The organism is Rahnella sp. CG8, assembly GCF_023701875.1.
GTDB lineage: Bacteria > Pseudomonadota > Gammaproteobacteria > Enterobacterales > Enterobacteriaceae > Rahnella > Rahnella aceris.
The window spans coordinates 173,015-283,972 of record NZ_JABAED010000004.1 but is presented as its reverse complement, the minus strand read 5'-3'; the positions used below and the strand labels follow the sequence as shown (position 1 = coordinate 283,972).

General features: G+C 51.6%; 96 protein-coding genes, 1 tRNA gene, 1 pseudogene and 1 riboswitch (1 of these 99 running past the window's edge). Of the genes and pseudogenes, 53 read left to right on the top strand and 45 right to left on the bottom strand.

From position 1 onward, the window contains the following. The 5 genes and pseudogenes from HGO41_RS06180 to HGO41_RS06160 all read left to right on the top strand — a co-directional run. Nucleotides 1–171, top strand: a pseudogene (locus tag HGO41_RS06180) (IS4 family transposase); the annotation flags it as partial. A gap of 418 nt (nt 172–589) precedes the next feature. Beyond that, entirely contained in the window at nt 590–1,486 is an 897-nt protein-coding gene (locus tag HGO41_RS06175; RefSeq protein WP_013576485.1) for an amino acid ABC transporter substrate-binding protein, read from the top strand. A gap of 189 nt (nt 1,487–1,675) precedes the next feature. Further along, nucleotides 1,676–2,416: an amino acid ABC transporter permease gene (locus HGO41_RS06170; RefSeq protein ID WP_013576486.1), complete on the top strand. Its 741-nt coding sequence runs from the start codon at nt 1,676–1,678 to the stop codon at nt 2,414–2,416. 2 nt (nt 2,417–2,418) lie between these two features. Continuing rightward, entirely contained in the window at nt 2,419–3,096 is a 678-nt protein-coding gene (gene gltK / locus HGO41_RS06165) for a glutamate/aspartate ABC transporter permease GltK (protein ID WP_013576487.1), read from the top strand. Further along, complete coding sequence (locus HGO41_RS06160; protein ID WP_013576488.1) at nt 3,093–3,818, top strand: amino acid ABC transporter ATP-binding protein; 726 nt, start codon at nt 3,093–3,095, stop codon at nt 3,816–3,818. Before gltK ends, HGO41_RS06160 begins: the two co-directional genes overlap by 4 nt. 59 nt (nt 3,819–3,877) lie before the next feature. On the opposite strand, the gene HGO41_RS06155 is transcribed toward HGO41_RS06160, so the two are convergent. Beyond that, a complete protein-coding gene (locus tag HGO41_RS06155) occupies nt 3,878–4,378 on the bottom strand; it encodes a zinc ribbon-containing protein (protein ID WP_013576489.1) in 501 nt (166 codons plus the stop codon). Between the two features lie 267 nt (nt 4,379–4,645). Between HGO41_RS06155 and leuS the strand changes: the two genes are divergently transcribed. The 13 genes from leuS (at nt 4,646) to lipA (ending at nt 18,672) form a co-directional block, all read left to right on the top strand. Next, a complete protein-coding gene (gene leuS, locus HGO41_RS06150; protein ID WP_119261857.1) occupies nt 4,646–7,228 on the top strand; it encodes a leucine--tRNA ligase in 2,583 nt (860 codons plus the stop codon). A 14-nt stretch (nt 7,229–7,242) separates the two neighbouring features. Continuing rightward, complete coding sequence (gene lptE, locus HGO41_RS06145) at nt 7,243–7,875, top strand: LPS assembly lipoprotein LptE (RefSeq protein WP_037037035.1); 633 nt, start codon at nt 7,243–7,245, stop codon at nt 7,873–7,875. Further along, complete coding sequence (holA, locus tag HGO41_RS06140; RefSeq protein WP_013576492.1) at nt 7,872–8,912, top strand: DNA polymerase III subunit delta; 1,041 nt, start codon at nt 7,872–7,874, stop codon at nt 8,910–8,912. Before lptE ends, holA begins: the two co-directional genes overlap by 4 nt. A 14-nt stretch (nt 8,913–8,926) precedes the next feature. Further along, nucleotides 8,927–9,604, top strand: coding sequence for a nicotinate-nucleotide adenylyltransferase (gene nadD, locus HGO41_RS06135; RefSeq protein WP_013576493.1), 678 nt, complete (start codon nt 8,927–8,929; stop codon nt 9,602–9,604). Nucleotides 9,605–9,810: 206 nt separating this feature from the next. Beyond that, nucleotides 9,811–10,128, top strand: a complete 318-nt coding sequence (gene rsfS, locus HGO41_RS06130; RefSeq protein ID WP_015698163.1) for a ribosome silencing factor — start codon at nt 9,811–9,813, stop codon at nt 10,126–10,128. 3 nt (nt 10,129–10,131) lie between these two features. Beyond that, the gene (gene rlmH / locus HGO41_RS06125) at nt 10,132–10,602 is read left to right on the top strand and encodes a 23S rRNA (pseudouridine(1915)-N(3))-methyltransferase RlmH (protein WP_013576495.1); all 471 of its coding nucleotides are present in this window, start codon (nt 10,132–10,134) and stop codon (nt 10,600–10,602) included. 38 nt (nt 10,603–10,640) lie between these two features. After that, the gene (gene mrdA, locus HGO41_RS06120; protein WP_013576496.1) at nt 10,641–12,545 is read left to right on the top strand and encodes a peptidoglycan DD-transpeptidase MrdA; all 1,905 of its coding nucleotides are present in this window, start codon (nt 10,641–10,643) and stop codon (nt 12,543–12,545) included. Between the two features lie 6 nt (nt 12,546–12,551). Next, complete coding sequence (gene mrdB, locus HGO41_RS06115) at nt 12,552–13,664, top strand: peptidoglycan glycosyltransferase MrdB (RefSeq protein WP_013576497.1); 1,113 nt, start codon at nt 12,552–12,554, stop codon at nt 13,662–13,664. A gap of 9 nt (nt 13,665–13,673) precedes the next feature. Next, complete coding sequence (rlpA, locus tag HGO41_RS06110) at nt 13,674–14,825, top strand: endolytic peptidoglycan transglycosylase RlpA (protein ID WP_013576498.1); 1,152 nt, start codon at nt 13,674–13,676, stop codon at nt 14,823–14,825. Between the two features lie 156 nt (nt 14,826–14,981). After that, complete coding sequence (gene dacA, locus HGO41_RS06105) at nt 14,982–16,190, top strand: D-alanyl-D-alanine carboxypeptidase DacA (protein ID WP_013576499.1); 1,209 nt, start codon at nt 14,982–14,984, stop codon at nt 16,188–16,190. A gap of 125 nt (nt 16,191–16,315) precedes the next feature. Continuing rightward, complete coding sequence (gene ybeD, locus HGO41_RS06100; protein WP_013576500.1) at nt 16,316–16,579, top strand: DUF493 family protein YbeD; 264 nt, start codon at nt 16,316–16,318, stop codon at nt 16,577–16,579. Between the two features lie 57 nt (nt 16,580–16,636). Further along, nucleotides 16,637–17,335: a lipoyl(octanoyl) transferase LipB gene (gene lipB, locus HGO41_RS06095; RefSeq protein ID WP_037037026.1), complete on the top strand. Its 699-nt coding sequence runs from the start codon at nt 16,637–16,639 to the stop codon at nt 17,333–17,335. A gap of 371 nt (nt 17,336–17,706) precedes the next feature. After that, the gene (gene lipA, locus HGO41_RS06090) at nt 17,707–18,672 is read left to right on the top strand and encodes a lipoyl synthase (protein WP_250980859.1); all 966 of its coding nucleotides are present in this window, start codon (nt 17,707–17,709) and stop codon (nt 18,670–18,672) included. Nucleotides 18,673–18,769: 97 nt separating this feature from the next. Here lipA and tatE read toward each other — a convergent pair whose 3' ends face one another. From tatE to HGO41_RS06060, 6 genes are all read right to left on the bottom strand, one after another. Further along, the gene (tatE, locus tag HGO41_RS06085; protein ID WP_013576504.1) at nt 18,770–18,976 is read right to left on the bottom strand and encodes a twin-arginine translocase subunit TatE; all 207 of its coding nucleotides are present in this window, start codon (nt 18,974–18,976) and stop codon (nt 18,770–18,772) included. Between the two features lie 215 nt (nt 18,977–19,191). Continuing rightward, complete coding sequence (locus HGO41_RS06080) at nt 19,192–19,989, bottom strand: amino acid ABC transporter ATP-binding protein (protein WP_013576505.1); 798 nt, start codon at nt 19,987–19,989, stop codon at nt 19,192–19,194. After that, nucleotides 19,986–20,969, bottom strand: coding sequence for an amino acid ABC transporter permease (locus tag HGO41_RS06075; RefSeq protein ID WP_013576506.1), 984 nt, complete (start codon nt 20,967–20,969; stop codon nt 19,986–19,988). The genes HGO41_RS06080 and HGO41_RS06075 overlap by 4 nt, the downstream gene beginning before the upstream one ends. Then, the gene (locus HGO41_RS06070; protein ID WP_013576507.1) at nt 20,966–21,874 is read right to left on the bottom strand and encodes an ABC transporter substrate-binding protein; all 909 of its coding nucleotides are present in this window, start codon (nt 21,872–21,874) and stop codon (nt 20,966–20,968) included. The genes HGO41_RS06075 and HGO41_RS06070 overlap by 4 nt, the downstream gene beginning before the upstream one ends. A 199-nt stretch (nt 21,875–22,073) precedes the next feature. Next, entirely contained in the window at nt 22,074–22,868 is a 795-nt protein-coding gene (locus HGO41_RS06065) for a deaminated glutathione amidase (RefSeq protein ID WP_015690273.1), read from the bottom strand. Between the two features lie 46 nt (nt 22,869–22,914). Beyond that, nucleotides 22,915–23,871 carry a substrate-binding domain-containing protein gene (locus HGO41_RS06060; protein ID WP_250980858.1) on the bottom strand — a complete coding sequence of 319 codons (957 nt, stop codon included), beginning with the start codon at nt 23,869–23,871 and terminating at the stop codon, nt 22,915–22,917. A gap of 210 nt (nt 23,872–24,081) precedes the next feature. On the opposite strand from HGO41_RS06060, the gene HGO41_RS06055 reads away from it, so the two are divergent. Then, nucleotides 24,082–25,428 carry an aminotransferase class I/II-fold pyridoxal phosphate-dependent enzyme gene (locus HGO41_RS06055; protein WP_013576510.1) on the top strand — a complete coding sequence of 449 codons (1,347 nt, stop codon included), beginning with the start codon at nt 24,082–24,084 and terminating at the stop codon, nt 25,426–25,428. 4 nt (nt 25,429–25,432) lie between these two features. Here HGO41_RS06055 and HGO41_RS06050 read toward each other — a convergent pair whose 3' ends face one another. After that, complete coding sequence (locus tag HGO41_RS06050) at nt 25,433–25,855, bottom strand: GNAT family N-acetyltransferase (RefSeq protein WP_037037019.1); 423 nt, start codon at nt 25,853–25,855, stop codon at nt 25,433–25,435. Between the two features lie 83 nt (nt 25,856–25,938). Beyond that, nucleotides 25,939–26,001: riboswitch (Fluoride riboswitch) on the top strand. Between the two features lie 66 nt (nt 26,002–26,067). Between HGO41_RS06050 and crcB the strand changes: the two genes are divergently transcribed. The 3 genes from crcB (at nt 26,068) to HGO41_RS06035 (ending at nt 28,764) form a co-directional block, all read left to right on the top strand. Then, nucleotides 26,068–26,451 (top strand): fluoride efflux transporter CrcB, encoded by a 384-nt coding sequence (gene crcB / locus HGO41_RS06045; protein ID WP_037037017.1) that lies wholly within the window; start codon nt 26,068–26,070, stop codon nt 26,449–26,451. Between the two features lie 459 nt (nt 26,452–26,910). Then, nucleotides 26,911–27,567, top strand: coding sequence for a TetR family transcriptional regulator (locus tag HGO41_RS06040; RefSeq protein ID WP_013576513.1), 657 nt, complete (start codon nt 26,911–26,913; stop codon nt 27,565–27,567). A 9-nt stretch (nt 27,568–27,576) separates the two neighbouring features. Further along, nucleotides 27,577–28,764: a multidrug effflux MFS transporter gene (locus tag HGO41_RS06035; protein WP_250980857.1), complete on the top strand. Its 1,188-nt coding sequence runs from the start codon at nt 27,577–27,579 to the stop codon at nt 28,762–28,764. Nucleotides 28,765–28,829: 65 nt separating this feature from the next. Here the strand turns inward: HGO41_RS06035 and cspE are convergent, their stop codons facing one another. From cspE to HGO41_RS06010, 5 genes are all read right to left on the bottom strand, one after another. Next, nucleotides 28,830–29,039 carry a transcription antiterminator/RNA stability regulator CspE gene (cspE, locus tag HGO41_RS06030; protein ID WP_009636912.1) on the bottom strand — a complete coding sequence of 70 codons (210 nt, stop codon included), beginning with the start codon at nt 29,037–29,039 and terminating at the stop codon, nt 28,830–28,832. Nucleotides 29,040–29,216: 177 nt separating this feature from the next. After that, nucleotides 29,217–29,960 (bottom strand): DUF2076 domain-containing protein, encoded by a 744-nt coding sequence (locus tag HGO41_RS06025; protein WP_013576515.1) that lies wholly within the window; start codon nt 29,958–29,960, stop codon nt 29,217–29,219. 196 nt (nt 29,961–30,156) lie between these two features. Further along, entirely contained in the window at nt 30,157–31,287 is a 1,131-nt protein-coding gene (locus tag HGO41_RS06020) for an ABC transporter substrate-binding protein (protein ID WP_037037011.1), read from the bottom strand. A gap of 191 nt (nt 31,288–31,478) precedes the next feature. Beyond that, on the bottom strand, nt 31,479–33,578 hold the full coding sequence (locus HGO41_RS06015; RefSeq protein WP_153374607.1) for a prolyl oligopeptidase family serine peptidase: 2,100 nt from the start codon (nt 33,576–33,578) through the stop codon (nt 31,479–31,481). Nucleotides 33,579–33,694: 116 nt separating this feature from the next. Then, the gene (locus tag HGO41_RS06010) at nt 33,695–34,708 is read right to left on the bottom strand and encodes a Ppx/GppA phosphatase family protein (protein ID WP_013576518.1); all 1,014 of its coding nucleotides are present in this window, start codon (nt 34,706–34,708) and stop codon (nt 33,695–33,697) included. Between the two features lie 311 nt (nt 34,709–35,019). Here HGO41_RS06010 and HGO41_RS06005 point away from each other — a divergent pair, with 311 nt between their 5' ends. Further along, nucleotides 35,020–35,265, top strand: coding sequence for a hypothetical protein (locus tag HGO41_RS06005; RefSeq protein ID WP_013576519.1), 246 nt, complete (start codon nt 35,020–35,022; stop codon nt 35,263–35,265). A gap of 39 nt (nt 35,266–35,304) precedes the next feature. Here HGO41_RS06005 and HGO41_RS06000 read toward each other — a convergent pair whose 3' ends face one another. The 11 genes from HGO41_RS06000 to zorA1 all read right to left on the bottom strand — a co-directional run bounded on the left by HGO41_RS06000 (nt 35,305) and on the right by zorA1 (nt 49,503). Continuing rightward, nucleotides 35,305–35,826, bottom strand: a complete 522-nt coding sequence (locus tag HGO41_RS06000) for a cupin domain-containing protein (protein ID WP_013576520.1) — start codon at nt 35,824–35,826, stop codon at nt 35,305–35,307. A 33-nt stretch (nt 35,827–35,859) separates the two neighbouring features. Further along, a complete protein-coding gene (locus HGO41_RS05995) occupies nt 35,860–36,213 on the bottom strand; it encodes a hypothetical protein (protein WP_037037007.1) in 354 nt (117 codons plus the stop codon). A gap of 28 nt (nt 36,214–36,241) precedes the next feature. Then, nucleotides 36,242–37,246 carry a diguanylate cyclase gene (locus HGO41_RS05990; RefSeq protein ID WP_015690277.1) on the bottom strand — a complete coding sequence of 335 codons (1,005 nt, stop codon included), beginning with the start codon at nt 37,244–37,246 and terminating at the stop codon, nt 36,242–36,244. 346 nt (nt 37,247–37,592) lie between these two features. Then, nucleotides 37,593–37,988, bottom strand: a complete 396-nt coding sequence (locus HGO41_RS05985) for a (R)-mandelonitrile lyase (protein WP_015690278.1) — start codon at nt 37,986–37,988, stop codon at nt 37,593–37,595. A gap of 352 nt (nt 37,989–38,340) precedes the next feature. Then, nucleotides 38,341–38,895 carry a sugar O-acetyltransferase gene (locus HGO41_RS05980; RefSeq protein ID WP_013576524.1) on the bottom strand — a complete coding sequence of 185 codons (555 nt, stop codon included), beginning with the start codon at nt 38,893–38,895 and terminating at the stop codon, nt 38,341–38,343. A 48-nt stretch (nt 38,896–38,943) separates the two neighbouring features. Continuing rightward, nucleotides 38,944–40,386: a sugar porter family MFS transporter gene (locus tag HGO41_RS05975; RefSeq protein ID WP_255347879.1), complete on the bottom strand. Its 1,443-nt coding sequence runs from the start codon at nt 40,384–40,386 to the stop codon at nt 38,944–38,946. A 193-nt stretch (nt 40,387–40,579) separates the two neighbouring features. Then, entirely contained in the window at nt 40,580–41,578 is a 999-nt protein-coding gene (locus tag HGO41_RS05970) for a restriction endonuclease (protein WP_166860573.1), read from the bottom strand. Nucleotides 41,579–41,634: 56 nt separating this feature from the next. Then, nucleotides 41,635–44,883 carry a type I Zorya anti-phage system protein ZorD gene (gene zorD, locus HGO41_RS05965; protein ID WP_217244428.1) on the bottom strand — a complete coding sequence of 1,083 codons (3,249 nt, stop codon included), beginning with the start codon at nt 44,881–44,883 and terminating at the stop codon, nt 41,635–41,637. After that, nucleotides 44,883–46,559, bottom strand: a complete 1,677-nt coding sequence (gene zorC, locus HGO41_RS05960; RefSeq protein WP_217244427.1) for a type I Zorya anti-phage system protein ZorC — start codon at nt 46,557–46,559, stop codon at nt 44,883–44,885. The genes zorD and zorC overlap by 1 nt, the downstream gene beginning before the upstream one ends. Continuing rightward, entirely contained in the window at nt 46,556–47,299 is a 744-nt protein-coding gene (gene zorB1, locus HGO41_RS05955; protein WP_166860579.1) for a type I Zorya anti-phage system protein ZorB1, read from the bottom strand. Before zorB1 ends, zorC begins: the two co-directional genes overlap by 4 nt. 14 nt (nt 47,300–47,313) lie before the next feature. Continuing rightward, nucleotides 47,314–49,503: a type I Zorya anti-phage system protein ZorA1 gene (gene zorA1, locus HGO41_RS05950; RefSeq protein ID WP_217244426.1), complete on the bottom strand. Its 2,190-nt coding sequence runs from the start codon at nt 49,501–49,503 to the stop codon at nt 47,314–47,316. Between the two features lie 402 nt (nt 49,504–49,905). Here zorA1 and hsdR point away from each other — a divergent pair, with 402 nt between their 5' ends. The 5 genes from hsdR to HGO41_RS05925 all read left to right on the top strand — a co-directional run bounded on the left by hsdR (nt 49,906) and on the right by HGO41_RS05925 (nt 57,202). Beyond that, complete coding sequence (hsdR, locus tag HGO41_RS05945; RefSeq protein ID WP_250980863.1) at nt 49,906–52,341, top strand: EcoAI/FtnUII family type I restriction enzme subunit R; 2,436 nt, start codon at nt 49,906–49,908, stop codon at nt 52,339–52,341. A 72-nt stretch (nt 52,342–52,413) separates the two neighbouring features. Beyond that, complete coding sequence (locus tag HGO41_RS05940; protein ID WP_250980856.1) at nt 52,414–53,886, top strand: N-6 DNA methylase; 1,473 nt, start codon at nt 52,414–52,416, stop codon at nt 53,884–53,886. Continuing rightward, entirely contained in the window at nt 53,886–55,607 is a 1,722-nt protein-coding gene (locus HGO41_RS05935; protein WP_250980855.1) for a restriction endonuclease subunit S, read from the top strand. The genes HGO41_RS05940 and HGO41_RS05935 overlap by 1 nt, the downstream gene beginning before the upstream one ends. A 379-nt stretch (nt 55,608–55,986) precedes the next feature. Beyond that, nucleotides 55,987–56,316 (top strand): hypothetical protein, encoded by a 330-nt coding sequence (locus HGO41_RS05930; RefSeq protein WP_166860588.1) that lies wholly within the window; start codon nt 55,987–55,989, stop codon nt 56,314–56,316. A gap of 172 nt (nt 56,317–56,488) precedes the next feature. Then, nucleotides 56,489–57,202 (top strand): DUF2461 domain-containing protein, encoded by a 714-nt coding sequence (locus HGO41_RS05925; RefSeq protein ID WP_013576527.1) that lies wholly within the window; start codon nt 56,489–56,491, stop codon nt 57,200–57,202. A gap of 717 nt (nt 57,203–57,919) precedes the next feature. Here HGO41_RS05925 and HGO41_RS05920 read toward each other — a convergent pair. After that, entirely contained in the window at nt 57,920–58,699 is a 780-nt protein-coding gene (locus tag HGO41_RS05920; protein ID WP_121019791.1) for a HalD/BesD family halogenase, read from the bottom strand. Nucleotides 58,700–59,042: 343 nt separating this feature from the next. Between HGO41_RS05920 and HGO41_RS05915 the strand changes: the two genes are divergently transcribed. The 3 genes from HGO41_RS05915 (at nt 59,043) to HGO41_RS05905 (ending at nt 66,445) form a co-directional block, all read left to right on the top strand. Then, on the top strand, nt 59,043–63,599 hold the full coding sequence (locus HGO41_RS05915; protein ID WP_250980854.1) for a two-partner secretion domain-containing protein: 4,557 nt from the start codon (nt 59,043–59,045) through the stop codon (nt 63,597–63,599). A gap of 3 nt (nt 63,600–63,602) precedes the next feature. After that, entirely contained in the window at nt 63,603–65,261 is a 1,659-nt protein-coding gene (locus HGO41_RS05910; protein WP_250980853.1) for a ShlB/FhaC/HecB family hemolysin secretion/activation protein, read from the top strand. A 536-nt stretch (nt 65,262–65,797) separates the two neighbouring features. Then, the gene (locus HGO41_RS05905) at nt 65,798–66,445 is read left to right on the top strand and encodes a phosphatase PAP2 family protein (protein ID WP_250980852.1); all 648 of its coding nucleotides are present in this window, start codon (nt 65,798–65,800) and stop codon (nt 66,443–66,445) included. A 137-nt stretch (nt 66,446–66,582) separates the two neighbouring features. On the opposite strand, the gene HGO41_RS05900 is transcribed toward HGO41_RS05905, so the two are convergent. Next, nucleotides 66,583–66,659: transfer RNA gene (locus HGO41_RS05900), tRNA-Arg, on the bottom strand. Between the two features lie 146 nt (nt 66,660–66,805). Then, complete coding sequence (locus HGO41_RS05895) at nt 66,806–67,717, bottom strand: L-lactate dehydrogenase (protein ID WP_112151693.1); 912 nt, start codon at nt 67,715–67,717, stop codon at nt 66,806–66,808. A gap of 185 nt (nt 67,718–67,902) precedes the next feature. Here HGO41_RS05895 and folD point away from each other — a divergent pair, with 185 nt between their 5' ends. Next, entirely contained in the window at nt 67,903–68,775 is an 873-nt protein-coding gene (folD, locus tag HGO41_RS05890) for a bifunctional methylenetetrahydrofolate dehydrogenase/methenyltetrahydrofolate cyclohydrolase FolD (RefSeq protein ID WP_013576534.1), read from the top strand. 32 nt (nt 68,776–68,807) lie between these two features. Continuing rightward, entirely contained in the window at nt 68,808–69,026 is a 219-nt protein-coding gene (gene ybcJ / locus HGO41_RS05885) for a ribosome-associated protein YbcJ (RefSeq protein ID WP_013576535.1), read from the top strand. Between the two features lie 99 nt (nt 69,027–69,125). Here the strand turns inward: ybcJ and HGO41_RS05880 are convergent, their stop codons facing one another. Then, the gene (locus HGO41_RS05880; RefSeq protein ID WP_037036947.1) at nt 69,126–70,193 is read right to left on the bottom strand and encodes a DUF1176 domain-containing protein; all 1,068 of its coding nucleotides are present in this window, start codon (nt 70,191–70,193) and stop codon (nt 69,126–69,128) included. A gap of 255 nt (nt 70,194–70,448) precedes the next feature. Here HGO41_RS05880 and HGO41_RS05875 point away from each other — a divergent pair, with 255 nt between their 5' ends. Next, a complete protein-coding gene (locus HGO41_RS05875) occupies nt 70,449–71,624 on the top strand; it encodes a hypothetical protein (RefSeq protein ID WP_013576537.1) in 1,176 nt (391 codons plus the stop codon). 56 nt (nt 71,625–71,680) lie between these two features. On the opposite strand, the gene nudK is transcribed toward HGO41_RS05875, so the two are convergent. After that, nucleotides 71,681–72,271, bottom strand: coding sequence for a GDP-mannose pyrophosphatase NudK (gene nudK / locus HGO41_RS05870; protein WP_013576538.1), 591 nt, complete (start codon nt 72,269–72,271; stop codon nt 71,681–71,683). Nucleotides 72,272–72,341: 70 nt separating this feature from the next. Next, nucleotides 72,342–72,632 carry a winged helix-turn-helix domain-containing protein gene (locus HGO41_RS05865; RefSeq protein ID WP_112197529.1) on the bottom strand — a complete coding sequence of 97 codons (291 nt, stop codon included), beginning with the start codon at nt 72,630–72,632 and terminating at the stop codon, nt 72,342–72,344. A gap of 343 nt (nt 72,633–72,975) precedes the next feature. On the opposite strand from HGO41_RS05865, the gene acrD reads away from it, so the two are divergent. Beyond that, complete coding sequence (gene acrD / locus HGO41_RS05860; RefSeq protein WP_112197530.1) at nt 72,976–76,131, top strand: multidrug efflux RND transporter permease AcrD; 3,156 nt, start codon at nt 72,976–72,978, stop codon at nt 76,129–76,131. 188 nt (nt 76,132–76,319) lie between these two features. Here the strand turns inward: acrD and ypfM are convergent, their stop codons facing one another. Beyond that, on the bottom strand, nt 76,320–76,379 hold the full coding sequence (gene ypfM, locus HGO41_RS25905; RefSeq protein ID WP_487383164.1) for a protein YpfM: 60 nt from the start codon (nt 76,377–76,379) through the stop codon (nt 76,320–76,322). Nucleotides 76,380–76,579: 200 nt separating this feature from the next. Between ypfM and HGO41_RS05855 the strand changes: the two genes are divergently transcribed. The 6 genes from HGO41_RS05855 to HGO41_RS05830 all read left to right on the top strand — a co-directional run bounded on the left by HGO41_RS05855 (nt 76,580) and on the right by HGO41_RS05830 (nt 81,472). After that, complete coding sequence (locus HGO41_RS05855; protein WP_119261864.1) at nt 76,580–76,963, top strand: ArsC family reductase; 384 nt, start codon at nt 76,580–76,582, stop codon at nt 76,961–76,963. A 1-nt stretch (nt 76,964) separates the two neighbouring features. Beyond that, the gene (gene dapE / locus HGO41_RS05850) at nt 76,965–78,092 is read left to right on the top strand and encodes a succinyl-diaminopimelate desuccinylase (RefSeq protein ID WP_013576542.1); all 1,128 of its coding nucleotides are present in this window, start codon (nt 76,965–76,967) and stop codon (nt 78,090–78,092) included. Further along, nucleotides 78,089–78,763: a M15 family metallopeptidase gene (locus tag HGO41_RS05845; protein WP_015690284.1), complete on the top strand. Its 675-nt coding sequence runs from the start codon at nt 78,089–78,091 to the stop codon at nt 78,761–78,763. Before dapE ends, HGO41_RS05845 begins: the two co-directional genes overlap by 4 nt. Before the next feature lie 10 nt (nt 78,764–78,773). Then, nucleotides 78,774–78,959 carry a YpfN family protein gene (locus tag HGO41_RS05840; RefSeq protein ID WP_013576544.1) on the top strand — a complete coding sequence of 62 codons (186 nt, stop codon included), beginning with the start codon at nt 78,774–78,776 and terminating at the stop codon, nt 78,957–78,959. A gap of 129 nt (nt 78,960–79,088) precedes the next feature. Then, on the top strand, nt 79,089–80,369 hold the full coding sequence (locus HGO41_RS05835) for an ATP-grasp domain-containing protein (RefSeq protein ID WP_223509232.1): 1,281 nt from the start codon (nt 79,089–79,091) through the stop codon (nt 80,367–80,369). Between the two features lie 2 nt (nt 80,370–80,371). Then, complete coding sequence (locus HGO41_RS05830; RefSeq protein WP_013576546.1) at nt 80,372–81,472, top strand: phosphoserine transaminase; 1,101 nt, start codon at nt 80,372–80,374, stop codon at nt 81,470–81,472. A 79-nt stretch (nt 81,473–81,551) separates the two neighbouring features. Here the strand turns inward: HGO41_RS05830 and ypfH are convergent, their stop codons facing one another. The 7 genes from ypfH to dapA form a co-directional block, all read right to left on the bottom strand. After that, nucleotides 81,552–82,202 (bottom strand): esterase, encoded by a 651-nt coding sequence (gene ypfH / locus HGO41_RS05825; protein WP_015690286.1) that lies wholly within the window; start codon nt 82,200–82,202, stop codon nt 81,552–81,554. A gap of 108 nt (nt 82,203–82,310) precedes the next feature. Then, on the bottom strand, nt 82,311–84,287 hold the full coding sequence (locus HGO41_RS05820; protein WP_250980851.1) for a tRNA(Met) cytidine acetyltransferase TmcA: 1,977 nt from the start codon (nt 84,285–84,287) through the stop codon (nt 82,311–82,313). Nucleotide 84,288: 1 nt separating this feature from the next. Then, a complete protein-coding gene (locus HGO41_RS05815; protein WP_013576549.1) occupies nt 84,289–84,741 on the bottom strand; it encodes a DUF441 domain-containing protein in 453 nt (150 codons plus the stop codon). A gap of 114 nt (nt 84,742–84,855) precedes the next feature. Next, nucleotides 84,856–85,728 (bottom strand): KPN_02809 family neutral zinc metallopeptidase, encoded by an 873-nt coding sequence (gene ypfJ / locus HGO41_RS05810; protein ID WP_013576550.1) that lies wholly within the window; start codon nt 85,726–85,728, stop codon nt 84,856–84,858. Nucleotides 85,729–85,947: 219 nt separating this feature from the next. Then, a complete protein-coding gene (gene purC / locus HGO41_RS05805) occupies nt 85,948–86,661 on the bottom strand; it encodes a phosphoribosylaminoimidazolesuccinocarboxamide synthase (RefSeq protein ID WP_013576551.1) in 714 nt (237 codons plus the stop codon). A 56-nt stretch (nt 86,662–86,717) separates the two neighbouring features. Beyond that, nucleotides 86,718–87,797 (bottom strand): outer membrane protein assembly factor BamC, encoded by a 1,080-nt coding sequence (gene bamC, locus HGO41_RS05800; RefSeq protein WP_013576552.1) that lies wholly within the window; start codon nt 87,795–87,797, stop codon nt 86,718–86,720. A 16-nt stretch (nt 87,798–87,813) separates the two neighbouring features. After that, nucleotides 87,814–88,695: a 4-hydroxy-tetrahydrodipicolinate synthase gene (gene dapA / locus HGO41_RS05795; protein WP_013576553.1), complete on the bottom strand. Its 882-nt coding sequence runs from the start codon at nt 88,693–88,695 to the stop codon at nt 87,814–87,816. Between the two features lie 145 nt (nt 88,696–88,840). Between dapA and HGO41_RS05790 the strand changes: the two genes are divergently transcribed. Then, nucleotides 88,841–89,407: a glycine cleavage system transcriptional repressor gene (locus HGO41_RS05790; protein ID WP_013576554.1), complete on the top strand. Its 567-nt coding sequence runs from the start codon at nt 88,841–88,843 to the stop codon at nt 89,405–89,407. A gap of 25 nt (nt 89,408–89,432) precedes the next feature. After that, nucleotides 89,433–89,900: a thioredoxin-dependent thiol peroxidase gene (gene bcp / locus HGO41_RS05785; RefSeq protein ID WP_013576555.1), complete on the top strand. Its 468-nt coding sequence runs from the start codon at nt 89,433–89,435 to the stop codon at nt 89,898–89,900. A 74-nt stretch (nt 89,901–89,974) separates the two neighbouring features. Here the strand turns inward: bcp and HGO41_RS05780 are convergent, their stop codons facing one another. Beyond that, nucleotides 89,975–91,039 (bottom strand): AI-2E family transporter, encoded by a 1,065-nt coding sequence (locus HGO41_RS05780; RefSeq protein WP_013576556.1) that lies wholly within the window; start codon nt 91,037–91,039, stop codon nt 89,975–89,977. A 260-nt stretch (nt 91,040–91,299) separates the two neighbouring features. On the opposite strand from HGO41_RS05780, the gene bepA reads away from it, so the two are divergent. Together bepA and arsC are read left to right on the top strand one after the other, a co-directional pair. After that, the gene (bepA, locus tag HGO41_RS05775; RefSeq protein ID WP_015690291.1) at nt 91,300–92,832 is read left to right on the top strand and encodes a beta-barrel assembly-enhancing protease; all 1,533 of its coding nucleotides are present in this window, start codon (nt 91,300–91,302) and stop codon (nt 92,830–92,832) included. A gap of 27 nt (nt 92,833–92,859) precedes the next feature. Then, a complete protein-coding gene (arsC, locus tag HGO41_RS05770) occupies nt 92,860–93,216 on the top strand; it encodes an arsenate reductase (glutaredoxin) (protein WP_112151698.1) in 357 nt (118 codons plus the stop codon). Between the two features lie 53 nt (nt 93,217–93,269). On the opposite strand, the gene hda is transcribed toward arsC, so the two are convergent. The 3 genes from hda to upp all read right to left on the bottom strand — a co-directional run bounded on the left by hda (nt 93,270) and on the right by upp (nt 96,152). Next, nucleotides 93,270–93,977, bottom strand: coding sequence for a DnaA inactivator Hda (hda, locus tag HGO41_RS05765; RefSeq protein ID WP_013576559.1), 708 nt, complete (start codon nt 93,975–93,977; stop codon nt 93,270–93,272). 176 nt (nt 93,978–94,153) lie between these two features. After that, a complete protein-coding gene (gene uraA / locus HGO41_RS05760; RefSeq protein ID WP_013576560.1) occupies nt 94,154–95,446 on the bottom strand; it encodes a uracil permease in 1,293 nt (430 codons plus the stop codon). 79 nt (nt 95,447–95,525) lie between these two features. Continuing rightward, nucleotides 95,526–96,152, bottom strand: coding sequence for a uracil phosphoribosyltransferase (upp, locus tag HGO41_RS05755; RefSeq protein WP_013576561.1), 627 nt, complete (start codon nt 96,150–96,152; stop codon nt 95,526–95,528). A gap of 232 nt (nt 96,153–96,384) precedes the next feature. Here upp and purM point away from each other — a divergent pair, with 232 nt between their 5' ends. The 5 genes from purM (at nt 96,385) to ppx (ending at nt 102,839) form a co-directional block, all read left to right on the top strand. Continuing rightward, nucleotides 96,385–97,422, top strand: coding sequence for a phosphoribosylformylglycinamidine cyclo-ligase (gene purM, locus HGO41_RS05750; RefSeq protein WP_015690292.1), 1,038 nt, complete (start codon nt 96,385–96,387; stop codon nt 97,420–97,422). Between the two features lie 36 nt (nt 97,423–97,458). Next, entirely contained in the window at nt 97,459–98,097 is a 639-nt protein-coding gene (purN, locus tag HGO41_RS05745; protein WP_013576563.1) for a phosphoribosylglycinamide formyltransferase, read from the top strand. 220 nt (nt 98,098–98,317) lie between these two features. Beyond that, a complete protein-coding gene (speG, locus tag HGO41_RS05740; protein WP_013576564.1) occupies nt 98,318–98,893 on the top strand; it encodes a spermidine N1-acetyltransferase in 576 nt (191 codons plus the stop codon). A 309-nt stretch (nt 98,894–99,202) separates the two neighbouring features. Next, nucleotides 99,203–101,272: a polyphosphate kinase 1 gene (ppk1, locus tag HGO41_RS05735; RefSeq protein WP_013576566.1), complete on the top strand. Its 2,070-nt coding sequence runs from the start codon at nt 99,203–99,205 to the stop codon at nt 101,270–101,272. A gap of 22 nt (nt 101,273–101,294) precedes the next feature. Next, nucleotides 101,295–102,839 (top strand): exopolyphosphatase, encoded by a 1,545-nt coding sequence (ppx, locus tag HGO41_RS05730; protein ID WP_013576567.1) that lies wholly within the window; start codon nt 101,295–101,297, stop codon nt 102,837–102,839. A 75-nt stretch (nt 102,840–102,914) separates the two neighbouring features. Here ppx and HGO41_RS05725 read toward each other — a convergent pair whose 3' ends face one another. Further along, complete coding sequence (locus tag HGO41_RS05725; protein WP_225444898.1) at nt 102,915–105,146, bottom strand: sensor domain-containing phosphodiesterase; 2,232 nt, start codon at nt 105,144–105,146, stop codon at nt 102,915–102,917. Between the two features lie 513 nt (nt 105,147–105,659). Between HGO41_RS05725 and HGO41_RS05720 the strand changes: the two genes are divergently transcribed. From HGO41_RS05720 to HGO41_RS05710, 3 genes are all read left to right on the top strand, one after another. Then, nucleotides 105,660–105,878 carry a YfgG family protein gene (locus HGO41_RS05720; protein WP_013576570.1) on the top strand — a complete coding sequence of 73 codons (219 nt, stop codon included), beginning with the start codon at nt 105,660–105,662 and terminating at the stop codon, nt 105,876–105,878. A 9-nt stretch (nt 105,879–105,887) separates the two neighbouring features. After that, a complete protein-coding gene (mgtE, locus tag HGO41_RS05715; protein WP_037036915.1) occupies nt 105,888–107,327 on the top strand; it encodes a magnesium transporter in 1,440 nt (479 codons plus the stop codon). A gap of 204 nt (nt 107,328–107,531) precedes the next feature. Continuing rightward, nucleotides 107,532–109,814: a diguanylate cyclase domain-containing protein gene (locus HGO41_RS05710; RefSeq protein WP_131638162.1), complete on the top strand. Its 2,283-nt coding sequence runs from the start codon at nt 107,532–107,534 to the stop codon at nt 109,812–109,814. Between the two features lie 7 nt (nt 109,815–109,821). Here HGO41_RS05710 and alkA read toward each other — a convergent pair whose 3' ends face one another. After that, nucleotides 109,822–110,694: a DNA-3-methyladenine glycosylase 2 gene (alkA, locus tag HGO41_RS05705; protein ID WP_119261873.1), complete on the bottom strand. Its 873-nt coding sequence runs from the start codon at nt 110,692–110,694 to the stop codon at nt 109,822–109,824. A 68-nt stretch (nt 110,695–110,762) separates the two neighbouring features. After that, nucleotides 110,763–110,958, bottom strand: partial view of a cysteine--tRNA ligase gene (cysS, locus tag HGO41_RS05700; RefSeq protein WP_013576574.1) — the 3' end only. Its footprint extends 1,196 nt past the window's final position; only the last 196 of its 1,392 coding nucleotides appear in the window; the start codon falls outside the window, past its right edge; its stop codon occupies nt 110,763–110,765.

Below are 110,958 nucleotides of genomic sequence, written 5' to 3'. Positions count from 1 at the left end.
ATCGGGCTGCCGTGGGCATCAGCGGGAGCCATCCCGGGTCATCTGAAGCATTTTTACAGCAACGCAGCGATGCTCAAACTGCCCTCGAGACGTGAGCGTGAATATGCGAGGGAAGTGAGAGAAAAAAGGTCGAAATATCCCTTAAAAAACAATGCCGGTCACCTTAAGTGACCGGCATTAACCTCCGGGTGTCTGTTCTTTTTTGTAGCACCCCTTTTTAATCTCAATACCCCTCCCCTTTTACCTGCTGCCGATTGTTTCGACTGCGGCATTAAGCGCTGCCGATTTGCCCGCTTATGAAGTTAAATCAGGCCATTTGGCACGACTCTTGCTACATCTGATTGAAAGATATCTGATTAGTTACTTTTTATGACAGGATGCATCATTTTGGTACAAACAGGCTGCTCCTCATGCACTTTCCGGGTGCATAGCCGTTTGATTGCTTTGATTTGGTGCGTGTCTCGTCTCAAAAAAGAAACAATGTGGTTTCATAATATTCACATTCAGCTATTTTCTAGCTTCATATGACGAGGCATTAGTACTTTCTGATCCCTGAGTTTGGATCCCTAATGACAGCAAGGAGTTGGACATGCAATTGCGCAAATTGGCGTTATCAGTACTGTTGGCAAGCGTTACCGTGAGCAGCTTTGCTCACGCAGAAGAACTGACCGGCACCCTGAAAAAAATTAAAGACAATGGCGTTATCGTGGTGGGTCACCGTGAATCCTCAGTGCCATTCTCTTACTACAACAACGAACAAAAAGTTGTGGGTTATTCACAGGACTATTCTGACGCTATCGTTGACGCAGTGAAGAAAAAACTGAACCTGCCTGACCTGCAGGTCAAAATGATGCCAATCACTTCGCAGAACCGTATCCCGCTGCTGCAAAACGGCACCTACGATTTCGAATGTGGTTCAACCACCAACAACCTGGAACGTCAGCAACAAGCGGCCTTCTCTGACACCATCTTTGTGATCGGTACACGTCTGCTGGTGAAAAAAGGTTCAGAGATTAAAGATTTCACTGACCTTAAAGGCAAAACTGTTGTTGTAACCTCCGGTACGACTTCCGAAGTTCTGCTGAACAAGCTGAACGAAGAGAAAAAACTGGATCTGCGCATCATCAGTGCCAAAGACCACGGTGACTCCTTCCGTACGCTGGAAACCGGCCGCGCAGTGGCCTTCATGATGGATGACGCCTTGCTGGCCGGTGAACGTGCGAAAGCCAAGAAACCAGACAACTGGGAAATTGTCGGTACGCCGCAATCCAAAGAAGCTTATGGCTGCATGATGCGTAAAGACGATGCTGAGTTTAAAAAACTGGTTGATGACACCATCGTGCAGGCACAAACCTCCGGTGAAGCAGGCAAATGGTTTGAAACCTGGTTCAAAAAACCAATTCCTCCGAAAAACCTGAATATGAACTTTGAGCTGTCCGATGACATGAAAGCTCTGTTCAAAGCGCCAAACGATAAGGCGCTGTAAGTCATACCAAATGGACGGGTATAACCAAGAGAAGAGTGAAAAGTGACTAAAATACAAGGTTGGACCACCAACCTGTGATGATACAGATGCGGGGTGGTCGTTCCCCACCCCGCATTCTTTCCCATTCACTTTAGGCGAATTGCGTCATCACTCAGATGGGTAAGCCTTTACCCGCTTTACGGAGTTTTTATGTCAATAGATTGGAACTGGGGCATTTTTCTGCAACAAGCCCCCTTCGGTAACACCACTTATCTGGGCTGGATTTGGAATGGATTTCAGGTCACTGTCGCACTGTCAATTTGCGCATGGATAATCGCCTTCCTCATCGGTTCTCTGTTCGGTATTTTGCGTACCGTCCCCAACCGCATCCTTTCGGGTATTGGTACCTGTTACGTCGAATTATTCCGTAACGTGCCATTAATCGTGCAATTCTTCATTTGGTATCTGGTGGTCCCTGAACTGCTGCCTGAAAATATCGGCATGTGGTTTAAATCCGAACTGGCGCCTGACGTACAGTTCTTCACTTCCTCGGTAATTTGCCTCGGGTTGTTCACCGCCGCCCGTGTATGCGAACAGGTGCGTGCAGCCATCCAGTCCCTGCCAAGCGGACAACGCAATGCCGGACTGGCGATGGGCCTTACGCTGCCGCAAACTTACCGCTATGTGCTGTTGCCCAATGCTTACCGCGTGATCGTGCCGCCAATGACCTCTGAGATGGTTAACCTGGTGAAAAACTCCGCCATTGCCTCGACCATTGGTCTGGTTGATATGGCCGCACAAGCCGGTAAGCTGCTGGATTACTCCGCGCATGCCTATGAATCATTCACTGCAATCACCGTTGCTTATGTCCTTATCAATGCCGTCATCATGCTGCTGATGCATTTCGTAGAACGTAAAGTCCGCCTGCCGGGCAACATGGGAGGGAAATAAGCATGCATGAATTCGACTGGAGTTCTATTGGTCCCGGCCTGCCCTATCTGTGGCAAGGCATGGTCATTACGCTGAAGATAACGTCGCTGGCGATTGTGGTCGGTATTTTGTGGGGCACCCTGCTGGCGGTCATGCGCCTGTCAACGTTCAAGCCGATCAGCTGGTTTGCCTCGGCTTACGTCAACCTTTTCCGCGCGGTTCCGCTGGTCATGGTGCTGTTGTGGTTCTATCTGATTGTGCCGGGCTTTCTGCAAAAAGTGCTCGGACTGTCACCTAAAACCGACATCCGCCTGATTTCTGCGATGGTCGCGTTTGCGTTATTTGAAGCGGCGTATTACTCGGAGATTATCCGCGCAGGGATTATCAGCATCGCACGCGGTCAGTCTTCTGCAGCGCTGGCGCTGGGTATGACGCAATGGCAATCCATGAAGCTGGTTATCCTGCCCCAGGCTTTCCGCGCGATGGTGCCGTTACTGCTGACGCAGGCGATCGTTTTGTTCCAGGATACTTCGCTGGTGTACGTTCTGGGCCTCGCAGACTTCTTCCGCAGCGCATCTAATATTGGTGACCGTGACGGTACACTGGTTGAGATGGTGCTGTTTGCAGGACTTATTTACTTTGTTATCAGCCTTTGTGCTTCCTTGCTGGTGCGTTATTTGAAGAAAAGGACCGTTTCATGATTTCACTGAAGAATGTTTCTAAATGGTACGGGCACTTTCAGGTGCTTACCGATTGCAGCACCGAAGTTAAAAAAGGTGAAGTTGTGGTGGTTTGCGGGCCTTCAGGCTCAGGGAAATCGACGCTGATCAAAACCGTTAACGGACTCGAACCAGTTCAGAAAGGTGAGATCCTGGTCAACGGGACGCCGGTCAATGACAAGAAGACCAATCTGGCGCAACTGCGTGCAAAAGTGGGCATGGTTTTCCAGCATTTCGAACTGTTCCCGCACCTTTCCATCATCGATAACCTGACACTGGCGCAAGTCAAAGTTTTAAAACGTGATAAAGCGGCAGCGAAAGACAAGGGCCTGAAATTACTGGATCGTGTCGGTTTGTCCGCGCACGCCAATAAATTCCCCGGCCAGCTTTCCGGTGGTCAGCAACAGCGTGTGGCGATTGCCCGTGCATTGTGTATGGATCCGATCGCGATGTTGTTTGACGAACCGACGTCCGCTCTTGATCCGGAAATGATCAACGAAGTGCTCGACGTTATGGTTGAGCTGGCAAACGAAGGTATGACAATGATGGTGGTGACACACGAAATGGGCTTCGCCCGTAAAGTGGCCAACCGCGTGATTTTCATGGATGAAGGCAAGATTGTAGAAGATCGCAATAAAGACGATTTCTTCAATAATCCGGAATCCGATCGCGCCCGGGATTTCCTGGCGAAGATCCTGCACTGACCGGCACTGAAGAAAAGAAAGCACACCTGCCCCACTTCTCCGGGGCAGGTGTCTGACGCTTAAGGTTCAAACGGACGACGCGTAAACTCAGTGTTACCGCATTTCGGGCATTTACTCAGAATTTCCGGCGTATACACCGCTAAGTGAAAATGACAGTTTTCACACACCAGATTGCCCAGACCGACGACTTCTCCGCTGTGATAAATCCCGTGATGGCTGACATCTTTAAAAACCTCTTTCCATTCCAGCTGGGTTTTATCGGTCATATCGGCCAGCTCTTTCCACAAGCTTTCTTTAATGACCCGCATGAACACACTGTCCGTGCCGTCATCTTCTTCAGCCACGGCTTGTTGGTTTTCTTCATAGTTGCGGGCAAATTCGTGCAAATCACGGCGTACCGCCGACGTTAACTGTTCAATCTGGATTTCCGTCAGCTTGCCCTCTTCCTGCAGTCTGACGCGGGCATCCTGTACCAGCGCGCTGATATCACGTTCACCGTGTTTTAACCGCTCGGTCAGTGATGTCACCAACTGACGGTAAGATTGCGTAATATTGCTCATATTTCCTCTCCTTGAACTGTCATAACCATTTTCACGGCGGGAACGCACTGCCTTTATTTTAGTCGTAAATCCCTGATCCGTTGCGCAGATTATCTCGCGCTGACTCGCAGATTATGAATATTGCGCCAGAAGCGGACAGAAATTCCCTTTAGCCTTCGCTGGGTGTTGTTGCTCCAACCGCTTATCAGCTATGCTATGCGGATCTTTTGATTAAAACTTTTTGAGCTACAGGCGTAGCTGTTTTCACTCACAGGACCACCGGCCGCCATGCAAGAGCAATACCGTCCAGAAGACATCGAGTCACACGTTCAGCTTCACTGGCAAGAGAAGCAAACCTTCAAAGTTACCGAACAGCCTGGCAAGGAGAAATATTACTGCCTCTCCATGTTGCCTTATCCATCAGGCCGTCTCCACATGGGACACGTGCGCAACTACACCATCGGTGACGTGATTTCCCGTTACCAGCGCATGCTCGGTAAAAACGTTCTGCAGCCGATTGGCTGGGATGCGTTTGGCCTGCCAGCGGAAGGAGCAGCGGTTAAAAACAACACCGCACCTGCGCCGTGGACTTACGAAAACATCGAATACATGAAGAACCAGCTTAAATTGCTGGGCTTCGGCTATGACTGGGATCGTGAAATCGCGACCTGTAAGCCTGATTATTATCGCTGGGAACAATGGTTCTTCACCAAGCTGTACGAAAAAGGTCTGGTTTATAAGAAGACCTCCGCAGTGAACTGGTGTCCGCATGACCTGACCGTTCTGGCGAATGAACAGGTTATCGACGGCTGCTGCTGGCGTTGCGATACCAAAGTAGAACGTAAAGAAATTCCTCAGTGGTTTATCAAAATCACCGATTACGCCGATCAGCTGCTTAACGATCTGGACACGCTGGAAAGCTGGCCAGAGCAGGTGAAAACCATGCAGCGCAACTGGATTGGCCGTTCCGAAGGCGTGGAAATCACCTTTGATGTGGCTGACAGCGATGAAAAAGTCACGGTGTACACCACCCGTCCTGATACGTTTATGGGCGCGACCTACGTCGCTGTGGCTGCCGGTCATCCTCTGGCACAGTTGGGCGCACAGAATAATCCTGCGCTGAACGATTTCATCGACGAATGCCGTAACACCAAAGTTGCCGAAGCAGAAATGGCGACGATGGAAAAGAAAGGCATGGCAACCGGTCTGTTTGCCATTCACCCGCTGTCTGGTGAAAAGCTGCCAATCTGGGTCGCTAACTTCGTGCTGATGGAATACGGTACCGGCGCAGTGATGGCCGTGCCTGGTCACGATCAGCGCGACTGGGAATTCGCCACCAAATACGATCTGCAGATCAAGCCGGTTATCCTGAATCTGGACGGCAGCCATCCTGACGTCAGCGCAGAAGCCATGACTGAGAAAGGTACACTGTTCAATTCTGGCGAATTTGATGGTCTCAGTCACGAAGACGGCTTTAATGCTATTGCCGATAAACTGGTTGCTCAGGGTGTCGGTCAGCGCAAAGTAAACTACCGTCTGCGCGACTGGGGGGTTTCCCGTCAACGTTACTGGGGCGCACCAATTCCGATGATCACGCTGGAAGACGGCACCGTTATTCCTGCGCCTGAAGATCAACTGCCGGTTGTTTTGCCGGAAGATGTGGTCATGGACGGTATCACCAGCCCGATTAAAGCGGATCCTGAGTGGGCGAAAACTACCGTCAACGGTATGCCGGGTCTGCGTGAAACCGACACCTTTGACACCTTCATGGAATCTTCCTGGTATTACGCGCGTTATACCTGCCCGCAATACGACGAAGGTATGCTGGATCCTGCGGCCGCCAACTACTGGTTGCCAGTCGATCAGTATGTCGGTGGTATTGAACACGCCATCATGCACCTGATGTATTTCCGCTTCTTCCACAAACTGATGCGTGATGCAGGTTTGGTGGATTCTGACGAACCGGCCAAGCGCCTGTTGTGTCAGGGTATGGTTCTGGCTGACGCGTTCTACTACACCGGTAACAGCGGCGAACGTATCTGGGTTTCCCCGGCGGATGCCATTGTTGAACGTGATGAAAAAGGTCGCATCACCAAAGCCACTGACCCGCAAGGCCACGAACTGGTTTACGCGGGCATGAGCAAGATGTCCAAGTCTAAAAACAACGGCATCGACCCGCAGGTGATGGTCGATAAATACGGTGCAGATACCGTGCGTCTGTTTATGATGTTCGCTTCTCCGGCAGAAATGACGCTGGAATGGCAAGAGTCCGGCGTTGAAGGGGCAAACCGCTTCCTGAAACGTGTCTGGAAACTGGCCTTCGAGCACACAGAAAAAGGTCCTGTTGCCGCTCTGGATGTGGCTTCTCTCAATGAAGCACAGAAAGATCTGCGTCGTGACTTGCATAAAACCATCGCCAAAGTGACCGATGATATCGGTCGTCGTCAGACCTTCAACACCGCTATCGCGGCAATCATGGAACTGATGAACAAGCTGGGTCGTGCACCTCAGGATAGCGAACAGGACCGTGCGCTGCTGCAGGAATCCTTGCTGGCGGTTGTCCGTATGCTTTATCCATTCACTCCGCACGTCTGCTTCAGCCTCTGGCAGTCGCTGCAAGGAGAAGGCGACGTGGATACCGCGCCATGGCCACAAGCTGATGAGCAGGCAATGGTTGAAGATTCCAAGCTGGTCGTTGTACAGGTGAACGGTAAAGTGCGTGCTAAAATCACCGTAGCCGCTGATGCTACCGAGCAACAAGTGCGCGATCGTGCGGCAGAAGAACATTTGGTCGCAAAATATCTGGATGGGGTTACGGTTCGCAAAGTAATCTACGTCCCGGGCAAACTGCTTAACCTGGTTGTAGGTTGAGTCAAGGAGGATCTGTGCGACATCCCATAATGACATTGCTGCTCACCGCAGCAGTGCTGGTTACAGCAGGTTGTGGATTCCATTTACGTGGGAAAACCAATGTTCCTGACGAACTGAAAACAATCGTTTTGGACAGTGGGGATCCATATGGTCCGTTGACTCGTAATATCAGGACCCAGTTGCGTCTAAGTAATGTGACCATTGTTGATGATCCGACCAAAGAACAGCGTAAGGATATCCCGTCGCTGCGCATTGGGGCTGAGTCAGTGGGTCAGACTACCGCATCAATCTTCCAGGACGGTAAGACTGCGGAATATCAGATGGAAATGAACATTAATGCGACGGTTCTGATGCCTGGCAAGGATTTGTATCCTATCCATGTAAAAGTGTTCCGTTCCTTCTTTGACAACCCGTTAACGGCGCTGGCCAAAGATAACGAACAGGACATCATTATCGAGGAAATGCGCCAGCAGGCTGCGCAGCAACTGATCCGTAAGTTGCTGACCGTCCATGCTTCAGAATTGCAGAAAGCAGAGGATGTCGGCGGGCGTCAGGTAGAAGTCATTTCTACCGGTTCATCAGCCACGACGTCGTCTGATGCCTCTGCGGCATCTTCCACGGCACCGGCCACCCCTTCCGCACAATGATCCGAGTTTATCCGGAACAACTTGCCGCGCAGCTCCGTGAGGGGCTGCGCGCTTGTTATGTGTTATGTGGAAACGACCCTTTGCTTTTGCAGGAAAGCCAGGACAGCATACGTCACGCTGCCCAGCAGGCTGACTTCCAGGAGCACTACACCTACATTCTTGACGCCCATACCGAATGGGAGTCCATCTTCAGCATCTGTCAGGCCCTGAGCCTGTTTGCCAGCCGGCAGACCCTGATGCTTATTCTGCCCGAAAATGGCCCGACGGCGCCGATGGCAGAACAATTACTCAAACTGACCACCCTGCTCCACGACGATATTCTGCTGCTGTTGCGCGGTACAAAACTGACTAAAGCGCAGGAAAACAGCGCCTGGTTTAAAGCGTTAAGTGACAAAGGTGTTTTCGTCAGTTGTCAGACGCCCGAACAGGCACAACTTCCCCGCTGGGTGACCCGTCGCGCCAAAGAACTTTCACTTGAACTCGATGAACCGGCTAATCAGCTTTTGTGCTACTGCTATGAAGGAAATTTGCTGGCGCTGGCGCAGTCGCTGGAGCGTCTTTCCCTGCTCTATCCGGATGGCAAACTCACGCTACCGCGCGTCGAAGAGGCCGTCAACGATGCGGCACATTTCACACCTTATCACTGGCTGGATGCGTTACTGGCCGGGAAAAGTAAGCGAGCCTGGCATATTTTGCGTCAGTTGCAACAGGAAGACAGCGAGCCGGTTATTTTACTGCGAACCGTACAGCGTGAGCTGCTGATGCTGCTCAATCTGAAACGGAAAATGGACACGACGCCGATCAGGACCCTGTTTGATCAACAAAAAGTCTGGCAAAACCGCCGGGCGCTGGTGACTCAGGCACTGCAACGCCTGTCTCTTGCCCAGCTGTCTCAGGCCGTTCGCTTACTGACCCAGATGGAAATCACGCTCAAACAGGATTACGGTCAGTCAGTCTGGGCCGAGCTTGAAAGCCTGTCTATGCTACTCTGTGGGAAATCCTTACCCACCGGATTGACGGAGTTGGGTTCGTATTGAAGCAGGACACCGTTATGCCGCGCCGCGCCGCACATTCTTCTGCAACCGCTGAAAAGCTGCTGGCATTTTTCGGCGGCACGTTTGACCCGATCCATTATGGTCATCTGAAACCCGTTGCAGCGCTGGCAGCGCAGGCCGGGTTTGATCAGGTGATCCTGCTGCCCAACAACGTTCCTCCCCACCGGCCACAACCCGAAGCCACGCCGCAGCAACGTCTGCATATGGCGAAGCTGGCTGTGGCGGATAACGCGCTGTTTTCAGTCGACCCCCGCGAGCTGGCTGTTGATACGCCCTCCTACACGATTGAGACACTTGCAACGTTACGTAAAGAACATGGCGACAAATGCCCGCTGGCGTTTATCATTGGCCAGGATTCGTTACTGACGCTGCATAAGTGGCACCGCTGGGAATCGTTACTGGATTTCTGTCATATCGTGGTGATGGCGCGTCCGGGTTATCAGGAACAACTTGATACACCGGAACTGCAGAAATGGTATGACGCCCATCGGGTGAATGATGCCAATGCGCTTAAGCAAAAACCGGCCGGATTCATTTATCAGGCCAATACCCCATTGCTGGATATTTCAGCGACTGAAATCCGTGAACGCCGTCATGCGGGTCTTGATTGCTCAGATTTACTGCCTTCCGCCGTTGAGCGTTATATAGAATCACAGGGCTTGTACCGCGAGTAGCTAACGCGTGCTATACTGCGCCGCTTAATTTCGGCTCTCGATAACGCTGCGTAATCAACCAATACAATGTATTGATTGTTAAACGTTTTAAGCTGTTTTCCAGACAACCGCTATGTTTATCCTTCATGAGATTGATCATTGCTTCGGTGCCACACCGGCGGACATCTCGTGAGGTCAATTGTTTCAAACATCCCCAGGGGGAACCTTTGCAAGGTAAAGCGCTCCAAGATTTTGTTGTCGATAAAGTCGATGACCTGAAAGCACAAGACATCATCGCCATTGATGTTAAAGGTAAATCCAGTATTACTGACTGCATGATTATCTGTACCGGCACGTCAAGCCGCCATGTCATGTCCATCGCCGGGCATCTGGTTGAAGAAATTAAAGCCGTTGGCCTTGATGCCATGGGTGTGAAAGGCATTAATGAAGCTGACTGGGTGGTTGTCGATCTGGGCGAAGTGATCGTGCACGTTATGCAGGAAGAAAGCCGTCAGTTGTATGAGCTTGAGAAACTCTGGGGCTGATGCGTGAAGCTGCAACTTGTCGCCGTCGGCACAAAAATGCCTGACTGGGTGCAAACCGGTTTTAACGATTATCTGCACCGTTTCCCTAAAGATATGCCGTTTGAACTGACAGAGGTTCCGGCCGGGAAACGTGGGAAGAACGCAGACATCAAGCGCATTCTTGAAAAAGAAGGCGAGCAGATGCTGGCCGCTGTCGGTAAAGGGAATCGCATCGTAACGCTGGATATTCCAGGGACACCATGGGAAACCCCGCAACTGGCACAACAACTGGAACGCTGGAAGCAGGACGGACGCAATGTCAGCCTGTTGATCGGCGGTCCGGAAGGGCTGGCACCGGCCTGTAAAGCCGCAGCGGAACAGAGCTGGTCGCTCTCTCCGTTGACGCTTCCTCACCCGCTGGTGCGGGTTCTGGTGGCGGAAAGTCTTTATCGCGCCTGGAGTATTACCACTAATCATCCATATCACCGCGAATAACGGGTGGTGAATGTCAGCAACATGAATTAAGTAGTGGGATGAAAATAGATCGTAACCCTTTTCGCGACTATACGGCTGAATCAGCCCTCTTTGTGCGCCGTGCACTGGTGGCGTTTATCGGCATTCTGCTACTTAGCGGCGTTTTAGCTTTTAATCTTTATAATCTGCAAATTGTCCGTTTTCAGGATTACCAAACCCGTTCTAACGATAACCGTATCAAGCTGGTGCCGATCGCGCCCAGCCGCGGCATTATCTATGACCGCAACGGTACGCCGCTGGCGCTGAACCGCACGATCTATCAGCTTGAACTGGTGCCGGAAAAAGTGGACGATTTGCAGGCCACGCTTGAAGGCCTCAAACCGATAGTTGACCTCACGCAGGAAGATATCGATAACTTCAAAAAAGAGCGCCAGCGTTCGCGACGCTTTACGTCTATTGCCGTCAAAACGGCCCTGACTGAAGTTCAGGTTGCGCGTTTCTCCGTCAACCAGTTCCACTTCCCCGGCGTTGAAGTCAAAGGCTATCAGCGTCGCTACTATCCGTATGGTTCAGCGCTGACGCACGTTATCGGCTATGTATCGAAAATCAATGACCGTGACGTTGAACGCCTCGATAAAGATGGCATTCTGGCCAACTATGCCGCCACGCACGACATTGGTAAGCTCGGCATTGAGCGCTATTACGAAGATACGCTGCACGGTAAAACCGGCTATGAAGAAGTTGAAGTGAACAACCGTGGCCGCGTTATCCGCCAGCTACACGAAGAACCGCCGCAGGCGGGCAAAGATATTTACCTGACGATCGACTTGCCATTACAGCAATATATTGAAGTCTTGCTGACCGGCAGCCGCGCCGCTGTGGTGGTTACCGATCCGCGCGATGGCGCCATCCGTGCACTGGTGTCTAACCCGAGTTATGACCCGAACCTGTTTGTGGATGGCATCTCCAGTAAAGATTACAACACGCTGCTTAACGACCCCAATAAGCCGCTGATCAACCGGACAACGCAGGGGGTTTATCCGCCAGCGTCTACTGTGAAACCGTATATTTCAGTTTCTGCGCTGACAACGGGTGTTATCAATAAAAACACCTCCCTGTTTGATCCAGGCTGGTGGCAGTTACCGGGTTCAGACAAGCGTTACCGCGACTGGAAACACTGGGGGCATGGTCGCCTGAATGTGACGAAAGCCCTTGAGGAATCGGCTGATACCTTCTTCTATCAGGTTGCTTATGATATGGGGATTGACCGTCTTTCCGAGTGGATGGGCAAATTTGGTTACGGCCAGTACAGCGGTATCGATTTATCAGAAGAACGTAGCGGGAATATGCCAAACCGCGACTGGAAATTTAAACGCTTCAAAAAACCCTGGTATCAGGGCGACACCATTCCGGTGGGTATCGGTCAGGGCTACTGGACCGCAACTCCAATCCAAATCATGAAAGCCATGACCACGCTGATTAATGACGGCAATGTCAAAACGCCACATTTGTTGCTGAGCACCAAAGTTGACGGCCAGCAGGTGCCGTACAAACAACAGGAAACGACCCAGATTGGCGATATTCATTCCGGCTATTGGGAAATTGCCAAAGACGGTATGTATGGCGTAGCAAACCGTCCGAACGGTACGGCCCGCAAGTACTTTGCTGACGCGCCTTATAAAGCCGCCGCAAAATCCGGGACAGCACAAGTTTACGGTTTGAAAGCCAATGAAATCTATAATGCGCATAAAATCGCTGAGCATCTGCGTGACCACAAGCTGATGACCTCTTTTGCACCCTATGACAAACCGACCGTGGCCGTTGCCGTGGTTCTGGAGAATGGCGGTGCGGGTCCGGCAGTGGGGACAATTTCACGCCAGATACTCGACCACATTTTACTGGGCGACAACACGACACAATTACCGGCTGACGCGCCAGCGCCACCGGGAACCGAAGGTGATTAACCGTCAATGACTGAGAACCAACAAAAAAGATCATTGTGGTCGAAAATGCATATCGACCTGACGATGTTGCTGATCGTGCTCGCGCTGCTGACCTACAGTGCGTTCGTGATGTGGAGCGCCAGTGGTCAGGACATGGGCATGATGGAACGTAAAATCGGCCAGATCCTGATGGGTCTGGTGATTATGCTGGTCATGGCACAAATCCCGCCGCGCGTTTACGAAAGCTGGGCACCTTATCTCTACATCTTCTGCGTTTTCCTGCTGGTGCTGGTGGATGCCTTCGGCAGTATCAGTAAAGGTGCACAGCGCTGGCTGGATCTGGGGATCATTAAATTCCAGCCGTCAGAACTGGCGAAAATCGCCGTGCCTCTGATGGTCGCGCGCTTTATCAATCGCGACGTTTGCCCGCCTTCACTTAAAAATACCGCGATTGCCCTGGCATTAATCTTCATCCCTACCCTGCTGGTCGCGGCACAGCCCGATCTGGGCACCTCGATTCTGATTGCCGCATCCGGTTTATTTGTGCTGTTCCTTTCGGGCATGAGCTGGAAACTGATTGCCGTCGCCGCCCTGCTGGTTGCCGCATTTATCCCGATCCTGTGGTTCTTCCTGATGCACGACTATCAGCGCGACCGCGTCATGATGTTGCTTGATCCTGAAAGCGATCCGCTGGGTGCGGGCTATCATATTATTCAGTCTAAAATTGCCATCGGCTCTGGCGGTTTTTCCGGCAAAGGCTGGTTGCATGGCACGCAGTCTCAGCTGGAATTCCTGCCCGAGCGACATACCGACTTTATCTTCGCTGTACTCGCCGAAGAATTGGGGTTGATTGGTGTTCTGGTGCTGCTTGGGCTGTACTTATGCCTGATCATGCGCGGTCTGGTGATCGCCGCCCATGCACAGACTACTTTTGGCCGCGTGATGTCTGGCGGACTGATGCTGATTCTGTTCGTTTATGTGTTTGTTAACATCGGCATGGTCAGTGGTATTGTCCCGGTAGTTGGGGTACCTTTGCCTCTGGTCAGCTATGGCGGGTCAGCACTCATCGTGCTAATGGCAGGGTTTGGTATCGTTATGTCGATACATACTCATCGAAAAATGTTGTCGAAAAACTTATAGAGGTGAGCAATGCGTAAGGAGTGGCTTGGAGCTGTCATTATCGGTTTGCTGTTAAGTGGTTGTGCCACTGAAGATACACAGCAACAACAACCGGCACCGCAGCAAGCCTACAATGGCCCTGTGGTAGAAATCGGCGGGGCTGATCCGCGTTACGAACCTTATAATCAGGGCACGATGCAGGATTATACCGTTAACGGTAAAACCTATAAGATCATCAAAGACCCGTCCAACTTTTCGCAGGTAGGGCAAGCGGCCTGGTACAGTCAGGAGAATGGAGGCAACACTACCGCGCTCGGTGAAGAATTCGACCCGACAGCCATGACCGCTGCGCATCCGACATTGCCGATCCCAAGCTATGTCCGCGTCACCAACATGGCGACAGGACGCATGCTGGTCGTGCGTGTTAACGATCGTGGCCCTTATGTGCCGGGCAAAATTATCGATTTGTCTCAGGCTGCGGCAGACCGTCTGAACCTGACCAACAGTACCAAAGTACGCATTGATTTTATCAACGTTGCGCCTGACGGTACGCTTTCCGGCCCGGGGACTATTGGTACGACCGTCGCCAAACAATCTTATGCATTACCGTCTCGTCCAAGTTTAGGCGCCAGCAATATGGGTACGCCTACGCTGACAGCAGAGCCGGCGAATACGTCAGATGTACGCCCGATCAGTAACAGCACCCTGAGTAATCCTAATGCTGCGCCATTAACGAATGACGAAGATAACAACGGCACCGTAGCCTCTGCGCCAGCAGCGACCACGATGTCCGGTAACAGCGGTGGCGGCGGGTTTCTGAGCGCGCCAACACCTCTGCGTCAGGGTGTGTTAGAAGGCAGCGAACCGGTAACAGCACCGGTTGCTGTCGCCAGTGCCGCACCGGTAGCAGCAGCTGCGGCCTCCGCAGCGCCTGCGCATACCACTGCCATTCCTTCCTCGGGATTTATGGTACAGGTTGGCGCACTGAGTAATCCTCAGAACGCGCAACTGTGGCAAAAAAGCCTCAGCCAGCGCTTCTCTGTACCCGGTAAAGTACAGGCCAATGGCAGCACCTATCGCGTGCAGCTTGGTCCGTTCAGCACCCGCCAGCAGGCCGAACAGCTGAAACAGCGACTGGCCAGCGAAGCTCAGCAGCAGTCTTTCGTCACTGCTGGCATGTAATCTCAAAATACGGGGCATCGGCCCCGTTCTTATAAGTCCCCTGTCTTATAAGTAAAAGTCAGTAAGCGCCGGTAATCGAAGATGTCTGACTTATGACTCTTCTGCTATAGTGGCGCACGTTTATCACTTACTCCCACGGATGTTGTTGTCCCGATCATGAAACTTGTAAATACTTCACGTTTAGTCAAAAGCCTCGCATTTGGCACCGTAATCACTCTGAGTGCAGCGTCCGCCTATGCCGACGATGTTAATTTAAAAACAATGATCCCTGGCGTTCCGCAGATTGATGCTGAAGCCTATATCCTGATCGACTACAACTCCGGCAAAGTTCTGGCAGAAATGAATGCCGATGCGCGCCGCGACCCAGCCAGCCTGACTAAAATGATGACCAGTTATGTTATCGGTCAGTCCATCAAAGCCGGCAAAATCTCTCCGACCGACATCGTTACCGTGGGTCCGGACGCCTGGGCAACCGGCAATCCGGTGTTCAAGGGCTCTTCCCTGATGTTCCTCAAACCCGGCGACCGTGTACCGGTTTCTGAGCTCAACCGCGGGATCATTCTGCAATCCGGTAACGACGCCTGTGTGGCAATGGCCGACCATGTGGCCGGAAGTCAGGATGCTTTCGTTGCCATCATGAACAATTACGTGAACTCTCTGGGTCTGAAAAATACCCATTTCGGCACCGTTCATGGTCTTGATGCCGCTGGCCAGTACAGCTCAGCCCGCGATATGGCGCTGATTGGGCAGGCGCTGATCCGTGATGTACCGGAAGAATATGCCACCTACAAAGAGAAAGAATTCACCTTCAACAATATCCGCCAGATGAACCGTAACGGTTTGTTGTGGGATAACAGTCTGAATGTTGACGGCATTAAAACCGGTCATACTGATTCAGCGGGCTATAACCTGGTAGCTTCTGCGACAGAAGGCCAGATGCGTCTGATCTCCGCAGTGATGGGCGGTCATACGTATAAAGGCCGTGAAGTTGAAAGTAAAAAGTTGCTGACCTGGGGCTTCCGTTTCTTCGAAACCGTTTCTCCGCTGAAAGCCGGTAAAGAGTTCGCGTCAGAACCTGTCTGGTTCGGTGATACCGACCGCGTCGCACTGGGCGTTGAGAAAGATGCTTACCTGACGATCCCGCGTGGTCGTATGAAAGATCTGAAAGCCAGCTACGTGCTGAACACACCGGAACTGCATGCGCCCTTGCAGAAAAATCAGGTGGTTGGGTCGATCAACTTCCAGCTTGATGGCAAAACCATTGATGAGCGCCCTCTGGTGGTCATGAACGAAGTGAAAGAAGGCGGCTTCTTCGGTCGCATCGTGGATTACATCAAACTGATGTTCCACCACTGGTTTGGCTAAGTTGCCCGCTTGAAAAAGTTTGCAACAATCCCCATATAACCGGTATAGATTATAGCTCCCGCTACGGCGGGAGTTATACTTTCAGAGACAACACTTAATACGCTGTACAACACGCTGGAGTGCACATGAAAACCAAACTGAACGAACTGCTCGAATTCCCTTGTCCCTTTACCTACAAAGTAATGGGCCTGGCACAACCCGAGCTGGTAGACCAGGTTGTGGAAGTCGTGCAACGCCATGCGCCTGGCGATTACAATCCTCAGGTAAAACCGAGCAGTAAAGGGAATTACCACTCTGTTTCGATTACGATCACTGCGACTCACATCGACCAGGTCGAAACCCTGTACGATGAACTGGGCAATATCGAAATTGTCCGCATGGTGCTGTAAGCCCTTTCTGACCGATCCGCGCGGGAGTCACACTGTCGCGCGTTTTCCCCCTCTTCAATGACGATAACTGCCGTGCAATCACAAAATCCGCAAGAACGTATCGTACTGCGCCAGCTTGGTCTTCAGCCCTATGAACCGGTTTCTCTGGCCATGCACCATTTTACTGAGCACCGAAATGCCGACTCGCTTGATGAAATCTGGCTGGTTCAGCATCACCGTGTCTTTACGCAGGGTCAGGCAGGCAAAGCTGAACATGTTCTGATGCCCGGTGATATTCCGGTTATCCAGAGCGATCGCGGTGGTCAGGTGACGTATCACGGTCCCGGTCAGCAGGTAATGTACGTGATGGTGGATTTAAAACGAAAAAAACTCGGTGTCCGTCAACTGGTGACGGCAATTGAGCAAACGGTGGTGGATACGCTGGCACACTTCTCTATCGACGCTTATCCGCGTGCGGACGCGCCGGGCGTGTATGTCGATGGCAAGAAGATTTGTTCGCTTGGTTTGCGCATCCGCAAAGGCTGTTCGTTACACGGCCTGGCATTAAATATTGATATGGATCTGGAGCCGTTCCACCGGATCAATCCCTGCGGATATGCCGGTCTCGAAATGACTCAGGCCAGTCTGGAAAAGCCGGGATTAACAGTCGATCAGGTGATGCCGGTTCTGGTGAAATCCTTCAACCATCGCCTTGATTATCAGCAAGTTGATTATCTGCCCTGGCAGATAGAACATTACGCCCCTTCTCCGCCGTGATTTTTGGGCAGAGTTGATACGGCTGTACTGATCTTTTCTCGCGTACCTCGTGTTTTTGTCATTTATCGGGAGCGCGAGAAAATATTTACACACCATTAACACCCCATCAGCCCCTTCAGGGAACCGTTAAAATAATTAGTATTTTCAAAATATTACATTCAATTAATGACTCCTTTTTTGATAACCCTTCCTGTTTAAGGTTAAAAAATTGCAGCATTTAGCACTTCCGGTCATGACGAAGGGCTGAACGAAGGGATGCTTCAATGATATAATTTCCGCATTATTTCTACTTTTTTTGATGAATCAGCCAGTTCATTGAATGTCCTGAAAAAACTCGGATAACGAGTGACAAACCTGGAAGCTGCAAGATTATGAGTAAACCGATTCAGATGGAACGCGGCGTCAAATACCGCGATGCAGATAAGATGGCGTTAATTCCGGTGAAAACCGTGGTCAGTGACCGGCAGGAAATGTTACGTAAGCCGGCATGGATGAAAATCAAACTGCCTGCCGACTCAACAAAAATTCAGGGCATTAAATCAGCACTGCGCAAGAATGGCCTGCATTCCGTTTGTGAAGAGGCGGCCTGCCCTAACCTTTCCGAGTGCTTCAACCACGGTACCGCAACGTTCATGATCCTCGGCGCCATTTGTACCCGTCGCTGCCCGTTCTGCGATGTGGCACATGGTCGTCCAACCGCACCTGATACCAACGAGCCGGAAAAACTGGCACAGACTATTTCTGATATGGGTCTGCGTTATGTCGTGATCACCTCGGTTGACCGGGATGACTTGCGCGACGGCGGTGCTCAGCATTTTGCGGATTGTATTACGGCTATCCGTGCAAAATACCCGACCATCAAAATCGAAACGCTGGTACCAGATTTCCGTGGACGTATGGATCGTGCGCTGGAAATTCTTAACGCCAGCCCGCCGGACGTGTTTAACCACAATCTGGAAAACGTGCCGCGTGTTTACCGCCAGGTTCGTCCGGGTGCTAACTACGAGTGGTCCCTGACGCTGCTGCAACGTTTTAAAGAAGCGCACCCGGAAATTCCAACCAAATCAGGTCTGATGGTGGGTCTGGGCGAAACAAACGAAGAAATTATCGAAGTGATGCGCGATCTGCGTCGTCATGGCGTAACGATGCTGACACTCGGCCAGTACTTACAGCCAAGCCGTCACCATCTTCCGGTGCAGCGTTATGTGAGCCCTGAAGAGTTTGATCAGATGAAAGAAGCAGCGATGGAAATGGGCTTCACCCATGCAGCCTGCGGTCCGTTCGTGCGTTCTTCTTATCACGCCGACCTGCAAGCCAAAGGGTTAGAAGTTAAGTAATATCTCGTTACTTTTTCGCTTCAGAAAGACAAAAAGGTTGTTCGCAAGAACAACCTTTTTCGTTTGCTAAGAGGCCGGAGACTGGCGTTCTGAAAACTCAGTCTTTGTGCTCAACACGTTGAGCTGGCTTTTCTTCTGCGGTTTTTTCAGCAGAAGCGGGAGCCGGATCATCGTTCATGGCTTTCTTAAAGCCACGCAGTGCCGCGCCCAGGTCACCGCCCAGAGAACGCAGTTTGCTGGTACCGAACAACAGAACGATCAGCACGCCGACCACCAACAATTTAGTAATACTTAAACCTTCCATACATACCTTCTTTACACTGAGTGCTGGAAAACAGCAGTGACAATTTGCCGTTATTAACGGCCATTCGCGACGTTAATACAACCCGAAAATGTAACAGAACGGATCCGCAACTGTGCGCATTGTGACCAGAGTGAGTTATTATGAGCGTGAACAGCACGCCCATAAAGGACTTCTGTCTTTATTTACAGCAAACCACCTGCAAACTTGATTTCGGATCAGATAAAGCGGCTCAGGAAAGCCTGTGTCCGCTGATGTTTCGGATTGACCAGAACATCATCCGCTGCCCCCTGCTCAACGACAACGCCGCGATCCATAAACACCACGCGATCTGCAGCCTCTTTTGCAAAACCGATTTCATGCGTCACCACAATCATCGTCAGCCCCTGCTTTGCCAGATCCCGCATGGTAGCCAGCACTTCGCCCACCAGTTCAGGGTCGAGTGCGGACGTTGGCTCATCGAACAACATCAGTTTAGGTTTCACCGCCAGCGCACGGGCGATAGCAACGCGCTGTTGCTGACCACCGGAAAGATGACGCGGGTAGGCATTCGCTTTATCACTCAGGCCGACTTTTTGCAGCAATTCACGCGCATATTTCTCCGCTTCATGACGGCTTTCTTTATGCACACCAACCGGCGCTTCAATGATGTTTTGCAATACGGTCATGTGCGGATAAAGATTGAATTGCTGGAATACCATGCCGATATCCCGGCGTTGCCGCGCAATCGCCCGTTCGGGCAGTTTATGCAGACGGTCTCCGCGCAGTTCATAACCGATTTGCTCGCCACCGACCATAATGGAACCGCGATCAATATCTTCCAGATGATTTATACAGCGCAAGAATGTCGATTTACCTGAACCCGACGGCCCGAGGATCACCACCACTTCGCTGGGTTTCACATCCAGATCAATCCCCTTCAGCACTTCGTTATCACCATAACTTTTATGCACATTACGGGCGACCACCAGTGATGCTTGTCCGGATGACTGTACGTCAGCGGGCAATTGACTCATAAGTCCTCCTTTTGGGCCATGCCCGGTGAATTGATGATCGGCGCGGTTTTTTCTTCCGCATTGCTCTGACGCCGTTTGGCATTTGGCAACGTCCGGCGTGTACCGCGGGAATAATAGCGTTCAATCGCAGACTGTCCGAGATTGAGCAATGACGTGATAAACAGATACCAGATCACCGCCACCATCAGCATAGGCACCACTTCAAAGGTCCGGTTGTAGACCGTTTGCACGGAATACAGCAAATCGCCCATCGCGATAACGCTGACCAGCGACGTCGCTTTAATCATGCTGATCAGCTGGTTACCGGTCGGCGGAATAATCGAACGCATGGCCTGCGGAATGATGATCCGGCGCAGCGCACGGCCACGACTCATGCCAAATGCCTGCGCGGTTTCCGCCTGACCGTTATCGACTGACAGCAAGCCTGCCCGAATGATTTCTGCCATATATGCCGCTTCATTCAGCGCCAGACCGGCAATGGCAGCAGTCAGCGGCGTGATCAGATCATTGGTATTCCAGCTCATGTACTCCGGGCCAAACGGGACGCCGAGTACCACGCGCGGGAACAGCGTCGACATGTTGTACCAGAACAATAACTGTACCAGCAGCGGCGTACCGCGGAAGAACCAGATATACAGCCCTGCTAATCTTCTCAGCAACAGGCTGTCAGACAAACGGGCAATCGCCAGCATCAGCCCGATGAACACACCGAGCAGCATCGACACCACGGTAAGGCCGAGCGTGACGCCCAGACCTTTGATCACCGACCCTTCCGTGAACCACTGCGCCACCACATGCCATTCGAAGTTCGGGTTGTGCGAAACGGCCCAAACCACATCAGCGGCAATCAGCAACACCACTATCCAGGCAATCCAGCGGCCGTAGTTACGCGGTGCGTGGGAAAACTCAACGTTACGTCGCGGATCCTGCGTATAGTCGTCCTTGACTGCCGGCGTTGAACTATACGATTTATCCGTCATTTAGACTGCGCCTTTGCCAGGTTAATGCCCGGTGCTGAAATCATATTGCCTTCCAGCCCCCATTTTTTCATGATGATGGCGTACGTGCCGTTGTCGAACAGTTTCTGATAACCGGCGAGGATCGCGTCACGAACCGGTGAGTCTTTGGCGACGACCGTCCCCTGGAAGATATCGCCAAAGCCGTTGGATTTGCCGGTGCCGGTCAGTTCAAGCTGACCGTTGGCTTTTTCCACAAAATAGGTCAGCGGTGCCTGAGAAGAGAAGAACGCGTCGGAACGGTTAGAACGAACCGCCAGAATCGACGTAGGCTGATCGGCAAATGACTGTACAGTCACGGCCGGTTTGCCGTCTTTGACACACACATCAGACTGCTTACGGATAACCTGTTCAGCCGATCCCCCCGCCATCACGGCAATGCGTTTACCGCAGGTATCATCAAGGGAATTGATATTTTCCGGGTTACCTTTGCGCACCCCGAAGACGACATATTCTTTGACGAAATCGATGAAATCATTTTTCGCCTGACGATCAGGATAATCGCCGATCGGGCCGATGCCCATCTGGTAGCGTCCTGCGGCCATGCCGCTGAGGATTCCGGATAAGCCGCTCACGGAAGCATGCTCTATTTTTACCCCCATGACTTGTGCCAGCGCATGCGCCAGATCCGCACTCGCGCCATCCAGACCGTTGGCGCTGGTCACGATTTCATACGGAGGGAAAGAGCCGTTATTCACAGAGGTCATCACACCTGACTTCTGAATATCCGCAGGTAATTTTGCGTGGATCGCCGGATCCATCGTCTGAGTCGGGATTGTCACGTTTTCAGCAGCAAAGGCATTTATGGAAGATACGGAAAGTAATGCAGCGGTCAGTACAGCAATCTGACGAAGTTGTTTTGCCATCATTCTCTTGTTTCCTCTGTGTAAAAAGTCGGTCTGTGAGTTTATGAATGTTGTGGTTTTATAGTGATTACCTTCCGTGGCAACTTTCCGGGTTTTTCTTTTTATGGCTGTTTATCTATAGAAAAAACAAACGCATCCCCTGGTGAGGGCGCGGTACTGCATGAGCGCTGAGGCAGCCGTTGAGGACCGGCCGCGCACAGACTCAGTCGTTACGCAGTTGCGGTAAACCAAAACGACGGTTTGCCAGCACCGGTAACACTTTTCTGGCATGCGCCAGACGATCTTTATCCAGCTCGGCAAACACCAGTGCCGGGGCCTCGGCTGCGCGGGCGATAGCCACACCCAGCGGATCAACCACCATACTGTTGCCGATATTGCGCTCGCCACATTCACCCACGGCCACCATATAGGTGGTGTTTTCCAGTGCGCGTGCCGTGACCAGCACTTCCCAATGCATTTCTTTCAGCGGACCTTTCACCCACGCGGCAGGCAGCACCAGTACATCGGCACCGTCGAGCACCAGCCGCCGCGCCAGTTCCGGGAAACGCACGTCATAACAGGTCATCAGGCCGACGTTAAACCCGGCGACATTCACCAGCGGCGGTACTTCGTCACCCGCCGTGACATTTTTTGATTCCTGAGAGGAGAACGCATCATAAAGATGCAACTTTTGATATTCAGAAATAATTTCGCCATTACGGATTGAAATCAGCACGTTATATGCACGGCCATCCGGTGCAGGCGTATGCACGCTCATCATGGTGGTCATCTGATTGCCACGACTGGCCGCCAGCAACTGACTGACAAACGGGCCATCCAGAGGCTGTGCTGCTTTTAAAACCAAATCCGGATCGGTAATGTCACGTGCCAGAATGCCTTCCGGCAGCACCAGCAAATCCACGCCCGCTTCGACAGATTTCGCCATCAGCGAAAGACAGGTTTCGACGTTGGCTTCCCATTCACGGGAAACCGCAAACTGACCTAATGCAACTTTCATTTTTGACTCCCCCCGTCGCTTATTTGTGAAAGCGATCGGTTAAGTGTTACTGAGCAAAGTTCGGGAACAAATCTCCCGGCGTCAGGCGCCTGGCAGTCAGCCCCTGGGCATGTAATTCCTGCGCAAAATCGTCGATCATCTTTTCATTGGCGGCGTAACCGTTTGCATTCCAGTCCGCAGGTAAATCGACCACAGTGCGACGTAAATCATCCAGCAACCATGGCGTGGTGTCGGCATATTTCGCGCGCTTATCCATCCAGACTTCATAAGAGCGATCGATGATTTCGCTCAGCGCCTGCGGTAACCACGGATGCTCTTCGGCCAGCGCAGGTTTGATTGCCAGCAGGTGAATACCGGGGATGTACCCGACGCGGTTGAAATAGGCCAGTTCGGCGGCACGAAAATCCGGCTGGAACTGACGGAAACCGGAATCAGGCTTGAAGAATCCCTCAGGCATAAACGGTGTAAATACCGCATCCAGCCAGCCTTCCTGTAACAACTCCATCATAGGATGTTCTTCCGGCACGGCTTCGATGCGCCCTTCGCGGCCAAAACCGGCCAGACGGTCAACAATCGGGTGCGCTTCGGTCAGGCGGCCGACATACCAGTTCGCATCTTCAATGCCCACACCTTCAAGTGCCAGCAACGTGCGGGTCCAGGTATTGCCGGAATCCTGCCAGCCGGTCAGGCCAATACGTTTACCGGCCAGTTGATAAAGTTCGGTCAGCGGGCTGTCTTCACGGGTGATGATGCAGCGCTGACGGAAGCCGCGCATCAGAAAATGCGGTATCGCCAGTAAATCAGATTCGCCCCGCGCACGCCCTTGTGCATAACGGCTGAAAGACACTTCACCCGCATCGTATTTATCGCTGGTCCCCAGGTTATCAACCAAAGTGCCCACGCGGTCTATCTCGAGATTAAACCCTTCCGGTTTAAGATCGCCTAATGCCAGCGGCGTAAAATAATCCCAGTCACGAACCGCCAGCCTGATGGTAATCGTCACATCTTTCCCCTTAAGTGTCAGCATGGTTAATATGCAGAAAAACAACTGTGCGTTTACAAACCTGCCCGAAAACACACCAAATTCTTTTACTAAGGCCATCATCTTCACGGCAAGATGATTATTTTATCGCCTGCGTTGGCTAAGTTTGATACTAATGGCATAAATTAATATGTACAATAGAATCTTTGTTACTGAACAAAAGGCAAAAAAATGACAGAAAACTCTCTCGAAAAAACGCTGGATGCAGAATGGTTAGCGACGCAATTACAGGATCGTTCCATGCGGGGCATTGCGATTGAAACCGCAGCGATGATCCGATCCGGTGTGATCGAGATTGGTACGCATCTTCCCGCCGTGCGTGAACTCGCGCAGGCGCTGGGCGTCAGTCCGGCCACGGTTTCAGCCGCCTGGGGTCAGTTGCGACGTCAGAAAGTGATCGCCGGACGGGGGCGAAACGGCGTCTGGGTGTGCGGCGACATGCTGTCTCCACGACCGGCACGCTTCGAGAAAATCGGCAATTTTGGTGAGCATATTATTGCGGATCTGGCGCTGTCATCGCCGGATCCGGCACTGTTGCCTGACTTGCACGAAGCCATGCAGCGCGGTGTTGGCGCAGACAATCTGAACAGTTATCAGCGTGAGGCTATCGCGCCGTCGCTGCTTGAGGCCGCACGCCAGGACTGGCCTTATGACGCCCCCGCTTTTATGGCGGCGGATGGCGGATTTGACGGCATGAACCTGACGCTGCAAACCCTGCTGATGCAGGGTTCGGTGGTGGCAATTGAAGACCCGACTGCCACACGCCTGCTGGATATGCTGGACAATCTCGGTGCGCAGGTCATTCCGGTGAAGTGCGACGAATTCGGCCCCACTCCGGAATCACTCAGTCAGGCACTGCTGAAAAATCCTTCAGCCTTTATTTTTCAGCCACGTACCCATTCACATTGTGGCCATGCGATTAACGCAGAACGTTATGCTGCGCTGGCCAACATTCTCAGCCAAAGTAACACACTGATTATTGAAGATGACGGGATCGGACAGTTGTCACGTTACGCGCCGCTGAGTATGGGCAGCAAACTGCCGGACCGCACGGTGCATGTCCGTTCTTATTCCAAAGCGTACGGCCCGGATTTGCGGCTGGCGGTGATTTCGGGATCGGTGGATTTAATCAAACAAATCAAATCATTCCGTAACTTTGGTGCCGGCTGGTCGAGCCGTATTTTGCAGGAAGCGCTGGCGTGGCTGATTAACGATCCGAAAACGCAGGAAGGGATTACGCAGGCTAAAAAAGTGTATGCGGAGCGACGCAAAGCCATGTCCGATGCGTTGCGCATTCGCGGCGTGAATATCCCTGACCGCGACGGACTGGCGATGTGGATCCCGGTGCCATCGGAACAGTTTGCGCTGGTAACGATGGCCGCGCGTGGTATTGCGGTTCTGCCCGGCGAACGCAGCCGCATCGGGCCGGGGCAATTTATCCGTATCAGCACCAGTCAGATGAAACCGGAGCAGGTTGATCTGATCGCCGACGCTATCGTGCTGGCGCTGGATGTCTGATCATTCAGAGTTTTTTCAGCAGATACTTTGGCGATTCCTCGTACTGCGCCCGCGCATAAAAAGTGTGGGCGCGTACACGGCGGGTATGGCTGTGAACTTCCATCCGGTCACACCCCCGGTCCGCTGCCAGACGTTCGGCCTCATCCAGCAATTTCTGGCCAATACCGCTGCCACGCGCGTGATCGCTGACGCACAAATAACTGATACGGCAAAATTCGCCAGCCAGCGCAATTTGCGGAATGAAATGCAACGAAATAAACCCGACAGCCTGACCTTCTGTTTCGGCCACTAACAGGCGGCTGTCCGGGTTCACGGCCATTTTTGCCACACGTTCAGCTATCGCTTCAGACCTGTTGGGATAATCCAAATCCCCCAGCAATTGCGCCAGAACTGGCGCATCCTGCACGGTACCTTCTCTGATTAACATCGCCTTTTCCTTTTCAAAAACTGTTTCCGAAACGCGTCTACACAAGCGCCATCACACAATGTAAACTGAGCGCCTGCATTACTTTGCACTGTGGAGATGACATTCCTCCCAAACCGCCTTTACCGGCTGATGATGTCTGCGCAATCTCGCGAGAGGTTCGTAGCGTCATGCCCGGGCCTTTCTGAATTTCATCTATTTTTTAAGGTATCACTATGTTTAGCACCTTACTTGCAGTCTTTATTGGCGGTGGTATTGGCAGCGTTGTGCGCTGGTATGTCAGTCTCAAAATGAACGGAATGAGTCCGCTACTGCCCGCCGGCACCCTGACCGTGAATCTGGTCGGCGCCTTTATCATTGGCCTGGGCATCGCGATTTTCACCCGCCTGACCCATATCGACCCGGTATGGAAGCTGCTGATCACCACCGGCTTCTGCGGTGGCCTGACAACCTTCTCCACCTTCTCTCTGGAGGTGGTTTACATGCTACAGGATGGTCGCTTTGGTGCCGCCCTGCTGAACATGGCGCTGAATCTGGCCGGCTCACTGGCCATGACATTACTGGCGTTTATGCTGGTCAGCTGGTTCAGCGCACACTGATCCTATCCTCCGGCGATGCCTTTTTAATGACAAAAGGCATCGCTGTGATAAATCTGTGACGCGGGTTCACCTCCTCCCGCCGTATCTTAATGTTTCCTTCATCTTATCTGCAGATAATAGCGTCAGTTCACTCTGGTTTATCTTTGAGGTATGACATGTTTTCTGTTCCAAAAACGTCTTCTGAGTTCCTGGTTGTTGCCCTCTGTGTTCTGACAGTTGTGGCTTTTTTACAGGCATACTTTGCTTAACAGCCCCGCCTGACCCGCAGCCCCCCTTTCCCGTAAACGGCGCATTCCTTTGGATTGCGCCGTTTGCCTTTGTGCGTCACGCTTAATTGCGCTGAAACGAAACGCCACTTTTTATTTCATTCATAATACAAATATTTACCTGTTCCTCCTTATTGCCTATACTTGAGAATGATCGTTCGCAACCTACATCAGTCACATTATCGGGTATCTCATGCTTCACCCACAACAATGCACTAAAGATGCGCGCATCAGCGCCCGACGCGACCAGATTATTGCCGCCGCCCGCCTGTGTTTTCGCAAGCATGGTTTCCACGGTGCCGGTATGGCTGAAATCGCTAAAACTTCACAGCTCAGTGTGGGGCAGATATACCGCTACTTCGCCAATAAAGATGCGATCATCGAAGATATCGTGCGGCGAATAGTGATGAAAAAAATCAGGCTGATGACCGGCAACGCGCATAATTTGCAGCAGGTGGCTCATAACCTGGCGCACCGTCGGATTGGCAATTTAAGCGCGCCGTATAAAGAAGATCAGTGCATCGAACAAAAAGAGCAGGCCGAAATTGACCACGCGCTGATGCTGGAAGTCGCCGCAGAAGCGACCCGCAATCCGATCGTGGAAAAAATCTGGCGTGACTCCGAAAAACAGCTTTTTAACGAAGCAAAAACGCTCCTCAGTGCCACCTTCCCGCAATTTTCCGATGCTGAAATGACCGCAAAAGTCGAATCATTAGCGGTCATTTGCGAAGGCACGGCTTTTCGTCGCCTGACGACTGTTCACGCCGACGCTGAGATTCTGGAAGCCTTATACCATCGCTACTTCCGGAGCCTCTTCGAAACGGATTTAACCACCAGCAAACTGGAATAAACTTTTACCATGAGCGCTCACCTGCACGAAAAACGCCTCGGTTACGCCCTTGTTCTCGGCTCGCTTGCCGCACTCGGGCCGTTATGTACGGATTTATATTTACCGGCATTGCCGGAGATGGCTGGCGACCTGAATACGTCCACCGCCAGCGCGCAGTTAAGCCTGACCGCCGGTTTACTCGGCCTCGGTTTCGGCCAGTTACTGTTCGGCCCGCTAAGCGACCGCTATGGCCGTATGCGCCCGCTGTTATGGTCACTGGCGTTATTGCTGGCTGCCTCGGTCTGGTGTGCGGTGGCACAGGACATCAGTCAGCTGATTGTCGCTCGTCTGTTGCAAGGGATCGCCGGTGCCGGTGGCGCGGTATTGTCACGCGCGGTGGCAAGGGATTTGTATAACGGGCACGAACTGACACGGTTTTTTGCGTTGCTGATGCTGGTGAACGGGCTGGCACCGATCATCGCCCCGGTACTGGGCGGCGCAATGTTGCACTGGGTTAACTGGCGGGGAATATTCGGCGTACTGGCGTTTATTGCCATCTTACTGTTCAGCTTCTCCTCGCTAAAATTGCATGAAACCTTAACGCCCGAACGCCGTTCAGGGGGCGGTATTTTCAGCATGCTGGGCTCGGTATTCAGCCTGCTGAAACATCGTCCGTTTATGGGGCTGTGCCTGACACAGGGCTTTATTATGGCCGGGATGTTCGCGTATATCGGCGCGTCACCTTTTGTGCTGCAACAGATTTACCATCTCAGCCCGCAGATGTTCAGCCTGTGCTTTGCGATTAACGGCATCGGCCTGGTGATTTCCGCACAGGTGTCTACCCGTCTGAGCCGCCGCTTCGGCGAAATGGCGCTGGTCAAGGCCGGTTTGTGCATCGCCGCAGTGGCCTCGGTGGCGCTGGTGATTGCCGCCAGCCTGAATGCGCCACTCGTGATGTTACTGGTGCCGCTGTTCTTCTCGGTGATGGTGATCGGGATTATCAGCCCGAATGCAGGCTCGCTGGCGATGCAAAGTCAGGGGAAAAATGCAGGCAGCGCGTCTGCCCTGCTGGGCGTGTGTATGTTTGCGCTCGGGGCGGTTGCCGTACCGGTAACGGGTTTCGGCAGCCATCCGGCGTTGTCGATGGGGCTGACCATTCTCGGCTGCTACGCGATTGCCATCCTGATGTTCGTGACGCTGGCGCGTAAACCGGCATAAGGTTCTGGCGAACGGCAGGCAAAAAAAAACCCGCTTCGGCGGGTTTTTCAATAAATCGGCTAAAGTCAGATAGCGATAACGTTAGCAGCCGACGGGCCTTTGGCACCATTGGTGATTTCGAACTCTACGCGTTGGCCTTCAGCAAGGGTTTTGAAACCGTTGCTGGAAATAGCAGAGAAATGAACGAAAACATCTTTGCTGCCATCTTCAGGGGTAATGAAACCAAAACCTTTAGATTCATTGAACCACTTAACGCTACCTTTAATCTTAGACATCAAACTTACCTTTACGTGAATGTTGGACACAAAATGTGTGTCAAACACAGTACAGCAACAGATTTGGCTTTTGTCCAGAATTCTGATGGCAATAAGCGATAAACCTCTCACTCTTCACCTTCTGCTGCTTTTTTCTGCTGCCAAAAAGCCCCTTAATAGCCTTATGACATCAACCGGTTAGAAGAATGAGTCATCATCATTGTTGAAATCATCAGTGTTGAAGTCATCATTTCCAAACCCCAAATCCGAATTGTCATTACGCAGCGACGCATCTTCCCATGACGGCTGATTGCTGTCGAAACCCTGACTGTTATCGAGGAAGCTGCTGTCGGCAGGATTGAGATCCTGCACTGGCGGTTCTTCGATGATATTGACGATTTCCTGCGGCTGGCTGTGATGGAACATGCCGGTCAGCATATCCGCCAGCACCACCCCACCCGCGACGCCCGCCGCCGTGCGCAATGCACTGCCCAGAAAACCCGGCTGCTGGGGTGCAGCTTGTGCCGGTGCCTGCTGTTGCGGCTGTTGGGCATATTGCTGTTGCTGAGGCTGACTTCCCCAGCCTTGTGTACCGGGAATGGGCTGGCTGCCCTGCGACGCCTGGCGTTGCGGTTCAGGCTGAGACGTGCCACCGCCAAACAAGCCAGCCAGAAAACCGGTGCTTTGCGGTTTGGCCGTCTGCGCCTGTTGTTGCAACTGCTGAACCTGCTGTTGCAATTCTTGTACCTGCGCATTCAGTTTGGTCAGCGCCGCTTCCTGAATAATCATTGCCTGCGCCATGTAATACGGGGCAGATGGCTGCTGACGAATATGGGCCTGAATCACACGTTCAGCTTCCGCATCACGCGGTGCCGTGTTGGACTCAGCCTGTTGTAAGCGACTAAAAAGCCCGTCAATTAAACGCTGTTCTTCAGATTGCATAAATTCACCTTGTTGATATGTCGTACTGCGTCAGGAGCGACGCCGGTCGGCGTTATTCAGATACAGTAATACAGTTAGTTTTTTGTATAAATTAACGGAGTGTCAACAAATGTGACGGAGGTAAAGTTAGTGCAGAAAGCGCGCAGAGGGATTGAAAAACCGCCTGCGGGGCCACAGGCGGGGGAAATATCAGCACTTACTTTTTCGGTGTCCAGCCAAGGATGAAATCCTGATCCGGCAGGTTGGTATAGTTACGTACGATGTCGTGGTAAGTCTTCGCCGGGTCCAGATCTTTAAACTGTTGCGGATAAATAAACTTCGCCAGATATTCCATCCCGACAATGTTATACGGATGGTTGTAGAACTGGTGATAAATACCGTAAACGTGGCCCGCATTCACCGCAGGGATTTGCGCCACGCCGGTGCGTGAAAGCAACACTTTGGCTTCTTTATCCACATCCGCTTCATCGGCACCGTAGCCAAACGGCAGAATATGCGTCACAGAGCCACTTTTCGGACGTGCCGAACCGGTCATGATGTAAACGTCCGGCTTCATGCTGATCACCTGTTCCAGAGAAACAGTGCCTGATGCGCCCGGCAGGAGGCTGGAACCGATGTTATTGGCATCTACCGCCTGGATCAGTTTTCCCCATCCCGCATTACCGTGTGTGAAACAGCAGGAGTCGTCGCGACCGGCAATTGGCTCGATAAACACATTCGGCCTGGTTTTAATCGCCTCTGCGGCTTTCTGAATAGCCTGGAAATGCTGGTTATAGAACGTGGTGTAGGCGCGGGCGTTATCCTCCTGATTCATCACTTTGCCGAGCAGATCAATACTTGGCGCGGTGTTTTTTGCCGGATCCAGTTCGTAATCGACAAACAGTACAGGGATGTGCAACGCGGCGAGTTTATCCAGCACCCCGGCCTGCGCCAGTGAATCTTTCGCCCGCATCTGCGCAATCATCAGATCTGGTTTTTTAGCGATCACCGTTTCCAGATCCACCTGCCCTTTGTCGCTGAATCCCATATCGAGGATTTTCGCCGATTCAGGCCATTTGCTTTTCAGCATCTCCCAGGTGCCGCTGTCAGTTTTCTTCAGCAGGTTATTCCAGGCCACCACATGCTGAAAAGGATTGGCTTTATCCAGCACCGCCAGCGCCAGAAGATCGCGCCCGTCCTGCAAAATGACCCGTTGCGGCGCTTTATCGATAGTGACTTTCTGACCGGCTATGTCCGTGACCGTCAGCGGATACGTGGTAGCAAAACTGGCAAAGGAGGCCGCCATCAGACCGGCAACAGACAGCACGCGAGCAGTATTCTTTAACATGCGATTACCCGAAAATGAGAATGAATGAAAAATGATTTTGATAATTGTTATCAACACAAGCCGAAATAATAAACAAGGAAAGGTGAAGGGGGCAACGTTTTTAAAGCGGACAGAGGGAGTTAAAACATGTCGAAATATTAACGGGATACCACAGAGGCATCCCGTTTTTCATCAGACTCTCGCGGGCAATATCAACCGCTGGCTTTGTCACGGCCAATAAAGTGCAGCAGAAATTCGCTCACCATCACCCGTTTAAACGCGGACTGTTTTTTGTCAGCCGCGGCGCTGTGGCCGCCGTCAGTATTCTCGTAAAAATAGACCTGCGGGATACCCAGCGCCTGCATTTTCGCTGCCATTTTACGTGCATGGTCAGGCCCGACGCGGTCATCGCTGGTCGCCGTTGAGAACAATACCGGCGGATATTTTTTTGCCGGATCGATATTGTGATACGGCGAAAATTCGCGGATAAACGCCCATTCTTCCGGTTTCTGCGGGTCGCCGTATTCAGCCATCCACGAAGCGCCAGCCGAGATTTGCGTGTACCGGTACATATCCAGCAGCGCCACTTCACACACGATGGCCCCGAATAATTCCGGGTAGCGTGTCAGCATATTGCCGACCAGTAAACCGCCGTTGCTGCCGCCTTGCGCCGCCAGATGGGCCGGTGAGGTGATCTTGCTGGCAATCAGCGCCTTCGCCACGGACGCGAAATCTTCGTAAGCGCGCAGACGTTTTCCTTTCAGCGCCGCTTTATGCCATTCCGGCCCGTATTCACCACCGCCACGGATATTTGCCACCACAAACACGCCGCCGCGATCCAGCCACGACACACCGCTGACCCCGAGATAATACGGCTCAAGGGAGACTTCGAAACCACCGTAGCCATAAAGCAGCGTCGGGTTCCTGCCGTCATACGCCACATCTTTGCGCGAGATGACAAAATACGGCACGCGGGTACCGTCGTCGGACACTGCGAAATGCTGGCTGACCTGATAACGGGTGGCATCAAAATGCGACGGATCTTGTTTCAGCAGTTCGGCTTCCACGTCCGCGCCACTATCCAGATTTCCGAGCGACAAACTGGCCGGTTGCAGGAAACCGCTGACACTCATGAAATATTCATTGGTCTCATCATCCACGCCCCACGCATTGATTTTGCTCAGCTCCGGCACTTTACCGAACGGCTCACGCTGCCAGTCGCCGTCTTTTGGCGTCAGCACTTCAAGCCGGTTGACGACATCACGCGTGATACTGAGAATGATATGATCACGGGTGTAGGAATAGCCGTTGAGCTGGTCACGGGTTGCCGTCACGCCGCTGAGAGAAGAATGCGCACCCGGCATAAACAGAGGTTTCAGCGTGCGATCGCCTGCCATAAAAGCGTCAAAATTCATGGTCAGCAACGAACCGGACGGCCAGCTTTCGCCGTTCACCTGCCATTCACTTGAAGGCTGGATCAGGATCCACTCGCGCCAGCTACTGAATTTGGCATCCGCCGGCAGATCGATTTTGATTAAGTTTTTGTCGTCATCAAGCAGGAACACTTCACGGTGATAGAAGTCGGTGACACGCACCACATAATTGCGCTCAAACCCTTTGGTGGCATCGCTATAACCCGCCGCCATCATGTCTGTCTTTTCTGCGCTGAACACCGTGACCGCTTCGCACAGCGGTGTACCACGCTGCCAGATTTTGACGATGCGCGGATAACCGGAACCGGTCATTGAGCCTTCACCAAAATCAGTGGCGACAAACAAATGGTCGCGGTCAATCCAGCTGATGCGGCTTTTCGCGACCGGCAAATAAAAACCGTCCGGCACAAAATCCTGAGTGATTAAATCAAACTCGCGCACTTCAGAGGCATCACCGCCATCCGGCGACAGCACTAACAACGCACGCCCGAAATCCGGTTTTAAATTCCAGAAACCGTGAAACACCCACTCCTTCCCTTCGGCTTTACCCAGCGCATCGATATCCAGTACGGTGTGCCATTGCGGTTCGGCTTTACGGAATTCATCAAGCGTGGTCTTGCGTAAAATGCCTTTCGGGTTCTTCGCGTCCTGCCAGAAGTTGTACCAGTCGTTGCCACATTTCCACACGCCGGGGATTTGATCCGGCGAATTCAGGCCTTCCAGCACTTTCTCCCGCAGCGGCTCGAAATCGTGACCCTGCGTAAACGCTGCCAGCGTGATGGCATTTTGCTCACGCGCCCATTCAAGGGCTTTTTCGTTGCGTAAACCTTCGAGCCAGATGAAATCATCCTGCGGGGGAGTGCCTGAGTCAGTTGTCATGTCATTCTGCTCCTTCAGTCAATACAGCCATTTTGAATGCTTTTACATCAACGCTTTTACTCTCAGCGATAACTTTTACTCTCAAGATAAAAAGTGTCGCTTATCGCTTCAGGAATTTATTGCACCAGGATGCCCTGGATCAGGCTGGCTTTGACAATCGTCACCTGTGAGATATTCAGCGCCTGCATAAAGCCCTCCACCAGCAGTAAATTGCTGACATCGGTCGCGCGGTATTCACCGGTAAGTTCACTGTCCCCTTTCCATACCTGATTTTTCGACACGCGTTCTACATCAGCCAGACTGTAAGTATTGTTCGCCGGATGGATCTGGTCTTTCAGCGAAAAACCATGAACGCCGCCGATACCAATCACCCGGCGGGTTTGCGCATCCTGTTTGATTTGAGGACTGACGTGCGTCCTCGCGTAGAAATTCACGTAACGCAGCACCGTATTGCGCAGCGATCCAATCGGGTTCGGCGAGGCGGCTTTATCCAGTTCCTGATTTTTAAGCACGCTGATAATGAATTCTTTCAGGGTTACCGATGCCAGTTTGCCCTGATATATATCCGTCACTGGCTGACCATTTTGTTCGCGGATGGCGGTCATTTGCATCGAGCCGCCGCCGATATCCCAGACCAGCAGATCCTGATTGTTGATGGTGTTGTCATGCAGCGCCGCCTTCGCCGACAGGAAACCCAGCTCCGCCTCCTGCTCCTGAGAAATCACACGAAGCTGGATTTGTGTCTGCTGGTTGAAACGGTCAATGACCTGCTGACCGTTAGCCGCTGAACGAAACACTGCGGTGGCAACGCCGGTAATGCGCTGCGGATGAAAGCTGCGGGCTTTATCGACCATCTGTTTCAGCGCCGTCACGCCCTGTTGTTGCATGGCCTCGCTGATCTGGTTGTTGCCGGATTTGCCCAAATCCTCATTAAAGCCCAGCGGCTTTTGGTCTTCATACAGCACTTTTCCCGGCAGATGTCGGCAAATATCAACCTGCGCCACCTGAATTTTGGTGGTGCCGGATCCCATGTCAATTGCCCCGCGGGTTTCGATACAGTTTTCTGCCAGCACAGAAAATGTGCTCAACGCGAATAAGGTGCCCAGAAAACCCTTTACCCAATAATTCATCTCATCCTGCCCCTGAAAAATAAAAGAAAAGTAGAAAGCATCCAGAAATACCCGTTTTATGGCGGTGATTTCAAGTCTTTTAGTTTCCTTTTACGTTCTGAATAACCTTCCGAAAAATGCAGGATTGTCCTTAAATAATCCATTCTGCGATCTGCATGGTTTCGGCAATCCTTTTTTGTGAGTCACTTCAAGCAATGAAATAACAGGAACGCCTATAAAGAAATCATTACTTTGTCATGACAAAAAATGACAGGGATTTGAGGTAGAAAAGGGAAACGAAAATCAGGCAGCCACAGAAAAGGAGTGAATGTATGGAATGGAAGATCATCGACATCCTGAATATCCCGCAGACCGGACTGAAATATATCTGTATCCAGGCTTTTAAAAACCTGAAGCTGATTTTGTCCGTAGACAATGATTTTAAGCTGCAAACCGGCGACACCTTAGAGATCACGCCGGAGGGCTATTCACTGAACCGTCATCAGGCACAGAGCCTGAAAATTCACCGAATGATGCCGTATTGTCAGCAACGCTGGCAGTCGCTTTCCATTCAATAAATGGGTTTACACGCACGTCAGCCATAGAAAAGCCGGCATTCAACTGACCGGCTTTTTCTTTTGTTCACGTCGCTGGTCCGAAATGCCGTCGTGATCACCAAATTGTTGCTCAGGTACATCCACCCAGCGGTCTTTGCGCGTCGCTTCGTATTCCTGATTCAGAGGGTAATAAATCCGGTTTTCCGGCTTATTTGCCTCCCCCACCACCAGCAGCCGCACTTCCTCATCGCTGTTATTAATGAAGGTGTGACAGATACCGGTGCCGTGCGGAAAGGCCACGGCATCGCCCGGTTTCAGCGGATGCAGATGGCCGTTAATCCACGCGTCAGGATACCCTTCCAGCACGTACACAAATTCATCTTCCGCACTTTCCGCGTGGGCGTAACAGGTACGACGCCCCGGTAATAAACGTTCGTGATGAATACCAATTTTCGTCAGGCCAAGCGCTCTGCCGAGCGGTGCGCCAATCGACATCAGTTCATCATCGCCGGGATAATTGCCGTCGTCTGGACCTTCCAGCTCGGTCCAGTGTCGGATAAAATCAGGTCTTTCCTTGCTCATAAAATCTCCGGATAACATTGCCAATAGTCAATTTTAGTACAGCGAAGGCGACTTCTGCTGTATTGAGTACGGACTTTGCGTCTGCGCAATATTTTTAGGCAGACAGGCAAATCTTATGTGTACCTTCTCGCCGTCGTTGCTTTCACCCAGCGTCTGGAATTTGCCGCTACAAAAATCGAAGATCTTTTTGTAGGTATCCGCGCGACGCTGCCGCTCAAGGATTGAAAACACGGATGTCGTATAACTTGCTTCGCCCTGCGTAAACGACGGGTCAAAATTGGCCGGGCGATAGGTAGCATCGCCAACCGGTTTATCGATAGATGAACAGCCTGCCAGCAAACCTGCGGCGACTGCCGCAGCGACCCACATTATGGTGATATTTTTCATTACTCATCCCGGAAAACGTTAACGTTATTCAGTGTAGCTGAGCAGAAGCATCTGTCCTGCTCACGCTGCCAATACTGTTTTTGCCATTTTGTTTCACATTCACCAATGCCCGTTCGGCAGCCGCCAGCCACTGGTTATAATCTTCATGATTGCGGGATGTCGCCACGCCGATACTCAGCGAACACTGGAAACCGGAATCCTGCGATAAGCGGATTTCTGAGGTTTTCAGTAATAACCGGTAACCCACGGCATACGCTTCTTCTTCAGAAACCCCCGGCAGGATCACCACAAATTCATCGCCCCCCAGAATAGCCGGGAAATCATTTTGCCCGGTTTCCTGCCGTAAAATCGCTGACACCGAGCGCAACACATAATCCCCCGCTTCACGCCCGAACAAATCATTCACCATTTTCAGGTCATCAACGCCCAGCACCATCAGGCAGGATAAATCATGTTTTGCGCGTTCAAACTCCAGCATCAGACGCCGGTCGAGTAACCGCCTGTTAGGCAAACCGAGAAAAGGATCCATCAGGGCGGCCTTTTCCAGCTCGTGTTGTTTATCCCGCAGCTTTCTGGAAATGGAATAATTCGCTGCACTGAAAGCAATAATATAAATCGTGGAAAGCGGCAACGTCAGCCACAACGTCCGGTCAGTGACGGTGAAATAAAACGTCATTCCCGACAACAGCCAGCAGACAATAAAACCGGCGCAATAAAACAGCGCAGCGCGGCGCAGCAACTGCCAGCCACCGGCAGAAAAACGGTCAGCGATGAGAATAGCCGTAATAATGGCCGACGGCAGCGGACAAACGCCCATCAGCGCAACCCAGGCTCCCCCCGCGATGGCATCAAATGCCAGATTTCGGAATTCCGCCTGATTAGGGTGATTTGAGCGTTGTGAAATCAGCATAGCGACATGCGGCCAGACAAAGGCATTCAGCGCCAGCAGGCTGATGGCGATCCAGGAAGCATTGCGTTCAAGAAGGACAGAAAACACAGGAAAAAAGCAGAGAAAAGTGCCAAGTATCCGCATTAAGTACATTCGCCGTAAGAAGCGCTCTGAGCGCTCACGGACGAGACTTTCACCTGGAGAATAATATGGCATACGGGAAACGGCTCTTGAGTTGATTTCTATTTATATTAGTCGAGTTACTTATCTCAGAGCTACTGAAAGCGATAATTTTAATGCGCCGAACAACGGGGGTTTTTAGCGTTAAATAAGACAGGTTAATGGTTAACCAGAGAATTTAGGATAAAAATTCGGAAATACAGAAATAACTGTATCGATTTTATGCAGTCACAATATATTGCCACAAAAAAGGCGGCTTTTACGCCGCCCTTTTGAGCAAAGGTTATATAAATTCCACCGGGACAGGTGATTACTTACTGTACTGTGCGTCCGTCACCTTTTCCATCCACTCAACCGGACTGCCGTTCAGGGACTCGGCAATCGCGATGTGCGTCATGGCATTCTCCGGGGTCGCGCCGTGCCAGTGTTTCACCCCTTCCGGGATCCACACGATATCGCCCACATTCATTTCGCGAATTTCGCCGCCCTCCTCCTGCAACCAGCCACGGCCTTGTGTGATGATCAACGTCTGACCCAGCGGATGCGTGTGCCAGGCGGTACGCGCACCCGGTTCAAAGGTCACGATTGCGCCACCGACACGGGCAGAGGCAGTGCCGCTGAACGGCGAGTCGATACGCACCTTGCCGGTGAAGTAATTTTCCGGGCCGTTTTGTGAAGGGACAGAACCACTTTTGGTAATTTTCATTTTATCAGTCATTTCATTCTCCGCCTGGGGGACTGCTGCTGGAAAGTTCGTCATGTCATAAACAATAGCGCCGTTCGTTTATGACGACCAGAGGGCAAAATATGAAAGGAGCTATGAGATAAATTCATAAGTCAGCACGCGCGGCAGGACAGCGATATAAAAATAACAATAAAGATCACGATTTGATCACAATCATCTCTAAAAAACGGACACTTATTTCAGGAAGATAATTAATTGATTTTATTTAAATTTTGTCTCATTCTGTTCGCACTTTAAGAAATATTGTATTTTTTGCATTTGCAGCCCGCCTCAGAGCGGGCTTTTTTATGTCGGAGAGACGGTCAGGTAAACATTACGTCAGTTTCCGCACCACCTTGCAGGGGTTTCCACAGGCAACCACGCCCGCTGGCACCGGTCGCGTGACCACACTTCCGGCGCCAATCGTGCAACCATCGCCAAGGGTCACGCCGGGCAAAATCACGCATCCACCGCCAATCCAGACATCGTTGCCAATAGTGACTGGCCGGGCGCTGCCAATATGTTCACGACGTAAATCAATATCCAGCGGATGCTGTGCGGTATAAATTTGCACATCAGGACCGATAAAAACGTTATTCCCTATTGTGACCGGCGCGCAATCAAGTAACACAAAATTAAAATTGATGAAAACATTATTGCCGATTCGGGTATTTATGCCGTAATCAATGCGCATGCCTTTTTCAAAATGGACATTGCTGCCCACTTCCCCAAATATTTCCCTGATCAGGGCGTCTTTCTCCGCCGTCTGACGGGCGCTCAGCGCATTAAATCCATCCACTTTATCGCGGGTCTGATAACGAATTTCACGTAATTCGTTATCATTAATATAGTAATCCAGCCCGCTGGTCATTTTGAGTAAGTCGCGCATCAACTGTTCCCTGATATTGTTCACATCCACAATGAATCACCGGCGTGTTTACTGCCCGATATCGCGCAGTTTTTTTCCGGACATAAGGTTTCTTTCTATTTGCTCCAGCGTGACGTTTTTCGTTTCCGGTATCAGGATGAAAGTGATCACCACGAACATCACGTTCAGCGCGGTGTACAGCCAGAATGTCCCTGCTGCACCGATATTGTCCATCAGCGTCAGGAAAGTAGCGCCGATAATCATGTTTGAAATCCAGTTGGTGGTGGTCGAACAGGTGATACCAAAGTCACGGCTTTTCAGCGGCTGAATTTCAGAACACAGGATCCATACCACCGGCGCCGCACTCATGGCGTAACCGGCAATACACATCATGGTCATACCGACCGACAGCCAGGAAAGTGCGGCACCGGCCGTGCCCTGATTGAATTGCTGAAGACAATATCCCAGCACCAGCGTGCCGAGCGCAATCACGCTAAAGCCAATTTTCAGTGCCGGTTTACGTCCCGCTTTATCAACCATGCCGATGGCAATAAACGTCGCGAGCACAAACGTCAGACCGACAATAATCGTGGCGATCATCTGCTGGCGTGTACTGGTAAATCCCGCCAGATTAAAAATCTTCGGCGCGTAATACATGATGATATTCATGCCGGTAAACTGCTGCATCGCCTGCAACAACATGCCTAAGCCGACGGCCCGGCGCACATTACTGTTGGCTTTAAATAATTCCCATCCGCCCTGTTTCAGTTTCAGGCTTTCACGGATTTCATTCAGTTCCTGGCGGGCCTTTTCCGAGGTATCCCGCAGCATTCTCAACACACGCTCGGCCTCAATATGCTGCCCTTTGGCGGCCAGCCAGCGCGGGCTGTTTGGTAAAAAACACACCGCAATCATCAGCACAAACGCCGGAATCGCCAGCACGCCCAGCATTGCGCGCCAGTCACCGCTGCTGCTGAATGCGGTATCAGAAAGGAAAGCCAGCAAAATGCCGATCGTCACCATCAGCTGATACATGGCAATCATCTTGCCGCGAATGGTTTCTGACGCCATTTCAGACAGATACAGCGGTGCGGTGTAGGACGCAATGCCGACAGCAAAACCGAGGATCAGGCGCGACACCATCAGGATTTCAATGCTGGAAGCGAAGGCGGAGCCGAGAGAACCGAGAATAAACAACAGCGCTGCCGCCATCAGGCTGTATTTGCGTCCCAGCCGGAAAGAGAGCCAGCCATTGGCCAGCGCACCGAACGCTGCGCCGAGCATCATGATGCTGACAACCCATTCCTGCTGGCGGCTGCTCAGCACAAAATGTTCGGTAATAAAGGGAAGCGCACCAGAAATCACACCAATATCGAGACCGAATAACAGCCCCGCCATCGCCGCCGCAAAAGACACAAACAGGTTCATCACTTTGGTGTTTTTGAGCGAACTTTCAGTCAGTTTAACCACATCAGATGACGACATTTTTTTCTCCGGAAAGGGGGAATACAGCAACGGACATCAGAAAAAAATCATTCAGCCATTACGATAAGCACAAGTGCCCTGTGGGGTGAGAGCAGGAAAGGCACATATATACACAATCGTGCTGCACCGGACTTTCTGTGATCGGGATCACTGGGGAGAAGATGATGGCTATGCTTGTAAGTATTGAGGCGGTAATCAGAATGACTACCGCATGATAATATCAGGCCGGTAAATACGTTCGTTTCAGTGGCACCAACAGTTTCGTTTCAATATCAACCTGATCATAATTCGAAATCAGTGCACGTACTAAATCATCCAGAGACCATAGCGTGAGAGGAATTGTGGAACGATCTGCTTCATACCGTGCTTCTTTCGTGAAACCACCCGTGCTGACATACAAACCGCGATCATCTTTATGACGTCCGCCAATAAAACTTCGGAGTTCCTGACTTCCCATCTGCGCCTTACGATGTTTAACCTCTACAACAATTCGTGGGTTCTCAAAACCAAAACCATCCGGCGAAGCTATTATATCTTTACCACGATCTGCTCCGGCTGGAGAAACTTGTGTTTTATATCCCATACTGCGCAGTACGCCGGCAACAAGGTTCTGCATTTCATCCCAGTCCAGAGAATTAATCTTATCTTTGATACGTTCAAATGCTAACGCTTCCATACCTAACAATGGGTCTTCATCAACATCTTTTACATCGTCAGTAACAGAGAGTGGGCGGGTGATTACAGACTTATCTTTTAGCAATTCAGCCACCACAGTCTCGGGTAGCTGGAAAACAGTTAACGTAGATCCTAATGTATTTTTGCTGGCTATACTCAGCGTATCCCGAAATACTTCTTCAGTATTCCATTTAACTCTCCGGGCAATACCCATCCCCTCTTCCATCCATTCAGGATGAAATTCAAAATCAGAAACGACTTTACCAACCAGATAAGTTCGATTGGCAGGAGAATAGGTGATTACCCAATCTCCTTGTTTAACTTCATTGATAAAACGCCATACCTGAGAAACACCAGAACGTACTGTTCCGGATTTCGTTTGCGGTTCCATTTCCAGATAACGCTCAGTAAGCTGAGCACGTGTCATGCCAGATTTTACATAAGGTGCCAGTAATGACCAGCCAATTGCTGCCACACCACGCTCACGAAAATCATCATAAAGCTTCCCGCTATCACCGCGAGTCATCCACATTTTAGTGTGCATAAATTCTCTGCTTTTGTATCAAGTCTGCGTCGATTAAAATAAATCTCCGCCCTTCTTCATTGAGTGTTTAAAATCTGATTAAAGTCATCAGTATGAAGGTCGCCTTTCGCACTTAACATGTCTCTTGCTAATGCCCGACGTTTTTGCAGTAATGTGTCGAGAGTTTCTTCAAATGTGGGCATGGTCGCATCACGAACGGTTGGATAATAAACATACACATCTTTTGTCTGCCCAATACGATAGGCACGATCTGTGGCCTGATCTTCTTTAGCTGGATTCCAGCAGCGAGTAAAATGAATGACATGATTTGCTTTTTGTACATTAACACCAAAACCCACTGCAACTGTCGATAATATAATCACGCCGAAGCCAGGTTGTTCCTGGAAATGATCAATAAGTTTTTGCCGACTATTTGCGCTGGAGCTTTTTGTACTGGTATCTCCGTTGATCACATAAGGTTTGAAACCAAATCGCTGTGAAACTGCATATTGTAATTCACGCTGTATGTCCCGAAGCTCAGTAAAAATAATCACCTTGTCGTCACCGGCAGCCTGAATATCCGTAAGTTTTTTCATCATCCATGCCATCTTTGGCGAATTCTCTCGGAATCGGCTATCAGGTTTGACACTGTAGGGATGGGCGCAAATTAATTTAAGCCGGTGTAATAAACCAAGCATACCCATGCCAGCCTGCTCAAGTTCATCCTGCAGCTTCTGTTTGTTCTGATAGGATGCAATGGAAGAAATATAGAGATCCCGCTGCAATGGCACCATAATCAGTTGCTTGCATGAGGAATCTTCCAGTTTCTTCGGCAAATCTTTTGCCACTTCTTCTTTAGTTCGCCTGAGAGTTTGAGCCTCGATCAATTGACGCAATAATTCTAAGGCTTTGTTATTACACTGTTCCCCGCCTTCAATTGGCCTCAGGAATTCACGGCCAAAATCATTAAGCGCCCCCAGCAATCCAGGCTGTGCAAAATCGAAAAGACTCCAGAGATCGACCAACGTATTCTCAACCGGCGTACCCGTACACGCGACTTTAAATTGCGCCTGAACCGCATTAGCTGCATGAGTAATTAACGCCGCCGGATTCTTTATTTTTTGCGCTTCATCACAGACCATGATTGCCCACTTCTGCCGACCAAGAGAAAACTCCTGATCGCGTAATGTCTCGTAGGTGGTCAAAACAATTTTCGCATTGTCCACCCACCCTGGTCGCAACAGATTTTTAATCCCCTGTGCTCTTAATTCCGCCGGAATTTCATCCTTGTGGAATTTCACCGCTTTGACTGCATCCCCATAGAGTTTAAGAACCTTTACCCCTGCGGTATAAAAGAAGTTATCAAGTTCCCGCTCCCAGTTATCTAACAGTGATACAGGAGCAACGATCATCGTTGGTAATCCTTCAGGATTTTGCTCGATATACCACATCAGGAAAGTGAGGATTTGTAGTGTTTTACCGAGCCCCATATCATCCGCCAGCAAGCATCCGGAAACCTGATCAGGGGATTTCAGAAAAAGTTGCTGTAACCAGGCGACGCCCTGACGTTGATGATCGCGCAGTTGAATATGTTCTTTCAGCAAACCAGGTAAAACAGGTTCCGCGCCTCTTGCATTTAAAAGCGCATCACGCTTCTGTTTTATGTATGCAACATTTTCGATGTTCTGTTCAACCTGTAAAACAGCCCTTTTATCCGGCCCGGAAGGGTTTGCTCTCTCATCCTGAGAGGAGGCTTCAATTTTTTTCTGCCAATCTTTGAGGAAGGATTTAGCATCGTCTAAAGGCAAGGTTTGTTGATTCCAGGGCATTGAAACAGAGGATTCTTGCTGTTGTTCAGCAAGCTCAATCCTTTCATCAAGTGCCATCAGTTGATCCAGACTTTTTTGATCCCACCCTTCAAAGAAATCCTCAGAAAGTAAACCATGTTCCAGTTCACCGGGTAACCAATTTTCACTGTCGCTTTTCACTAAAAATGGGGAGGTCACTTTCTCAAATTCACCAATCCCAATGACCCGATCCCCATATTTTTTTAAGTCCAAAACATCTTCAAATTCTGCACCTGTAGACTCCTGCTCCCAGCGGGCGAGCAGTGTCTGATATTCCTGAAGTTGCCCCAACGTAAACTGACTCAGTTCAAGTTCATAGCCTTGCCAGATACCTGCAGGTAAACCAGAAGCAAGCTTAATCGCAAGTTCCTCAACAAATTTATCCAGTTCGTAAGGTTTGACGAATTCAAAAGTAACAGGGGGCTGGGGGACAGCAGCCAAGGCTTTAAGCGTCAGCAAAACTGAAGCTATTTTCGTATTTTCAGTATTGAATTGCGGTTCAAGATGAAAGCGATGGAAAAAAATATGCGCGTTTTGTAATGCTTCTTCATGTTGCTCCGGAGAAACAACACCTGCAGCATCCTCCCCGATAAACGTATAGGGATTGCGGATAAAAGACATGGCATCATCACCCGCAACACGCCTGCCCGTTATCGCATGAACAGAAGACAAAACTTCTTTGACCTCCGGGGAAATAATGACATGGCTCAGTGAACCATCTTCGCCGGGAATACGATACTGATCCTGAACCAGACGACTGCTGTCGAAGTTATTCAACCACTGCCTCGGCTGATCCTCGAAAGAAGGTTCTATTTCTATAACAGGCATATCCTGAATCATCACTTTGCGAAGTTTAAGTTTGAGCGACTCAGGTTTTACAACAATGGTTTTCGTTAAGTAATCATCTAATTCTGCGGAAGCTTTTTTTGCCAGTCCTCTGATTTTAGCCCAGCCCAACTGATGTGTTATTTCGGTGCAGGACGTTTCCTGTTCTTTTCGAAATTGCTGTAGGGCGGATAACAACTGCCAGTTATTTTTACTCAGCAGGAAATGCCCCTGCGCGGTTTCAATCACTGCGCCTGTGCGCTCAAATTCAATGGCGCGGCCTGATGGAATTTCTTTCCATTCTTTAATGTATAAGCCGAAATTTTCATCACTCAGACTGCCATTACCACCGAGATTCACCCGCAATGAAATAACGTCCGGAATACCTAATAAGGGCAGACTGGTCTGATGTTCAGTGTCTTCAGCAAGACGGTATAGCTCATCCCATGTGAGCAACCAACGGTCGGAGAGTGTAGAAACAAACTCTTCCTCAGAGAGCTGCTCCATATAAGCGACCAGAGGCCACATCGCATCATCATCAGCCAGCGCGAAAGAGAACGATAACCCGGCTTCTTCTGTTCTATATTGATGACTTATCAGCTGTTCAGCGGATGAATGATTACCCTTAAATTTACTGAGCAGACGCTTAAGCATTATTTACTCCAGAACAAAAGTGGGTCGCCATGTTTCTCTGCGAAGCCAAGGCGTAATAGTTTTGTGATAGCTTCGGGGTCACGATGGGTTAAACGAACGTGCAGAGCACCGCCCAGGTTTCGTTTGTCGGTAACGGTGCCGGAGATATTCTTGAGTACGTTCCTTATCTCATCTTCCCGGGAATGATGATTTTTTATTTCAGATGCAGGATCTATATTTTCAAACTGCCTTGCTTGTGCAACATCTTCAGGTTGGTATTTTATTCCCAGTTTTTTTAATTCTTGTTCGTAGGTCAACATCCAGCCCGTCAGATATTTATTGCTATAATCTACTGCTCTTGGTGCATGGCGATATTTTAAATCACCACTCTTCAGAACGTCATTAAGATGCAGCTCTTTTGCTTCTGGATTGAATGGAGCATTAGTTGCTTTATAAACATAAAGTGCATTCCCTGTCCGTGAGAACTCTACAAATAAGTAATCTCCTATTTGCATAATTACGGCGTTATCAGCACTGGTTCCTCCCGAAAGATGACTAAGGCGACCTTTGTTTTTTTGTCTAAATGCAATAAAGTCTGAGCGCATATCATGCCTGGCATCATATCCCATTACGATTCGGGTAAAACTCATCTGATTAGCAAACCGTAGCCAATAAAATAAGCGAGCATGATCGACGTCACCACTGCCTTTAAGCAGATAGAAGAAATGTTCAAGATCTTCTTTTGCCAGCCAGCTTCGCACCATGCCGCAAATTTTTTCACAAGAATCCGGGTCTTTTAAATGTGTCAGCCATACGTTTTCTTTACTGCGTAATTGCGGACTCCCCCAGTTATCGAGAGCCATCTGTTTTAACTGAGGGTGAGAAACCTCTCTAAACGAGGAACGATAATATTGGGTCAGGCAGGCCCGGATAATGATATCCCGGTAACGATCACGTTCCTGCGCCAGTCTCAAAAGATGAGGGATACGCCGTTTAAACTCATCTTCTTCAAGATCCTTCACATGCCTTAAAAGCACCACAAAGGCACGGTACCAGAGCCAACTGTTATCAGGGATCTGAGCAATCGTCTCAAGTGCGGAGAAATCAACAATCTCCCCTGAACTCATTTTTTCTGCCAGCAGTTCGCCCGCTGAAGATGTAAATAAATCGCGATACTGATCTATTACCCGCATCCAGCTTTTCTCGCGAATGACTTTACTTTTCAGAAGTCCATAACCAATACGCAAATGCTCCCGTAAAGAACACCAGTTGTTATTTTCCTCGGGTTTCTTTTCGTGATATCCAAAATAACTGCTGCATAAAAACTTCCACTCACGACGCTTCAGCGTTCTTTTATCGATACGTTTTTGTATTTCTTGTTCTACACGGCTATATAACGAATCATCGTCAAGCAACACAGGATAGGTGGCATCAGGATCTTTATCCGATAAGCCAGCAAAAATCAGTCGCCAGTCATGCAAACTTAGCACCTTGAGTTGGCGTAGCGCCCGAATAGCCTGCAGTCTTTTTTCGAGAGGAGGCACCAGCGTCTTCTCACTTTTTTCCATAGTTCTGGCTAAAAGCTGTTCTGCCGCTTTCAGCTTAGGAAACTCAGTGAACTGCGGCGCATCGATACCACTATGACGCTGCAATGTCGATGAAATACCTGCGGATAACAGGCTGAGGATGGACGTCATATTGGCATCTCCAGTTGGCATTTCTCTGCATTAGGCACAGCGACGCCCTCAACATCAACAGCAGGTTTTTCATGTTCATCTTTCAGGCCAAAAAACTGCATCCGAAGCTCGACACGGCGGCTGGCTTCTTTACTTTCTTTCGCATTGTTAAATGAGACGCCACCGGCTAAAAATAGCTTACGGATCTGTTCTTGTTCCACCGGTGTGATCTGCTGCTGAAGCCGGCTTCGGCTGTCTAACAGGCTGCACATCACCCATTCAGAACGCTGTAATGAAAGATGAAGGTTATACAAATATGAACCGTCAGTATCAGTGAAACCTTCTATAACGATTTGTTTAAACCACTTCTTGCCCTCGTCACTGTTCGCCGCGTCAAGCACCAGGGGAACAACATCCTGCAAGGCCTTCTGCCCGTCTGCATTAAGGAAGAATCGGTTATGATCAAAACGACCTGCTTCGCCAAAACTGATGCGGTTATCGCGGCAGTCTACTACGATGGTTTTATTCAGATTTTTAGCGTGTAACTCCAGACGCTCGCACAGGCGGGTAATATCCTGCCCGCGCAATTTCTCTCCCTGTTCGACACGCTGAATTCGCTGAGTGACAGAGCTCAGCGAGGCAACCATAACCACCAAAAAAAGCACCATCATCGCCGTCATCAGGTCAGCATAGGAAATCCAGAAGGGTTTCTCCGCTTCATCAGACCGACGATTTTTTACACGAAATGATTGACCAAACATGATTCAGGCGCTCCTCATGCTGGCGTTTTCGACAGAACTTCTTCGAGACTTTCAATGCTTTCGCTTAGCTCTTCAATCCCGCTGCCCAGGCGTTTAACAGCGGTATCGAGATTAGAATCCAAAGCACCCAATGTTTTATCGAGATTGGTTCGCATACTGTCAGAGAACTGATTAAAACCGTTCGCAAGCACCTGCCCCCCTTTTTCCAGAAACTCTTTAGCTTCCTTGTTGTACTTCTCAAGCCCTTCGCTATGCTGCTTCAGGTCTTTCAGGAACTGAGTGCGTGTTGCCAGTTCAGCCTGAGCGTTCGCCACAATGCCTTCCAGCAAGGTGATAGATTTCGCCACTGCATCACGGTTATTTCGATAGTCGGCAACCACTGTACTGAGTTCACGGCTTGCCAGTCCCAGCTCATTCCCTGCCCCTTGCGCTTTATCAAGCACTTCAGCGGTCAGGTGGTTAGCTTCTTTGACCTTATCGCCAGCAATTTCAAAGCGTCCAGCGGCAACGCGCATTTTGTCTGCACCGGTATTCATATCCTGAAGATGGGTTGTGGTTTGCTCAGCCAGTTTGCGCAGCGTGTTTTCTGTTGCTTCCTGCTGATCGTTCAGTGCACCCAGCAAGGTTTTGACCTGTTCTTCAAAACCAGAAACAATTTGCTGAGTCTCCTGATGCAGGGAAGTTTGTGTCTCCTGCTGATGACTGCTGAGTTGCTGCTGGCCCTGCTCAAGTTGTGTAAACAGAGAGCCTAATTGCTCCCCTAATGCCTCCACTGAAGAGGCCATTTTTTGCATAGTTTCATTCTGGCCTTGCTGGGAGGTCTGTTGAATAGATGCGATAAATTCCTTCATCTGATCAGCCATCGCTTTTTCACGCGCTTCGCTGTCAGCAAACATTCTTTCAAACTGCCGGGCCATGCGTTCACCGGCACCCTCACCTTCAGCACCGATTTTTGCGACAGAAGATTGCAAGCTGGCAAGCATATCGCTCATTCCGGACTGCATCGACAGTTGCCCAGCTTTCATCTCTCTGAGCAAATCCGCCATCAAATCTGCGCTGCCTTGCTTGGTTTCTTCGCTGGCACTGCGCATGTCTTGTAATAGCGTTGAGAATCCAGACTGCATTGACTCAATAGCACCGACGGATTTCCCCATCATGTCGTGCATATTTTCAAACTGCTTGCCAAAGGTCGTATCTAGCTTTGACATAAAAGCGGTCAGCACATCCTCAAGCATGGTGTGAACCTGGCCACTTTGATCGCCACTGGCCGTTTGTACTGCACCGGCAATTTTATCGAGGGGGGATTTAAGACTGGTTTCAATGGCGCCACTGACTTGTTCAGCAAATTGCTGCCCCGTCTCGCGATAAGTCGAAGAAAGGGTTTGCGCCAGTTTTTCATTTTCGCTCGATTGTTTTTCGACCAATTCATGGAGCATAGTACGCAGGTCTGTCACCAGACCGTCTTTTAGCTGACGTGCCTGAGTGGCGCTTTCATTGCTCGATTTAACCAGCTCGGCTAAATATTCTTCACCGACTCCACTTTCAAACAGGCTATCAATCGCAGAATTGAATCTTTCCAGATGTTTATAGCATTTTGCGATAGAAAATTTTTCAAACCAGGTGACGACGATGGAAGCGAATATCGCGAATGCAGATCCCAGGAATGCGTACAGCACATCTTTCAATAATGCATTAACGCTTTCACTCACCTGTTCCGGACTGCTGGGATCAAAATGATTAAGGCCAATCATCAAACCGTAGAAGGTTCCGATAATCCCGATACCGGTCAAAATACCCGGAAGATGTTTAAAGAATTCGGTATTAAGAGGAATGTCGACTTGTTGCTGATCGGTAAAATAAGCGGCTGCAGGCGCCGTAGCACGGACTTCCTGAAGTTTATATTCTCCGTCGATTTCTCTTTTTTGGGAATGGAGGGATTCCTTAAATTCGCTCCATGAATGTTTCATGGTTTTATAAACAAGTAATTCACCCAGATTTTTCAATTTGTTAGCGGGTGATTCCTCCGTCCATCTGGCGATCACTTTTGCCTTACTTTTCAGCTGGCGGACAATGTTGAAAGCAGGAATAAGGTAGAACACGAAGAAAAAGAACAATGCCACCATGACAAAGCAAAAAACCGTGACCGGTACGTAGGCAGGTTGCACTGACGTCAACATGACCAATAATGAATTTAGCCGTTCCATGTAAAGCCCTTACCCAAAGTTATTGATGACTTATCGGCAAAAACGCGAGGACATTTAACCCAAATTGGTCAACCGTTTTGCACTGTTTCGTTTTTATGCTGTGTTTTACTTAAGCCGATGCGATACGAAGGCGTGGAATAACAATAGTCTTAATCGCAAAAGCTGAAATCTGAGAGGGAATGCACAAAATAATAACGCGATATGCGGGCAGTACAAGCGTCAAAAGCCAGAATCAAAGCAACATCACGATCAGGTCAATAAAAGTCCCTTACTGAGCTCTTAGCTCGCCCTAACTAAGTACCCGTAAGTACCGGGATTCAAAATACCGTTTTAGGTCATGACTTAACGCATCAATGTATGCAAAAATCCCTGCTTCCCCCCTTCTCTGTTGAGTGCTTTGCTATGGCTGGCGTGAATAAAAGCAACCTGACTGAAACTGATATCATTACCAAATTCATCCTCCCTTCTGTGAAAGAGGCGGGCTGGGATGTCATGACGCAAATCCGTCAAGAAGTTAAACTCCGCGATGGTAAAGTCGTCGTGCGCGGCAAACTGGCGGCGCGCCTTTCAGTGAAATCAGCAGATATTGTGCTTTATCTCAAACCCGGATTACCGCTGGCAGTCATCGAAGCTAAAGCCAACAAACATGAGATCGGTAAAGGTATGCAACAAGGGCTTGATTACGCCCGTCTGCTTGATGTTCCGTTTGTTTTTGCCTCAAACGGTGATGGATATATCTTTCATGACAAAACGAACGCAGCCCACATTGAATCTGAAATCTCACTGAAGGATTTCCCGACGCCAGAGCAGCTGTGGCAAAAGTATTGCGTGTGGAAAGGTTTCACTACTGAGCAATTACCCGTCGTCAGTCAGGATTATTACGATGACAGCACGGGAAAATCGCCACGCTATTATCAGCTTCAGGCAATTAACAAAACGATTGCCGCCGTTTCAGCCGGACAAAAGCGGGTACTGCTGGTGATGGCGACCGGTACCGGTAAAACCTACACCGCGTTTCAAATCATCTGGCGTTTATGGAAGGCAAAAAATAAGAAACGCATTCTGTTTCTTGCTGACCGCAATATCCTCGTCGATCAGTCAAAGAATAATGATTTCCAGCCTTTTGGCACCGCGATGGCAAAAGTCACCGGACGAACCATTGACCCTGCTTTCGAAATTCAGCTCGCACTTTATCAGGCCATTACCGGACCGGAGGAATACCAAAAGGCCTATAAACAAGTGGCGCCCGACTTCTTCGACCTGATCGTGATTGACGAATGCCACCGGGGCAGCGCGTCGGAAGACAGCGCATGGCGCGAAATTCTTGATTACTTCAGCAGCGCCACGCAGATCGGCCTGACGGCAACCCCGAAAGAAACAGATGAAGTCTCCAACACCGATTATTTCGGCGAACCGGTTTATACCTATTCTCTAAAAGAAGGGATCGAAGATGGTTTTCTGGCGCCCTACAAAGTGGTCCGTGTGGATATCAATGTGGACGTACAGGGCTGGCGGCCCATTAAAGGTCAACTGGATAAATATGGTCAAGCCATTGAGGATCGTATTTATAACATCAAGGATTTTGACCGTAACCTGGTCATTGAAGAACGCACAATGCTGGTGGCGCAAACTATCACCGACTACTTAAAACGCACTAACCCGATGGATAAAACTATCGTTTTTTGTAACGACATCGACCACGCGGACAGGATGCGCCACGCGCTGGTGATCCTCAACGCTGAGCGGGTGTTGGAAAACGAAAAGTATGTAATGAAAATTACGGGTGATGATGCCATCGGCAAGGCACAACTGGATAACTTCATCAATCCGAAAAAGCCGTATCCGGTTATCGCCACCACCTCCGAGCTAATGAGTACTGGAGTCGATGCCCAGACCTGCAAGCTGGTGGTACTGGACCAAAATATTCAGTCGATCACCAAGTTTAAACAGATCATCGGGCGCGGTACGCGTATCAACGAGAAATTCGGCAAACTGTGGTTCACCATTCTCGACTTTAAAAAAGCCACCGAACTGTTTGCCGATGAACGTTTTGATGGCGTGCCGGAAAAAGTTATCCGCACCACGCCGGAGGACATCTCCGATCCGGATTCTGAGTTTGATGAAATGCTGGAAGATGAATCTACGGATGAAATACCGGATCCTGATACCTTAGCGGTTCATGAAACACCGGGAGAATATAACGTTACGCCCGATCCGGATTTCGCGCCTTTTGAAGAAGATGAAGAGCGTCCAATCCGTAAATTCTACGTGAATGGCGTGCCGGTGAAAGTGCTGGCAAAACGCGTTCAGTATTACGATGCGGATGGCAAACTGGTCACTGAATCCTTCCAGGATTACACCCGCAAAACGTTGCTGAAAGACAAAGACTACGCATCGCTTGATGATTTTACCCGTAAGTGGCAGTCTGCCACCCGCAAACAGGTGATCATTGATGAACTGAAGGAACTGGGTATTTTGTGGGAAGTGCTGGCGGAAGAAGTGGGTAAAGATCTCGACCCGTTTGATCTGCTCTGTCACGTCGTTTACGGTCAGCCGCCGCTGACGCGTCGTGAACGCGCGGACAACGTGCGTAAGCGTAATTACTTCACCAAATATTCCGCCCCCGCACAGAACGTTTTGAATACGCTGCTGGACAAATATGCCGATCAGGGTGTGCACGAAATTGAAGATATTCAGGTGCTAAAACTGAAACCTTTCGATACCCTTGGCCGCCCGTTAGAAATCATCAAAAACAGCTTTGGCGATAAAAAATCCTATGAGAACGCCGTGAACGAACTGGAAAACGAAATCTACCAGCCATCGCCACGCTCCGCCTGATTGCACGACACTTTTCTGCCACCGGGAGCTAAGGCTTCCGGTGGCATCATTTTTTGAAGTATGGAAACCACTATGTCTATTAGCTCCGTCATTAAATCCCTGCAGGACATCATGCGTAAAGACGCGGGTGTCGATGGTGATGCTCAACGTCTTGGCCAGCTTTCATGGCTGCTGTTCCTGAAGATTTTCGATACACAGGAAGAAGAGCTGGAACTCGAGCAGGATGATTACCGTCTGCCGATCCCGCAGCGTTATCTGTGGCGCACCTGGGCGGCCAATAATGAAGGGATCACCGGCGATGCGTTGATGGAGTTTGTTAACGACGACCTGTTCCCGGCACTGAAAAACCTGACTGCGCCGCTTGATATTAATCCGCGCGGTTTTGTGGTGAAGCAGGCCTTCAGCGATGCCTACAACTACATGAAGAACGGTACTTTGCTGCGTCAGGTGATCAACAAGCTGAACGAAATTGATTTCAGCAACAGCAATGAACGCCACCTGTTTGGTGATATCTACGAACAGATCCTGCGTGATTTACAAAGCGCCGGTAATGCCGGTGAGTTCTATACCCCGCGCGCCGTAACACGTTTTATGGTCAACCGCATCGACCCGAAACTGGGCGAATCCATTATGGACCCGGCCTGCGGCACCGGCGGTTTTCTGGCCTGTGCCTTTGACCACGTCAAAGAGCATTATGTCAAAACTACCGATGACCATCAGATACTGCAAAAGCAGATTTTTGGCGTTGAGAAAAAGCAGCTTCCACATCTGTTGTGTACCACCAACATGCTGCTGCACGGCATTGAAGTGCCGGTGCAAATTCGCCACGACAATACGCTAAACAAACCGCTCTCCTCTTGGGATGAGCAGTTAGACGTGATTGTCACCAACCCGCCGTTTGGTGGCACAGAAGAAGACGGCATCGAGAAGAATTTCCCGGCCGAAATGCAGACCCGCGAGACTGCCGATCTGTTCCTGCAACTGATCGTCGAAGTGCTGGCTGATAAAGGTCGCGCCGCCGTGGTACTGCCTGACGGCACCTTATTTGGTGAAGGTGTAAAAACCAAAATCAAAAAGATGCTGACCGAAGAGTGTAACCTGCACACCATCGTGCGCCTGCCGAACGGCGTGTTTAGCCCGTACACCGGCATTAAAACCAATATCCTGTTCTTCACCAAAGGCCAGCCGACCAAAGATATCTGGTTCTACGAACATCCGTACCCGGCAGGCGTGAAGAACTACAACAAAACCCGCCCGATGAAATTTGAAGAATTCCAGGCAGAAATCGACTGGTGGGGCGATGAAGGCGATGGTTTTGCCAGCCGCGAAGGAAGCCATCAGGCCTGGAAAGTCAGTATTGATGACGTGATTGCTCGCAACTTCAATCTAGACATTAAAAACCCTTATCAGGGCGAAACCATCAGCCACGATCCGGATGCGTTGTTAGGTCAGTATCAGCAGCAGCAAACTGAAATCAGCGAGCTGCGTAACCAGTTGCGCGATATTCTTGGTGCGGCTCTGGCGGGCAGCAAGGAGGCGAACTGATGACCGTTGAGAAACTGATCACCGACCATATCGATATCTGGTCCTCTGCGCTGCAAACCCGCTCCACAGCCGGGCGCGGCAGTAATGGAAAAATTGACCTCTATGGCATTAAGAAACTGCGCGAGTTGATTCTGGAGCTGGCGGTGCGCGGCAAATTGGTGCCTCAGGACCAGAATAATGAGCCTGCATCGGAGTTATTGAGATCTAATGAAAAAAGAAAGCAAGAATTAGCAAAAAATGGCAGCATGAAAACCTCTGCAAACGGCAATATCAATGTCGCCGATTATTACCTTGAAACACCTAAAAATTGGTCATGGATAAGACTGGGAAATTTAGCAAAGTTTATCGATTATCGTGGTAAAACTCCAAAAAAGACAGAGTCTGGCATCAGGATCATAACAGCTAAAAATATTAAAAAAGGTTTTATCGACCTTAATCCAGAAGAGTTCATTGCTGAACAAGATTACCAATCATGGATGACAAGAGGTTTTCCTAAAAATGGTGATATTTTATTCACCACAGAAGCTCCTCTAGGTAATGCAGCAATTATTGATTTGAATGATAAATTTGCTCTTGCACAACGCTCTATATGTTTTCAATGGCATATTCCAGAAATAAGTCCATTTATGCTTATTCAAATTTTAGCAAAACCGTTCCAATCACAGCTTAATGATCAATCTACGGGGATGACAGCTACGGGTATTAAGGCTGCAAAACTCAAAGAGATTCCAGTAATATTGCCTCCAATGCTTGAACAAAAAAAAGTCGTAGCGAGGGTTAAAGAGCTAATGTCCCTCTGCGACCAGCTGGAACAGCAATCGTTAACCAGTCTGGACGCACATCATCAACTGGTAGCAACCCTGCTGGAAACGCTGACCGAAAGCCAGAATGCCGAAGAACTCTCCGAAAACTGGGCACGAATAAACCAGTATTTCGATACGCTGTTTACCACCGAAGCGAGCATCGATGCGCTTAAGCAAACCATTCTGCAACTGGCTGTGATGGGTAAACTGGTACCGCAAGACCCGAACGATGAACCCGCCTCAGAACTGCTTAAACGTATTGAGCAGGAAAAAGCGCAGTTGGTGAAAGAAGGGAAAATTAAAAAGCAAAAACCTTTGCCAGCGATTAGTGAGGATGAGAAACCGTTTGAGTTGCCGATGGGGTGGGAATGGTGTCGCTTAGGACATTGTATCCATTTAATATCTGGGCAGCATCTAAAACCAAATGAGTACACTGAAAATATAATCGAAGGAGCAATTCCCTATATTACTGGTCCGGCTGAATTCGGTGATTTGAATCCAACGTATTCAAAATTCACAATCGAAAAAAGAGCAGTGGCTGAACCTAAAGATATCCTTGTTACCTGTAAGGGCGCGGGCTTAGGGAAACTCAATGTTGCCAACGTAGAGATAGCCATCAGTAGACAACTTATGGCTATTAGAACAGTTCGCGCAAATTGTGACTATTTTAAATTATTGTTATCAAGCATGTATGACTATTTTCAAGCGAAAGGTGTAGGTATAGCTATACCTGGAATTTCAAGAGAAGATGTTATCGAACCCGTTATATCATTACCACCGTTGAATGAGCAGGAGAGAATAGTGTCGAGGGTTAATGCCCTATTTGGTACTTGTGATCATCTCAAATCCCGCCTGCAATCCGCCCAGCAAACCCAACTTCACCTGGCGGATGCTTTAACAGAGGCTGCACTGAATTAGTTCATCCGTTTTAAAATCCAAGCACTTAAACGGTCAGTACCATGCTGGCCGTTTCGTCTTTCCTGCGAGATATCTTCCAAATCTGATTACAACTCCCTGTAAATGCATCCAGCCGGTTTCTTTGCTTCGGCAGCAGGAATAAAGTCTCCTTGCTGCGGCAAAATCCGCAGCCGGAATTAGCGTTCCGAAAGACATAACTAGGCGACATTGTGTAATAATGCCGCGCACTTTGATTCACCCTAAATAATGGTGGCTCAGGTGGGGGCTTCGAAAGAAGCACCGGTTTTCCTAGTGTGTCCGGTACGCTAACCCCGTCTGAGCTGCCACCCAAGTTTAGCGTCTTGTGTTGCAGTCATTTAATCATCTAGGAGGTTTTAAAATGACGAACACCGAAACTGCTTTCTCTGAAAACTCAATTACCGTCTTCCGCTCACTGATCGCCGAGCTGGATTTCAGCCATTTCGAAGATGCTCAGCTTTACGATCTCAGCGCGCTGGCATCGGACTCTGCCGAAGGATTGTGCCACGGCCTGCTGTGCCTGAGCGAAGGGCTGGAGAATGGTGAGATATTACCGCCGGAAGGTATCCCGCAGGTCAGCGCCTATCTCAAGGCAACCGCGCATTTATTACCCGTATTGTTTGAGCTGAGTGAACGGGCGAATGACGGCTTAGGGAAAGCGGGAAAAGTGAGTCCTGCTGCGATTAACTGACGGGTATCAGACATGAAAAGGCCCGCCGGACTGTTCTGGCGGGCTTTAAAGCACCCACTCTCCCCACATCCTTTAATCCGGAAAATTTTTTACTTTTCAGTTTGCACTGAGTCGTGTCTGGCGTCAGGATTTACCCTGATTCCCCATTGGCAGTGATAAAGGCTTATCGATAATGACGACTCAGACACCTAAAACGCCGGTTGCGGCAGGGACAATTTTTAGCGCAGCCGGTCTGCAATTTCTGAATAAACTCGCGCAAAACAACACCCGGGACTGGTTTAAGGCTAATCAGGACGAATACGAGAATACGCTGAGAACGCCCGCGCTGCGCTTTATCGAGCAAATGCAGCCAGAGATTATTGCCATTTCTCCGAGACTGACTGCCGTCGCGAAAAAAGTGGGTGGCAGCCTGATGCGCCCGCAGCGCGACAGCCGGTTCAGCAAAGATAAAACGCCGTATAAAACCAATGTCGGCATTCAGTTTCGTCATTTCCAGGGCAAAGATGTGCACGCACCCGGCCTCTATCTGCACATCGCCGAAGACGGTTGTTTTATTGCGGCAGGGATCTGGCACCCGGAATCAAAAGCGTTAAACGCGATTCGCGCCTGTATTGATGAGAACCCGAATGCCTATCAGAAAGCGCTCAAGACATTGCACGATAACGGGTTTGTGATGGACGGCGACAGTCTGAGTCGTCCGCCAAGAGGCTACGACAAAAACCACCCGCTGTTAGCTGAATTAAAACGCAAAGATTTTATCGCGATTAAAAACATCGCCTTTGAGGATCTGTGCAAGCCAGATGTTATTGATTTTTGCGCAGAGCAGTTCAGACATTGTGCGCCGTTGATGTCCTATCTGTGTTTTGCACTTGAGCTGGACTTCTGAAGCAGATGAGACGACAGGTTTACCCTGCCCGGTGAAGTGCGAAGCATTCTTGACACCTGAAACAGCCAAAATTATATTTTCACTGTCATGACAGCAACCGGCCAGAGGCCTCGTGGTTGAATGCGCTGGCCGGTTTGCTAAATCCCTTTCCCCTGACAGCATGTGTACTGTTGCGCTCAGGGCTGTGATGTTCTGCTCATTTCACCCCGGCTAGCGGACCGGGCTTTGGTGCGTGTAACCCACTACTCTCTAAGACCTTCTATCGCCTGACACAATGCATCATTAGGCTTACCTGTTATTGTCACAGCTGATTGTTGAACACGCTCTAAACGACTGGCAATTCTAGAGCGACTTATCTCTTCCCCATTCTGAGCAAGCATAAAGCAACATTCACCTACCATCCTGCACGCTTCTTCAAAAACGGGATTCAAAATCTCCATAAAACCTCCAAACGGACTAAAAAAACCCCCGTAGAGTAGCTGAAGATTTCAGAAAAAATTTTTCCATTAGAAAAATTAACAATCATCTCTGAATGCGCATCAAAACGGTTTTAGCTGACAACAGATCGTCTGCCAGCCCCAGGCATTATTTTGCACTGACGAAAATCCCCCTGACAGGGTGAGTTCAATCGATAGCGGCAACGTTCAGCCGCGAACACGTTAGCCGATGATAAACGCGGTGCTGATTCGCTTTGCGTTGAATCAGAATCGCAGGCCGTTAAATCCGCCCGTAGAAGGTCATTCTGGCAGACTCAGACAACGAAATATCAGGCTGAGAATTGTAAGCCAAAACCACCAGCATGCGCGTGGTCTCCCCCTCCGTTGGAGTCACACGATGAATCGCATTCCGGCCGCGGAACAGCACCAAATCGCCTGCCTCAATGCCGAGTTTTTTCGGCTCAGTTTGCTTATCCAGTAATTTTTCAACGCCATCAAAATTCATGTCGCCAGCATCAGCGTCGCGTAAGTTCTCAACGTATTCAAATACACCGCCAGCCTGAGGTTTTTGAATCAGCAGGGTGATGGCAAAAGAGGAGTTATCGAAATGCCAGCCCAGCTCCTGGCCTTCGCTGGCGTAATGCAGGTTGATTGAAGAGAGTTTATCAGCGTAAGGATACAGTTGCGCCTCACCCAGCACCGCGCAAAGAAACGCACGAAACACTGGCGCGTTATACAGTGCGCGCAGTGCCGAATCCTGCGGGATCTCTTCATCGGTAATACAGCCCTTTGAGGAAACAATCTGCCGATTTCTTGGATGCGAATCTGGCAGCCCGGCATCAGGTTTCACTAGATAAACATTATGATTATTGCTGGTGTAATAGGCCAGATGGCGATTTTCATCCCCCTCACGCTTAATCGCTTTCAGCGCAGCAGGATTAAGAAAGTCATGCAAGACCAGGGCGCCCTTTTCATTCAGCGTCTGTTTACACTGAGAAAGAAAATTCGTATCCAATATCGGATTCGCCGCGAAATTTACGATCGTATCGAGTTCTTGCATCATTAATTCTCATGAATTATTCAGGGGGAAAATAGTCGCTTCTACTTTAACCAAGTCATTAATAGCTGGGAAATGAAAAATAGTGATCACATTATCGCCATGAATCCCCATTGGGGTAAGTTTGCAAGGGGTTTAGCCGCCTGATGTCTCTCCCTTTGACGCAACACGCAAATATCATATTAAACATTTCTATTGATAAAGATTCTCCTCATCCCTGCCGATATTTCTGATACAGGCGGCAACACCGCCTCTCATTCCAATGTGCGCCAGCGATAGCACGCCCCCTGCCGCTAATACAGTTTAGTCAACATGCTTTCCTCCCCCCCTTATGAAAGGCGTACATATGAATTGCATCTTCAGCGTGATCTGGAACCACAGCCGTAATGCTTTTGTGGTCGTCAGTGAGCTGACCACTCGCCGTGGAAAACGCAGTGACGTCCGTGCGATTCAGGTCGATGATCATTCAACCCCATTCAACGGCGCGATCACGCCGCCACCGTTTGCCATTGCCCTTATCTCATTCATTGTTTCATTCATGCCTGTTATCAGCATGGCCGCAGATTTGCCCACTGGCGGTAATGTCGTTCTCGGCAGCGGCCAGATTGGCGCGGCGGCCGATCATCAACTGACGATCAACCAGTCCGGCCAAAAAATGGCAATTGACTGGCAGAGTTTTAATATTGGCAAAGACAACAAAGTGACCTTTGTTCAGCCCGGCGCTGATTCGGTTGCCCTGAACCGGGTGATCGGTGCTGACGGCTCGAAGATCATGGGCCAACTCAACGCCAATGGCCGGGTGTTCTTAATCAACCCCAATGGCGTGTTGTTTGGTCAGGGCGCCTCCGTCAGTGTCGGCGGGTTGGTGGCTTCGACACTCAATATCTCGAACCAGGATTTTGCTAACGGCAAGTACAGGTTCAGGGGGGATGGCAGCAACGCCAGCGTCATCAACCAGGGCACGATTAACGCTGCCGACGGTGGAGCCGTGGTGTTACTCGGCGGCACCGTCAGCAACCAGGGCGTGATTGTTGCGAAACAGGGTACCGTCGCATTGGCCGCCGGCAATGCGGTGACGCTGGACTTCGCAGGTGATGGCTTGCTTAACGTCCAGGTCGATGAAGCGACCAGGAATGCCTTGGTGGAAAACCGCCAGTTGATTCAGGCCGACGGTGGCCAGGTCATTATGACCGCGGCGGCCAGCAATGCGCTGCTCAGGACGGTGGTCAACAACACCGGTGTGATTGAAGCGCGAGGCTTGCAGAACAAGAACGGTAAGATCTCCCTCGGTGGCAGTGACAGCGGTCTGGTGCGCGTCGCCGGTACCCTGGATGCCTCTTCACCCCACGGCACGGGCGGCGCGATTCAAATCACCGGCCAGAACATTGCGCTCACATCCGCCACTCTGAATGTCTCAGGTGCCAGCGGTGGCGGCAGCATCAAGATCGGCGGCGACGCTCAAGGCAAAGGCCCCCTGGCTAACGCACAAGGTGTCAGCGTGGATGCGGGCAGCAGCCTCAAGGCTGACGCCGGAACCACGGGAAAAGGCGGCAACATAGTCGTCTGGTCCAACGGAACGACCGTGGCCAAGGGCAATTTCTCAGCCAGGGGCGGCACGCAAAGCGGTGACGGAGGATCCGTAGAAACCTCCGGCCATCACGTTGACTTCACTGGCATCCAGGTGAACACCTCGGCAACCAAAGGCAAAACGGGTAACTGGCGGGTGGATCCTGAAGACCTGAACGTTGATGACGCTTCAGCAGCCACAATCAACGCCGCTCTCCTGAACACCGACGTCACCCTGCAAACCACCGGCACCCTCACCTCCACGGCAACAGGCCTCGGTGATATTTCCGTTAATTCAGCCCTGAGCTGGAGTTCACCAAACACCCTGACGCTGGACTCGTTCCACTCTATTGCGATCAATGCCAATGTCTCCGTCACCGGTGCAGGTGGTCTGGTGCTGGTGACGAATAACAACAGCAACGGTACCAGCAGTGGCAGCGGTGATCTCACGTTTGCCAAAGGCGTCTCGGCCAGTTTCACGGCACCGGAAGGCAGCGGGCAGCGTTTGAACATCAACGGTTCGGCTTACACGCTGGTTTACAGCATGGCCGACATCGACGGAATCGACGGGGATCCGGCTTCGTCTGGCGCAATTACAGACCAGACAGCGGCAGGCGGACTGGCAGGGCATTACGCCCTGGCCCGTAATCAGGATGCCAGTGGCGTCACATATACGAACGCACTCGTGGGGAGCAATTATGATTATGATTCGCCCTTCTCCGGCACCTTTGAAGGCCTGGGTCATACCCTATCGAATCTGACCATCACGGCTCCGGACGCAAACAACACGGGGCTGTTTGGCGACAATCAGGGGGCAACGGTTCGGGATCTGGGTGTAGTTAATGGCGCTATCAGCGGCGGATCTTACGTCGGCGGTATCGTCTCTATGAACCAGAGTTCCTCCTCTGTATTAAACAGCTATTTCAGCGGCACAGTGTCAACGTCATCCTCCGGCATAATGGTCGGGGGGATCGCCGGCTTTAATGGAAATAACTCGACGATTGCAAACAGCTATAGCATGGGCACGGTAACGGGCACCCGCTGGACAGGAGGAATAACGGGCTATAACGGCAGTGCTCTGGTGACAAACAGTCACAGCTCCAGCAACGTAAATGGCGGTAATGGTGACTACGTTGGCGGGGTCGTGGGCGCTAACGAAAGCGCCACTATCACTAACAGCTATAGCACCGGCAACGTGTCGGGCAATACACGTGTTGGCGGGGTAGCAGGCAACAGCTACCGGGGGTCGATTTCTGACAGCTACAATACGGGCAACATATCGGGCAACAGTTTTGTTGGCGGTGTTGTTGGCCTTAACGATACTGCCAGCTCCCTCGCCAATAGCTACAATTTCGGCAATGTCCAGGCTGACTATAATGTGGGCGGGGTCGCAGGCTATAACGACAGTGCTATTTTCTCCAGTTATTCCACCGGTCAGGTGCGGGGAGCGACGGGCAGTAACGCTGGCGGTGCTATTGGCTACAATCAAGCCAATAGCACGGTGACAAACGTTTACTGGAATAGCGTCACCAGTGGCAACACTGTCGGGATTGGCGGCGGCGTCACTTCCGGGGTCACCGGTTTAACCCTCGCACAGTTACAGGGCGTATTACCTTCTTATTTCGATAATACCGTTTGGGGCACAGCCAGCGGTCTTTACCCCTATTTGAAATCCCAATATCCGAACGGCACACCGCAAGCCATTTCCGGCTTCGCGCAAAACAGCGATGCGGCTGGCCAGGTCTCCACCGTGATTAACGGCCTGGTGGTCGGTACCTCCTCCATCGGCGCCGGAGGTTACTACTACAGTCTGCTCGCGCCCGGCACCCTGGCGAACACTGATGTGTTCACCTACGCGCAAAGCGGCGGCAATCTGGCTAATACCTTCACGCAGGGTGTGACGGGGACGACCAGTAACATCAATCTGACGGCTGACACGCTGGTACTGACGGGCAATGAAAACTCTCTGTCCTCGCTGCTGACAGATTTGAACGCGGCCAGCGGCAGCGCAGACAGTGCCCACAAGCTGTTTACCCTCGATGCCAGTGGTCTGAACGCCTCCGGTAATGTGCAATTCACCCGGGCCGGGAGTTTCATTTTTGACCAATCCCTGAGCGCTGTCGGCAGCAGCATCGTGAGCGTCGCAGGGGATTTGACCATCGCATTGGGCGAGCATGTCAGCGGGTCTGATGTGGTGTTATCCACCACGGGTGCCTTTATTAACAACGCGGGCAGTCATGCCGTTACCGCCTCAACTGTCGGCGGACACCACTGGGTGATTTATTCCAATACCCCCGCCACCGGTACCTTTGCCGGACTGAACAGCAACAATACTGCTATCTGGAATGCCGACATTAATACCCTTCCGGCGAGCTCCGTAACCGGTAACCGGTACGTGTTCCGCTATCAACCGACGGTCACCTACACCCCGGCAAATGTCAGCAAGACCTATGGTGATACGGCAGATGTCAGCTCTGCGTATACAACCTCTGGAGTAAGTGCCGGGGTTACAGGAGCATTTGCAGCCGATACCCTGGCTAACGTGGTAGCGGGCACTTTAGCGATATCTTCAACGGGAACAGCGGCTACTGCGGGTGCAGGCACTTACGCCATCCTGGCAAGCCAGGGGACTTTAAGCGGTTTGCAGGGTTACCTGGTCGCACTTGCAAGCCACGGAAACTTAACTGTCAATGCCAGACACGTCACCGTGGCGGCCAGCAGTGGCAGCTCAACGTACGGCGCGACCCCTGTCCAGCCAGCCCTGAGCGCCATCGGCCTGGTCAACGGCCAGGATGTGTCGGTACTCAGCGGTTTGAGCAGCACAGGCATTAGCGGCACCACCAACGTCGGCACCCATGTGGTGCGCGTGGAGGGCGTCCTGACCAATGGCAACTACAGCGTGACTCAAACATCCGATGGCCAATGGATCGTCGCTCCCCGCGCCCTGGCCGTTATTGCTAACAACCTTGGCAAAATCGTCAACACCAGCGACCCGGCACTGACCTGGTTCACCAATGGAAATCTGGTTAACGGTGACCACCTCAACGGCAATCTGACGCGCAGTGCTGGCGAAACAGTCGGTCAGTACAGGATTGAACAAGGCTCGCTAAACAACAGCAATTACGCCATCGCTTTCACTGACGGTACGTTCAACATCGGTGTAACGCCGCTAAACCAATTGCTCAGTTTGCTCAATGCCCCCGAAAACGTAGCGGTGGTGACCACCCAACCTCTGCGTAAATTACCGACCCCCACCACGTCTCTGGCGGTGCAGTTGCCGTCCGACGGCCTCTATAGCGTAATTGAGCAAGGCTTGCGCCTTCCGGAAGGACTTTGATTTATGCGTATCCGTCTTACTCCCATTGCCCTGGCTCTCCTGACGTTAACTGCCAGTACGGCCCGGGCTGAAATTGTGCCGGACGCGGGTCAGTCAATCCGTGAGATCCAAACTAAACCGCCGGTTTTACCGCCGCGCCAGACGCTGGAACTGAACCTTCCCGACACGCCGGACACTCATCCGACTGCCCGCGGGCCAACGATGCAGGTTGCGCAATTCAGGTTGACAGGCAATCAGGCGATCAGCAGCGCCGATCTGCTGCCATTGCTGGCTGACCTGCAAAATCGCACGGTCAGCTTTGGTGAGTTGCAGGCTGCGGCCGGGCGTATCACCCTGTTTTATCGACAGAAACATTACCCGCTGGCACGGGCTTATTTGCCGGCTCAGGACGTGGAGAATGGCGTCGTCACCATTGCCGTCCTCGAAGGTCATTTTGGCGAAGTGAAGCTTAATAACGCTTCGCGCATCAGCGACGGCACGTTGGCTGCGCCGCTCCGCGCGCTGAAAAACGGTGAAGCGGTGCGCGCCGGCCCTCTGGAACGCAGTCTGTTGTTGCTTCAGGAAATCCCCGGCGTTGAAGTCCGGTCCACGCTGAAACCCGGCACCGCCGTGGGTGCCAGCGACCTGGTGGTCGATGCCCGCTCGGCGCCGATGGTTTCGGGTCAGGTGGATCTGGACAACTATGGCAACCGCTTCACCGGTGAATACCGTCTGGGCAGTACGCTGAACCTCGCCAGCCCGTCAGGCATGGGTGATCAGGCCAGCATACGGATCATGGGTTCTGATGAAGATCAGCATTACTTCCGGGCAGCGTATCAGTTACCGATCGGTCCGTGGGCGACGCAAGCCGGTGTCGCTTACTCGTACATGAATTATCAGTTAGCCAGGAACTTTGACAATCTTGATGCCTCGGGTAACGCGAAGATTGCCAGCGTGTTTGTGCAGCAGCCATTGATTCGCCTCCGGGATTTCAGCCTGACTGCGCAACTGCAATTCGATGACAAACGCTTAAGAGATGACATCGATCTTTACGACTATAAAAGTCACAAACAGTCGCATGTCGTGACTGCCAGTCTCAACGGCAACTCCCGCGACAATTTTTTGGGTGGCGGTTCGAATGCATTCTCGCTGGCCTGGAGCCAGGGCAACCTGACGCTGGATAACCCGCAAGACAAAGTGCTGGATGATCTCACAGCCAGGACTCGCGGCACCTTTCAGAAGATCAATCCTGGCATCGTGCGCCTGCAGCGCCTGACGGATCGGATCAGTCTTTATGGTCAGTTCCAGGGCCAATGGACTGACGGCAACCTTGATTCCTCTGAAAAAATCAGCCTCGGCGGCGCGTATGGCGTACGGGCTTATCCGGAAGGCGAAGCGCAGGGTGACCAGGGGTATGTGACCAGCGCCGAACTGCGATACGCACTGACCGAGATGGTGCAGTTGTTCACCTTCGTCGATCATGGCGAAGTACGGCTGAACAAAGACACCTGGGCTGACGGCGAAAATCACCGCAGCCTTTCTGCTACGGGTGTGGGCTCGACATTGTCTGCCGGCAACTGGCATCTGATGGCGGTCGCGGCATGGAAACTGGGTAATGCCGATGCACAAAGCGACACGGATCGCACGCCCCGGGTGTGGGCACAGGCTAGTCGTACGTTTTGAGGGGATGTTTACGATGCCAACACATGTACCAACAGATAGTACTTGATGTCGGTTGATATAGGTAAAATCAGCTTGAACCATGAAGCGCTAAAACCTGCTAACCCACTGAATTTCATGCATAAAAATAGACGTCAGTTGACGTCTATTGACCTGAACCCTACAGGGCTCGAGCCTGTGACCTGCGGCTTAGAATCTCTAAGAACCATGCAATAAATCATTAACTTACCGCATATAGCCCCGCTCACACGTCCCAACATGCAGAAAGATGACAAGCGTTGTTTCGATCGCTTTCAAACGTTCAGACAAAGTAGCGATAAGTTCTGCCTGGTCTTCATTGCGTTTCTTTAATGCTTTTATCGCAGCGCCAGAATATGCGGCTGATACTCCAAGGGTGAGTTCACCCTACAGAAATAAATCGGGTTGCAGTCTGAAAATGAAATGAGAGAAGCTAATCCCTTTTGGTAAAAAAACCCTGCTGATACACTTACCGATTGATTCTTTTTGAAAATTTACTATTTATCGTCGAGGGCTACGTTTTGCTTTGGAATATCCTGACCTATTTTGGCGACAGCATGCTCATTTTGCCAACCGGAATAACCCTCGCTTTATTTATGTTATGGAAGGCTGACAACCCAGTCACAGCATTAATCTGGCTGATTATACTGGGTATTTCTGGCCTCGCGGTGAGCATCTCAAAGCTGTTGTTTCTCGCCTGGGGCATTGGCAGCAGTACATTTAATTTTACAGGCTTCAGCGGGCATACCACGATGTCAGCCACTTTATGGCCGGTCATGTTCTGGCTGATAGGCCAACGTTTTCAACCTGACGGACGCAGGCTGATGATTACTGCTGGGTATTTCATTGCCATTATGGTGGGTATCAGCCGGCTCGCACTGCATGCTCATTCCGTCAGCGAAGTGATCTCAGGATTAATTCTCGGCAGTCTTTGCAGCGTAATCTTTTTATATACACAACACGACCGCAACATGCGCTATTTCACATTCACTCCATTAGCTATTCTGCTTATTCTCCCTCTGTCACTGATGAGCTTTGGCAAGAAAGCACCCACACAGCAGCTTCTCGAACATATCGCTACGCAAATCACAGGCAAACAACCCTGGACGCGGGAAGAATATCGGCTTATGGCTGAGAAACCGGAAATCTCAAAAAGCGCGTGGAACTAAAGCAGAGATACTTACAATACCACTTGATTTGGGTATAACTGAGTTGACTTCGATAGAACTCGTGACAGAAAAATTCAGTAATTTCAGGGAGTATAAAGGAGAAAAGGCGAATTCAGCAGAGGTGTGTTGACTTGAAATGGTACGCCCTACAGGGCTCGAACCTGTGACCTACGGCTTAGAAGGCCGTTGCTCTATCCAACTGAGCTAAGGGCGCATTGCTTGTCCCTTTCGGGAGCGTTGCGGGTTCGGATTATACGGGCAGACCGGGATGAGTCAATGGCTTTCGAACTCACTGCTTAATGCCTGAACAATTTGCCGATATTCCCGGACTGTCTTGCAACGTTATGTGATCAGTATCGGCTATTTTTCGGATTTCAGCGCGGCAGCAATCACGCGGGCAGACGCGTGATAAGCGACACCTTCGTAAGCCGTCAGTTCCGGTCGCAATGTTTGTACGATACCTTTTTTACCAATCACCGCTGGCTGGCCGATATAAACGCCCAATTGTTCATCGAGGGCAGACACCGGCCAGACACTGCGGGCGTCGGACAAAATGGCATCCACCAGCCGCGCTGTTGCAGTAGCGATGCCGAAACTGGTCCAGCCCTTGCCTTGCAGGATTTCCCAGCCACCGCCGCGCACAGCGTCGTTCATTGTTGCCCAGTCGACGTCACGGTCGCCTGCCAGTTCTGCCACCGGACAGCCGCCAAGTGTCACGGTGCTCCAGGCCACAAACTGTGATTCGCCGTGTTCGCCCATCACATAGCCGGTGACGCTTTTCGGATCGAAACCGAAGAACTCACCGACCACGCGTTTCATGCGCGCGGTATCGAGCGAGGTGCCGGTGCCGAACACCTGTGCGTCAGGGAATCCGCTGGTCTGCTGAATAATCTGGGTAATGACATCGCACGGATTGGTGATATTGACGATCACGCCGCCAAAGCCGCTGGCAATCACGCGCGGGATCACTTCACGCACGGCGGCACGGGTCTCAGCAAGTTCTTCCAGACGATCTTCACGCAGCAAGGTTTTCGGGCCGACGGCGATGACCAGCACATCGGCATCATGCAGTTCGCTGTAGTCGTTGGCGATAACCTGCACGCGTGAGGTCGTCAGCGACGCCATATCCCGCAACTCCAGCGCCTGACTGGCCGCTTTAGGTTCGTTTTCATCCAGCAAGACAATCACGTCACACAGCCCCAGCGTGACCAGAGAGAATGCAACGTCAGCGCCCACATGACCGGCACCGATGATCCCCACTTTGCGTGTCATTTGTTTCTTTCCTTATGATTTAAAAAGAGTCATACCTAAAATAGACACTTTTTTCGCCACTGTCGCAGGTTAAATTCTCATCCGCAGATAACAAGTTATTCGCATTCAACGCCTGACAGCGCCCGCGGCTTCTGACAAAATAGGCGCATCCCCCTGCATTTATTAATTAATGGATTTATTCCCTGATGGCAGCAAAGATTATTGACGGTAAAACGATTGCGCAGCAAGTCAGAAGCGAAGTTGCAGCGCGTGTTCAACAACGACTGGCTGAAGGAAAGCGTGCGCCCGGTCTGGCCGTGGTGCTGGTCGGTGAAAACCCGGCGTCACAGATTTATGTCGCCAGCAAACGCCGTTCTTGTGAAGAAGTCGGGTTCATCTCCCGCTCTTACGACCTGCCAGCCACCACCACTGAAGGTGAGTTGCTGGACCTGATCGAAAAACTGAATAACGACAGCGAAATCGACGGCATCCTGGTTCAGCTTCCGCTGCCTGCCGGTATCGATAACATCAAAGTGCTGGAACGTATTCATCCGGATAAAGACGTCGATGGCTTCCATCCTTATAACGTCGGCCGTCTGTGCCAGCGCGCGCCGACGCTGCGCCCTTGTACGCCGCGTGGCATTGTGACGCTGTTAGAACGTTACGGTATTGAAACCTTCGGCCTGAACGCCGTGGTGATTGGCGCATCCAACATTGTGGGCCGTCCGATGAGCATGGAATTACTGCTGGCCGGTTGCACCACCACCGTCACCCACCGTTTCACCAAAAATCTGCGCCATCATGTTGAGAATGCCGATCTGGTGGTTGTCGCTGTGGGTAAACCGGGCTTTATTCCCGGCGAATGGATTAAACCGGGCGCGATTGTCATTGATGTCGGTATTAACCGTCTGGAAAGTGGTAAAGTTGTCGGCGATGTGGAATATGATGCCGCCGCCGAGCGTGCTTCCTTTATCACACCGGTGCCGGGCGGTGTTGGCCCGATGACGGTCGCGACGCTGATTCAGAATACCTTGCAGGCGTGCGAGGAATATCATGACGTCAGCGCCAGTAAGTCTTAAACCCTTTGCACTACACAAAAAGTCAGGAATACATGGAAACTTTCTTTCTCGAAAAACACCCGCACGTTGAACTGTGCGATCTGCTCAAATTTATGGGCTGGTGTGACAGCGGCGGTACGGCGAAAGCAGTGATTGCCGAAGGCCAGGTTAAGGTCAACGGTAAAGTCGAAACCCGTAAGCGCTGCAAAATCGTTGCTGATATGAACGTCGAGTTCGCCAGCAACAAAGTCGTGGTGAAAGCGTCCGAATAATCTTTCCGGTAGCGTTGCACGACAAAAGAAAATGCCCTGCAAGCGAAAGCTCACAGGGCATTTTTTTATTTATCGGCAGAGTGACAGGCCGAAGGCAAATTACTGCTGCGTCACCCACAACACCGGCCATTCGCCACCGCTGCTGTAACCGTCACAACTGGGTTCAGAGGCAAATGCCGCCAGCCGGAACTGTTTACCATCAAACACCCAGCGTGAAGACACGCCACAATCACCGATGCCGCGCCCTTTATCGTAAGTCGAGAGCATACCGGTTTTCGGGTCGAAATCAGCGTTGATCAGCTCCGGCGAATCATCATCTTCGCCCAGTTTGAACGGCATATTCAGCGCCAGATTGTCCATTTTATAAGGCGCCTGACGCGAAACCAGGAAGCCCAGCGCATACAGGTTATACGCGCCCATGTCGCAGTTGACAGTCATCAGGGCTTTATCGTTGCTCAGCGCGAAAATATGCACTTCCCGTTCGGAAGGGTCGAGGCTGCAATCATTATTCTCAATGGTGGCGGCGGCGTTCTGCGTGATGGCCGAAATCTCAGTTTCGGATAATGCATGCGGTTCACTGAAACGCGGCAGAACCGGCGTGGCAGGAATGGGCGGCACGGTATTCGCCGGTTTCGCACCACGATTAATCCAGGCCGTTTTGGTGCCAACGCGCCCCTGCTGCGCATCAATGGCCAGCAACGCGGCTTTGATCCCTTTCAGTGAAACTTCCGGTTTAACGGGCTGAGCCGGATCAGCTTTCACTGCCAGCTGAATACTGCTGCCTTCGCGGATCGCGGCAATAAAATCATTCACCACCAGACGGTTAGTGGTGGAAAGATGTTTTTTACTGACATCCCATTCACGGTGATTAAAACTCAGTGTCTTACCGTTCATCTGCAAGCGGCTGGCAACCGGCGCATCCGTCGTCTGCTCATCACTGTTACGCTGGTAATCAATGCTGACGGAGGATTTCCCTTCCGGCCCGGCTTCGCGGGTGATTTTCATTACCAGTTCCTGCCCGTCCTGCGAATTACGCGCGACGCAGTGATTCAGGTTGTCACAGCTGACCTGCCAGTCGTTATAAATAGCCTGCAACGGCTCAGCCTGGGCGCTAAAAGCCAGCATGGTGGCCAGCAGGCATAAAGGGGCGGTTATCCATCTGCACATTATAAGTTTCAGCTCTGTTCGAAATTATCTTTCTGATAATAGCGTAACCCTCGCCAGGAGACTGCCTTCAATGCAGCATTTTTTACCCGAAATTATAAAGGGATACTCCACCCGCAGGGTTTGCGGCAGACAATAATTTTTCATGACATACGAGAAGCCGCAATGGTGACGCAGGGAAACTTTCAGTACACTGGCTGAGCCAAAAACAAACAATAATGGCGAAAAGGATGAAGATCATTTCTCTGGGAGATACGGATGAAGTTATTGATTTTGATGATAACGCTGTTATCACTGCCGGCGCTGGCTGAAGAGCCTCCGGTGGTGTACGCCGGCACACTGGGTAAAACCAGCATTGTCGTCGAACTCGATTTAAATAAACCTGACGAAGTGACCGGACGGTATTTCTATCAAAAATACCGTCTGGATCTGCCGCTCAACGGAGCGCTGGATGGTCAGGAACTGAAATTACAGGAAGGTCTGGATGATTTCGACGATACACCACGCCCTGAACTGACGCTGACCAAAGATGAAAACGGTGACTGGCAAGGCAACTGGACCAACCCGCAGGGCAAAACACTGCCGGTTAAGCTGCAACCCGCGCAGTTACCGGCAGCCGCCACGGACGACGGCTATCTCAGTTCGCTGATCCACACCGATCCGTACGAATATTTGCGTTTATCCGCGCTGCAACTGAAAGCGGGCAAAAACGAAAACTTCATGGGCTATCAGCTGCAATGGTGGACGGAACCGCAATCAAAAATCAGTTTCTTTGAGATTGTCTCCGGTTATCCGGAAGCCAGTTTACCGGCCATTAACCAGAAGTTGCGCGCCCGTCTATGGCAGGAAGTCAGCGGCTGGCATGCCTGTATGCTCGGGGCAAGCCGTTTTGGTCAGGGAGAATATCAGCAAACGGTGACGCCGAAGTTCATGAGTCCCGATGTGGTCAGCATCAGCGTATTTACCTCTTATGACTGCGGCGGTGCGCATCCTGATTTCGGCGAAGCGCCGATCAACCTGAACGCCAAAACCGCAGAAACGCTGACGCTGGAAGATGTGATTTGGGTGGGCGATGGCGCACCGTTCCACTATCTGAATGCTGAAGATCGCGCCCTTACGGGTAAAAACGATGTGGATTTCGATACCTTCGCGCAGTACCGCGATAAGAAATGGGCGCCGTGGCTGGTGAAACAACTGACCGCGGCTTATCCGCAACAGATGAAAAAGCCGACGGAAGAAAGCGAAGACGATTGTGATTATTCAGACCCGTCGGTCTGGCAATTCCCGGCCTGGTATTTCACGCAAAAAGGGCTGTATTTTGATCCGACGTTTGCCCGTGTCATGCGTTCATGCGAAGGCCCGGAATGGTCCGTTCTGCCATGGTCTGCCATGAAAGGCCACGCGGGCAGCACCGCAATAAACCTGGAACACTGAAATAACAAAGGCACCCGCGGGTGCCTTTGCCTCAGATGCATTTTCGCCGGTCATCTTTACGCCAGCCAGCCCTGAATCTGCGCATATTGCAGCAACATAATGGTTTTGCCATCTCTGATGCGGCCATCTTTGATCATCGCCAGCGCCTCGGTAAACGGCACCTCCAGCACATCAATGTCCTCGTCTTCCACGCCGCCACCGGCGTTCTGACGCTGCGACTCATCGTATTCTGCCGCGAAAAAATGCACGATTTCGGTCACGCTGCCCGGCGACATATAGGCTTCAAACAGTTTATCTACCTTGCCCACTGCAAAACCGGTTTCTTCAATGGCTTCTTTACGGATGCAATCTTCCGGCGAATCGTTGTCGAGCAAACCGGCGCAGGTTTCCAGCAACATACCGGTCGGGTTGCCATTGACGTAGGTCGGCATACGGAACTGTCTGATCAGCAGAACGGTTTTTTTAGGACGGTTATAAAGCAGAATAGTCGCGCCATTTCCCCGGTCATACACTTCACGGGATTGCGGCTGGCGTTCGCCATTACGTTTGATTAAATCGTAGGTGTATTTGCGAAGAACATACCAGTTATCAGAGAGTAACTGGTTTTGAACGTTTTCGATCCGGGATGACTTGTCATCAGATGACATAAAGCGTGCCTCCGCTCAGAGGGTGAGAGAAGCCAGACATCATAGCGGCATTACACCGCGCACGCCAGATTCAGCCGTGCTCAATTGCATTAAGCAGTTGTTCCCGATGGCGTTCAACCCACTTCGCATCCAGCGGCCCCCAGCCGGAAAGCTGATAATAACCGTCATTATTGCGCACACCCTGCTGCACAAATTCCAGTTCGACACCCATACCCGGTAGCGCTTTCAGTACGTCCTGCAAGGTGCGGCGCGGCCAGCCGGTGATTTCCATCAGTTTTGGTACGTTCGGTTTTTGTTCAGAGTCCAGCAACCAGCAAAGGTAGAGACGACGGGCGAAAACCGAATTTAACATCAAACTCATCTGAACGGCTCCAGTGTGGACATACGAATGCGTGTCATAAAAAAGCAGGCTGTCAAAGCGTAGACGGTATCAGCGAATCTGTCTGCGGCATAACCCTGTGTACAGGGAGGTTTTTTTTACATTATCTCCTTTATTTCTCCACGTTTTATGCGACATGAGAAGGTAAAGTGCATTGGCGTAGAACTCCACTCTAACACTTGCTCAGTCCCGTCGGGACGGTTCCGCCTCTGAGACTGCCTATGAGAAAATAGCGCTCAGGGGATTTTTTTGTCAGATTACTGACGTTCTGTTTGTTTGCTGATGTTAGTTACTCACGCCAGAGTGACAACGAGGTTCCTGAAGCATGGCTAACTTTTTTATCGATCGCCCAATCTTTGCCTGGGTTTTAGCGATCATCATTTCCTTGTCCGGCGCACTCGCTATCTATTTTCTGCCGGTTGAACAGTATCCCGATCTGGCTCCGCCAAACGTCAGGATTTCTGCAACCTATCCCGGCGCATCAGCACAAACATTAGAAAATACCGTTACCCAGATTATCGAACAGAACATGACCGGCCTCGATAATCTGATGTACATGTCATCGCAAAGCAGTAATGACGGTAAGTCGCAGATAACCCTGAGCTTTACCGCCGGTACCGATCCCAACGAAGCGCTGCAACAGGTGCAAAACCAGTTGCAGCAGGCGCTGAAACGCCTGCCGCAGGACGTGCAGACGCAGGGTGTGACGGTGTCAAAAACCGGTGATACCAACCTGATGATGGTGGCGTTTGTCTCCACCGACGGCAGCATGGATAAGCAGGATATCGCCGACTATGTGGCGTCCAACATTCAGGATCCGCTGAGCCGCGTGCCCGGCGTCGGCAGCATTGATGCTTACGGTTCACAGTACGCGATGCGCATCTGGCTGGATCCGGACAAGCTCAATAATTACCAGCTGACCACCGCCGATGTGGTCACCGCCATCAAAGCGCAAAACAGTCAGGTCGCTGTCGGTCAGCTCGGCGGCGCACCTTCGGTGGATTTTCAGGCCCTGAATGCCACCATTAATGCCCAGGCACAGTTACAGACGCCGGAACAGTTCCGCCAGATCACCCTGAAAGTGAATCAGGACGGTTCGCAGGTCAAACTTGGGGATGTTTCCACCATCGGTCTCGGCGCGGAAAACTACGCCCTGCTCAGCCGTTATAACGGACAGGCTGCGTCAGGGATGGGCGTTAAACTGGCGTCCGGTGCCAACGAACTGCAAACCGACAAAGCCGTCCGTGCGCGCCTTGATGAGCTTTCTCACTATTATCCGCACGGTCTGAAAGCCGAAATCGCTTACGAGACCACGCCGTTTGTTAAAGCGGCGATCACCGACGTGGTGAAAACGCTGTTTGAAGCGATCGTGCTGGTGTTCCTGGTGATGTATCTGTTCCTGCAAAACTTCCGCGCTACGCTGATCCCGACAATTGCCGTGCCGGTGGTCTTGCTGGGGACGTTCGCCGTGCTGCATCAGTTCGGTTACAGCATCAATACTCTGACGATGTTCGCGATGGTGCTCGCCATCGGCCTGCTGGTGGATGATGCCATCGTGGTGGTGGAAAACGTCGAGCGCGTGATGAGTGAAGAAGGCCTCAGCCCCAGAGAGGCCACGCGAAAATCGATGGGACAAATTCAGAGTGCGCTGGTCGGTATCACCATGGTGCTGTCGGCGGTGTTCGTGCCGATGGCATTCTTCGGCGGCACTACCGGCGCGATTTACCGTCAGTTCTCCATCACCATTGTCTCGGCGATGGTGCTGTCAGTGTTCGTCGCGCTGACGCTGACACCAGCGCTGTGCTCGACCATTCTCAAACCTGTCGCGCAGGGACATCATCACGGTAAACGCGGTTTCTTCGGCTGGTTTAACCGCATGTTTGACCGCAACGCGCGTCGCTACGAAAATGGCGTGGCGAGGGTTCTGCGTAACAGCCTGCGTTATATGCTGGGATATGCCGCACTGGTCGCCTTGCTGGCCGTTATGTTTATCAAACTGCCCACCTCCTTCCTGCCGATGGAAGACCGTGGCGTGTTCACTGTTCAGGTTCAGTTGCCGCCGGGTTCAACGCTGCAGCAGACACAAAAAGTGGTGGAAAAGGTCGAAAAGTATTTCCTGACTGAAGATAAGAAAGACGTGCTTTCGGTGTTCTCAACCATCGGTGCTGGCCCCGGCGGTAACGGGCAAAACGTTGCGCGTATGTTCGTGCGCCTGACGCCATGGGATGAACGCACCGGCACCGACGATTCTTCCTTTGCACTGATTGAGCGGGCGACCAAAGCGTTTAACAAGATAACCGAAGCCCGCGTGATCGCCAGCAGCCCGCCCGCCATCAACGGTCTGGGCAGCGCCACCGGCTTTGATATGGAATTACAGGACCACGCCGGGCTGGGTCATGATGCGCTGATGGCGGCGCGCGATCAGTTACTGGCGATGACATCCAAAGACAGCAACCTGACCCGCGTGCGTCACAACGGTCTGGATGACAGCCCGCAGTTGCAGATCGATATCGATCAGGTGAAAGCGCAGGCGCTGGGCGTCGCTATCTCTGATATCAACAGCACGCTCAGTACCGCGTGGGGCTCAACCTACGTCAATGACTTCGTTGACCGTGGTCGTGTGAAGAAAGTCTACGTGCAGGCCGCTGCACAATACCGCATGCTGCCGGACGATATTGACCGCTGGTATGTGCGAAACTCCGCCGGAACCATGGTGCCCTTCTCCGCTTTCGCCACGTCGAAATGGCTGACAGGTTCGCCGCGTCTGGAGCGTTACAACGGCTATTCCGCGCTGGAAATTGTCGGTGAACCGGCAACGGGCATCAGCAGCGGTACTGCGATGGATGACATGGAAAAACTGGTCGCGAAGTTGCCGGTGGGTATTGGTCTGGAATGGACCGGTCTGTCGTATCAGGAAAGGCTGTCAGGTTCTCAGGCACCGGCGCTGTATGCGATTTCCCTGCTGGTGGTGTTCCTGTGTCTGGCGGCGTTGTACGAGAGCTGGTCCATTCCGTTCTCCGTCATGCTGGTGGTGCCGCTCGGCGTGCTCGGTGCGGTAATTGCCACCTGGCTGCGCGGGCTGGAAAACGATGTGTATTTCCAGGTCGGTATGCTGACCATCATCGGTTTGTCAGCGAAGAACGCCATTCTGATTGTCGAATTTGCCAATGACCTGAATGTTCGCGGGAAGGAACTGCTGGAGGCCACGCTCGAAGCCGCCAGAATGCGTCTGCGTCCGATTCTGATGACCTCGCTGGCATTTGTTTTCGGCGTTCTGCCGATGGCGACCAGCATGGGGGCCGGTTCAGGCAGCCAGCACGCCGTCGGTACCGGTGTGATCGGCGGGATGATTTCCGCCACGGTGCTGGCGATTTTCTTCGTACCGCTGTTCTTTGTATTGATTCGCCGTCGTTTCCCGGGCAAACACACTGCACCGGTAATTGCTGATATCGTGGAAACAGTCCCCGCCGAGCACCGGTAAAAACGCCGGATCGCAGGCAACAAAAAAGGCGTTAATTCACATTAACGCCTTTTTTATTCATGATTTACTGGCTGTGAGAATCGTCGCTAAATGCAACGTAATGGTCTTCCTGAACAAACGTTTTTTATAATGACGTGCTGCACTGAGAATAAATCTTTTCTTTGCTTTGTCGGTAACGATGTGGGCAATTACGCTTTCAACATACGGTCGATAAAGTCTTTCCAGTGACCTAATTCTTGCTCTAACATTTTACTCCCCTTGATTGGACGCTGGCAGTATACGTTTATTTTTTGACCATGCAAAAACTCCGTGACTAATTTTTAAGCGCGATCACAATCCCGCCCCGTCTGGATCCTGCCGGCGTTTTGCCTCATTATGTGTCCTTCTCTGACGCCACTTATCAGCGCAGCTAAAAAGCGCTTATTTTACTGACAGGTTACGTTTTTCTATGGCAACAACTTCAGCTCAAAACTCATTTATTCTCTACGGCATAAAAAATTGCGACACCGTTAAGAAAGCCCGCCGCTGGCTGGAAGAAAACGGTGTTGAATGCCAGTTTCATGATTATCGGGTCGAAGGGCTGGATGCCGCGTTGCTGCAGGATTTGTTAGATAAACAAGGCTGGGAAGCGATGCTCAATACCCGTGGCACCACCTGGCGCAAGCTCGATGAGGCCACGCGCGCAGCCTGTGATAACGAAGCCAGCGCCAAAGCGCTGATGCTCGAACATCCGGCTGTCATCAAACGTCCGTTTTTACTGGCGCCAGAAGGCCAGTCTCTGCTGGGATTCAAACCAGAAAGCTATCAGCAATTCCTTGCACAGGTGAAGTAACATGAGTTGTCCGGTTCTCGATTTAGCGCAACAGTTAATCCGCCGCCCTTCCCTCAGCCCGGACGATGCGGGTTGCCAGGAGATTATGATTGCCCGCCTTGAGGCCATTGGTTTTCACATTGAGCCGATGCATTTTGGCGATACCCTGAATTTCTGGGCGACACGTGGTGAAGGCAAAACCCTGGCCTTTGCCGGGCATACCGATGTGGTCCCTACCGGCGATCACAAGCTGTGGGTTACCGGCCCGTTTGAGCCAACGCTGCGCGACGGCATGTTGTATGGTCGCGGCGCGGCAGACATGAAAGGCTCACTGGCGGCGATGGTAGTGGCAGCAGAGCGGTTTGTCGCCGCCAATCCCCATCATCAGGGTCGTCTGGCTTTTCTCATCACTTCTGATGAAGAAGCCAGCGCCGTCAACGGCACCGTCAAAGTGGTCAACGCGCTGATGGCACGCAATGAGCGCCTTGATTACTGTCTGGTCGGCGAGCCTTCCAGCACCACGCGCGTCGGCGATATTGTGAAAAATGGCCGTCGCGGTTCCATGACCGCCAACCTGCATGTGCATGGCGTTCAGGGGCATGTGGCGTATCCGCATCTGGCGGATAATCCGGTACACCGCGCCATGCCCGCGCTGAATGAGCTGGTCGCCACCGTGTGGGATAACGGAAACGAATTCTTCCCGCCAACCAGCATGCAAATTGCCAATATCAACGCGGGCACCGGCAGCAACAACGTCATTCCGGGCGAACTTTATGTGCAGTTCAACTTCCGTTTCAGCACCGAGCTGACTGATGCCATCATCAAACAGCGTGTCGCCGAATTACTGGATCGCCATAACCTGCAATACACCCTGAACTGGGTAGTTTCCGGCCAGCCATTCCTGACATCACGCGGTGAGCTGGTGGATGCCGTAGTCAATGCGGTGCGCCATTACAGTGAAATCACGCCGGAACTGCAAACTACCGGTGGTACCTCTGACGGGCGTTTTATCGCGCTGATGGGGGCGCAGGTGGTTGAACTCGGGCCGGTCAACGCGACTATCCACAAAATCAATGAATGCGTACATGCCGCCGATCTGCAGGTGCTCAGCCGCATGTATCAGCGCATCATGGAACAATTAGTCGCATGATCACTCACGAGATGCTGACCGGACGCTCCGCTGCGCATCTGGTGATTATCGACGACGGGCCGCATCGTTTGCAGAAGGAAGCGGCGCAGGCATTCGAAAAAATGCGTCTGGCAGCCCGTGAAGCCGGTTTTGACTTGCAACCGGCCAGCACCTTTCGTGATTTCGATCGGCAACTGGCTATCTGGAATGGCAAATTTCGCGGCGAGCGACCAGTATTAGATAAGAACAGTCAGCCGGTGGATGTCAGCGCGCTGACGACAGCAGAACGTTGCGAGCTGATTTTGCGCTGGTCTGCGCTGCCGGGTGCAAGCCGTCACCACTGGGGCAGTGACCTGGATGTGTACGATCCTTCATTGTTACCGGCGGGTAAGACGCTGCAACTGGAGCCGTGGGAATATGAAGAAGGCGGGTATTTTTATCCGCTGAACCAATGGATGTCAGCGCATATGACAGAATATGGTTTTTACCGGCCATATGCGGAAGATCGCGGCGGTGTGGCTGTCGAACCCTGGCATCTGAGTTACCGCCCGCTGGCGGCAGAATGTGAAAAACAGCTTACGCCGCAGGTGTTGATCAGTTCCTGGACCGGAAAAGACGTCGCTGCTGCAGACTGGTTAGCCGGGCAAATGGACACTCTTTTCCCGCGATTTATCGCCCTCTCACCCTTTTAAGGAGTACACCATGGAGTGGATTAAAGATTACTGGTGGATCGTTCTGATCATTCTGGTCGGCATGTTTATCAGCGGCATCAAAGAGCTGAACCGCGTTGATGTGAAAAAGTTCCTGAAAGATAAACCTGAGATCCCGCCGCATCGCGACAACAATGCCGAGTGGGATAAAGATGACGACTGGCCAAAGAAAAAGTAATCCCACCCCGGTAGCATCTCACTTTTAATCAATATTAGTCGGCGGATAATCTAGCGATTCTCCGCCGATTGACTTTACCTCCTGCCGTTATCATTCAACATGAAACTGATGCACGGAGAGAACAAGTCTTTGCAAACATTACCTATTACCCGGGCGGATCAGGCAGTGCCTGAACGCTTTGACGCGTCGAAATTTCTGGGTCTGGCTCCGTTTCTACGTATGAGCATCGCGGGCGAGGAATGGTCTGACATCGCGCAGATACTGATCACCCGTGCGCAACAGACCCCGGATGACGCCGTATTATGGATGAACCTTTCCACTGTCATGCTGTGCCTGCAACGCACTGAACTGGGTTTGACGATTCAGAATCAGGCACTGGCGATGCAGCAGGTCTATACCCTTTGCCCCGCGCTACAACCGGCGAAGTTACGCTTACTGATACTCATGGTGCCCGGCACGCTTTCCGCGAATGTGCCGCTGGATTGCCTGCTGGAAAACAGCGACATCGAGCTGATTTATTACTACATCACGCCCGAAGCCCCTTTTGAAGCCCCGATCCCTGAACATGATTTACTGATGGTCGGCATCAGCGCCACTACCGAAAATCTGTTCCTGTTGCAGCAACTGGAAGATGTCACGGAACATTGGCCGGTGCCGGTGATCAATGCGCCACAGCATATCCCGAGCTCTGAACGCCAAACCGCCAGCCGCCTGTTGCAAAACCAACCGGGTTTAGCCATTGCCCAGGCGCATGCGATGACGTTTGCGGCGTTATCTGCCGTCGCTGCCGGAGAAACCACGCTGCACGCTGCGCTGCCTGACAGCAGTTATCCGGTGATCCTGCGCCCTGCGGGTTCGCACGGTGGTCACGGTCTGGAAAAAATCACCGGTCAGGAAGAACTGGCTGATTATCTGACCCGCGTGCAGGTTGAAGATTATTTCCTGTCGCAGTTTATTGATTACAGCAATGAAGACGGTCAGTTCCGTAAGTACCGCATTTCGTTGATCGACGGCGTGCCGTATGCCTGTCATATGGCGATTTCATCCCACTGGATGGTGCATTACGTTAACGCCTTCATGTATGAAGATATCCAAAAGCGTGAAGAAGAAGCCGCATTCCTGAACAACTTCCACGAATTTGCCACCCGTCACCAGCAGGCGCTGAAAGCGATTTATGACACCACGCAGCTCGACTATCTCGGCATCGATTGCAGCGAAACACCGGACGGCGAATTGCTGGTGTTTGAAATTGATCCGGCGATGGTGGTGCACGCAATGGATCTGGAAGTGATGTTCCCGCACAAAAAAATCCACATGAATAAAGTTAAAACAGCATGCCGCGAGTTGCTGTTATCCCGTGCCTTTGCGCACACCGACACCTCTGCTGATGCGTTTAAAGGACAAGAATAAACATGATTTCACGTAACGCCCTGAACTTCTCCGGTGGCCCTGGCGCATTGCCGGAAACCGTTCTCACTCAGGTTGAAGCCGCGATAAAAGAAGTGCCGGAAGTCGGCCTGTCGATCCTCGGTATCAGCCACCGTTCAGACTGGTTTGCCGCCATTGTGCAGGAAACCGAAAACAACATCCGCACCCTGCTCGGCTTGTCGAAAGATTTCCATATCCTGTTCCTGCAGGGTGGCGCAACGCAGCAGTTTTCGATGGTGCCGATGACGCTGTTGCGCGGTCAGAAGCATGCGGCAGAATATCTGGATACCGGTTACTGGAGCAGTAAAGTCGTGACCGAAGCGCGTCGCGAAGGGCCGGTAAAAGTGTTGTGGAGCGGCGAATCGTGCGGATTCAACCGTCTGCCCTCTGACGAAGAACTGGCATTCTCGCCTGATGCGCCCTATCTGCATTATGTCTCGAACGAAACAGTGGAAGGGTTACAGTTTCAGCGCGTTTTGGGCCGCGACGACGTACCCCGCGTCTGCGATATGTCTTCCGATTTCCTGTCCAAACCGTGCGATGCCAATAAGTTTTCAGTCATCTACGCTCATGCGCAGAAAAACATCGGCCCGGCGGGCGTCACCATCGTGCTGGTGCACGATACCGTGGTGAAAGCGTCATCTGACGAATTGCCATCATTCCTGAATTACCGCCGTCAGGTGGAATCTCATTCCAACCTCAATACGCCGCCGGTATTTGCGATTTATGTGGTGCTGCTGGTCACCCGCTGGCTGCTTAACGACGTCGGCGGTCTGGAAAATATGGAACAAACCAACCGCCATAAAGCAGAACTGTTGTATGCAATGCTCGACAACAGCGACGGTTTCTACAATGGCTGGAGCAGCAAAGCCGACCGTTCACACATGAACGTTGCGTTTAAGTTGCCGGATGCGGATCTGGAGAAGAAATTCCTGGCCGAAAGCCAGGAAGCTGGCTTCTCAGGTCTGGCAGGGCACCGTGCGATTGGCGGCATCCGTGCCTCTATCTACAACGCCCTGTCACTGCCAGCGGCAGAAAAGCTGACGAACTTCATGGATGATTTTATGCGTAAAAACCGCAAATAATCGCCTCAGTCAGACATTAAAAAAACGCCCCCGGTTGTGATGCAGCCGGGGGCGTTTTTCAATAAAAGTGGCAATAAAATCAGTGCTGATGCGACTTCGGTTCGTAATTTTGCAAATGCGCTATCGCCGTATTAATCATGTGCGAATCCAGCCCGTGTCCCATACCTGGCTGAAGATTGAGCGTACATTCACAGCCCAATGATTTCAGACGTTCTGCCGCACTTTTCGACTGGAACGGATTAATCACCGGATCCTGTTCGCCATGAATGAAATGCACCACCGTACCGGCGGCAATCGGTTTTTCCGGAAGCGTTGAAAAACGCCCGCTGAACGCGATAATGCGCGACGCCAGATGCTCTTCCACTTTCGTCGATTCCAGCGCCATGATGGTGCCCTGCGAAAAGCCGACTAATGTGGTGTGTTCCGGCGTAACGCCGGTTTTTTGCTGCCAGTCACGGACAATCTGCACAAAAGCTGGCATTGCGGCATCCACTCGCGGCTGACGGTTTTGTTCGGTCACGCCCTGCACGGAAAACCACTGGAAGCCCCGGCCAAAATCACAAATATCCGGGCTGCCGACGCTTATCACCTGCGCCTGCGGGAATGAAACAGCGAAAAACTTACCGATTTCGCCCATAGAAATCGGGTTATCACCCACGCCATGAAATAATAAAATCAGCTGGTTAGCGATTTCTTCCGGCTGCTGGACGATAATTTGTTCTGAGCTCATTGCTCTCTCCCGTTGTCATTTAATGAGTTCACTATACGCCGCCCGCCGGTCAGTGAAATCGGGTTTTATTGAACGAGTCTTTCCATTTTTTGCAATGAAACCGCTGATTTATTCAGCCATTCCCGCGGCTTTCAGCGCCTGTCGTGTCTCCTCACGCCAGCGCGAAACCAGCGCTTTACGGCCGGAAAGCTTCAGCGACATGACGACTTGCGCGACACTTTGCCCCTGTTGCAGATGCGCACGCAACGCCGTCAGTGGCAAAGTGCTGTGCAACAGCACGCGACTGAGCGCCGGTAAACTGCTTTCCAGCGGACGATGGGCGAACGCAAATCCGTTCAGTTCGCGCCAGTCGGCATCATCGGGTTGCGTATCCGCAGTGGTATCGAGCGGCAGGGTTAAATCCATCTGAGGCGCCAGCCAGCGCCAGTCACGGTCAAGCTGATGCACGGCTCTGTCCGCCAGTGCCTGCCCCGCCGCGCTCAGCGGTAATATCGCCATCGCGGCATAACAGCCGCTACTGGCTTCTTTCTGCATACTGACGCGCACCAGCCGGAATCCGGCCTGTTGCCATAATGACGCCAGATCTGACGTGTAGCCAAAACTCACCGACAGGAAATCCAGCCCCGCCTGCTGTTTTTGCGCTGCTAACAAATCACGGGCAATACCCCGACGGCGAAACGCGGGATGTACCGCAATCCGGCTGACACGCCGTGAACGCATAACGGCAGCCTCGGGGAAACCCGCGTGCGCGGCGAGAGACTGCGCCACCAGATTACCGCGCGGACGTCGCCTGCCCGCCCAGACTTCCTGCGCCAGTTCAGCACTCAGCCCGCCTTCATCCACCAGCCATAATGCGCCGGGCAGGGTGTTTTTCTGTCGTGACGCACTGAATGTCATGCCCGGCGCATCCAGCAAACGCCGCAGATCCAGCGGCGACGTGCGGTAGTGCGCGCTGGTCAGCAGGCCGTAGAATTCCTCTAACAGCGCCGGTTCACTCAGCCAGTCGTCGGCATCAATGGAGAAAATTTCTGATGTGCCGCCCGTCTGTTCTGCTACAGGCAAATGCTCGTCAAACAACAATAACTGACTGATAAACGGCTCAAGCGTGTCGGATGATGACCAGCGGACCGGGGAATTCAGACGCAGGTCATGCCACCGCGGCAGGGATGCACAGAATTTAAGTAAGAACCCGCGTCCGGTGCCTTCATATCCCTGAACCGTAGTGGTCAGTAACACACGCGGAAAAGCCGCGATAATTTCCGAAAGCATCGGCGTCGGAATTGCCGCCGCTTCGTCGATAATCAGCCAGTCAATGTCCGTTACCGCGCCTTCGCGGCATAATGAAAGCAACGCATCCGGCGCGATAAAGCGGGCAGACTCTGTTTGATGATTGAGAATCTGGCTGGCTGAGGCTTTCGCCGGTGCGGTTACCCAACAGGTGCCCGGCCACTGTCTGGCAAGCATTCCCGCCAGCGTCGATTTGCCACGGCCACGGGCAGCCGTCAGCACCCATACGCCGGACTGAGCCTGCATCAGTTGTTGTAAAATCTGCGATTGTTCAGCGGTGGGCTGACCGTCGGGTGGCAGCCAGTCGGGTGCTGCTGGCAGCGGGGGGATATCAAAAGGCTGATCCTGCCGGCAAACCGTAATGTTGCGATCTTGTTCGAGCAAAGATCGGAAACGGCGGATGAAACGCGGCGTCGGGATCGCCTGCGGTTGTTCGCTCCAGCGCAGGCTGTCCGCGTCCGGCGTGTCAGACCAGGCGTTCCATTCCGGTATTAGCAGAATCAGCCAGCTTCCGGCTTTCAATGTGCCGGAAAATACCGCCAGCGCCTCGGCATTGAGGCCATAACGCGCATCAAACACACCGTGAAAAATGTCCTGTCCGAGCAACGTCTGCGCAACTGAAGGCGGGCAGGATGTGACGCCATCAGGCGGTGAATCACTCAGCCACAGCCAGTCACCGGCACTTTGGGCAGCGAACAGAACAGCCTGTTGTTCACACCACTGCGTCCCGCCACTGAACACCAGCAAACGCCGGACACCCAGCCGCTGCATCTGCTGCTGTAGCAACGTCGCAGACATGTCAGGTTTTCCCGACAATCATCGATAACAGACCGGCAGCAATCAGCGGCCCGACCGGTACGCCTTTAAACAACGCCACGCCCAGCACGGTGCCGACTAACAGGCCAGCCACCAGATGCGGCTGCGTACCCATCAGCGTCAGGCCACGTCCGCCAAGCCACGACACCAGCACACCCACCAGAATGGCGACAATAGATTTCCAGTGGAGGAAAGAATGCACCATGGTGCTGGCGCTGATTTTTCCGCTGGCAATCGGCGCCATCACGCCAATGGTCAGAATAATAATGCCGATAGTCAGGCCGTATTTTTCTATCCACGGAAAAAAACTGTTCAGTGGCGTAATACGCACCGTGAGGAGGAAGAACATTGCGATGGTGACGGCGCTGTTGTGGCTGATAATGCCCAGACCAGCGAAAACAAGTAAGATCAATAGGGTTGGATCGAGAAAAGCCATGGCATTCCCAGCGGTTCAACATGAAAATGAAAGAGAGGCCCGGGGAGCCTCTCTGGATCGGTCATTGATTATTGAACAGTTTTTAGCAGCAGACCAGCGCTTCCTGCCACTTAATCAGCGGCTGGCAAAGGTATTACACTGATCCGGATTACCGGTATCGAAGCCGCGTTTGAACCAGGTATAACGCTGCTGGGAAGTACCGTGAGTGAAGCTGTCCGGCACCACGCGCCCCTGACTTTGCTGTTGCAACCGGTCATCGCCGATGGCCTGCGCGGCATCCAGCGCTTCTTTCAGATCGCCCTCTTCGAGAACATTTTGCTGCTGCATCGCGTGCCCCCAGACACCGGCGTAACAGTCAGCCTGTAATTCCATTTTCACCGACAACTGATTTACCACAGTCTGCGACGCGCCCTGCTGCATCTCGCGAACCTTGCGTTCGGTGCCCAGCAAATTCTGCACATGGTGGCCGACTTCGTGCGCCACCACATAGCCCTGCGCAAAATCACCGCCCGCGCCGAGTTTGTTCTGCAATTCCTGATAGAACGACAGATCGATATACACCGTGCTGTCCGCCGGACAATAGAACGGCCCCATCACTGACTGGCCGGTGCCACAACCGGTGCGGGTCGCGCCGCGATACATCACCAGTTTGGGTTCACGATAAGTCATGCCCTGCCGCTGGAAAATCTCTTTCCAGGTGTCTTCCGTCGAAGCGAGGATCACCGAGGTGAATTTTGCCTGCTCGTCATCTTTCGGGCTGATGGATTGTGACTGTGTTTGCTGCATGCCGCCGGACTGACCGCCGTCAATCAGCGGAGTGAGGTCGATACCGTAATACCCGGCCACCAGCACCACGATGATGATCACGATACCGCTTTTGCCACGGATCGGCAGGCGCATTCCTCCGCCGCCTAAACCGCCGCCGTTAGATCCCTGTCCGCGTCTGTCTTCTACATTGTCGCTTTCGCGACGCCCTTGCCAACGCATAGATACCTCCAACCTGTTTTTTTAAGACTAGCCAGCACACGCAGTTAATACCATCTGCGAAAGGACGTAAGTTTAGTGGCGGAGGAATTAAATGAAAGGAATCAGTGTTAAAACAAGAAAATTAAATGCAGGAAAGAGAACGGGTGACGGAGGCCATCACCCGTTTAGTGCATACCGCGTAAACGATTGCGTAGTCTGGCTAAAAAAATAACGTGCAGCTTAGTCCAGTTTCACACCGATACGGTGAGCGACTTCTTCGTAAGCTTCGATCAGGCCACCCAGGCTCTGGCGGTAACGGTCTTTGTCCATTTTGTTCAGGGTTTCTTTATCCCACAGGCGGCTGCCGTCAGGAGAGAACTCATCACCGAGCACCACTTCCCCGTTGAACAGACCGAATTCCAGTTTGAAGTCGACCAGGATCAGACCGGCATCATCAAACAGTTTGCTCAGCACGTCGTTGGCTTTGTAGCTCAGCTCTTTCATGCGCGCGAGGTTTTCTTCGTTCACCCAGCCAAACGTCTTGCAATACGATTCGTTGATCATCGGGTCGTGCATGGCGTCATTTTTGAGGAACAAATCGAACAACGGTGGGTTCAGTTCCAGACCTTCTTCAATGCCCAGACGTTTTACCAGCGAACCAGCAGCACGGTTACGGATCACGCATTCAACCGGGACCATATCCAGTTTTTTCACCAGCACTTCGGTGTCAGACAGCAGGCGTTCCATTTGAGTAGGAATACCGGCTTCTTCCAGCTTAGCCATGATGAAATGGTTAAATTTATTGTTAACCATGCCTTTACGGTCGAACTGCTCAATACGCTGACCATCCAGTGCTGACGTATCGTTACGGAACTCCAGTACCAGAAGGTCCGGGTTTTCGGTGGTGTAGACGGTTTTCGCCTTGCCGCGATACAACTCAGCTAACTTTTGCATCTTTACTTACTCCAGTGGAAAAAACAGATGTAAAAAGGGGCCGGAGCCCCTTGGTATTATTTTGCGTTACTCTGGCTAAACGCGGCCTGCATGACCGCCACCATCGCATCGTTCTGCGACTGGCTGAGAGCATGTCCTTTTGGATCAAGGAACTGCAAACTACTACGGTTGTCGAGGTCGCCAACCTGAAGTTTGTAATCACCGGAAGTCAGCCCCGGATCTTTCGCACCCAGTGTCTGCCACGCATCGTCATTCAGCGGTTTGTAGGTCACAGACAATGTGCCTTGCGGACGGCTGCTGTCGGTCACTTTCATGCCGACTTTTGTCAGGGCATTTGGCAGGCGATCCCACACAACACCGTAGCTCTCACGAACAATCAGCACCGGCAGGCCGGTATCATCTGCACCGCTCTGAACATCAATCTCACCAACACGACGGTTGTCGAGGCGTGCCTGAGTATCCTGCTGCACTTTATCCAGGTTCGCCGTGATGGCGTTCATCATCTGGCTGTTGTAACGCTGGATTTCAGCAGAAGAGGTCACAGGTTTATCCTGTTGTTTCAGCTCAAGCGTTTTCACCGTCAGTGCTAACTGGTAACTCTGCTGTTTCACGCTGATCTGATAACGCCCCTGATACTGGAAGTCTTCATCCGCACGATTCCAGTCAACGAAATCGGTGGTCAGTGTCTGGTTAGCATCATCACGGTTGGCAATTTTGAAATTATTTTGCTCAACCGCTTTCACGACGTTATTCCACAGATCACGGTTCTGCGCGGTATTTTCCAGCAACACGGTGCTGCTGTTGCCAGAGAATTGCGTCTGGGAACCGCTCAGCAGCGCCAGTGGCTGGGATGGTGGACGGATGTCGAGCTGTTTGCCCACGGCGCCCTGCATTGATCCTGCCTGAACTTCATACGTTCCGTTCTGCACGGGAAGAATCATCCCGACCGGCGCTTTCAGCTCATGCAGACCTGACGCATCCAGGTAGGCTTCATCGCCACTTACCTGGCGTTTGTAACGTTGATCGCTTGAACAGGCGGCCAGCAGCATGATCAGGGAAACCCCGACCACTTTCGCTACGGCCGTTTTCTGCAATCGGGTCATCTGGAAACTGTTCTTGTCAAATAAAGAGGCCATCAAATCTTCCTAAGAGTTACAGCAAACCGGCGCTTTTTAATGCTTCTTCCACGACCGGACGGGCAGCATCTGTTAACGGCGTCATAGGCAGACGCATCGTATCGGTTGCCATCAAACCCAGTGCCTTACAGGCCCATTTCACCGGGATTGGGTTTGCTTCTACAAACAAATTCTGATGCAAAGGCATCAGGCGCTGATTCAGGCGACGCGCTTCGGCAAAGTTGCCAAGCGCTGCCAGCTCACAAAGTTGGGCCATTTCACGGGCAGCTACGTTAGCCGTGACGGAAATAACGCCCTTACCACCGAGTTGCATAAAGTCCAGACCGCTGGCGTCATCGCCGCTCAGCAAAATGAAATCTTCATCATCAACCAGCACTTGGATCTGACTAACCCGACTTAAGTTCCCTGTTGCTTCTTTAACAGCAACAATATTCTTCAATTTTGCTAAACGCGCGATAGTCTGCGGCAACATATCGCAGCCGGTACGTGAAGGCACATTGTAGAGAATTTGCGGCAAAGAGGTATTTTCAGCGATGGCTTTGAAGTGCTGATACAGACCTTCCTGCGTCGGACGGTTGTAATAAGGGGTGACTGTCAGGCAACCAACAACGCCACTTTTTTCAAAACGTTGCGTAAGAGAAATCGCTTCAGCAGTCGCGTTTGCGCCCGTGCCTGCGATAACAGGGATGCGTCCATCAGCCAGTTCCAGCGTCTGTAAGACCACGTCACCGTGCTCTTCATGGCTCAACGTGGCCGACTCGCCGGTCGTGCCAACGGAAACGATCGCCGCAGTACCACTGGACACATGATAATCAATCAGTTTTTTCAGACTCGCGCGATCGACAGCACCTTTGGTGTCCATCGGCGTAACCAGTGCAACAATACTTCCCGTAAACATTGACCTTCCCCTCCACAAACAGGTCACTCATGGTACTTTTGACACCACTGCAAAAGCAAGCAATCAACGAGCGGTAACCGCTTGTCCGGCGGTTTTTTTTATGTTTACCTTGGGAATACTCCCAAGCACGACAGGAAGACCTATTTTGCCGCAGCCACAACAACATTATCTCGTGATCACCGCCTTAGGCGCTGATCGTCCGGGTATCGTCAACACCATTACCCGTCAGGTCAGCAGCTGCGGCTGTAATATTGAAGACAGCCGTCTGGCGATGCTCGGTGATGAGTTTACGTTTATCATGCTGCTTTCCGGAAGCTGGAACGCGATTACACTGATCGAATCCACCCTGCCGCAAAAAGGCGCAGAGCTGGAATTATTGATCGTGATGAAGCGAACCAGTGCACATGAACGCCAGCCAATGCCTGCTACGGTCTGGGTGAAAGTGGAGGTGAAAGACTCTCCGCATCTGATCGAACGTTTTACCGATTTATTCGATACGCATCAGATGAATATCGCCGAACTTGCCTCAAAAACGCGCCCGGCAGATGCCGCCACGCCGGCGCAGTTATCGATTCAAATAACGGCACACAGCGCAGCCAATACCGATGCGGCAATTATTGAGCAGGCGTTTCATCAGCTATGTACAGAACTGAAAGCGCAAGGCAGTATTAACGTGGTTAGTTATTCTGAGAATGAAGATAAACTGCAGTAATCGCTAAGAGATATGGAGAAAGACAATGAGCCCACTGAAAGCCGGTGACCCTGCGCCGCAATTTAGTTTGCCCGACCAAGACGGTGAACAAATTAATCTGGCCGACTTCCAGGGACAGAAAGTCCTGGTCTATTTCTATCCTAAAGCCATGACGCCGGGTTGTACCGTACAAGCCTGCGGACTGCGCGATAACATGGATCAGTTAAAAAATGCCGGAGTGGAAGTGCTGGGGATCAGCACCGATAAACCGGAAAAACTGTCGCGTTTTGCTGAGAAAGAGTTGCTGAACTTCACCTTGTTGTCCGATGAAGATCATCAGGTCTGTGAGCAGTTTGGCGTCTGGGGTGAAAAATCCTTTATGGGGAAAACCTACGACGGCATCCATCGCATCAGCTTCCTGCTCGACGGCAATGGCAAAGTCGAGAAAGTGTTCGACGATTTCAAAACCACCAATCACCATGACATCGTCATGGCCTACCTCAACGGTAAATAGCCGACACGGTCAGATTGTGGAGACAAAAAAAGCGCAGACGCGCTTTTTTTATTGGGTGCGGTAAGCAGAAAAAATCAGACCGTTTCGTTGAGTGATTCATCCGGCCAGACGTGAACCACGGCTTTGACCAGCGTCGCCAGCGGTATGGCAAAGAACACCCCCCAGAATCCCCACAGACCGCCAAACACCACGACAGAAAGAATAATCACCAGCGGATGCAGGTTCACGGCCTCGGAGAACAGCAGCGGCACGATCACATTACCGTCCAGCCCCTGCACCACCAGATAGGCGACGAAAAGCGTCCAGAAATCCGCGCCCAGCCCCCACTGGAACATCGCGACAATCACCACCGGAATGGTCACCAGCATCGCGCCGATATACGGGATCAGAACGGATACGCCGACCAGCACCGCCAGCAGCAGCGAATAATGCAAATCCATCACCCAGAACACCAGATACGTGGCCACTCCGACGATAATCATTTCGAGCACTTTGCCGCGAATATAGTTGGTGACCTGCTGATTCATCTCCACCCAAACCTGTCCGGCCAGCCCGCGATCGCGGGGCAGAACGCGACGCACGGCACTCAGCATCTGCTCTTTATCTTTGAGCAGAAAGAACACCATCATCGGCACCAGAATCAGATAAATTGCCAGCGTCAGTAAACCGACCAGCGAGGCCAGTGAATATTTCACTACTGACTCACCCAGCCCGGATAATTTGCTGCGCATGTTTTCCGCCATCATATCGATGATGCCCGCATCCACCAGCGCCGGATAACGCTTCGGCAATGTTGCGGCGAAATCATAAAAGCGGTTCAGCATGCTCGGTAAATCGGTCATCAGGTTCACCCCCTGCTGCCAGGTCACCGGGGCAATGACAAACATACCGAGCAGCAAAATACCGGCAAAAATAATCAGCACCACGCTGACCGACAGCGTGCGGGAAAGCCCGACATGTTGCAGACGCACCGTCGGCCATTCCAGCAAATAGGCGAGTACGATCGCCACCAGAAGCGGCGCAAGGATACCATTGAGAAAATAGAGGATGCAGAATCCTGCGACCAGAATCGCCAGCAGCGCGATAGCCTGCGGGTCGGTAAAGCGACGGCGGTACCACTGTAATAACATATCCAACATTAAGAAAACGCTCCTGTAATTTCGGGTCTGGCATCTACGCGCTGTTCGTTCCCTGCGCGCTCAGACACAAGTAACTATTTAAAAAATTCGTTGTCACACGACTGTAGCTTCGGAGTGTTTTAAACTCTCACGCGGATAGCTACTATAGAGACCAGCGCAGAGAAAAGCGCAAGAAAATAATGGTCTGACTGACTGTCCGCAGAAGAAAGGCTCGCAAAGCTCATCGGTATCGCGGTTAACTTATTGGGAAGCAAATGTTTATGGTCATGCGGTTGAAAAAAAGGGTGATTGCCCTGTGTCTGGGCAGCCTGCTGGCGGGTTCCATACCGCCCGCCGGTGCGGATGACAGTTCATTCTGGTCAACCCCCGTGAGCCCCGTAAAAAGCCCTAACTCGCCGTTAGCCCCGCCGGTGAGCGACCAATTACCGGACATCGGCACGACTGCAGGCGGTACACTCAGTATTAATCAGGAATTACAGATGGGCGATTTTTATGTCCGTCAGATGCGCGCCAGCACGCCGCTGATTAACGATCCGCTGCTCAATCAGTACATCAACGAACTGGGGCAACGGCTGGTGGCGCATGCCTATTCCGTCCGCACGCCATTCCATTTTTTCATCGTCAATAACGATGAGCTGAACGCCTTTGCCTTCTTTGGCGGCAATGTGGTGCTTCACTCATCACTGTTCCGTTATACCGATAACGAAAGCCAGCTGGCGTCGGTCATGGCGCACGAAATTTCCCACGTGACCCAGCGCCATCTGGCGCGTGCGATGGAAGACCAGCAACGTAACGCGCCGCTCACCTGGGTGGGGGCGCTGGGGTCAATTCTACTGGCGATGGCCAGTCCGCAAATGGGCATGGCGGCGCTGACCGGTACACTAGCAGGCACGCAGCAAGGCATGATCAGCTTCACGCAGGGCAATGAGCAGGAAGCCGACCGTATCGGCATTCAGGTCTTACAGCGTTCGGGGTTTGATCCGCAGGCGATGCCCGCCTTCCTGCAAAAACTGGCAGATCAGGCGAGCTACTCAACCCGTCCGCCGGAAATGTTGCTGACGCACCCGTTGCCCGACAGCCGTCTGGCCGATATCCGTAACCGCGCCAACCAGATGCCGCACCCGATTGTGCAATCTTCACAAGATTATACCCTGGCGAAAGTACGCATATTGGGGATGTACGGTTCAGAGAGCTTCCCGCTGAGTGACGACTATCTGCTGAAACTGAGCAATGGCAATATCCGCGAGCAACTGGCGGCAAAATACGGCCATGCACTGCAATTTTATAAAGCCAAAAAATACGATCAGGCGCGGACGATCCTTGAACCGCTGCTGGCTCAGAATCCGGGCAACGAATGGTTACTCGATTTAGCCACCGATAATGATATCGACAGCAAACGTGCGCCGCAGGCGATAGCGCGTCTGGAGCAGGCCGGTGCGGCCAGCAGTGCCAACGCCGTGCTGCAACTCAATCTGGCCAATGCTTATCTCGAAGGCGCGAAACCGGCCAATGCCATGAAAATCCTCAACCGCTATACTTTCAATTATCCGGGTGATCCGAATGGTTGGGATTTGTTGTCTCAGGCCGCTGCCGCCCAGGGTTTACGTGCGCAGGAACTGGCTGCCCGTGCGGAAAGCGTGGCATTAGTCGGACGTCTGGATCAGGCGATTGAAATGCTGAGCAATGCCAGCGCATTACAAAAATTAGGCAGTCTGGAACAGGCCCGTTATGACGCACGAATCGACCAGCTTCGTCAGTTGCAGCAGCGATTCCGTCAGTATCAGAAAGGCTGATTTCAGTGCCAAAATGGAGGGAATTTTATGCAACACGACGTCGCAATCTATCATAACCCGGCATGTTCGAAGAGCCGTGAAACCCTGAAGTTGCTGGAAGCAGAAGGCATTGAACCGCAAGTGATTTTGTATCTGGAAACGCAGCCGTCAGTGGATAAGCTGAAAGAATTGATCGACCTGCTGGGTTTCAGCTCTGCACGTGAACTGATGCGTAAGGGTGAGCAGATTTATAAAGACATGAATCTGAAGGATACCAGTCTGAGCGAGGACGCGCTGTTACAGGCGATGGCCGATCATCCGCGGCTGATTGAACGTCCGATTGTGGTGGCCAACGGCAAAGCGCGTTTAGGGCGTCCGCCGGAACAGGTCAAAGAGATTTTATAACCCCGCGCTTTCAGTTCGGGTTCAGTGCTAACGAACCCGGACATCCCTTCCTGTCACAACCCGAGAATTTCTTTCACGAACGGGATCGTCAGTTTCCGCTGCGCCGTAATCGAAGCGCGATCGAGCTGATCCAGGGTCATAAACAACGTACGCATTTCCCGATCCAGACGTTTGAGCAGGAAACGGCCCACGTCTTCCGGCAGTTCAAACCCGCGCAGTTTAGCGCGTAGCTGCAATGCCTGAAGTTTTTCTTCATCGGAAAGCGGCTGAAGTTTGTAGATTTGCCCCCAGTCGAGACGGGAAGCCAGATCCGGCAGGCTGAGATTGAGCTGACGCGGAGGTCGATCGCCGGTAATAAACAGGCGCGTACGGCCGGTTTCAAGAATGCGGTTATAGAGATGGAAAACAGCCGCTTCCCATTCATCATCACCGGCAATGCCTTCGATATTATCGATGCACACCAGCGCCAGGTGCTCCATACCGTCCAGCACTTCAGGCACGAAATACGCGCGTTTGTCTAATGGCACATAACCGACGGCTTCACCGCGCTGTGATAATTCGGCGCAGGCTGCATGCAGCAAGTGGCTGCGGCCGCCGCCCTCGCGTGACCAGAAATAAATATAAGTGCCGTGTTCCTGATGCAATGCGCTCTGAATGGCAGAAAGCAGAGAGGGGTTTTCCCCCGGATAAAAACTGGCAAAGGTTTCATCATCGGGAAGATAAAGTGGCAAAGAAAGCTGTGCCGGCGTATTCAGAAGCACCTCAACCAAAGCGGTATAATGACCGCAGATGTTGTCACGTCAATAAAAGGAACTGCCGAATTCTAGCAAGGATCCGTTGTGAAATGAACTGTGCCGGGTGCAACCGCTTGCGATCCGAGCACCTGACCGGCTGGCAATACACCCGCCGGTCAGGGATTCACTTAAAAACGTGCAGATCAGACCGGCGGATTTTCCCGCTCATCTTCAACATCAATGATCTGTTCTTCGCCACGGAAAATCTCGATAACTTTGAACAGCAGACTCAGGAAAATGCCCACGATCGTTGCCAGCGCCATGCCTTTCAGCTCCGCTGCACCAATGTGGATTTTCGCGCCGCTGACACCGATGATCAGGATCACTGCGGTCAGGATCAGGTTTTGTGCTTTATTGTAATCCACTTTCGATTCAATCAGCACGCGGATACCGGATGCACCAATCACACCATAAAGCAGCAATGAAACGCCGCCCATCACCGGTACCGGCACAGCCTGGATGGCTGCCGCCAGTTTGCCGATACAGGAAAGCAGAATAGCCAGAATGGCCGCGCCGCCAATAACCCAGGTGCTGTATACCTTGGTGATGGCCATGACGCCGATGTTTTCACCGTACGTGGTATTTGGCGTTGAGCCGAAGAAACCGGACAACACGGTCGACAAACCGTTTGCCAGCATCGAACGGTGCAGGCCCGGATCACGCAGTAAATCTTTCTTCACAATGTTTGCCGTCACAACCAGATGCCCGACGTGTTCGGCAATAACCACCAGCGCCGCAGGCAGGATCGTGAGGATGGCGACCCATTCAAAACGTGGCGTATAGAAGGTTGGCAGCGCGAACCAGTGCGCATTCTCGATCGTTGAGACATCCACCACCCCCATAAAGAACGACAGTGCATAACCCACCAGCACGCCGATCAGGATCGGGATAATCGCCAGGAAACCACGGAACAGCACGGACCCCAGAATGGTCACAGACAGTGTCACCAGCGAAATGGTAATGGTGGTGGAATCCACCGCCGCGCCCTCGGCAGGTAACAGACCCGCCATATTCGCCGCCACGCCCGCCAGTTCCAGTCCGATGACGGCAACGATTGCGCCCATCGCCGCAGGCGGGAATATCACGTTAATCCAGCCAATTCCGGCTTTCTTAACAATCAGCGCCACCAGGCAGAACAACAGCCCGCAGGCAATAAAACCACCGAGCGCCACCTCATACCCCATCGGTAACAGCAACAGCACCGGGGAAATAAACGCGAAGCTCGAGCCAAGGTAAGCCGGTATTTTCCCTTTACAGACAAATAAATACAGCAAAGTCCCTATGCCATTGAACAGCAGCACCGTTGCCGGGTTGATCTTAAACAGAATGGGCACCAGGACGGTGGCACCAAACATGGCAAACAGATGCTGGAAACTCAGGGGAATCGTCTGCAGCAATGGCGGACGTTCGCTTACCCCGATGACACGACGGGTCATGAATGTGATCCTCTCAATGGTGTGATGTTGTATATGACGAGCAAAAAAAAGCCGACTGATTAGTCGGCTAAACGCTTATTTATTTCGTACCAAATATCTTGTCGCCCGCATCGCCGAGCCCCGGGATGATGTAGCCTTTATCGTTGAGTCCCTGATCCACCGAGGCGGTGTACAACTCAACGTCCGGGTGTGCGGCTTCGAGAGCGGCGATCCCTTCAGGCGCGGCAACCAGCACCAGCACTTTAATGCTCTGGCAGCCGGCTTTTTTCAGCAGGTCGATGGTGGCAATCATAGACCCCCCCGTCGCCAGCATCGGATCAACCACCAGTGCCAGACGTTCTTCAATGTTAGAAACCAGTTTCTGAAAATACGGCACAGGCTTGAGGGTTTCTTCATCACGGTACACGCCGACCACACTGATACGCGCACTCGGAACGTGTTCCAGTACGCCTTCCATCATGCCCAGACCGGCACGCAGGATAGGCACTACGGTAATTTTCTTGCCTTTAATCTGATCGATTTCAACCGGGCCATTCCAGCCTTCGATCGTCACTTTTTCAGTTTCTAAATCAGCAGTCGCTTCATACGTCAGCAGACTTCCCACCTCAGAAGCCAGTTCGCGAAAACGTTTCGTGCTGATGTCGTTTTCACGCATCAGGCCCAGCTTGTGTTTCACCAGCGGGTGTTTCACCTCGACGATCTTCATTATTTATTCTCCTAAGGTGGTTGAGCTGCAAAAAAAAATCGCGAGATTATAACGCCATTTTTTTTGAACGCCATACCAAATAGCCTGATCTGGATCATCAGTAACCCGGTTAGAGTATAGACAGCCTAAAACTCATCATCGAATAAGGCGCTCGCAAACGTTTGCTTCCACTGTTAGAATTGCCCCGCTTTATTCTTCAACCACCAACCCAAACCGCCGTGGGGACTTCGCAGTGACCGACAAAACCTCTCTCAGCTATAAAGACGCAGGCGTAGATATCGATGCCGGTAACGCATTGGTAGACCGCATTAAAGGTGTAGTAAAACAGACTCGCCGCCCTGAAGTGATGGGTGGACTGGGCGGTTTTGGTGCCCTCTGCGCGCTGCCGCAAAAATATCGTGAACCCGTACTGGTTTCGGGTACCGACGGCGTTGGCACCAAGCTGCGTCTGGCGATGGATTTGAAACGCCATGATACTATCGGTATCGATCTGGTCGCGATGTGCGTCAACGATTTAATCGTTCAGGGCGCTGAACCGCTGTTCTTCCTCGACTATTACGCCACCGGCAAACTGGACGTCGATACTGCCGCCAGCGTAATCACCGGTATCGCAGAAGGCTGTAAACAGTCTGGCTGTGCGTTAGTCGGTGGTGAAACCGCTGAAATGCCGGGCATGTATCACGGCGAAGATTACGACGTGGCAGGCTTCTGCGTGGGTGTGGTGGAAAAATCAGAAATCATCGACGGCAGCAAAGTGGCTGACGGGGATGTGCTGATCGGCCTGGCCGCCAGTGGCCCGCATTCCAACGGTTATTCTCTGGTGCGCAAAATTCTGGAAGTCAGTAAGACTGACCCGGAAACCACCGATCTGGCAGGCAAACCGCTGGCCGATCACCTGCTCGCACCAACCAAAATTTACGTGAAATCGATTCTGAACCTGATCGAAAACGTGGATGTTCACGGCATCGTCCATCTGACCGGTGGCGGCTTCTGGGAAAATATCCCACGTGTATTGCCGGACAACACGCAGGTGATTATCGACGAATCAAGCTGGCAGTGGCCGGATGTCTTCACCTGGCTGCAAACCGCCGGTAATGTCAGCCGTCACGAAATGTACCGCACCTTTAACTGTGGTGTGGGCATGCTGGTGGCACTTCCGGCAGAACTGGCCGATCAGGCGATTGCATTACTGAACGATAATGGCGAAAAAGCGTGGAAAATTGGCTACATTAAAGCCTCTGACTCCGCTGAACGCGTGGTTATTGAATAAAACCAGTAAATCAACTGACTGAAGACGGGTAGCAAAATGAAAAGGATTGTGGTGCTGGTATCGGGCGAGGGGAGCAATCTACAGGCCCTGATTGATGCCTGCCAGCAGGGACGAATTAACGCAACACTCAGTGCGGTCTTCAGCAATAAAGCAGCTGCATACGGGCTTGAAAGAGCCCGTTTAGCCGGTATTCCCGCGCATGCACTGGATGTTAAGGCTTACCGGGACCGGGCGGAATTTGACGTTGCACTGGCGGATGCCATTGACACTTTCCAGCCTGATCTGGTGGTACTTGCCGGTTATATGCGTATTCTGACCGCTGAATTCGTCCAGCGCTTTGCCGGACGCATGATCAACATCCACCCTTCCCTGCTGCCAAAATATCCGGGTCTGCACACCCACCGTCAGGCCATTGAAAATCAGGATGCGGAACACGGTACGTCCGTGCATTTTGTGACTGAAGAACTCGATGGCGGTCCGGTGATTTTACAGGCCAAAGTCCCGGTGTTTGCTGACGATACAGAAGAAGAGCTGATTGCCCGCATACAAACGCAGGAACACAGCATTTATCCGCTGGTCGTCAGCTGGTTCGTTGACGGACGTTTGTCGCTGCAAAAGGGTCAGGCGCTGCTGGATAACAATCCGCTTTCTGAACGCGGATATGCAGAAGATTAATCTACCACTGCATCATGATTTCACTATAAACCGGCCATGCGCCGGTTTTTTATTTTCCGTCATTTGACATTTGTTTACATTTCGTCCGATATAATGCACATCCCGGCGCACGTTTAAACGTCGTTTGTGCGCCGACCTTCATCGGAAACACGGTTGTTTCCGATTTCATATTTACGAAGGTTACCCTCATAAAACGGCTTTTATAGTTGAGGAACACCCCATGTTTAGCCATAACAGCGTCAGATTACGTCCACTGGAAAAGGACGACCTGTCGTTTGTTCATCGTCTTGATAATAACGCCAGCATCATGCGTTACTGGTTTGAAGAACCTTACGAGGCTTTCGTCGAACTGACCGACTTGTATCACAAGCATATCCATGACCAAAGCGAACGCCGCTTTATTATTGAATACGAAAGCGGACCGGTCGGCCTGGTCGAGCTGGTGGAAATTAATCATATTCACCGCCGCGCGGAATTTCAGATCATCATCGACCCGCAGCATCAGGGCAAAGGCTTTGCCGGTGACGCTGTCCGTCTGGCGATGGATTATGCCTTCTCCGTTCTTAACCTCTACAAACTGTATTTAATCGTGGATAAAGAAAATAAAAAGGCGATCCACATTTACAGCAAATTAGGCTTCGAGCTTGAAGGTGAACTGAAACAGGAATTCTTTGTGAACGGCGAATATCGCAGCGCCATCCGCATGTGTATTTTCCAGCCGCAGTTTCTGGCGAAATACAAAACCAAGCCTGTTCAGGTCAAACCGGAATCCCTGATTGGCGCCAGCGCGGTTTAATTCCACCGCGACATAAATCCGTAAAATAATGACCGGTGAAGGATGCAAATGTCTTTCATCGGTAACACTTTTCTCTCTTTTGACTCCCCGTTAAAGACTCTCCTGAAATCATCCGTTGTTATGTTGGACTTTCCTGTCAATCTTTCGCAATATTGATAGTAGACACTAGGCCCCTCTCACAGATGACTTCCTGCTGCGCTGGCCGCTTAAAAGGCGGGCAACACGAAGAATATGTTGAGCTACATTGCGGTGTTTTCAGGCAAATTTGCCTGTATGGGCCAGGTTGCAAGCTAAATGAACGGAGTGAAAATGGGTCAGGAAAAGCTTTATATCGAGAAAGAACTAAGCTGGCTGTCCTTCAATGAGCGCGTGTTGCAGGAAGCGGCTGACAAAAGCAATCCCCTGATCGAACGGATGCGTTTTTTAGGGATCTACTCCAATAACCTGGATGAGTTTTATAAAGTCCGTTTTGCCGATTTAAAACGACGGATCCTCATCAGTGAAGAACAAGGTTTTCTGGGCGCGTCCCGTCATTTGCTGAAAAAAATTCAGGCGAAGGTGCTGCGCATTGATCAGGAATTCGACAGTCTTTACAACGATTTGCTTCTGGAAATGGCGCGTAATCAGATCTTCCTGATTAACGAACGCCAGGTTTCTGAAAACCAGCAAGCCTGGCTGCGTCAGTACTTCAAACATCAGCTGCGCCAGTACATCACACCGATTCTGATTAACCACGATACCAATCTGGTGCAATTCCTCAAAGACGATTACACCTATCTGGCAGTGGAAATTATCCGTGGCGAAGAGATCCATTACGCGCTGCTGGAAATCCCGTCCGATAAAGTGCCGCGTTTCGTTAACCTGCCGCCGGAAGCACCACGCCGTCGTAAGCCGATGATCCTGCTGGATAACATCCTGCGTTATTGTCTGGATGATATTTTCAAAGGCTTCTTCGATTACGATGCACTGAACGCGTACTCCATGAAAATGACCCGTGACGCCGAATATGATCTGGTCACGGAAATGGAATCGAGCCTGCTTGAGCTGATGTCATCAAGCCTGAAACAGCGTCTGACCGCCGAACCGGTACGTTTCGTTTATCAGCGTGATATGCCGGATGAAATGGTCGAACTGCTGCGCGGTAAACTTGGCATCTCCAATTATGATTCGGTGATTGCCGGTGGCCGTTATCACAATTTTAAAGATTTCATCGGCTTCCCGAACGTCGGCAAAGCCAATCTGGTCAACCGTCCGCTGCCACGTCTGCGCCATTTGTGGTTCGATAAATTCCGCAACGGCTTTGCGGCGATCCGCGAGCAAGACGTGCTGCTGTATTATCCGTACCACACGTTTGAGCACGTACTGGAACTGTTGCGTCAGGCATCGTTCGATCCGAACGTGCTGTCGATAAAAATCAATATTTACCGCGTGGCGAAAGATTCCCGCATTATCGAATCGATGATCCACGCCGCGCACAACGGTAAGAAAGTCACTGTTGTCGTCGAACTGCAGGCGCGCTTCGATGAAGAAGCCAATATTCACTGGGCGAAACGTCTGACTGAAGCCGGTGTGCACGTTATTTTCTCTGCGCCGGGCCTGAAAATACACGCAAAACTCTTTCTTATTTCCCGACGCGAAGGCGACGAGATTGTCCGCTATGCTCATATCGGGACCGGTAACTTTAACGAGAAAACGGCGCGCCTTTATACCGACTATTCACTGCTCACCGCCGATGCGAGGATCACCAACGAGGTCCGCCGCGTCTTCAACTTTATTGAAAACCCTTACCGCCCGGTGTCGTTCGAGCATCTGATGGTGTCACCGCAAAACTCGCGCGACATGCTTTACCGTTTGATCGACCGTGAAATTGCCAACGTTCAGGCGGGCGGAACAGGCGGAATTACGCTAAAAATCAATAATCTGGTGGATAAAGGGCTGATAGACCGCCTCTACGTCGCGTCTAACGTCGGGGTGAAAATCCGTCTGCTGATCCGCGGGATGTGTTCTCTGGTGCCGAATTTACCCGGCTTTAGCGAAAACATTCAGGTTACCAGCATCATTGACCGCTATCTGGAACACGATCGCGTGTATGTCTTTGAAAATGGCGGCGATTCCAAAGTCTTCCTGTCTTCAGCCGACTGGATGACGCGTAATATTGATTATCGTATTGAAGTGGCCGTCGCCCTGCTCGATCCGCGTTTGAAACAGCGCGTTCTGGATATCCTTGAGCTGCTGTTTAGTGACACAGTAAAAGCCAGAGTGATTGATAAAGAACTGAGCAACCGGTATGTTCCACGCGGAAATCGCCGCAAAGTCCGTGCGCAACTGGCGATTTATGAATATCTGAAAGAGCTGGAACAACAAAGTCAGCAAGCCTGAACCCCTGGAGCGTTACACAACTATGCCCCTTAAAAGCAGCCCACTGAATGCCAAGCCACAGGAAATTGCGGCGATTGATCTCGGGTCGAACAGTTTCCATATGGTCATTGCACGCGTCGTTAACGGCGCGCTGCAGGTCCTGGGACGCCTGAAACAGCGCGTCCATCTGGCCGATGGTCTCGACAGTAAAAATGTGCTCAGTGAAGAAGCCATTCAACGCGGGCTGGATTGCCTGGCTTTATTCGCCGAACGCCTGCAGGGTTTTCCGGAAAATAACGTCACTATCGTCGGTACACATACGCTGCGTCAGGCAGTGAACGCCGAGGAATTTCTCAAGCGTGCCAAAGAAGTCATCCCCTACCCGATTGAAATTATTTCCGGGCAGGAAGAAGCACGACTTATTTTTATGGGTGTTGAACATACGCAGCCTGAAAAAGGCCGCAAGCTGGTGGTCGATATCGGTGGCGGTTCAACAGAACTGGTCATCGGAGAGGACTTCGAGCCGTTGCTGGCCGAAAGCCGCCGTATGGGCTGTGTCAGTTTTGCGCAGATGTTCTTCCCCAATGGCGAAATCAGCCGCAGTAACTTCAAACGTGCCCAGCTCGCTGCTGCGCAAAAGCTGGAAACCCTGGCGTGGCAGTACCGCCTGCAGGGCTGGCAGTATGCTTTGGGTGCCTCCGGCAGTATTAAAGCGGCGCACGAAGTGCTGGTCGCGATGGGCGAAAAAGACGGCTTAATTACCCCTGAACGGCTGGAAATGCTGTCCGAAGCGGTACTGAACTTTAAACATTTCAGTGCCCTGGATTTACCAGGCTTATCGGAAGACAGGCAATCGGTGTTCGTGCCGGGGCTTGCCATTCTGCGCGGCGTGTTCGATGCGCTGGCGATCAAAGAGCTGCGTCTTTCTGACGGCGCACTGCGTGAAGGTGTGCTGTATGAAATGGAAGGCCGTTTCCGTCATCAGGATATCCGTACCCGTACCGCCAAAAGTCTGGCTGAGCATTACAACATTGACCGTGAACAGGCGCGCCGTGTGCTGGATACCACTGAGCAATTGTATGCCCAGTGGCTGGCGCAAAATACCAAACTGGTGCAGCCACAGCTGGAATCACTGTTGAAATTCAGCGCCATGTTGCATGAAGTCGGTCTGAGCATTAACCACACCGGCATGCACCGCCATTCCTCGTATATCCTGCAAAATACCAACTTGCCGGGTTTCAATCAGGAACAACAAACGCTGCTGGCCACACTGGTCCGTTTCCACCGAAAAGCCATCAAGCTGGAAGAACTGCCGCGCCTGAATCTGTTCAAGAAGAAACACTACATTCCGCTGATCCAGCTTCTGCGTTTAGGGGCGTTGCTCAACAATCAGCGTCAGTCAACGACAACGCCTGAATCCCTGCGGTTATCTACCGATGATAATCACTGGACGCTGCGTTTCCCGGCCGGATATCTGGCTCAGAACAACCTGGTTCAGCTGGATTTCGAAAGAGAACAGAGTTACTGGGATGACGTGACAGGCTGGAAACTGATGCTTGAGGAAGAAGACGGTATTGTGAAAAACTAACCGTTTCGCTGCAATAAAAGAGCCCTCTGGCATCTGATGCGCAGAGGGCTTTTTCTTTCCGGACATCGCTCAATGTCAGACGTTCGGGAATTCCAGTAGTTTGTTTAACGGTTGCGGTTTACCCACCAGATAACCCTGCATGTAATCCACACCCAGCTCATGCAACGCGATTTTCTGTTCTTCAGTTTCCACATACTCCGCCACAATCGACAGATGCTTCATGCGCGCCACCTGACAGATTGACTGCACAATGTAGGCGTCCAGCGAATCAGTGAGCATATTGCGCACGAAGCTGCCGTCAATTTTCAGGATATCTGCCTGAATAGCCTTCAGACGACCGTAACTGGCGTAGCCCGTACCGAAGTCATCAATCGCAATGCGGCAACCGTAGGAACGCAATTCCCGCATCGCCAGGTCGGCATATTTCATGTTCTGCAGCAGATGGGATTCGGTCACTTCCAGCACGATCTGGAACGGTTCTACCTCATATTCCAGCATCAGCGTTTTAAAATCGCGGCTAAAGGTCGGGCGGCACAGCGTCGAGGGTGTGAAATTCACCGCAAAGCGCAGACTCGGCAAATGAACACGGTTCTGATTAATAAACATCAGTGTATGTTTCAGCACCCACATATCCAGCTGATACGACAAACCGAACTCATGCACCACCGGCAGGAATTTATCCGGTGTGATCAGCGTTCCTTCGGCGCTGTCAGACAGACGCAGCAGGATTTCATGATAACTGTCGCCACGTACCCCGAAGATGGGTTGCGCCATCAGCACAAAGCGATCGTCATCCAGTGCCCGCTGAATTTTATGCAGCATGTCGACTTTTTCTCTGATCTCCAGTTGTACCTGACTGTGGTCGTTTTTATTGGATTCCGGCTGCCCGGTGGTCAGGGAAACTTCAGCAATACCGCTCAGTTCGCCCAGCAAAATCGGCAGATGTTCCACTGGCGAATACACGGTACAGTACGATAAGCCTATATTGGGATGCAGCGGCAAGCCGTTCCAGATCAGGCGGAAATCTTCCAGATAGTCATGCAAATTCTGCAATTTTTTATCCGAATCTTCGCAGTTAAGCCGCAAGACCAGATCATAACCCGGTAAATGATAAACCCGCTCACCCGGTTGCAGATAAGGCTTCAGCCCGTGCGCCAGTTGCTGTTTAAACTGGATACGCAACTGCATGCCGTAGTTACGGCTCAGCACGTCCATATCGGAAACACGGATAAAACACAGCATGGAACGCGGATAGCTCGCCAGATCGCGGTTGAAGGCACGCAGGTTTGGCAGACCAAACACCGGATCCTGCAATGCGGCGGCGCTGGATTTTTTCATCAGCAGACGCTGACGTGAGGCGATGGCCGCCATCAGCAACAACGTCATCGTATAGACCAACATCAGGGCGGACACGAACACCAGATTATGAACAAAGCCGTGTTCGGAGATAAACCCCTGATAAAATTCAAATAACACAGTCAGGGTGACGGTCCAGACGATACTGATAAAGTAATAACCGTAGCGCCAGGCTCCAAACAGCAATACCGGAAACAGTAGCGTCAGCGTGTAATCGCTGAGTAAAATCTTCATGAACGGTTCACTCAGCCCCGGCAGGCACAACAACGTGACCATGACCCCCAGAACCGCAAACCACAGCATAATCTCAGCAAACTTCACGCCTGGTGCCATTTCCTGACGCAACCTCGTGCAGACCACACGTAAATAATGCGGCTTGCGGATAATGCGTATCACCAGATAAATCACATGCGAGTTAAGCAGAATACCAAGGACCATCCCCTGTAAATTGACCAGGGTCCTGAGCGTGAAAAAGTCCCGCGTCGCCATGCCGAGATAATCGGGCAGCAATCCGCTTTCAATCACAATTTGCAGCACGATGACTAAGAATAATGTCAGGAAAATCAGCAACCAGCCTACCCGGGCTTTCGCCAGATTCATCAGACCGAGCGGTGCGGACCAGCGACTTCCCGCCTGCCAGCGATAGCCCAGCCAGGCCAGAGACAGCGCGGCGAAATAAATCACCGTCATCAGCATCCCCATCTCGAAGCCAATCCGCAGGTAATAGCGCAGGAAAAGCGTCAGGACGATGCCCGGCAATGCGGCCCAGTCAAATACCATCAGCAACGCGACGCAGGTCGCCATCGGCATATAAATGAGATAAGTACGGCCATCCGGCAGGGAAATCATCGGAGAAAGCCACGAGGTCACCGGGATCAGCACCAGAGCAAAAATCGCAGGAAGGCCCCACCATTTATGGCGCATGTCTTGCCAGGAAAATTTTTTACGCATCAAGTCCATCTAAGTTTTGCGCATGAACTTCATGCTGCAGTGAAGGGTTCAGGGTGTAATAGACATCAGACAGACAGTCCGATGACGATGGCCACAGGTTCCGTCCTCAATTATCGTTGTAAAAACGTCATCTCACAGAAAAAACGCAGAAGAAAAAAGAATACAGCGGAGGCCGGGATATAAATTTTAAAATATGGCTGGATTCTAATGTGACTTATCTTAAATCCCTTGATGCATATCAATAAACACAATCTTTGTGATTTGACAAAAATTCATCTCAGACAAATTCATCGCGTGATGCATGAAATAAATTTTTTTTGGCAATTTCATGCGATCCTTCTTAAGGAGAACGAAAAGTCTTAGGTTTGATGGATTTATACCCCTTTAAACCGCGAGTTTGCCCTTAATCCGATTATCTGGCTGCCTGTTTAGATGTGTTATATATTGTAAACGTTATCATTTGCACACCTTCATTCCTTCACCGGAGCAACGATTTACTTAAGCGATTAAATTATGTCTCGAAAAACCAACATCAGAATGACGAAAATCGTTTTAGCGATAAGCTTCATTATTTTGTTCGGGCGTCTGGTCTACTCCGCTATCGGTGCGTATTCACATCATCAGAATCAAAAACAAACCCGGACCGATACGCAAACTGTGGAGTTACAGGAACAGACTCCGGCAAAAACCTGTACCGGCACGCTGAAAACCTGTCGTTACTCAAAGGACTAAGGATCACAAATGTCTGGTGGAAAACCAAAGAATTACGGCCAGAAACTGGCTGAAAGCCGCAGCAGGATCCTCGATCTCCTTCTGAACACCGATGACCTCGCCGACAGTATTCTGGGCGAGGAACCTGATGTTGATGACGCCACCCGCGCACAACTGATGGACAACACCGCCGAGCTGACCTCGCGGGTACAAAGTCTTCACGCGGCGGACGTTGCGGACGTACTGGAAGCACTGCCGATCCGTGAACGTCTGGCGCTGTGGCGGCTGGTCGAACCCGCAGCACGCGGTAAAGCGCTGGTGGAAGTCTCAGAAACCGTCTGGGACAGTCTGATCGAAGAAATGAGCGATAAGGATTTGCTCAAAACCATGTCACTGCTGGATGTGGACGATCAGGTTTATCTGGCGGAATATCTGCCCCGCGACCTGATTGGCCGCGTACTGACCTCACTGGATCCCCGCCAGCGAGAGAAAGTCCGCGAAGTGATGAAATTCAGCAAAGAATGCGTTGGCCGTATCATGGATTTCGAGTTGCTGACCGTTCGCCCGGATGTCTCGCTGGGCACCGTTCAGCGCTTTCTCCGCTCACGTAAGTCAATTCCGCAGGCAACCGATAAAGTCTTTATTACTGACCGGAAAAATACGCTGCTTGGCGAATTGCCGCTGACCACGATTTTATTGAACGCGCCGCATACGCTGGTTTCCGACGTAATGATCACCGATCTCACCAGTTTTGAACCGGAGGACAAAGCCGAAGACGCCGCCAGCGCGTTCGAACGTTATGACCTGATCACCGCTGCCGTCGTGGATAAAAAAGGTAAACTGATGGGCCGCCTGACGGTGGAAGAAATCGTCGATTTCGTCAATAACGACACCGACAGCAACTTACGCCGCATGGGTGGCTTAAGCCCTGAAGAAGACGTTTTCTCGCCGGTAACCAAAGCCGTGCGTAACCGCTGGGCGTGGCTGGCCATCAATCTGTGTACGGCGTTTGTGGCTTCCCGTGTGATCGGCCTGTTTGAACACACGATTTCGCAGCTCGTTGCGCTGGCCGCGCTGATGCCTATTGTCGCCGGTATCGGCGGAAATACCGGCAATCAGACCATCACCATGATTGTCCGCGGGCTGGCGCTGCACCATGTTCAGCTCGGCAATCTGAAATTCCTGATGTTCAGGGAGCTGGGCGTGGCACTGATCAACGGCCTCGTCTGGGGCGGATTAATGGGGATTGTCACCTGGCTGCTCTATGGCAACTGGGAGATGGGCGCGGTGATGACGCTGGCGATGGTGCTAAATTTACTGCTGGCCGCGCTGATGGGTGTCGTCATTCCCCTCACCATGGTACGCCTGGGCCGCGACCCTGCGGTCGGATCCAGTGTGATGATTACCGCGCTGACAGACACTGGCGGATTCTTCATTTTCCTCGGCCTTGCCACCATTTTCCTGCTTTAACGAAATGAATTCCGGCTTTCTGGCCGGAAAATTCGTTATCTATTACAGCGTAATGTAGAATTTATATTAATCATTAGCGCTGATTTTCCGGTACTCATTAACCCCTGCCGCAGTTCGCCCTGCGGTAGTGCATTGATAACATTAATCAATAAGTATCACTGCGACTGCCTGCAACGCTCCGTCAGCCAGAAAAAGGTTTTCACCGTGGAAAATAGCAAGCCGCCCTCAACTGGGGCTAATCGGGCAAACTGGACATCCTGCTTACTTTTAGGCATCTCAACCTGCCTGCTGGCCTTTGCCTGTTTGAGTATCATTCAGAAGTCGTCCAGCCTCGCCGGATTGTGGCTACCGACAGCATTGCTGATCCCTGTTTTATTCCACCATCGCTATCGCGACTGGATCCCGCTGCTGTGCGCCGCCGCACTGGGCATCGCGGCATCACATACGATCCTCGGTACGCCCTTCTTTCGCTATCTGCCTTATCTGCTCAACAACCTTATTGAGGCTTCTCTGTGTGCGGATTTATTGCGCAGAATATTGCCAGCGCAGGATCCGCTTTCGGGGCTGAGTTCCTGGATGAAATTCCTTTTCGTCGCGGTGATCTTCTGCCCGCTGGTCAGCGCGTTAATCATGCTGTTGTTTATTCTGCATGTTCATTCTCCGGCAGAATTACAAAGCCGCTTTACCACCTGGTTTATGTCAGAAGCCGTGGCGATCCTCGCGCTCACGCCGCTGGGGCTTATCTACCAGCGCGGCTACCTGGTTAAACTGATCACCTCGCCGCGTCTTTTCGGACTGCTTTTGACGTTGATCCTGACGCTGGCGGCCGGTTTTCTGGCCCTGAAATGGCTGCCTTACACTTTCGCCTTTATCACCATTCCGCTGTTATCGGCCGCCATCCGTTTACCCCGTATGGAATCGTTCATCATTTTCCTCTCGATGACACTGATGATTGCGTTACTGCATACCAGCGGCATTATTTCCGTTCAGCCGCACCTGGCGGATCAGCTCCCTCAGGGATTGATTTTCCTGCCGCTGCTATTGATTCTGATGCCTGCGAATGCCATGGCGATGGCAATGCATGCGTTGCGTACTGAAAAATCTCACATCACGCAAAGTGAAAATCGCTTCCGAAACGCCATGGAATATTCCGCAATTGGCATGACGCTGGTATCACCGGAAGGCAAGCTGCTGCAGGTGAACAAAGCCCTGTGTCATCTGCTGGGTTATGAGGCGGAATATCTGACCACCCTGACGTTCCAGGAAATTACCTATCATGAAGATCTGGGCAAAGACCTGGCGCTGTTGCAGCAATTGCTGAACGATGACATCCAGAGTTACACCCTGGAGAAACGTTATCTGCGCCGCAGCGGAGAAGTTATCTGGGCATTCCTCGCCGTATCTCTGGTGCGTGATGAACACCATAATCCGATGTATTTCATTTCTCAGATTGAAGATATCAACGAGCTTAAACACACCGAAATGACTAACAAGCGCCTTTCGGAAGCGCTGCATGAAGAAAAAGAGCTGCTGCATATCACGCTGAATTCGATCAATGAAGCGGTGATCTCCACCGACCGGAATATGAATATCACTTTCATGAATCCGGTCGCAGAGAAAATGACTGGCTGGACAGAACAGCAGGCGCAGGGGCAACCGGTAGGCCGCATCGTGCGCATCAGCAAAGGAGCGGGAGGGCCGCTTATCGACGATCTTTTGCAGTTTGATATCAATGAAAATCTGCACTCTTCCGTTGAGCGTTCGCTGGTTCTGCACGGCCATCACACGGCTTTGTTTGATGTTCAGCTGGCAGTGTCACCGCTGCGCACCCTGAAAGACGAACCGATTGGCATTGTGCTGGTGCTACAGGACGTCAGTAAATCCCGCGAACTGATGCGAAAACTCAGTTACAGCGCCTCTCACGATTTACTCACCGGGTTGTCGAATCGTGGCAGTTTCGAATCGAGCCTGAAAAAAGCGCTGAATCTGACTGCAACGCAACGTCAGCCTCACGGTCTGGCGTTTATCGATCTGGATCATTTTAAAGCGATTAACGACACCGCAGGACATGCTGCAGGGGATGAACTGCTGCGCCAGATCAGCGCACTGATGCAGGAAAACATCCGCAACAGCGACCGGCTGGCAAGGCTGGGCGGCGATGAATTTGCGCTGATCTTATTTGATTGTCCTCAGGAAGAAGGGCTGGCAACGCTGCAGCATCTGGTGGACAAAATCAACGATTTCAAATTTATCTGGGAAGGAAATGCCTACCGGATCGGAGCCAGCGCAGGAATGACGCAAATAAACGATGCGAACATCACCGGCAGCGAATACATGGCGCAAGCGGATATGGCCTGCTACATCGCCAAACACAACGGACGCGGGCGGGTTTATAAATATGAACCGGCGCAAAAAACGGCCACTGCACATACCAGCGGTGCCATCCCCCCTGAAGACCATCAGTCTGGCACAGAAGTGTCACGTTAATCCCCGCCTACGGCGTGCCCGGCTGCCACTCATTATTGAACCACAAATGCAGCGTGGCGTAGGTGCGCCAAGGTTTCCAGACTTCGGCATAGCGGGCTATCTTCGCGGGCGTCATGCCCGGAAAACGCTGTTTAATCAGATAGTCACCGCCGAGAAAAATATCAGGCGCAGACCAGGCGCGCATTGCCACATAACTGGCAGTCCAGTTGCCAATCCCCGGCATCGCCTGCAGCTGTTTTATTCCGTCCTGCACATCGGTGATGTCATCCAGCGGCAAACGCCCCTCATCCACTGCCTGCGCAATATTAATCAGACACGCTGCACGTTTGGCCTGCACACCAATACCCCGTAAATCGTCTACCGTTAACTGCCCGATGGCCGCTGCAGACGGAAACAAATGCGTCAGCGCGGCAAACGGCGTACGCACCGGTTCGCCCCATTTTTCAGTCAGCCGCGTCGCCAGTGTCGCCGCCATTTTCACGCTCACCAGTTGCCCGAGGATCGCGCGCACCATCAGTTCAAAACGGTTGACGCAGCCCGGCAGGCGTAATCCCGGCGCATTGTCAGCCAGTCCCCCCAGACCCTCGGCGATAAGCGTGGGTTGCGCGTCCAGATCCAGCAACCGCCGCACCCGGGCAACTATGTTCTCCGTGACCGGCGAAAGCGACGCCGACACTTCCAGCTCAACGCCATTTCGCTCAGGCAACGGACGCAACCGCAACCAGCCGGTCAGCCGTTCGCCGTGGTGCATCACCGCCAGCGTACGCTGGTAATATTCGCCATCCTGCTGTTCAACACCCTGCAATGCACGCGCGCCGAGAAATGCCGTCATCCATTGCCAGTCATACGGAGGCTGATAGGTCAGAAACAGGGTTGTCACAGCATGATCCTTATAAAAATGGCCCCCGGTTGGGAGCCATAATTCAGCATTAAGAACAAAAGAATAGACTATTTTCTACGCCAGGTGGTCCCTGCTGCGCCGTCTTCTAAAACGATACCCATTTCATTGAGACGATCACGCGCTTTATCCGCCATGCCCCAGTCTTTGCTGGCGCGGGCATCGTTACGCTGTTTAATCAACGCTTCGATTTCAGCCACTTCGTCATCGTTATCCGCCTGAGCACCGGATTTCAGGAACTGCTCC

What these genes read in the sequence shown, in the direction of transcription:
- ybcJ (WP_013576535.1), top strand. Translation starts at nt 68,808, where the DNA reads ATGGAAACTTTCTTTCTCGAAAAACACCCGCACGTTGAACTGTGCGAT.
- HGO41_RS06005 (WP_013576519.1), top strand. Translation starts at nt 35,020, where the DNA reads ATGGAATGGAAGATCATCGACATCCTGAATATCCCGCAGACCGGACTG.
- HGO41_RS05855 (WP_119261864.1), top strand. Translation starts at nt 76,580, where the DNA reads ATGGCAACAACTTCAGCTCAAAACTCATTTATTCTCTACGGCATAAAA.
- nudK (WP_013576538.1), bottom strand. Translation starts at nt 72,271, where the DNA reads ATGTCATCTGATGACAAGTCATCCCGGATCGAAAACGTTCAAAACCAG.
- HGO41_RS05845 (WP_015690284.1), top strand. Translation starts at nt 78,089, where the DNA reads ATGATCACTCACGAGATGCTGACCGGACGCTCCGCTGCGCATCTGGTG.
- HGO41_RS06000 (WP_013576520.1), bottom strand. Translation starts at nt 35,826, where the DNA reads ATGAGCAAGGAAAGACCTGATTTTATCCGACACTGGACCGAGCTGGAA.
- HGO41_RS06010 (WP_013576518.1), bottom strand. Translation starts at nt 34,708, where the DNA reads ATGAATTATTGGGTAAAGGGTTTTCTGGGCACCTTATTCGCGTTGAGC.
- lipA (WP_250980859.1), top strand. Translation starts at nt 17,707, where the DNA reads ATGAGTAAACCGATTCAGATGGAACGCGGCGTCAAATACCGCGATGCA.
- zorA1 (WP_217244426.1), bottom strand. Translation starts at nt 49,503, where the DNA reads ATGGAACGGCTAAATTCATTATTGGTCATGTTGACGTCAGTGCAACCT.
- HGO41_RS05895 (WP_112151693.1), bottom strand. Translation starts at nt 67,717, where the DNA reads ATGACACGCAAAGTGGGGATCATCGGTGCCGGTCATGTGGGCGCTGAC.
- HGO41_RS06155 (WP_013576489.1), bottom strand. Translation starts at nt 4,378, where the DNA reads ATGAGCAATATTACGCAATCTTACCGTCAGTTGGTGACATCACTGACC.
- HGO41_RS06055 (WP_013576510.1), top strand. Translation starts at nt 24,082, where the DNA reads ATGACAGAAAACTCTCTCGAAAAAACGCTGGATGCAGAATGGTTAGCG.
- speG (WP_013576564.1), top strand. Translation starts at nt 98,318, where the DNA reads ATGTTTAGCCATAACAGCGTCAGATTACGTCCACTGGAAAAGGACGAC.
- rlpA (WP_013576498.1), top strand. Translation starts at nt 13,674, where the DNA reads ATGCGTAAGGAGTGGCTTGGAGCTGTCATTATCGGTTTGCTGTTAAGT.
- HGO41_RS05865 (WP_112197529.1), bottom strand. Translation starts at nt 72,632, where the DNA reads ATGAGTTTGATGTTAAATTCGGTTTTCGCCCGTCGTCTCTACCTTTGC.
- HGO41_RS05915 (WP_250980854.1), top strand. Translation starts at nt 59,043, where the DNA reads ATGAATTGCATCTTCAGCGTGATCTGGAACCACAGCCGTAATGCTTTT.
- crcB (WP_037037017.1), top strand. Translation starts at nt 26,068, where the DNA reads ATGTTTAGCACCTTACTTGCAGTCTTTATTGGCGGTGGTATTGGCAGC.
- HGO41_RS05990 (WP_015690277.1), bottom strand. Translation starts at nt 37,246, where the DNA reads ATGCGGATACTTGGCACTTTTCTCTGCTTTTTTCCTGTGTTTTCTGTC.
- dacA (WP_013576499.1), top strand. Translation starts at nt 14,982, where the DNA reads ATGAAACTTGTAAATACTTCACGTTTAGTCAAAAGCCTCGCATTTGGC.
- HGO41_RS05995 (WP_037037007.1), bottom strand. Translation starts at nt 36,213, where the DNA reads ATGAAAAATATCACCATAATGTGGGTCGCTGCGGCAGTCGCCGCAGGT.
- HGO41_RS06035 (WP_250980857.1), top strand. Translation starts at nt 27,577, where the DNA reads ATGAGCGCTCACCTGCACGAAAAACGCCTCGGTTACGCCCTTGTTCTC.
- HGO41_RS05880 (WP_037036947.1), bottom strand. Translation starts at nt 70,193, where the DNA reads ATGTGCAGATGGATAACCGCCCCTTTATGCCTGCTGGCCACCATGCTG.
- HGO41_RS06065 (WP_015690273.1), bottom strand. Translation starts at nt 22,868, where the DNA reads ATGAAAGTTGCATTAGGTCAGTTTGCGGTTTCCCGTGAATGGGAAGCC.
- HGO41_RS05925 (WP_013576527.1), top strand. Translation starts at nt 56,489, where the DNA reads ATGACGACTCAGACACCTAAAACGCCGGTTGCGGCAGGGACAATTTTT.
- mgtE (WP_037036915.1), top strand. Translation starts at nt 105,888, where the DNA reads ATGTCTGGTGGAAAACCAAAGAATTACGGCCAGAAACTGGCTGAAAGC.
- leuS (WP_119261857.1), top strand. Translation starts at nt 4,646, where the DNA reads ATGCAAGAGCAATACCGTCCAGAAGACATCGAGTCACACGTTCAGCTT.
- HGO41_RS05815 (WP_013576549.1), bottom strand. Translation starts at nt 84,741, where the DNA reads ATGGCTTTTCTCGATCCAACCCTATTGATCTTACTTGTTTTCGCTGGT.
- HGO41_RS06040 (WP_013576513.1), top strand. Translation starts at nt 26,911, where the DNA reads ATGCTTCACCCACAACAATGCACTAAAGATGCGCGCATCAGCGCCCGA.
- HGO41_RS05970 (WP_166860573.1), bottom strand. Translation starts at nt 41,578, where the DNA reads ATGCACACTAAAATGTGGATGACTCGCGGTGATAGCGGGAAGCTTTAT.
- HGO41_RS05840 (WP_013576544.1), top strand. Translation starts at nt 78,774, where the DNA reads ATGGAGTGGATTAAAGATTACTGGTGGATCGTTCTGATCATTCTGGTC.
- HGO41_RS06050 (WP_037037019.1), bottom strand. Translation starts at nt 25,855, where the DNA reads ATGTTAATCAGAGAAGGTACCGTGCAGGATGCGCCAGTTCTGGCGCAA.
- HGO41_RS05725 (WP_225444898.1), bottom strand. Translation starts at nt 105,146, where the DNA reads ATGCGTAAAAAATTTTCCTGGCAAGACATGCGCCATAAATGGTGGGGC.
- zorB1 (WP_166860579.1), bottom strand. Translation starts at nt 47,299, where the DNA reads ATGTTTGGTCAATCATTTCGTGTAAAAAATCGTCGGTCTGATGAAGCG.
- nadD (WP_013576493.1), top strand. Translation starts at nt 8,927, where the DNA reads ATGCCGCGCCGCGCCGCACATTCTTCTGCAACCGCTGAAAAGCTGCTG.
- purC (WP_013576551.1), bottom strand. Translation starts at nt 86,661, where the DNA reads ATGCAAAAGTTAGCTGAGTTGTATCGCGGCAAGGCGAAAACCGTCTAC.
- HGO41_RS05780 (WP_013576556.1), bottom strand. Translation starts at nt 91,039, where the DNA reads ATGTTGGATATGTTATTACAGTGGTACCGCCGTCGCTTTACCGACCCG.
- HGO41_RS05940 (WP_250980856.1), top strand. Translation starts at nt 52,414, where the DNA reads ATGTCTATTAGCTCCGTCATTAAATCCCTGCAGGACATCATGCGTAAA.
- holA (WP_013576492.1), top strand. Translation starts at nt 7,872, where the DNA reads ATGATCCGAGTTTATCCGGAACAACTTGCCGCGCAGCTCCGTGAGGGG.
- HGO41_RS06080 (WP_013576505.1), bottom strand. Translation starts at nt 19,989, where the DNA reads ATGAGTCAATTGCCCGCTGACGTACAGTCATCCGGACAAGCATCACTG.
- HGO41_RS05985 (WP_015690278.1), bottom strand. Translation starts at nt 37,988, where the DNA reads ATGAAAATTACCAAAAGTGGTTCTGTCCCTTCACAAAACGGCCCGGAA.
- HGO41_RS05830 (WP_013576546.1), top strand. Translation starts at nt 80,372, where the DNA reads ATGATTTCACGTAACGCCCTGAACTTCTCCGGTGGCCCTGGCGCATTG.
- gltK (WP_013576487.1), top strand. Translation starts at nt 2,419, where the DNA reads ATGCATGAATTCGACTGGAGTTCTATTGGTCCCGGCCTGCCCTATCTG.
- ypfJ (WP_013576550.1), bottom strand. Translation starts at nt 85,728, where the DNA reads ATGCGTTGGCAAGGGCGTCGCGAAAGCGACAATGTAGAAGACAGACGC.
- acrD (WP_112197530.1), top strand. Translation starts at nt 72,976, where the DNA reads ATGGCTAACTTTTTTATCGATCGCCCAATCTTTGCCTGGGTTTTAGCG.
- ppx (WP_013576567.1), top strand. Translation starts at nt 101,295, where the DNA reads ATGCCCCTTAAAAGCAGCCCACTGAATGCCAAGCCACAGGAAATTGCG.
- HGO41_RS05820 (WP_250980851.1), bottom strand. Translation starts at nt 84,287, where the DNA reads ATGTCTGCGACGTTGCTACAGCAGCAGATGCAGCGGCTGGGTGTCCGG.
- HGO41_RS05875 (WP_013576537.1), top strand. Translation starts at nt 70,449, where the DNA reads ATGAAGTTATTGATTTTGATGATAACGCTGTTATCACTGCCGGCGCTG.
- tatE (WP_013576504.1), bottom strand. Translation starts at nt 18,976, where the DNA reads ATGGAAGGTTTAAGTATTACTAAATTGTTGGTGGTCGGCGTGCTGATC.
- cspE (WP_009636912.1), bottom strand. Translation starts at nt 29,039, where the DNA reads ATGTCTAAGATTAAAGGTAGCGTTAAGTGGTTCAATGAATCTAAAGGT.
- zorC (WP_217244427.1), bottom strand. Translation starts at nt 46,559, where the DNA reads ATGACGTCCATCCTCAGCCTGTTATCCGCAGGTATTTCATCGACATTG.
- zorD (WP_217244428.1), bottom strand. Translation starts at nt 44,883, where the DNA reads ATGCTTAAGCGTCTGCTCAGTAAATTTAAGGGTAATCATTCATCCGCT.
- uraA (WP_013576560.1), bottom strand. Translation starts at nt 95,446, where the DNA reads ATGACCCGTCGTGTCATCGGGGTAAGCGAACGTCCGCCATTGCTGCAG.
- bcp (WP_013576555.1), top strand. Translation starts at nt 89,433, where the DNA reads ATGAGCCCACTGAAAGCCGGTGACCCTGCGCCGCAATTTAGTTTGCCC.
- purN (WP_013576563.1), top strand. Translation starts at nt 97,459, where the DNA reads ATGAAAAGGATTGTGGTGCTGGTATCGGGCGAGGGGAGCAATCTACAG.
- HGO41_RS05980 (WP_013576524.1), bottom strand. Translation starts at nt 38,895, where the DNA reads ATGCGCGACTTACTCAAAATGACCAGCGGGCTGGATTACTATATTAAT.
- upp (WP_013576561.1), bottom strand. Translation starts at nt 96,152, where the DNA reads ATGAAGATCGTCGAGGTGAAACACCCGCTGGTGAAACACAAGCTGGGC.
- lipB (WP_037037026.1), top strand. Translation starts at nt 16,637, where the DNA reads ATGACGATAACTGCCGTGCAATCACAAAATCCGCAAGAACGTATCGTA.
- HGO41_RS05720 (WP_013576570.1), top strand. Translation starts at nt 105,660, where the DNA reads ATGTCTCGAAAAACCAACATCAGAATGACGAAAATCGTTTTAGCGATA.
- HGO41_RS06075 (WP_013576506.1), bottom strand. Translation starts at nt 20,969, where the DNA reads ATGACGGATAAATCGTATAGTTCAACGCCGGCAGTCAAGGACGACTAT.
- ybeD (WP_013576500.1), top strand. Translation starts at nt 16,316, where the DNA reads ATGAAAACCAAACTGAACGAACTGCTCGAATTCCCTTGTCCCTTTACC.
- mrdB (WP_013576497.1), top strand. Translation starts at nt 12,552, where the DNA reads ATGACTGAGAACCAACAAAAAAGATCATTGTGGTCGAAAATGCATATC.
- mrdA (WP_013576496.1), top strand. Translation starts at nt 10,641, where the DNA reads ATGAAAATAGATCGTAACCCTTTTCGCGACTATACGGCTGAATCAGCC.
- folD (WP_013576534.1), top strand. Translation starts at nt 67,903, where the DNA reads ATGGCAGCAAAGATTATTGACGGTAAAACGATTGCGCAGCAAGTCAGA.
- arsC (WP_112151698.1), top strand. Translation starts at nt 92,860, where the DNA reads ATGCAACACGACGTCGCAATCTATCATAACCCGGCATGTTCGAAGAGC.
- HGO41_RS06170 (WP_013576486.1), top strand. Translation starts at nt 1,676, where the DNA reads ATGTCAATAGATTGGAACTGGGGCATTTTTCTGCAACAAGCCCCCTTC.
- HGO41_RS05920 (WP_121019791.1), bottom strand. Translation starts at nt 58,699, where the DNA reads ATGCAAGAACTCGATACGATCGTAAATTTCGCGGCGAATCCGATATTG.
- HGO41_RS06025 (WP_013576515.1), bottom strand. Translation starts at nt 29,960, where the DNA reads ATGCAATCTGAAGAACAGCGTTTAATTGACGGGCTTTTTAGTCGCTTA.
- ppk1 (WP_013576566.1), top strand. Translation starts at nt 99,203, where the DNA reads ATGGGTCAGGAAAAGCTTTATATCGAGAAAGAACTAAGCTGGCTGTCC.
- HGO41_RS06015 (WP_153374607.1), bottom strand. Translation starts at nt 33,578, where the DNA reads ATGACAACTGACTCAGGCACTCCCCCGCAGGATGATTTCATCTGGCTC.
- bamC (WP_013576552.1), bottom strand. Translation starts at nt 87,797, where the DNA reads ATGGCCTCTTTATTTGACAAGAACAGTTTCCAGATGACCCGATTGCAG.
- HGO41_RS05930 (WP_166860588.1), top strand. Translation starts at nt 55,987, where the DNA reads ATGACGAACACCGAAACTGCTTTCTCTGAAAACTCAATTACCGTCTTC.
- HGO41_RS06070 (WP_013576507.1), bottom strand. Translation starts at nt 21,874, where the DNA reads ATGATGGCAAAACAACTTCGTCAGATTGCTGTACTGACCGCTGCATTA.
- ypfH (WP_015690286.1), bottom strand. Translation starts at nt 82,202, where the DNA reads ATGAGCTCAGAACAAATTATCGTCCAGCAGCCGGAAGAAATCGCTAAC.
- HGO41_RS06175 (WP_013576485.1), top strand. Translation starts at nt 590, where the DNA reads ATGCAATTGCGCAAATTGGCGTTATCAGTACTGTTGGCAAGCGTTACC.
- hsdR (WP_250980863.1), top strand. Translation starts at nt 49,906, where the DNA reads ATGGCTGGCGTGAATAAAAGCAACCTGACTGAAACTGATATCATTACC.
- HGO41_RS06020 (WP_037037011.1), bottom strand. Translation starts at nt 31,287, where the DNA reads ATGTTAAAGAATACTGCTCGCGTGCTGTCTGTTGCCGGTCTGATGGCG.
- dapA (WP_013576553.1), bottom strand. Translation starts at nt 88,695, where the DNA reads ATGTTTACGGGAAGTATTGTTGCACTGGTTACGCCGATGGACACCAAA.
- HGO41_RS06160 (WP_013576488.1), top strand. Translation starts at nt 3,093, where the DNA reads ATGATTTCACTGAAGAATGTTTCTAAATGGTACGGGCACTTTCAGGTG.
- bepA (WP_015690291.1), top strand. Translation starts at nt 91,300, where the DNA reads ATGGTCATGCGGTTGAAAAAAAGGGTGATTGCCCTGTGTCTGGGCAGC.
- dapE (WP_013576542.1), top strand. Translation starts at nt 76,965, where the DNA reads ATGAGTTGTCCGGTTCTCGATTTAGCGCAACAGTTAATCCGCCGCCCT.
- HGO41_RS05935 (WP_250980855.1), top strand. Translation starts at nt 53,886, where the DNA reads ATGACCGTTGAGAAACTGATCACCGACCATATCGATATCTGGTCCTCT.
- HGO41_RS05910 (WP_250980853.1), top strand. Translation starts at nt 63,603, where the DNA reads ATGCGTATCCGTCTTACTCCCATTGCCCTGGCTCTCCTGACGTTAACT.